This window comes from Acidimicrobiales bacterium, from assembly GCA_016716005.1.
Lineage (GTDB): Bacteria > Actinomycetota > Acidimicrobiia > Acidimicrobiales > JADJXE01 > JADJXE01.
In genome coordinates this window covers 1,867,416-1,980,371 of the sequence record JADJXE010000001.1, presented here as the reverse complement: position 1 = coordinate 1,980,371, position 112,956 = coordinate 1,867,416, and the positions used below count along the sequence as shown (strand labels likewise).

Here is a 112,956-nt window from a genome sequence, read left to right as displayed (position 1 = left end):
CGCGGCGGCGACCACGGTGGGCGCACCGCTCCTGGTCGCGAGGAGGGTGGCGTGCTCGGCGGTGGCGGCCGCCTGCTCGGGCCGTCCGGCCCGGAGCGCCAGCCGCACCAGGTCGGGTGAGGCCGGGTGGAGCCGGACCAGCAGGCCGAAGGGCACCGACAGCTGCTCGAGCGCGACCAGGGCGTCGCAGGCGAGCCCGTCGTCGCCGTCGCCGGCCCGCGCCAGGGCACGGGCCCAGGAGGACCACGTGAGCCCGAGCCGAGCACCGGAGCCCAGGGCGTCGTCGGCCCCCCGGAGCGCGCCCTCGGCGGTGTCACGGTCTCCCCGTCGGACGGCGACCAGCGCGACGTGGGCGTGGAGGAGCAGGTCGGCGAGGTGGAGGTCGTGGCCGCGCGCCACCTCGAGCCCGGTCTCGCACTCGGCCAGGCAGTCGTCCCAGCGGCCGCTCCGGTGGTGCTCGAGGGCGGCGACGGCATGGCGGAGCGGCGCGTCCCAGCCGGTGCCGAGGCGGCGGGCCAGCCGGCGGCTCGTGGCGAGCGACGCCGCGGCCTCGGTGCTGCGATCGTGGAGGGTCAGCGCCAGCGCGCCGAACAGCGCCGGCTGGAACCGGTGGGCCTCGAGGTTGGGGCTGCGGTCGGCGGCGGCCACCGCTCGGGCGCTCAGCTCGACGGCCCCGCCGGTGTCGCCCCGCAGCATCGCCAGGTAGCTCAGCGCCGTGAGCGCGAGGGTGCGGGTGATCTCGTCGGGTGACGCCCCCCCCGGCGGTGCCCCGGCGCGGTCGAGCGAGGCCCGGGCGGCGGCCTCGGCCCCGTCCAGGTCGAGCTGCAGCAGCCGGGCGAAGGCGGCCTCGACGAGCGAGGGTCCGTCCGCCTCCGGCCCTGACTCCAGCAGCCGGCCCGCGGCGGCGAACTCGCCCCGGGCGAAGCGGACGTACGCCAGGGTGCGGCGCAGGTCGCGGGCCGGGTCGGGCGCCGGGTCGCCGGCCAGGCCCGCGGTGGCGACACGCTCGGCCTCGGCCAGGACACCGGCGACGGCGAGCCCCTGGGCCAGCTCGGCGGCGGCCTCGATGCGGGAGGGGTCGTGAGGCGGGGTGGTGGCGACGGCCCGTTCGAGCAGCCGGGCGGCCGTCGCCGGATCGTCGGCGGCGATGTCGCGCGCCGCCCTGCGCAGCCACCCGGCCAGCTCCCGATCCTCGGTGACCGGTGCGAGGAGGGCGTGGTGGGCCACGCGTGCCGCCGGCGCTCCGGCCTGCGCGCAGGCCCGGGCGGCGTCGAGGTGCAGGGCGCCTCGGAGCACGGCGGGCACCGACCCCAGCAGCGACTCGTGCAGCAGGTCGTGGCGGAACCAGAGGCCGGGGGGTCGCCGCTCCAGCACCCCCGCAGCCACCGCCTCGGCGAGCGCCTCGTCGAGTGGGGTCGGATCCTTGCCGACCAGCCCAGCGAGCTCGGCCTCGGTGAACGACGGCCCGAACACGGCCGCGGCCCGCAGGACCTCGAGGGTGCCGGGCGCCAGCGAGCGGAGCCGACGCAGCACGGCCGGCCCGGTCTCGCCGGCGCCGTCCCCGGCGGCGCGCAGGTCGATCCCGTCGGGCCCCTCATCGAGGAGCCCCTCCCGGACGACGGCCTCGAGCAGCTCGACCACCAGGTACGGGCTGCCGCCGGCCTTGGCCAGCTGCTCGGACAGGTGCGGCCCCGGCGGCCCGCCCAGCAGCGAGGTCGCGAGGGAGCGGACCTCGTCGTGGCGGAGGGGGGTCAGGTCGAGGTGGGGCCCCGAGGCGCGCACCTCGACCAGGTCGGGCCGGTCCTCGCCCTCGGGGCGGGTGGCCACGGCCAGCAGCAGGGCCATGGAGCGGGCTCGTCGGGCCAGGGAGCGCAGCACGGCCAGCGTCCCCCGGTCGGCCCACTGGGCGTCGTCCACGACGAGCAGCAGCGGGAGGCGCGTGGCGGTCCGCTCCACCAGGTCGACCACCGCGTCCGACGCATCGACCGCCGGGCCGCCGGGCCGCCCGGCCCCGGCGAGGGAGTCCGGACCGACCAGCCCCACCACGGCCGGAACGGCTCGGGCGGCCAGCCGGGCGAGCGTGGGGTCGGGGTGCACGGCGTCCACGCCGAAGGCGGCGAGCAGGGGGGCGTAGGGCCGGCCCGCCTCGGCCGGGTCGGCGGTCGCCCACACCACCGCCATCCCCTCGTCGCGGGCCTGGTCGGCCACCGAGCGGAGCAGGCGGGTCTTGCCGGCCCCGGCCTCGCCGCTCACCGACAGCACGTCGCCGCTGCCGGCTGCGGCCGACCGCAGCGCCGCCGAGGCCACCGCCAGCTGGCTCGACCGCCCCACCAGCGGGATCGTCCGCCGTCCGGTCACCGCCGGGAGGCTACCGAGCGGGCGGGCGACGGTGGCACCGCGCACGCTCGACTCGGGACTTTCGACCCTCCTGTGGCGCGGAGGGCGACGTGTAGGCAACGATGGTTGTCGTTCCCGACCGGTGCCGAGTTCCCGGCGGGGTCGGGGGATTTGCTAGACAGTCACGCCGACCAGTCGTCGGCAACCAGGGAGCCCAGGGAGAATCGATGGCCAAGACGCAACAGGACGTTCAGGACGACAGCGAGCAGGGATCGGAGATCCTGTTCGGCGCCGGCCAGTCGGCCTGGCTCGCGGTGGTGACCGTGGTCGCCTTCATCGCGCTGGTGCTCGCCGTGGTGGCGATCGTGGTCGCCGGCAGCTCCGACAGCGAGGGCGGCGGCGGCGCCGCGGCGCCGAGCGGTCCCACCGCCAACCCCGAGATCGGGGCCAACGAGTTCTCCTTCAACCCGGCCGACGTCCTCGTGCCCGCCGGCGAAGAGGTCTCCGCGGTCCTCACCAACGAGGGGGCGGTGGAGCACAACTGGACGATCCTCAGCGAGTCCATCTCCAGCGAGGCCGACTTCAACGAGGACCTGGTGCTCGCGGCCACCGACAACGTCCCGGCGGGCGAGCAGGGCGAGGTCGCCTTCACCCTCGACGCCGGCGAGTACCAGGTGATCTGCACGGTGCCCGGCCACTTCGCGGCGGGCATGAAGGGCACGGTCACGGTCCAGTGAGCGAGTCCACGCACACGACCCCCTCGGAGGCCCCCGCTCATGAGGAGGAGGAGCACCGTCCGAACGGGACCATGCTCATCCTCGGCCTGTTCATCCTGCTCATCATGGCCATGTGGGGCTGGGCCTACTACCTGCTGATCGGCCGGAGCTAGCGTGAAGATCGAGCGATTCGAGAAGTGGTTCCTCGTCGTCACCGTCGTCGTGCTGGTGGGCTGCGTGGTCGCCGTCGTGCTGAGCGTCACCCAGCACAGCGTGTCGCTGCCCACCCCCAGCGGGCGGATCGACCCCCAGGCCGTCACCACCACCGCGCCCTTCACCGAGCCGGGCCTGCGCCCGCTGGGCGACAACCGCTACGAGCTGGTGCTGATCGGCCGGGCCTGGGCCTGGGACGGCGCCGACGTCACCGTGCCCAAGGGGGCCGAGGTGTCGATCATCGCCACGTCGGTCGACGTGATCCACGGCATGCGGATCCCCGACACCAACGTGAACGTGATGGTCATCCCCGGTCAGATCTCCCAGGTCGACGTCACCTTCGACGACACCGGGACGTACACCCTGCTCTGCCACGAGTACTGCGGCATCGGCCACCATCAGATGGGCGCCACGATCACCGTCGAGTAGGCGCCCGGCCCCCCGGCCGCCCGACCACCGTCACGCCGCCACACGAGAGAGGGATCACCGCGTGAGCATCACCGAGGAGCGCATCACCCCAACCGAGGACGTCGCCGCGCCCCCGCGCGCCTGGCGGGTCGACCTCCCCGGGGTGACCGCCGCCGACCTACGGCCCGTCAAGTGGCAGCTCTACCTGGCGCTCGTCGGGCTGTTCCTGGGCGTGGTGATGGGCCTGCTGCAGGCCCTCGAGCGCGTCGACATCTACCTCTACGACGTGGTCGGCCTGAAGAGCTACTACCAGGGCCTCACCATCCACGGCGTCGTGCTGGCCATCGTGTTCACCTTCACCTTCGCCAACTCCTTCATGTCGCTCACGACCATGAAGGGCTTCGGGCGCCCGCTGGTGAGCCCGGCGGTGGCGAACACGGGCCTGTGGCTGGCGTGGATCGGCACCGGCCTCGCGGCGTGGGCCATGCTCACCAACAAGGCGACGGTGCTGTTCACCTTCTACTCGCCCATGAAGGCGACGACCCTGTTCTACGTCGGAGCGGTGTTCCTGGTGCTCTCCACGTGGGCCACGCTGCTCAACCAGCTGCTCACCCTGCACGCCTGGCGCAAGGACAACCGGAGCGAGCGCATCCCGCTGCTGTCGTTCACGTCGATCGTCACCATGATCATGTGGACGCTGGCATCGGTGGGCATCGCCATCGAGGTTCTCGGCTTCCTGATCCCCTGGTCGCTGGGATGGATCGACAACGTCGACCCCCAGTTCAACCGGATCCTCTTCTGGTTCACCGGCCACCCGATCGTGTACTTCTGGCTCCTCCCGGTCTACGTGAGCTGGTACCTGATGCTGCCGAAGGCCGCCGGCGGCAAGCTGTACAGCGACGGCCTCGCCCGGCTCGCGTTCCTGTTCTTCCTGGTGCTGCTGCCGGTGGGCGTGCACCACCAGTTCACCGATCCGGGCATCGGGGAGCAGGCGAAGACCATGTCGTTCCTCCTCACCCTGGTGATCTTCGTGCCGTCGATGATCACGGCCTTCTCGGTGATCGCCGGCCTCGAGATGGGGGGGCGGAGCCGCGGCGGCAAGGGGATCCTCGGGTGGATCCCCAAGCTGCCCTGGGGCGACCCGTCGGTCAGCGCCCAGCTGCTGGCGGGCCTGGCCTTCTTCCTCGGCGGCGCCAGCGGCCTGATCAACGCCAGCCTCACCCTGAACCTGGTCGTCCACAACAGCTCGTTCATCCCCGGCCACTTCCACCTCACGGTGGGCACGGCCGTGGCGCTGTCGATCATGGGCATCTGCTACTGGCTGGTGCCGTACCTCACGGGCAAGCGCCTGGCCCTCCGCCGGCTGGCGGTGCTGCAGGGCTGGCTGTGGCTGGCCGGCGTGCTGGTGTTCTCCCGCGGCCAGATGGCGGGCGGCCTCGAGGGCATGCCCCGCCGCACCCAGATCGCCGACGCGGTCTACCTGGACAACTTCTCCGGCTGGGACCTGGCCAACACCCTGACCGCCATCGGCGGCACGATGATGTTCCTCTCCGGCGCGCTCTTCTTCGTGGTGATGGTGGCGACCATCTTCAACGTCCGGGCCGTCGACACCACCCAGCGGATGCCGATCACCGAGACCATCCACGGCCCGCGCGAGAGCTGGAAGTTCCTCGACCGGCTCGGCATCTGGAGCCTGATCGCCGTGGTGCTGTCGGTGCTGGTGTACGGCATCACGATCTGGCACTACTGGCCGATCGAGCTGAACGCCCCCGGCGTCAGGGTCTGGTAGGGGCCGGCCGCCCGGGGCGGCCACGGGCGGTGTGAACGGTCCGTGAACCGGGCGGTCCTCCGGCGGGCAACCGCTGGAGGTGGCCCTAGGCTCCGCCGGCGATCCCATGGTCGCGCTCCTACTCCTCCACGTGGCGGTCGCCGCCGCGGCTTCGCTGGCCCACCGGCGCCTCGGGGCCAGGGTGTTCCTGGTGTGCGCCGTCGCGCCCCTCGCCGCGGCGGTGTGGGCCGCGGCGCAGGCGCCCGAGGTCACCTCGGGCGGGGTCGTCACCCAGTCGTTCGTGTGGGTGGAGCAGCTCGGGCTCACGTTCGCCTTCCGGCTCGACGCCTTCGCCCTGCTGATGGTGGCGCTGGTGTCGGGGATCGGCGTGCTGGTGTTCGTGTACGCGGCCTGGTACTTCGACCACACGGACCGCCCGGGCGTCGGGCGGTTCGCGGCCACCTTGACGGGATTCGCGGGCGCCATGCTCGGGCTCGTCCTGAGCGACAACGTCTTCGGGCTGTTCGTGTTCTGGGAGCTCACGTCGATCACGTCGTTCCTGCTGATCGGGTTCGACGACGCCGAGCCGCGGGCCCGCAAGGCCGCCACCCAGGCGCTGCTCACCACGGGGGCCGGCGGGCTGGCCCTGCTCGGCGGCCTCGTGCTGCTCTCGCTGGCGACCGGGACGACGTCGCTCTCCGGCATGTTGGCGCAGCCGCTGGCGGGTCCGATGGCCGAGGTGGGCCTGGGGCTGGTGCTCCTGGGTGCGTGCACCAAGTCGGCCCAGGTGCCGTTCCACCCGTGGCTGCCCGGGGCCATGGCTGCGCCCACGCCGGTGAGCGCGTACCTGCACTCGGCCACCATGGTGAAGGCCGGCGTGTACCTGCTGGCCCGCTTCGCGCCGGTCGTGTCGCCCGAGACGCCGTGGTGGCGGGCGGCGGCGGTCACGGTGGGCCTGGCGTCGATGCTGGTGGGGGGCTACCGCGCCCTTCGCCAGCACGACGTGAAGCTGGTGCTGGCCTACGGCACGGTGGCCCAGCTGGGCCTGCTCTTCGCGGTGTACGGCCTCGGCACGCCGGAGGCGATCACCGCCGGGTGCGCCCTGCTGCTCGCCCACGCCCTGTTCAAGGCGCCGCTGTTCATGGTGGTCGGCATCGTCGACCACCAGGCGCACACGCGCGACCTCCGGCGGCTGTCCGGCCTGGGCGCCCGCATGCCGGCGGTGTTCGTCACCGCGGCCCTGGCATCGGCGTCGATGGCCGGCATCCCACTGCTGCTCGGGTTCGTGGCCAAGGAGAAGTCGCTGGACGCGTGGCTGCACAGCGGTCTGCCGTGGGGCGCGCCAGCCCTGGGGGCCATCGTGGTCGGGTCGGTCCTCACGGTGGCCTACACCGCCCGCTTCCTGTGGGGCACGTTCGCCACCAAGGCCCCGGGCGAGTTGGCCGGCGAGCCCGTGGGCCCCGGGGCGGCGCGACCCAGGGCCGCGTTCGTCGCGCCGGCCGCGGTGCTCGCCCTGTTGTGCCTGGTGCTGGGCGTGGCACCCTGGCTGGCCGACGGCCTGGTCGTCGACGGGGCCCGGGCCCTCGACCCCGAGTCGTCGGCCACGAGCCTCCAGGCCTGGTACGGCGTCAACCCGGCGCTGTGGCTCTCGGCCCTGGCCCTGGTCGGAGGGCTCGTGCTGTTCGCCGCCCGGCGCCCCGTCGAGCGCCTCCAGGCCGGCGTGCCCCACGTCGGGTCGGCCCAGGGTGGCTACGACGCCGCCGTCGCCGGCTCCCTCCGGGGCGCTGGGCTGCTCACCGGGGCGGTGCAGCACGGCTCCCTGCCCCTCTACCTGGCCGTGGCGCTGGTGACGGTGGTCGCGCTCCCGGGTGCGGCTCTCCTGGCCGACACCGCGCTCCCCGGGGGCATCGAGGCCGGTTCGTGGCTGCAGGTCTCGCTGGTCGTGATCCTCGCCGTGGGCGCCGTGGCCACGGCGCTGGCCCGGCGGCGCTTCGCGGCCGTGCTCCTCGTCGGGGTCGTCGGCTACGCGGTGGCCGGGCTGTTCGTCGTGCAGGGGGCGCCCGACCTGGCCCTGACCCAGCTGCTGATCGAGACCCTCAGCGTGGTGATCTTCGTGCTCGTCCTGCGCCACCTGCCCGAGCGGTTCTCGGATCGACCGTTCCGGAGCAGCCAGGTCCTGCGTGGGCTGGTCGCCGTCGGTGTCGGGCTGTTCATGACCCTGTTCGCGCTGGTCGCGCTCGGAGCGCGGTCGGGGCCGACCGTGTCGGAGCAGATCGACCGCCTGGCCCTCCCCGAGGGAGGCGGCAAGAACATCGTCAACGTGATCCTGGTCGACATCCGAGGCGTCGACACGATGGGCGAGATCACCGTGCTCACCGTGACCGCGCTCGGCGTGATCGGCCTGGTGCGGGCCGGGCGCCGGCGCGGCCAGGCACCGCAGGTGCCCGGCGACCCGGCCGAGGACGCGCCGTGAGGCCCCGGTCGCTGATCCTCGACGTCACGGTCGAGCTGGTGTTCCACACCACCCTGCTGGTGTCGCTTTGGCTGCTCGCGGTGGGCCACAACCTGCCCGGCGGCGGCTTCGTCGGGGGCCTCGTCGCCGGCGGGGGGTTCGTCCTCCGCTACGTGGCCGGCCTCGACCGGCGGGACCCGCGACCCCGCATCTCCCCCGAGGCGCTGATGGGCATCGGCCTGGTGGTCGCCGGGTGCACGGCGATGGGCGCGTGGGCGTTCGGGGGCCAGCTGCTGGAGAGCGGCGCGGTGGAGGCGACCCTGCCCCTGCTCGGGAAGGTCAAGGTGCTGTCGCCCCTGTTCTTCGACGCGGGCGTGTACCTGGTGGTCGTCGGGCTGGTGCTGGCCGAGATCCGCGTGCTCGGCGACGAGGCCTCCCGGGGCGCCTCCCGAGGCGTCGGCCGCGAGGAGGAGCCGGCGTGATCCTCGCGCTCGCGGTCGGGGTCGGCGTGCTGTTCGCCACCGGCACCTGGATGCTGATGCAGCGCACGCTCACCCGCGTGATCCTCGGGCTGGCGCTTCTCAGCCACGGCGTGAACCTGCTGCTCATCTTCGCGGGCGGGCCGCCGGGCGCTCCGCCGTTCGTCGGCTCCACCGCCGAGCCCTTCAGCGACACCCTGTCCCAGGCCATGATCCTGACGGCCATCGTCATCTCGTTCGGGCTCACCGGCTTCCTGCTGGCGCTCGCCTACCGCAGCTGGCAGCTCACCGGAGCCGACGAGGTGGAGGACGACCTCGAGGACGCGCGGATCGCCCGGGCGAGCCACCAGCGCGGTGCTCGGGAGCCGGGGCCGGTCGAGTACGACGACACGCTGCCCAGCGAGTTCCCCGCCGACCGCGCCGGCACGTCGACGCCCGACCGGGGGTCGGTCGGGTGAACGTGCTCGTGCCCCTCCCGGTGATCCTCTGCCTGGTGGGCGCAGGCCTGTCGATGGCCTGCTACCGCCGGGTGGCGGCCCAGCGGGTGCTCGGCCTCGCGGCGCTGGGGGTGTCGCTGGCCGCCGCCGTCGCGGTGCTGGTGCGCGTCGAGCGCGACGGCCCCGTCGCCGTCGACCTGGGTGGCTGGCCCGCGCCGGTGGGCATCACCTACGTCGCCGACCTGCTCTCGGCCCTGCTCCTCGTGATCTCGCTGGCCACCGTGCTGTGCGTGCTGGTCTTCGCGGTCGGCCAGGAGGGCGCCGACGCGTCGTCGCGGTACTTCCACCCCGTGTACCTGGTGCTCACCGCCGGCGTGGCGGCCGCCTTCCTCACCGGCGACCTCTTCCACCTGTTCGTCGCCTTCGAGCTGCTGCTGGCCGCCAGCTACGTCCTGATCACCCTCGGCGGCCGCCGCGACCAGGTGCGCACCGGGATGACCTACGTGGTCATCAACATCCTCGCCTCGACGCTCTTCCTGGCCGCCCTGGCCCTGCTGTACGCGGCCACGGGCACCGTGAACATGGCCGAGCTGGTCCGCAAGCTCGCCGACCTGCCCGACGGCGTGCGCACCGCCCTCGGCGTGCTGTTCTTCGTGGTCTTCGGGCTGAAGGCGGCGATCTTCCCGCTGTTCAGCTGGCTCCCCGACTCGTACCCGACGGCGCCGGCACCGGTCACCGCGATCTTCGCCGGGCTGCTGACCAAGGTGGGCGTGTACGCCATCATCCGGAGCCAGACCATGCTGTTCGGGGGCGACGGCGCGCCGGGCTGGCTGATCCTGACGGTCGCCGGGCTCACGATGGTGGTCGGCGTGCTGGGGGCGATCGCCCAGGACGACATGAAGCGGATCCTGAGCTTCCACATCGTGAGCCAGATCGGGTACATGGTGCTCGGCATCGGGCTCTTCACCGTGAGCGGCGTGGCCGGAGCCGTGTTCTTCGTGATCCACCAGATCCCCGTGAAGGCGTCGTTGTTCCTCGTGAGCGGCATGGTGGAGCACGCCACCGGCACCGCGGCCCTGCACTCCCTCGGCGGCCTCCTCCGCCGGCTGCCGGTCGTGGCCGCGCTGTTCGGCCTGGCCGCGCTGAGCCTGGCCGGCATGCCGCCCCTCTCGGGCTTCCCGGCCAAGCTCGGGCTGGTCGAGGCCGGCTTCACCGCCGACGCCTGGGTGGTCACCGGGGTGAGCCTGGCGGTGAGCCTGTTCACCCTCTTCTCCATGAACAAGATCTGGGCGGGCGTCTTCTGGGGGGAGCGCGGCGGGGCCGTCCCGTCGCCGCCGGCCGGCCGGGCACGGCTGCTGGTGCCGGCGCAGATGACCATCGGCACGGCGGTGCTGGTGGGGGTCACCGTCGCGGTGGCCCTCTTCGCCGGGCCCCTGTACGACCTGAGCAGCCAGGCTGCCGAGGGCCTCCTCGACCCGGCCGCCTACGTGCAGGCGGTGCTCGGCCGGTGAGCCGCCTGGTTGCGCCCGCCGTCCGGTACGCCCTGGCCCTGGTGGTCCTCACCGCGGTGTGGGTGGGGCTGTGGGGCGACCTCACGCTCGCCAACGTGCTGGGAGGCGTGCTCGCCGGCGGCTTCCTGCTCATGGCCTTCCCGCTCCACCCGCGCCGCTCGCGCGTCGTGGTCCGGCCGTTCGGCACGGCGCGCTTCCTCGGGTACTTTGCGTGGCTGCTGGTGCGGGCCAACGTCGACGTGGTGCGGGCCGTGATCCGGCCGAGCCGGGTCCGGGAGGGCATCGTGGCCGTCGAGGTGAGCACCTCGTCGGACTGGCTGCTCGTGCTGCTGGCCAACTGCGTCACGCTCACCCCGGGCACGCTCACCGTCGACCTCCGACGCGAACCCGACGTGCTCTACGTGCACGTCCTGTGCCTGGGGACGCTCGACGACGCCCGGCGGGACGTGCTGCTGCTGCAGCGGTCGATCCTCCGTGCCTTCGGCCCGGCCGGGTCGGTCGACGACGTCGAGCGGCGCCTGGCGGGGGTGGCTGCGTGAACGCCGTCACCGACGTGGCCTTCGCCGGTCTCGTCGTCGCCGCGCTGCTCGCCGTGGTGCGGATGGTGCGCGGGCCGTCGCTGGCCGACCGCATCGTGGCCGCCGACCTGCTGGTGCTCATCCTGCTGGCCGGCATGGGTGTGGCCACCGTGCGCACCGGCAGCACGTTCTTCGTCACCGCTGTGCTGGTCACGGCCCTGGTCGCCTTCGTCGCCACCGTGACCGTCGCCAGGTACATCGAGCGGAGGGGTGCCCGGTGAGCGCCGGCGACCTGCTCGCCTCGGTGCTCGTGCTGGGGGGCGTGGCCCTGGTGCTGCTCGCCGCGGTGGGGGTCGTGCGCTTCCCCGACGCCTTCGCGCGGATGCACGCGGCGACCAAGGCGGCGACCCTGGGGTCGGCGCTGGTGGTGGTGGCGGCCGTGGCGCGCGACCGCGGCACCGGCGACACGGTGGAGCTGGTCCTCGCCATCCTCTTCTTGTTCGTCACCTCACCGGCGGCCGGCCACATGGTGGCCCGGGCCGCCTACCGGGCGGGCACCGAGCTCAGCCCGGCCACGTCCGTCGACGAGCTGGCCTCCGCCCCCGAGCCGGCTGCCGGCACGGACCAGCCGGCCGGCGGGCTGGCAGGATGACGGGACGCGACGCCCCCGGGGAGGGGATGCCCATGGCTCACGACGAGCTGCTGCAGCGCCACCGAGCGGTGCTGCCCTCCTGGCTGGCCCTCTACTACGACGAGCCCATCGAGCTCGTCGACGGCGAGGGGAGGCGGGTGCGCGACGGCGAGGGCCGGACCTACCTCGACTTCTTCGGCGGGATCCTCACCACGATGACGGGCTACAACGTGCCCGAGGTGGTCGAGGCCATCCGCGAGCAGGCCGGCCGGATGATCCACACCAGCACGCTGTACCTGATCCGCCCGATGGTGGAGCTGGCCGAGCTCATCGCCGGGCTGGCGCCCATGCCCGACGCCAAGGTGTTCTTCACCTGCTCGGGTTCCGAGGCCAACGAGACGGCCCTGCTGCTCTGCTCCACCGTGAGGCGCTCCAACCAGGTGCTGGCGCTGCGCAACAGCTACCACGGGCGCTCCTTCGCCACCATGGCCGTCACCGGCAACCGGGGCTGGTCGGCCTCGAGCCTCACCCCGTTCAACGTGAGCTACGTCCACAACGGCTACCGCTTCCGGAGCCCGTTCCGCGACCTGTCCGACCCCGACTTCATCCGCGTGTGCGCCGACGACCTGCGCGACGTCATCGCGACCACGACGGCGGGCGACGTGGCCTGCATGATCGCCGAGCCGGTGCAGGGCGTCGGTGGCTTCGCCGTCCCGCCCGACGGGTTCTTCGGGGCCATGAAGGAGGTGCTCGACGAGTACGGCATCCTCTTCGTGTCCGACGAGGTGCAGACCGGCTGGGGGCGGACCGGCGAGCACTTCTGGGGGATCCAGGCCCACGGCGTCGAGCCCGACCTGATCACCTTCGCCAAGGGCCTCGGCAACGGGCTCACCGTCGCCGGCGTGGCCGGCCGGGCCGAGCTGGTCGACTCGGTCCAGGCCAACTCGATCTCCACCTTCGGGGGCAACCCGCTGTCGACGGCGGGGGCCCTGGCCAACCTGCGCTACCTGCTCGACCACGATCTGCAGGCCAACGCCCGCGAGATGGGTGGCCGCCTCCACGACGCCCTGGCGCCGCTCGCCGAGACGCTCTCGGTGGTCGCCGAGGTGCGGGCCAAGGGCCTCATGATTGGCATCGAGCTCGTGGGGCCCGACGGCCGCACGCCCGACCCGGCAGCGGCCTCGCGGGCCCTCGAGCTCACTCGGGCCGGCGGGCTGCTCGTGGGCAAGGGCGGCCTGTTCGGCAACTGCCTGCGGGTCGCGCCCCCGCTCACCCTCACGGCGGCCGAGGCCGACGAGGGCGCGGCCATCCTGGTCGACGCGCTGGTGGCCGTGGAGGCCGAGCGGGCCCGCTGAGCCCGTGTCGGGTCAGCGGCTGAAGGTGTACGAGCGGGAGTCTCCCGGGCCGCTGAGGGTGTCGGACGTGTCGATGACCGGCTGGCCGTCGACCAGCACGGTGAGGGTGAACGACTGCGCGCCCTCGCCGGCGCACTCGCCGTAGTAGGTGACGGTCACCGTGTAGCCGCCGGCCGGCGCCGCGCCCGACGGCCAGAAGATGTTCTCCACCGGCGCATCGCCGCCGCAGGAGGCGTTGGCGTCCACGTCGAGCTGGCCGCCGCTGGACGAGCTGGGCGAGCCGAAGCTGATCGTCTCGCCCAGCGGGTCGGTCACGGCCAGGTCGATGTCGGCCCCGGACGACCACCGGAGCGTCGCCTGCACGTCGCCCGTGCCCAGGGGCGGCTCGGTGAGCGTGGGCGGCTCGGTGAGCGTGGGCGGCTCGGTGACCGTGGGCGGGAAGGTGTCGGTGACCGGCGGCCCACCACATGCCGGGTCGTCGGGGAACAGGTCGCAGAAGTCGTCGGGGATGATCGTCGTCGTGGTCGACCCGGTGCACTGCGGGTCGTTCGGGAACAGCGCGCAGTCGACGGTGGTCGGCGGGGCCGTGGTGGTGCTGGTGCTCACCTCGGCGCAGCGCGGGTCCATGGGGTACTGCTCGCAGTACAGCTCCCGCGTGAAGGGTCGGTCGTTGTCGCCGGAGGTGGCGGCCGGCCGGCCGAAGAACCCGCCGGTGACGATGTTCACCAGGATGAAGATGTTCACCTGGATGTTCACCTGCACCACGACGACGGTGGTGGGGGTGAAGCCGGGCCAGGGCTGGCGCCCGGGTGGGGGGACGTAGCGCGGTGGCCGGCGCTGCGGCACCGGCTCGGTGAGGGGGTTGCCGCAGCCGCACTTCACGCGGGGGATGCCGTACCGATCGACGAGCACGGCCGTGCCGGCCTGCAGCACCGCCTGCAGGCTCGTGGCCCGGCCGTTGCGGTAGCCGTGGTTCGTCACCCGGGTGTCGCGGGTGAGGGTCACCGGCGTGAGGCTCCGCAGGTAGCTGGGGATCTGGGCCGGGGTGATGCCGAGCACGCCCGCGAAGGCGCGGGCCTTGTCGGGGTTGGCCTGGAGGAACCGGATCTGGGCCTCGACGTCGCACGCGGCCGCGTTCTGGGTGCCCCCGTACAGCCCTGGCGACGACCCGGTGACCGACGCCACCGGGGTGCGGCCGCTCGCCGCCGTGGTGGTCGTGGTGCTGGGCGGGCGCGTCGTGGAGGGCGCGACGGTGCTCGAGGGGAGGGCCGCAGCCGTGCTCTCGGTGAAGGGGAACTCGCCGGTGTAGTCGATCGGCTCGAGGAACACCTCGGCTTCCTCGTCGCCGCCGTCGCCGCTGGTCGCGACGAGGACGCCGGCCACCAGCGCCACCACGACGAGGGCGCCGATCCCGATGAGCAGGGGTACCAGCCACCGCTTCTCGGACGGCGGTGGGGGCGGGGGAGGGGGGTAGCCGCCACCGGCAGGGGGATAGCCGCCACCGGCAGGCGGATAGCCGCCCGACGGCGGCAGGTAGCCCCCGTCGGCGGGCGGCGGGGGCAGCGCAGCCCCGCCCGGCTGACCCGGCGGCGTGGGGGGCGGCCCGGGTGGCGGTCCCTGCGGTCCGCCGGCCGGGGGTGGGCCGAGGGGTGCGGCGCCGGCGGCCGCGGCGACGGGCTGGCCGCAGGCGGCGCAGAAGTGGACGCCCACGTCGAGCGGCGAGCCGCACGACGCGCAGAGCGCCGATCCGTCGGCCATGGGGTGACCCCCTTCGTGGGGCGGGCCGAGGCCCGCTGGTGGGTGGGGCGCCTACGGCGCCCGGCGCACGGCGTAGGCGGGGAGCCAGCCCTCCGTGCCGTTCTCGTCGACGGCCTGCACCCAGCCGCCCTGCTCCCCGCGGCCCCGGTACCACGTGCCCGGGCGCAGCACGCTCAGCGTCCGGCTGGCGTCGCCCGAGGCCACGAGGGACTGGGGCGTCTCGACGTAGAACCAGAAGTCACCGGCGGCCGGGGCCGGCGCGGCGACGGGCTCGGAGGCGGCTGCCGCCTGGGGCTGGGGCTGGGGCTCGAGTGCGGGCTCGGGTGCGGTTGCGGCGGGCTCGGTTGCCGCCGGTGCGGGTTCGACGGCCGTCGGCTCGGGGGACGCTGCCCCCATCACCTCGGGCTCGACGGCCGCGGGCGTGGTCGCGGCGGCCGCCGCGACGGCCGCGGCCGGCGCCGCCGCCGCCGGTGCCCCCCACCCCTCGCCGGTGTCGGCGGTGGCGTCAGGGGCTTCGGCTGTCACGGCCGCCGCCGGGGCCTCGGGGGGCTCGGGGGCCGCTGGCGCCGCTGGAGCCACGGCGGCCCAGGGATCGGCGGGCACCGCCGCGGCCGGCTCGGCCGGCGCCGCGGCGGTCGTGGCGGGGGCCGGTGCCGCCCACTCGGCGGTCGTGGCGGGGGCTGGTGCCGGTGCCGGTGCCGGTGCCGGTGTCGGTGTCGGTGTCGGTGTCGCCCACTCGGCGGCCGGGGCCGGAGGCGGCGGCTGCTCCCACGCCGGGGCCGCGCCCTGGTCGTAGGTGCCCGGGGCCTGAGGGGCCGGGGGCGGGGGCGGGGGCGCGGCCGCGGCGCCCATGGCCGCGTCGATCACGCTGGCGGCTCCGCCGGGCACCGCCGAGGCCTTGGCCTCGTTGTAGGCCAGCACGACCCCGACGACGAGGCCCACGCAGCCGAGCAGGCTCAGGAGCAGCCCGATGCCCAGGTCGATGCCGGGCGTGTCCGCGAGCAGGAAGCTCGCCAGGTAGCCCAGCACGATCACGGTGGCGCCCCCGGCGGCGATGGTGCGCAGCTGGGGCCAGGTGAAGCCCCCGATGCGGTCGGGGAGCCGGACCTTGCCGAGCTCGACCAGACCGGCCTCCACGGCGGCGACGATGCCGAGCACGGCCGGCAGCATCGACAGGGGGAAGAGGCCGAACTCGGTGTCCCACGCGTTGACGCTGGCGCTGAACCCGGACACGCCGCTCTCGAACCAGGCCAGGAACGACGCCACGAGGAGCACCGCGCCGCTGACCAGGACGACGATGGCACTGACGCTGAGCTTGCCCTTCATTGTCTCCTCCAGGCGCGGTTGCGCACGGCCCCCGAACCCGTCCCCATCCAACGCGCCCCCAGGGCGCGCAGGCCAGGGCCGAAATGCCCGAATCGGCGCGCACGGTTGTCGACGATCAGATCGGCAGGCGTGGCGCCGGGATGAGGGGAAGGATCAGGGGGAGCGGCGTCGACCCCGCTCAGGCGTCGCCCAGGGCCGCCGGCCGGGCCGGGTCGGCGCACCACCCCGACCAGCTGGCCGGGAACAGGGCGGCGCCCGTCACGCCGGCGAGCTCAAGCGCGAGCAGGGTGTGGCACGCCGTCACGCCCGAGCCGCACGACACCACCAGGCGCGTGCCCTCCCGCGCGCCGAGCGCAGCGAAGTGGGCCCGCAGCGCGTCGGGCCGGTGGAACCTGCCGGTCGCGTCCAGGTTCGCGGCCCAGGGCGAGCTGCGCGCGCCGGGGATGTGACCGGCCCGGGGGTCGAGCGGCTCGACGTCGCCCCGGAACCGCTCGGGCGCGCGGGCGTCCAGGAGCACCGCGTCGGGGCGGGTGCGGAGGTCGTCGACCTGGTCGGTGGAGGCCAACCGGTCGGCCGGCCACGGTGCGGGCACCCGCGTGGTGGGTGATCGGCGGACCTCCCCGGTCTCCAGCGGAGCGGCCCAGGCCGCCAGGCCGCCGTCGAGCAGCGCCGCGCGGTGACCGGTGACCCGCAGCATCCACACCAGCCGGGCTGCGAAGCACCCCCCGGCATCGTCGTAGGCGACGACGAGGTCGGCGCTGGCGATCCCGCGCCGGGCGAGGGCCGCGGCGAAGGTCTCCGCAGTGGGGAGCGGATGGCGCCCGGCGGCACCGCCGGGCGGGCCCGCCAGGTCGGCGTCGAGGTCGACGAACACGGCGCCGGGGAGGTGGCCGGCGAGGTAGGCGTCGTGGCCCGAGCGGCCGTCGAGGAAGTACCGGACGTCGGCCAGCACGAGCTCGCCGCGGTGGGCGGCGACCCACGCCGGGGCCACCACGGGGGGGATGGCCACGGGATCGGGGGCCGGGGCCGGGGCCGGAGTCGGAGTCGGAGCCGGAGTCGGAGTCGGCACCGCTACGACACCAGCGACAGCACGTCGATGCCGTCGGTGGGGCCGTCGTGGATGACCTCCCCCTCGCGCAGCGCCACGCAGCGGTCGACCATGTCGACGAAGGCCAGCTCGTGGGTGGCGACGACGAGGGTGGCCCCTTCGGCGTGCACCTCCCGCAGCAGCCCGAGCAGCGCCTCCTTGCCGCCGGCGTCGAGGCCGACGAAGGGCTCGTCGACCAGCAGGACGGAGAAGGGGCGCACCAGGCTGAGCAGGATCGACGTCTTCTGCCTGAGCCCCCGGCTGAAGGTGGACGGCAGGTCGTCGGCTCGGTGGGACAGGCCGAGACGACCGAGGAGCTCGGCCGTCCAACCCTCCCAGTCGTCGACGCCGTGGAGGCGGGCGATGTACTCGGCGTGCTCCCAGACGCTGAGGTCGTCGTAGAGCACCGGGTTGTCGGGCAGGTAGGAGGTGACGGCCCGGGCGGCGATGGTGCCGGCCTCGGCGCCGGCGATCTCCACCGAGCCGTCCGTCGCCTCGAGCAGGCCGGCGGTGAGGCGCAGGAGGGTGGTCTTGCCCGAGCCGTTGTGCCCCACCAGCACCAACGACTGTCCGGGCGGGACGCTGAGGTCGAGGGGGGCGAGGGCCACGAGGTCGCCGTAGTCCTTGGCGAGCCCCACGGTGCGCACCGCCGGGATCACCTCGGGCTCCTCGGTCCGCTTCCGCTTCGCGCTCACGTCGGCTCCTTCGCGGGGCGCATGCCGCTCTGCTGGGCGGCCTCCTCCATCTGGCGGCGGAACCAGGCCCGCGCCGGCTCCCGGAACCGCACCCAGGCCGCGGTGATCGACACCAGGAGCACCACCCCCACGCACGCCGTGGCCGTCGGCCGGAAGGCCGGGTAGCCCTTCTCCTCGGCCACCCGGGTCGCGAGGAGCGGCAGGCAGCCCACCACCGCCATGGCCGGGGGCCACGCGGTGCGGGCCGCGATCTTCAGGCCCGCGACCTCGGGCGGCACCAGGCCCGCCGTCTCCGACCCCGACGACGGCTCGGGCGCTCCCATCACCACGCTCGCGGCGCCGCCGGCCACGCCGGCCAGGGCGCCCGTCACCGATGCCGCGGCGCACGCGGCCACGGCCATGGCCGGCGGCCCGGCCAGCGCGGCTGCACCGGCCGCCACCCCGCCGACCAGCACGGCCACCACGCCGGCGGCCGGGAGGTGGCGCACCAGCACGTCACCGAGCTCGGTGGGCAGCACGTCGGTGCGGTCGCGGTGGTCGACCTCCTGGGAGAGGGGTTCGGCGGCCTCCATGCCGGCCACGAAGAAGGCCAGGCCGGCGAGCACCAGGAGCGGGGTGGTGCCGTCCCAGGCGGCGCGGAGCGACAGCCCGCCCACCAACGCCAGCAGCGCGATGCGGGCCAACCGCGTGCCCGGGAACCGCAGGATCCCGTGCCAGTCCCGCCGCCACACGGGCAGCCGGCGTCCCACCCGGCGCAGCCGGACCCAGGGCCGCGACCGCGGTCGTTCCTGCGCCAGCTGGCGGCGCAGCACCAGCACGGTCCGCAGGTCCTGCATGGTCGCCGCGAAGCGGAGCTGGCCGACCAGCGCGGCGCGGCGCTCGGCGGCCTCCACGGTCAACCCGCCCATGGCGAGCAGCCCGAGGGGTACGAGGGCCAGGGTCGCCAGCGCCGCGGGGATCGCCACCCAGTCGAACGAGGCGGGCGCCAGGGCGAGCTCGCCGAGCAGGCTGGTGGGGGCGGTGGGCGCGTGGCCCGTGAGATCGGCGACCGCCCAGCCGACGAGCCCGGCGCCGACCAGCGTGGTGACCCAGCGGGGGACGTGCCAGCCCGAGCACACGAGGGCGGCGCCGAGGGCGGCCAGGGCAAGGACCAGGCCGAACGCCCCGCCCACGGCCACCCAGGCGAGCGGGGAGCCGGGCAGGCGGCGGGCGGCCAGCTGGCCGCCGATGGCCCCGATGACGGCACCCACGAACGCCGCGAAGCGCAGCTGCTGCACCGCAGGGTGCCAGAGGGCGGTGCGGTGCGGCACCGGTGCGAGCAGCACGTGGCGCACCTCGGCGGCTTCGAGGGCGAGCGGGCCGCCCTGACCCCCGGAGCGCAGCCCGAGGGCCAGGGCGACGGCCACGACCACCCCCACCGCGGCCGGGCCGTCGGCCAGCACCCGGTCGAGGGCGGAGCCGGTCACCTCGCCGTCGCCGACGAAGCTCGACACGAGGAGCACGACCACGATCCCCACCACGGCGGCCACGTAGGTGCGGTACAGGGCGTCCACCCAGTGGATCGAGGCGACCCGCTTGCGTCGGCGATGCCGGCGCAGGGCCCGCAGCGCGTCGGCGGTGGCATCGAGGTCGAGCTCGCCGACGTCGTCGGCATCGTGGTCGGTGTGGTCCGGCCCGTCGGGGCTGCTCACAAGGGGGCCACGCTAGTGCCGGTCACCGGTCCGCCGGCCCGCGGGCCGCGCCGCTCATCGAGCCGGCCGAGCGGCGCCCCGGCGTGGTCAGCCGGCCTCGTCGTCGGGGGGTCGGCGGCGCCACGCCTCCTCGGCCAGGGAGACCACCTCGCGCAGCGGGAGCCCGGTGCGGTCGGCGGCGCGGGCCGCGTCGTCGTGCTCCACCTTCACCCGCCCGGGGCTGACCTTCACCCGCACCGGCTCGCCCCCCACCTCCACCTGGTGGACGGCGCGGGCCGCGGGCCAGCGCTCGGAGGTGGTCGCCCGCACCCCGAGGCTGCCGGTCTCGCGGCGGAGGGCCAGCGCGACCTGCCCGGCGAGGGCCGGGTCGGCGAGCGCGGTCACCACGTGGCCGGGCCGGCCCTTCTTCATCACCACCGGCGTGACCCAGGCGTCGTGGGCGCCGGCCTCGAGCACCGTGGCCACCGCGTGGGCCAGCGTCTCGCCGGTGACGTCGTCGACCGTCACCTCGACCACGACGACCGGCTGGCCCGGCACCGGGCGATCGGCGGCGGTGCCCACCACCACCTGGAGCAGGTTGGGCCGGTCGTCGAGCTCGCGGGTCCCGGCGCCGAAGCCGGTGGCTGCGATGGTCAGCGGCGGCAGGGGCCCCCAGCGCGAGACGGTGGCCGCCAGCAGCGCGGCGCCGGTGGGCGTGGTGAGCTCCACCGGGACCTCGATGCCGTACGTGGGGGCACCCCGCAGCAGCGACACCACGGCGGGCGCCGGGTTGGGGAGCAGGCCGTGCTCGGTGCGCACCATCCCGGTGCCGGTCGCGACCGCGCTGGCCTCGACCCGGTCGACGCCGAGCACCTCCATCGCGGCGCACGAGCCCACCACGTCGATGAGCGCGTCGAGCGCGCCGACCTCGTGGAAGTGCACCTGGCTGGCGGGTCGCCGATGGAGGTGCCCCTCGACGTCGGCCAGGGCCGTGAAGGCGCCGAGGGCGCGGGCCTCCACGCGGGCTGGCAGGCGCGCCGCCTCCACCAGCCCGACGATGTGGCTGAAGGTCCGCACCACCTTCTGCTCGTCGGTGACGACCCGGACGTGCGTGCCCGCGATCCCGCCCCGCAGCACCGGCTCGGCCGTGAGTGCCCACCCGCCGACCGGGAGGCGCTCGCACAGCGCCCGCACCTCGGCGAGGTCGGCGCCGGCGTCGACCAGCGCCCCGAGCGTCATGTCGCCGGCCACCCCGGAGAAGCAGTGGAACCAGGCGACGGTGGCGGGGGCCGTGCCGGCGGCCTCGACGTCAGCCACCGCGCACCGCCCGCACGCCGAGGATGCGGGCCATGGCGCAGGCCGCGCCGAACCCGTTGTCGATCCCCACCACCGCGATCCCCGGCGCGCACGAGGCCAGCATGGCGAGCAGGGCCGTCACCCCCTGCAGCCCGGCGCCGTAGCCGACGCTGGTGGGCACCGCGACCACCGGCGCGCCGGTCATCCCCCCCACCAGGCTGGCGAGGGCCCCCTCCATCCCGGCCACCACCACCACGCCGTCGGCCGCGTCGAGCTCGCCGGCCGAGGCCAGGAGGCGGTGGACCCCGGCCACGCCGACGTCGGTGAGCGGCGTCGGGCGGAAGCCGTGGGCCCGCAGGGTGGCGGCGCACTCCTCGGCCACGGGCAGGTCGGCGGTGCCGGCCGCCACGATCAGGATCCGCTCGGGCCGCTCGGCCGACGGGCGCCACACCACCGTGGCCGGCGTGCCGTCGTGGCCGGTGACGGTGCCCCCGGGCCTGGCGGCCGTCGCCGCCTCGACCTGGGCCGGGTCGGCCCGGGTGAGCACCACGGGACCGGCCCCGTTGTCGAGAAGCTCGCCGACGATGGCGGCCACGTGGCCCGGTGACTTGCCGGGGCCGTAGACGGCCTCGGGCAGGCCCTGGCGGAGCGCGCGGTGGTGGTCGACGCGGGCGAAGCCGAGGTCGGCGAAGGGCAGGCGGCGCAGGCGCGCCAGGGCGGCGTCGGCCGGCAGGGCGCCGTCGCGCACGTCCTCCAGCAGCTGCAGGATTGCCGGCTCGTCCACCTCACTATCCTGGCCCGTCGTGACCGATCCCGCCCCCCGCCTCCGTGTGGGGTTCCTCGGCCCGCACGGCACCTTCACCGAGCAGGCGCTCCTCACCCAGCCGTACCTGGCCGCCGCGGAGCTGGTCGCCCTCCCCACCATCCCCGACGTGCTCGAGGCCACCGAGTCGGGCCACACCGACGTGGGCTTCGTCCCTATCGAGAACTCCATCGAGGGCACCGTCAACCTCACCATCGACACGCTGGCCTTCGGCACCCGGCTGCTCATCCAGCGCGAGGTCGTCCTCGAGATCGAGATGCACCTCCTCGCCGCGCCCGGTGTGGCCCTCGCCGACGTGCGGCGGGTGGTGTCGTTCCCGCACGCCTGGGCCCAGTGCCGGCGGTTCCTGCACGAGCACCTGCCCGGCGTCGACCTGGTGGCCGCCACCTCCACCGCCGAGGCGGCCCGGCTGGCGGGCGAGGACCCGCGGCCCGACACCGCTGCCATCGCGCCGGCCCTGGCCGGCAAGCTGTACGGCCTCGAGGCGCTGGCCACCGACATCGAGGATCACGACACCAACCAGACCCGCTTCGTGGTGGTGGCCCGCGACGGGGTGCCGGCCCCGACCGGTCACGACAAGACGAGCGTCGTCGTGTACCAGCGTGCCAACGTGCCGGGCAGCCTGATCTCCATCCTCCAGGAGTTCGCGGCGCGCACCATCAACCTGTCGAAGCTCGAGAGCCGGCCCACGAAGTCGGGGGGCCTGGGCGACTACTGCTTCATCATCGACTTCGAGGGTCACGTCGCCGACGAGCTGGTGGCCGACACGCTTCGCGACCTGCGGGTGAAGCACGGCGGGGTGAAGTTCCTCGGCTCCTACCCGGCCGGCACGGGCAAGGGCGCCGAGCTGCGCCGCGAGGCCGACGCGGCCTGGCGCGAGGCCGACGAGTGGCTCGCCGACCTCCGCGCTCGGGTCGGGGCCGGCCCCCTCGGTGGCGTCGGCGGGCCGGGCGGCGCTGGCTAGCCTCGCCACCGGAGGGATGGCAGAGCGGACGATTGCGGAGGTCTTGAAAACCTCTGGGTGATGAGCCCCGCGGGTTCGAATCCCGCTCCCTCCGCCACCGGCCACGGCCGCCCACCGGTGACGGGCTGTGTACCATCCGCGGAGGACACGGAGAGGTGCCGGAGCCAGGTTGATCGGGGCGCCCTGCTAAGGCGTTGACGGGTGCAAACCCGTCCGTGGGTTCGAATCCCACCCTCTCCGCTCGGCGGTGGCGTCAGCCGCGGAGGTGCTTCAGGGCCTCCCGCTTCGAGAGCCCCGACAGCTCGGCGTCGTGCTCGGCCACGAACCGGCGGACCGCGTCGGGGTCGGTGCGGGCGTAGTCGCGCAGGGCCCAGCCGATGGCCTTGCGGATGAACCAGCGGGTGTCGCCGGCCCGGGCCGCGCACCAGCGGAAGAGCACCTCGTGGTCGGTGCGCTCCTTGGCGCCGAGCTGGTGGAGGATGGCGGCGCGCGCCAGCCACAGGTCGTCGCCGGCGACCCAGCCCTCGAGCTGGTCGCGCCGCGACGGGGTGGCGGCCACCAGCGGCCCGACCACGCGGGCGGCCAGCACGTCGACCGTGTCCCACCACGACTTGGTCGTGATCAGCCGCTCGGCCACCGGGAGGAAGCCGGCCGAGCAGGCGCGGACGTGCTGGCGGAGCTGGTCGCAGGCGAGGTACTGCCACTCGCGCTGGTCGCGCGCCCAGCACGCCGCGGCCAGCTCGGCCAGGTCTGCCTCGTTGGGCGAGGCGAGCCCGCTCGCTGCGGCCCGGGTGATCGCCCGCCGGGCCGGCGTGGGGACGCCGTAGAAGGGGAACCGGTCCTTCATGTAGCGGCGCATCTCCGCCGCCCGGCCGGGGTCGGCGGCGGCGTCGAAGGCGGGAGCGGCCCGCTCCACGAGGAGCGCGGTGCGGCCGGGCCCCGCCGCCGGTCTCACGTGGCCGGCGCGTCCGGCCGGAGGTCGAGGGCCAGGGAGTTCATGCAGTAGCGCAGCCCGGTCGGGCGGGGGCCGTCGTCGAACACGTGGCCCAGGTGCGAGCCGCAGCGGCCGCAGCGCACCTCCACCCGCCGCATGCCGTGCGACACGTCGACGTGCTCGGTGACCGCGCCCGGGGTGATCGGCTCCCAGAAGCTCGGCCAGCCCGAGCCCGACTCGTACTTGGTGTCGGATCGGAACAGGGGGGCGCCGCAGCCCGCGCAGGTGAAGGTGCCGTCGTCGTGGGAGTCGACGTACTCGCCGCTCCACGGGCGCTCGGTGCCGGCCCGGCGGAGCACCTCGTAGCGCTCGGGCGGGAGCCGCAGGCGCCACTCCTCGTCGGTCTGGGGGATGTCAGCCATGGGCCCAGGCTACGGGCGGCGGATCGCGGCGGCTCGGGTCAGTCGGCCCTGGTCATCACGTTCTTCGGCGGGAACTCGCGGTACGTGCGCAGGTGGTTCACGATCCCGCTCAGGAACGACTCGTTGTAGGCCAGCTTGCGGGTGAGGTAGCTGTGCCGCTCCTTCGGGTCGAGGTACAGGTTGTAGAGCCGGGCGTAGGTGTAGTGCTGGGTGACGCCGGTGAAGCCGCCGGGCCCGGCGACGTCGGTGTCGTCGTCGCTGGTGGAGGCGAGCATGAACTTGTACTCGCCCACCCGCAGGGCGGAGAGGGTGTCGAGCAGCCAGTAGTAGTGGTACTTGCGGTTCGACGTGCCGTCCGGGGCCAGCAGGAACGACGTCTGGTCGACGCCGTCGACGAACCGGTCGGTGGGGATGTCGTCGAGGGCGCCGGCCAGGGCCAGCGCCGTGGTGAACACGTCGCTGAAGGCGAACAGGCCGTCGGTCTGGCGGTCGGGCTCGATCATCCCCGGCCACGCGAAGATCCCCGGGACGCGCACGCCGCCCTCCCACGTCGAGCCCTTGGCGCAGCGGAACGGCGTGTAGGCGGCGTCGGGCCAGTTCTCCATGTGCGGCCCGTTGTCGGACGACACGAACACCACGGTGCGCTCCAGCTGGCCGGTCTCCTCGAGGGCGGCGATCAGCCGGCCGACGATGTCGTCGAGCTCGATGATCGTGTCCTTGTAGGGGTGCTTGGCCGGCGACGAGCCGAGGAAGCGCTCGTGCGGGTAGTTGTCGAAGTGGGCGCCGCGGGTGCCGTGGTAGAGGAACCAGGGGCGCTCGTCGTCGGCCATGCGGCCGATGAAGTCGATGGAGTACTCGGCCCACTTGTCGTCGAGCAGCGAGAGCACCGGGATGGTGACCTCCTCCACCGGCTCCACCTCGCGCCCTCTGGTGGCATGCACGAAGCAGCGGTTGAAGGGCTGGTTCTTCAGCCAGTCGGTGCGGGCGGCCGAGTAGACGAGCTCGGGGAAGAAGGCGGGGTCGCGCCACTCCGAGTACATGTCCGACACCGACAGGAAGCCGTAGAAGTCGTCGAAGCCCACGTGCTGGGGCTGGCTGGCCCGGTTCTCGCCCAGGTGCCACTTGCCCACCGCCTGGGTGACGTAGCCGGCGTCGGAGAGCAGCTGGGCCAGGGTGATCTCGCCCTGCAGGCCGCCGGGCTCGCCGTACATGGGCGGGCGCTGCAGGCCGTGGCGCATGGGGAGCCGGCCGGTGAGCAGCGTGGCCCGGCTGGGCGAGCACGAGGGCTCCGAGTAGCACGACGTGAGCAGCAGGCCCCGGCGGGCCAGCTTGTCGATGTTGGGGGTGGGCGCCCCCACGGCCACCCCGCCGCCGTAGCACCCGAAGTCGCCCCAGCCCACGTCGTCCATGAGGATCACCAGCACGTTGGGCCGCCGGCCGCCGGTGCGGGCCGCGAAGTCGGCCAGCTTGGCCTGGGCCGCCTCGTGCTCCTCGGGGAAGACGAACTGCGGCTCCCGGTGGTCGGCCACCGTGGTCGTGGGCGAGGCGATGGGATCGAAGGACACGGTTCCCCCCTTTGTCGTGGCCGGCAGCGTAGGGGGTCACGGGTGCCCGGATGGCGCCCCGGCCGGGCGAGCGGGCACACTCGGGTCGTGGCCAACCCCGCTCCCGCGTCGTCGCCCGCCTCTGCGCCGGCTCCGTCGTCGCCCGGCACCGGCGAGCGCCGGGCGCCGGTGTGGCTGCCGCCGCTGCTCGACCTGGCCTGCCTGCTGGCCTTCGTGTGGGGGGGACGCAGCAGCCACGGCATCGACGGCGACGGGTCCTGGTTCCTCGAGGTGCTGTGGCCGTTCGCGGTGGGCTGGTACGCCGTGGCCCTCGCCGCCCGCCTGTACACCGCCCGCACCCAGCGGCTCGCCCGCCTGGCCGCGGTGTGGGTGATCGGCCTGCCGGTGGCCTGGGCGCTGCGGGCGGTGGCGCTCGACCGGCCGTTCTTCACCACGTTCCTCGGGGTGTCGGCGGCCTTCATCGTGGCCACCACCGGCGGTTGGCGGCTCGTCGGGCTGGGCCTGGGCCGGCTCCGCCGGCGCTGACCCGCTCAGGCGGGCCCGAGGCGGCGCAGCGGGGGCACCTGGGCGGGTGGCTGGCGGCGGGGCGGGAGGCCGTCGAGCAGGTCGGCGGTGATCCTGGCCACCTCGGCGACGGCCTGCTCGAAGCGATCCTCGGTGGCCGGTGACGGCTGGCGGATGCCGCTCACCTTGCGCACGTACTGGCGGGCGGCCGCCTCGATCTCGGCGGTGGTGGCCGGCGGCTCGAGCCCCCGCAGCGTGGTGATGTTCCGGCACACGGTTCTCCCTCCGGCGGCGGGTGTGGCGGGGCAGGGCCCCGATCGAACCCGGGACACCCGCCGACTACACTTCCCCGGTCCACCCTGCGCTCGTAGCTCAACGGATAGAGCATCTGACTACGGATCAGAAGGTTGGGGGTTCGAGTCCCTCCGAGCGCGCTGAGGAAAGAGCAGTTCAGTAGGGGTGCGGGGACACGTCGCGTCGTCGGCCGACCAAGATCACGACGGCGACCACAATGCCCCACAGGAGGATCCCACCGGGTCCGATCGGGTCTGAACCCTGGAACATCGTGGTACAGGCCGACACGCCAGCGACGAACGCCACCGCTGCGAGCATCCAGTGGCCCCAAAGGTCGCTGCGGGCCAGGAGCCAGGCGACGACCAGCATCGAGATCCCCAGCAGCACGCTCGCCGTCGCATGGAGGCCGTCTCGCGAGAGCACCATTGCCTGGGCTACGCCAGGATCAAGATGCTGGGAGACGTCGTTCTCCGTCGTCCCGATCGTCGGCCACGCCAGCACACCCTCCGCCGCCACGTAGAGCGCGATGGCGGCGCCTGCCAGCGTCATGGAGAAGACAGCGGCAAGATCGAGCCGTCGGCACGCCGCGCGCACCACCGACAGGACCAACAACAGCCACAGGGCCCAAGAGCCGATGGCCACGGTGGCCCTGAGCGGTATCCGGGATAACCCGTCGACGTAGAAGTCGATGAAGTCCTGTGCCGGCGCGTCGAAGGGCGGAGCGTCCTGGACTGGCCAGCCCACCACGGCGTTCGCGAGCCAGAAGTACGGCGCAAGAGCGAGCCCCGCGACTACCGCAACCACGCTGGCCCGGCGCCGCGCCGCTGCCACCTCAGCACTGCGTCCCGGTTCCTCAGCGATCGACATCTCCGTCAGTATCGACCCTCTCGTCGCGGACTTGCCGCGACATGCCCTCAACCGTCGGGTCTGGGCGTTGGGCTTCATCGGCCGAGCGTCACCGAAACCTGACTCGGACCGTACCGCAACGTTCGTGGCCCGTACCCTGTCACCCATGACCGACGTACGGGCGACCCCGCTGCGGGAGTTGGTGGAGGCTCGCCGGGAGGAGATCAAGGCCATCGTGGCGCGTCACCACGGCCGGTCGGTCGCCATCTTCGGCTCGGTGGCCCGCGGGGACGAGCGGCCTGGCAGCGACATCGACTTCCTCGTCGAGCTCGCTCCCGGAGCTCGACCCTTCGAGATCCTGTCCATCGGTGCCGAGCTCGAGGAAGCGCTCGGGGTGAAGGTCGACGTCGGTACACCGGACTCGCTCAGGGATCGGCTGCGAGACCAGGTCCTCGCGGAGGCCGTGCGCCTGTGAGCAGACACGACAGGGCACGTCTTGATGACATCGCCGACGCGATCAGCGCGATCCAGGGATACCTCGAACGAGGCGACCTCCACGACGGCTTGGTCTACGACGCGGTGCGTGTTCGCCTCATCGAGATCGGCGAGGCCGTCAAGGCCATCAGCCCGGACCTGCTCGAAGAGGCGCCGAGCATCCCGTGGAGAGAGATCGCTCGCATGCGCGACCAAATGGCCCACCACTACTTCGACACCGACCACGCGATCGTGCAGGACGTGGTCGACACCGAGCTCGGACCTCTGCTCGATGCCGTCCGCTCGCTGATCACGCGAGTGGATGGAGACGACGTCGGGACGTGATCCCTGGCAATCCCGCTGGCAATCCACCGGGCGTCACGGAGCCGGATTCCGCAGCACTCGCCGGACCGGACGCCCCACCTGACCTGCTACAACAGCAGGAGACAACACCAGCCGGACCCGACGGATGCGCCTACGGATCAGAAGGTTGGGGGTTCGAGTCCCTCCGAGCGCGCTGACCAGGATCCCTGATAGGAGGCGGTTTCCGATCCGGAGGCCGCCTCGTGCGCGTCCAGGATCGGGCCGACTTCTAACGGGTCTTCGAACGGATCGGTTGGGATGGACTGCGACCGGGCGGGCTGAGCCGCTCGGGACGGTGCGGGGCCGAGCAGTCCACGTCGAGGAGTCCGCCATCGATCCACTCCCTCTCGGGCTCACCGACCCGGAGCCGTGGCAATCAGGCGGACGCCGAAGCCGCGAAACGCGCCGTCCGACCCCGCCAGTACCGAGGTGGACAGATGCCATGACGCCGCATGAAGAGGAGATCAGTGCCGAGCAGGCCGCCGACTTGCTGAGCGTGTCTCAGCCCTACCTCGACGGGCTGCTCGATGGCGGTGAGATCCCCTCGCCGAGGTCGGCGGTCGGCGTTTGCTCCAGCGCTCCGACGTGGTGCGCTTCCGGGGTCTCGACCAAGCCCGGCGCCTCGATGCCGTGAACGCCCTCGCCGCGGAGGCCCAGGAGCTCGGCATCTACTGATCGGCTTTGCCGAAGCCCTCGCCGAGGAGGCGGTCGAAGACCAGGGCCGCTTCGGCCTGCATGCCCGGGAGGACGTGCTGGTACACGTTGAGCGTGAAGCCAGGGCTGGCGTGGCCGAGACGCTCGGACACGACCTTCACGGGGACCGCGGCCTTCAGCAGCAGGGTGGCGTGCGTCTGCCGAAGGTCGTGGAAGCGGATGCGGGTCAGGCCGTGCTGGGCCACGAGCCGATCGAACGTCCGGGTGACGTACTCGGGGTGGATCGGATCACCGTCGGGCCGGGCGAACACCAAGCCCTTCGGATCAAAGCCCTCGCCTGCATCAGCGGCAGCCTTCTCGAGGGACTCCCGTCGTCGCCGCAGCGCATCGAGTGCGGTGCCGGACATGTCTATGGTCCGGCGGGCCGTGCGGGTCTTCACGTCGGCGAAGTGCACCGTCCAGCCCACCACCGGCAGCGCCCGGCGGATGGTGACGGTCGAGCGCTAGGAGTCGATGTCGTGCCAACGAAGCCCGAGCAGCTCGCCCCGGCGCATCCCCGTCTTCGCCGCGATCGTGAACACGGTGTGGTGGCGATGATCGACGGTGGCATCGAGGAACCGGCACAGCTCATCGGCCTCCCACACGTGGATGATGGGCGGCCCACCATCGGCCGAAGGGGCCGGCGGGTCGGTCGACCGCCGCTGAGTTCTCCCCACAGGCCTACTCGCCACGATCACGCCCCGCTGATATCCGATGAGCCGTGATGCTGCGGATTCGAGAGACCTCGCGATCAAGCGACTCAGGGAGAAACGCGACTTCAAGTCACACTTGGCGGTGTACGTCGTGGTCAACGCGTTCCTGTGGTTTCTCCGGGCATTCACGGACTCCGAGAAGACACGGGTTCCGTGGCCGGTCTGGGTCACCCTTGGATGGGGCGTCGGCGTTGCGATCAATGCCTGGGCAGTGTTCGGCAGGCGCCCGATCACCGAGGATCACATCCAGAGAGATGGAGCGCAATCGCGGGGTGGTCAATGTCGATCGCGACCGCCACCCGGACTCACCCTGACAACCCTCTGCTGCCTTCGCTGCTCGAACAGCCAGAGCCACCGCATGCGATGGCTTGGTTCGCCCGAGTCGTTGACCGGAGGGATGATGTCCACGACCATGTTGACAAGCCCAGAGACGATGTCCACGGCCAAGAGCGTGATGAAGACCCTGCTGCCCCTCTTCGGCTGGTGTGTCCTCGTCCCTGTGGCGCTGTTGGCGCTGCTTCGCACTCCCCTCGAGGCCGGCCTGGCGGCGGCGCTGGTGGGTGGGCTGGCGAGCGTCTCCGGGGTGTGGTCACGAACGCTGCGGCCCATGGCTCCGTTGACGGCCGCAACGAGCGCCGTGAGCTGGGGGGCGAGCGCCGCCCTGGCGGCGTGGCTGGCGAAAGGGCCGTGGCTGGTGGTGGCTTTCCCGCTGGCGATGGTGGCCGCGGTGCTCCCCCTGCGGCTCATCGGGGCGCCCCGGTTCGTGAACAACCCCCTGGCGCGCACCCAGCAGCCATGGCTGGCGGTGGTGCACACGGCGCGGCTGGGCGGCGATCTGATGACGACGGCGGTGCTCGCGACCGCGAGCACGTCGGTGGCGCTGGCGCTGGGTGGCCACCTCGGAGCGGCGGCGGCCGGGACGGGCTTCGTGGTGGCGGTGCTGACGTTCGGCTGGGCGAGCCTGAGGCGCGCCACGGCCCGGGCCGGGCAAGGCAGCCCTTGTCGCGTCGCGGCGGTGGTCGTCGACGGCAAGCCGCCGGAGCACGGAGAGCCCACCGGGGTGGTCTCTACCGAGTCGCCTGAGTACCGCGACGTGGAGGGAACGCTGGCGCGCTACCGGCCTCACGTCGAGGAGGCCGCGCGTCAGGGCGCCAGGGTGATCGTGCTCCCCGAGGCGAGCGTCGTTACCGAGGCCGGTGGGCCGGCGCGCTGGTTCGCGGGGGTGGAGGCCTGGGCCCGAGCGCTCGACGTGGTGATCGTCGCGGGCTTCTTCGACGCGGCGATCCCGTTGAACACGCTGGCGGTGATCGACAAGAGCGGCGTGGTCGGGCGCTACGAGAAGCAGCACCCCGCCCGCGGGGCCGAGCCGCCCCGCCTGGCCAAGATGGAGGTGGGCCCTCACCGGCTGGCCACCGGAGCGGCGCTGTCGACGGCCATCTGCGTCGACCTCGACTACTCCGACACCGCGCGCTCGGCGCGGCGGGCCGGGGCGCTCCTCGCGGTGCCGTCGAACGACTGGTTCGGCGGGTTCGAGGTCCTCCACCATCACAGCGCGGTGTGGGCTGCGGTCATGGCCGGCGTTCCCGTCGTGCGCTCGACCGGGCACGGCATCTCCTCGATCCGCGACGGCGCTGGCCGCGTGCTGAAGCAGCAGAGCAGCGCGGGCGGCCCGGTGGTGCTGGTAGCCGACGTGCGCTGCTGACCACTGGCCAGCACAGCACAACGATCCCCGGTAGACGTAGCCGCGCGAGCCATTGCCAACTGCCAACGAACACGCACACAACAGCCAGAGTGCAGCGCGCCACCGCTCGGCACGGGCCACTCGGTAACGGCCCATACCGGGCGCCCCATGACAACGTCCCGCATGCTGGCGCGACATGCCCTCAACCGCCGGCTTGTGGCGCCTCTCGAGCGTCGAGGACTGCCCCCGAACCACGAGTGGAAGTGTCCCGAAGCCCCGGGACGGAGGGTGGCCTGCATATGCGCGCCGCTCACGGCCGAGCGCCGCCGAACTGCGACTCAGCCGGTCTCACAGCGTTGTGGCCCGTACTCTGTGACCATGACCGACGTCCAGGCGACGCCGTTGCGGGAGCTGGTGGAGGCCCGTCGCGAGGAGATCAAGGCCATCGTCGCTCGCCATCACGGACGATCCGTCGCCATCTACCTGTGGCTCGGGGAGACGAGCGGCCGGGCAGCGACATCGACTTCCTGGTCGAGCTAGAACCCGTTGCCCGACCGATCGAGATCCTCTCGATCGGCGTCGAGCTCGAGGAGGCCCTCGGCGTGAAGGTCGATGTCGGCACACCGGCGTCACTGCGGGAGCGGCTGCGCGACGAGGTCTTGGCCGAGGCTGTTCCGCTTTGAGCCGCCAGGACGAGGCTCGTCTGCGCGACATCCTCGAGTCCCTCGAGGCGATCCGGGACCATCTCACGAGAGGCGATCTCCACGACGGCCTCGTCTACGACGCGGTTCGCGTACGTCTCATCGAGATCGGCGAGGCGGTGAAGGGCATCGATCCCAGCCTCCTGGAGGGTGCACCGGGCTGCCGTGGAAGGAGGTCGCCCGCATGCGGGACCACTTCGCGCACCGCTACTTCGACACCGACCACGCAATCGTGCAGGACGTCGTTGGCAACGACGTCGGACCGCTCGCAGGGGCGGTGCAATCGCTGATCGATCGAATCAGCAGCGATGAGGCCTCCCCCTGATCGGGGGTTGGCAATCCCCTTGGCAATCCACCAGGCGTCACGGAGCCGGATTCCGCAGCACTCGCCGGACCGGACGTCCCACCTTAACGGAACTCGACACCACCTGACGGACCCGTCGGAAGCGCCTACGGATCAGAAGGTTGGGGGTTCGAGTCCCTCCGAGCGCGCTCAGGAGAGATTGGTTCAGTAGGGAGATGTACGTGCGTGATTGGAACCGACAAGTCGGTCTCTTACCTCGCTAGCCACAGATGAAGAGGGCTTGGAGAAGCCGGCGTACAAGTCCTGCGAACCGTGGAACGCCGGCGTGCTCGAGGTCATCCAGCAGGTCGTGGGGTGTCTTGGTTGGTCTGGTCTTCTCCGCTGCCAGCCGGATGAGGGTGTCGGCGACCTCGTCGGGCAGCTCCCCGACGACCTCGCAGAGGTAGGTGTCGGGATCAGTTACCCGCACGCCCCGCTTCGCGAGCGGTGCCGACGGGAAGTCCTTCACGTTCCTGGTGAGGATCGTGCACGGCTGCCGAGTGACGGCGGCGGCCATGTGCGCGTGGTCGTCGGCGTCCTTGCCCGGCATCTCCTCGATGAGGTGCTCGTACTCGTCCCGCTCGACCTTGCTGTCGGTGAAGAACTCGCGGACCGCCTTGGTGATCTGCGCCGCAGACTCCTGTGAGCGCTTCTGCTCCCTGACGATCACGCGCTCCCACTCGTCGAGCAGGTCGTCGGTCCAGAGGACCTCATGGACGCCGTCCTCGCTCAGGGCCAAGAGCAGATCCATCACCGAGAACGGGAACAGGACGTTGCTGTCCGCGAAGACACGACGCATCAGTACGGGAGGTCGGCTTCCTCCACCGTCGCCGCGATCCGCCGGCGGCCTTCCTTGCGCCGCTCGCGCTTCGCCTGGAACGCCAGGACGTCCGACAGCAGCACCCGCCGGTGCCGGCTACGAGGAAGCCGCTCGGAGGGGATCTCGCCCTCGTCGAGCAGGCGGACGATGAAGGGCCTCGACAGCCCGAGCAGCTCGGCCGCTTCCGCTGGAGTGAGGCTCACCTCCGATGGGAGCACCGTCACCGCGTGGCCGTCGGCCATCTCGCCGGCCGACGCTCGCAGCACCTCGACGAGGGCCCGGGGCAACGGCACCGAGGTACCGTCCGGGAGCTGGAGCGTGAACGAATGGGTCCGGCCGCGCACGGCACGAGCGACCTCGGCGGCCGACTCTCGCTCCGCCTTCTTCGGCTCGACCCGCACTGCGCTCGACAACACACTCGCCCGTGCCATCCCGGCACCTCCTTATCTGCAACAACCGTAACCCGGGCTCGTCCCGGTCGCTACCTGGAAGTCCCCCGGGACTAGCCCGGTCGCCGGCGGGACGACCGGGGCTTGGCACTCCGATCGGCACTCCACCGGCCATCACGGGGCCGGATCCGGCGGCGCCCGCCGGACCACGCACCCAACCTGACCTGACCTGCTACAACGGCACTCGACGCCCCTGATGGACATCGGGCCAGCTCCACGGGTCCGGACGCCGCCCCAGCCGGACCACCTCGGCGGGAGCGCCGGCGGCCTTCACCGCCCACGAGGAACGCCCGCGCGGCAGCAAGCACCAGTGGTCCGACCTCTTCGAGGTCGCCGTCGCGCAGCAGCCGGGCCGGTGAGCGGTCATCGAGATGCGGGTTCAGTCCCTGGAACCATGCCTCTACCACTCGGTGCGTCGTGCTCGCTGAGCAGCAGGGCGACCTGGAGCGCGAAGCGCAACCGGTCTTCGACCTCGGCCGACTTGACCTCTCGGGTTCCCTCGGCCCCACTGCCGCACAGCGCGGGTCTCGCGCACGCCGCCGAAGAGCCGCTCATGGCTGTGCCGACGCTGTGGGACGATCCGGACGGGAACCTCTGCGCTCATCGCCTGGCATGTCCGGCCGGGACATGGGCCGCACGGGATCGTCAGGTCTGCGGTGGTCCTTCGACGATCTCGCGTGCAAGGGGCAGCACCTCTTGTCGGGCGAGGAGGAGCACGTTGTCACCGGGATGCAGCACGGTTGAACCCTGCGGCACGGCGTAGTCGGCGCCTCGGCTGATGAGCACGACCAGCGCCCCCTGAGGGAGGCCGAGATCGACGAGCTGTCTTCCCGCAGCCGGGCCGTGCACGGACACGACGAGCTCATGGAGATCCGTCGAGCCGTCAGGCGAACCGACGAACTCGAGCGGTGCGACTCGTCGCTCGTGGAATGGGGTATCGACGTGCAGCCAGCGGGCCACAAGGGGAATCGTCGTTCCCTGGATCAAGACCGACGTGATGACGATGAAGAAGACCACGTTGAAGATCAGCTCGGCTTGTGGGGCGCCTTCCACGAGCGGGAACGTGGCCAAGATGATGGGCACCGCGCCGCGAAGCCCGACCCAGGAGACCATGAGCGAGGGACGGGCACCGTAGCGCCCCGGGAGAAGCACCGAGAGTGTCGCGATGGGCCTGGCGATGAGGATCAAGACCGCCGAGACGAGGAGCCCGCGAAACGCCACCGACACGACATCAGATGGGAAGACGAGCAGGCCGAGCATGAGGAACATCGAGATCTGCATCAGCCAGGCGAGCCCGTCCGCGAATCGCATCAAGCTCTTCTTGTGCAGGAACGAGAGGTTGCCCATGGCGATTCCGGCGACGTACACGGCAAGGAAGCCACTACCGCCGAGCAGCGAGGAGACTCCGTAGGTCAACAGCACGACGGCAATCAGCACGACCGGGTAGAGGCCCTCGTACTCGAGTCGCAGACGATTGATCACCGGCACCGCTGCACGTGCGACCGCGAATCCAACGGCGCCGCCGACCGTCATCTGCAGGAAGAACATCGGGACGACGTCGAGCAGTGTGGTGGAAGGCTCGACAACCATCTCCAAGAACGCGAGCGTCAGGAACACCGCCATCGGGTCGTTGCTGCCGGACTCGAGCTCCAAGAGGGGACGCAACGAACCCCGCAGACCGACGCTGCGCGACCGCAGCACCGCGAACACCGCGGCGGCGTCGGTCGACGAGATGATCGCCCCGAGGAGCAGTCCGACCTTCCACGAGACATCGAGGACAAGGGCTGCGACGCTTCCAGCGATGACGGCGGTCATCAGCACCCCGACCGTTGCGAGCAGGACCCCGAGGCCAGCCACGGGCCGGGCCTCTGACCAGCGCGTGTCGAGCCCTCCGGCGAAGAGGATGAACGCCAGGGCGACCACGCCTGCCGACTGGGCGATCTCATAGTCGTCGAACTCGATGCCGCCCAGGCCCTCGGAACCAGCGAGCATTCCGATCGCGATGAACAGCAGCAGCGCCGGTATCCCGAGGCGTGACGAAACCTTGCTCGCGAGCACCCCGATGAAGACCAGACCGGCAGCCACCGCCATCACGATGGCGGGATCCACAGCGCCAGTTCCCACGTCGCTCACCATCTCGTGATCGATGACCGCAAGGGCGTGCCCTGACCTGGTCGGCACACGAAGGAGCTCAGCAATCCGAGCCTGCCGTCACCCACGTCTCCGACGAAGACCTGGCAGCTGGTCATGTCTCTGGCTGGGGCACTTGCCCTTGGCCCCGGACGTAGTCCGTGACGTCGTCGATGTCGGCGGCTCTCGCTGCGATGACTGCTCGATCGCCTGGGCGGCAGCGGTGAGCCCGGTCTTCGATGAGCTCTGGCGTGGTGTCGCAGATGACTGCGAGCACTGACGCGTCCTCGCCGGGCAGCCTGATGTCCGCGGCAGCGGCACCAATGACCGGCGAGCAGTCGGTGAGGGTGATCGTGTCGACGACGACCTCATCGGCGGCCACACGATCTTCGCCCCGGGTGTCGAGCGTGAAGCGTGCACCGAGCAGGAGCGCGGCGAGCATCACGGCACGATCGGGCTCGAGCGTGATCTGCCAGGCCGGGGCGTCGTTCTGGCCCACGAGTCCGACGTGTCGTGTCCCGCTCCTGTCGGTGATGACGAACATGGTTCGGTCGTCGGCGAGTTCGAGGTCGTAGCGGACCCCGATGCCCGGTAGGTGCTGCTCTCGAACCTGGATCTCCATGTCGGGTTCCCTTCGGTGACATCAGGCCGGTCGGTGGCGGAGCCTCTTCTCTACCGCGACAACCATGGATGCGGCGGTGGCGACGGCCAAGATGCGCAGCCACGCGTCGGCCGCGATGGGAGCGGTCTGGAACACGGTGTTCATGAACGGTGCGTACGTGATGGCCAACTGGCCGAGCGCTTGGACGGCGACGCCCCCGATCACCCAGCGGTTCGAGAGGAATCCGACGTGCCACGCCGAGCGTGTCAGTGACCGGCAGTTGAACAGGTAGAAGGCCTCGACGGCCACGAACAGATTGAGCGCGGCGGTGCGGGCCTCGTCGAGGGAGGCCCCGTTGCCCTGTTCCCACTCGAACAGCCACCAGGCGCCGCCGACGAGCATGGCCGAGACGAGCGCGATCCGCATCACGAGTGCGCCGGTGAGCAGCGGCCGCCGAGGGTCCCGTGGTGGTCGCTGCATGATTCCGACTTCCTTGGGTTCGAACGCGAGCATGAGTCCGAGCGCCACCGCGGTGGTCATGTTGATCCACAGGATCTGCACGGGCAGGATCGGGAGGGCCGCGCCGACGAGGATGGCGACGAGGATGACGAAGCCTTCGCCCATGTTGGTCGGCAGGGTCCACACGATGAACTTCGTGAGGTTGTCGAACACGCCGCGTCCTTCCTCGACCGCGGCTTCGATGGTGGCGAAGTCGTCGTCGGTGAGGACCATGTCGGCGGCTTCCTTGGCCACTTCGGTGCCGCTGAGACCCATGGCGACACCGATGTCGGCCTGCTGGAGTGCGGGTGCGTCGTTCACGCCGTCACCGGTCATGGCGACGACGTGACCCCGGGCCTGTAATCCTTCGACCAGGCGGAGCTTCTGCTCGGGTGACACCCGCGCGAACACCGACGCCCGCTCCACGGCTGCGGGGTACTCGCCCGCATCGAGTTCGGCGAGCTCGGGACCGACGAGGATCGCACCCTGGTGGTGGTCGGCGATGATCCCGAGCTGACCGGCGATCGCTGCTGCCGTGGTGGCGTGGTCGCCAGTGATCATCTTCACGTCGATCCCGGCCGTGTGGCACGAGCCCACGGCGGCGATGGCAGCGGGACGGGGTGGGTCCAACATGGCCTCGAGACCGGTCAGTGTCAGCCGGCCCCCGAGCGCTTCCGCGGTGAACGATGCGTCGTCAGCGAACGAACCGGTCGCAACGGCCAGCACCCGCAGGCCGTCGCTTGCCAGCACCTCGGCGGCGTCGAGCACCTCCCGGCCGTCCAGCGACGAACACGCCCCGTCGCTGTGCATCCGCGTGCGGCACAACGCGAGGACCTGCTCGACGGCGCCCTTGGCGAACACCCGGCGCACGCCGCTGTCGACATCGTCATGCAGCGTCGCCATGTACTTGCGGTCGGAGCTGAACGGGATCTCCGCGACGCGAGGGAAGAGCTGCTTCGCGCTCTTCGAATCGAACCCGACCTTGCCGGCGGCCACGAGGAGCGCACCCTCTGTCGGGTCGCCGATCACGCTCCAGGAGCCTTCGGTGTCACGAAGTCGGGCATCGTTGCAGCACGCGCCAGCGGTCAAGGTCCACCGAAGCGCTTCGTCGTTGCCGAGGCACACCGCCGATCCGGAGGCATCTCGGACCTCGCCGACGGGCTGATAGCCGGGGCCGGTCACTTCGTATCGATGGTGGGGCGTCCAGATCGTCTGCACGGTCATCTGGTTCTCGGTCAACGTCCCCGTCTTGTCCGAGCACACCACCGTGGTGGAACCGAGCGTCTCGACGGCGGGCATACGGCGGATCACCGCCCGGCGACGAGCCATGCGGCTCACGCCGATCGCGAGGGTGATCGTCACCGCCGCCGGTAGCCCCTCGGGGATCGCGCCCACCGCGAGCGCGACTGCAGCGGTGAACGTCTCCGTGGCGTGCTGGCCCCGAAGCACACCCACTACGAAGGTCACCGCGGCCAGCGCCACGATCGCGACCGTGAGCACCTTGGAGAACCACGCGAGCTTGCGGGTCAGCGGCGTCGCCAGGTTCTGCGCCGTGCCGACAAGGCGGTGGATCTCGCCCAGCTCGGTCTCCGCACCGGTCGCGACGACCACCCCGGTGCCGGTCCCGTGCGTCACCAGGGTGCCGGAGTAGACCATGTTTTGCCGGTCCGCGACCGGGGTCGCTTCCGGCAGTGCCACCTCGTCCTTGGCCACGGGCAAGGATTCGCCGGTGAGCGCCGACTCGTCGACCTGCAACTCAGCGAGCTTCACCAGCCGCAGATCGGCGGGCACCTTGTCACCCGCTTCGATCAGAACGAGATCCCCGGGCACCAGCTCCTCGGACGGGACGGTCAGCTGGTGGCCGTCTCTGCGGACCCGCGCTTCGGTCCGCACCATGCGACGGAGCGCGTCGAGCGCGGCCTCGGCCTTGGACTCCTGCACGAACCCGACGATCGCGTTCACGAGCACCACACCGAAGATCACCGCAGAGTCGATCACCTCGCTCAGCGCGAGCGTGACCGCGGCTGCAGCCAACAGCACGTAGATCAACGGGTGTCGGAACTGGCGCAAGAGGCGCTGCGGCCACCCCGCAACGTCGGCCTCGGGCAGGGTGTTGCGCCCGAAGCGTTCCAAGCGAGCGGCTGCCTCGGCACTGCTCAGCCCGGTGCGCTGGTCGGTCTCGAGCAGCAGAAGCACCTCGTGCGCCGCCAGGGTGTGGTGGGCATCGGTGCCAGCGGAACGGACGAGGGACGACCCGTTGCGGTCGGAGTGCGAGATGGCCAACTCTGGACCCCCTCAGTCAGAGGAACGCGTCCACGTCGCCGACCAGACTTCCCGGCACTCCACGTTGCCCCACTCATCGTACCGATGCGCCCCACGCGACGACAGGGGCGAAGGACCTGGCGGTCACGCTCGCAGAGGCGAACGCCGAGCTCGACCGTCAAGGCCAGCAGCCTGGCGGAGTCGGGCCTCGGCTAGCGCGATCGGGGGGCCGGCTCCCATCTGCAGCGACTCGGCGAGCCGCTCAGCTTCGGTCGAGGCGCGCTCACGGTTGGCCTCCGTGGAGTGATCCCTGCCTTCCTGCGGTCGGTGTCGATGCCGCCAGGAAGCACGTCGACGTATGCCCGGATACGGGCAAATCCGCCTTCACCATCGTCGCGTCCGCTGCCTCCAGCCTCCCGCTTCCCCGATCCCGGGGACCTCACCCGCCGCCGCGCCTGCGGGCTGGGTGACCGAGAACCGGACAGGCGTTGCGATAGTAGGAATCCGGTACTACCGTCGTTCCGTGGCGGTGAAGAAGCTCTCGGTCGCGCTCGATGCCGAGGTCGCGGCTCAGGTCGTCCGCGCGGCGGAACGTGCCCGGGTCAGCGTGTCGGCGTGGCTGAACCACGCCGCGGAGAACGAACTGGCAGTCGAAGCGGGCCTCGACGCCGTGCGTGACTGGGAAGCCGACCACGGTCCGCTCACCCCGGAGGAGCTCGCCGCCGCCGACGCCTTGCTCGACCGCGTACTCGACGCGGCCCGTCGAGCCAGCTGAGCAAGTGGGCGGCATCACCTACGACACCGGGGCGCTGCTCGCCGCGGACCGCAACGACCGCCACGTGTGGGCACTGCACCGTCGTGCCCTCGAACGGGGCCGACGTCCCGTCGTGCCCGCCGGCGTGCTCGGCCAGGCCTGGCGCGGCGAACCCCAAGCCGAGCTGTCCCGCTTCCTGAAGGGCTGCCGCGTCGAACCCCTCGACGACAAGCGCGCCCGCGCCGCCGGAACGGCCTGCGCCCGCTCCGGCACCGCCGATGTCATCGACGCCACCGTGGCCATCGGCGCGATCGCGCGAGGAGATCTGGTGGCGAGCTCCGACAGCGACGACATCCGCCGACTCGCCGACGCCCTCGACGCCACACTGGAGATCGCTCCCGTCTGAAGAGGCGCGGACGGATGGTGCTTGGGTCGGGCCGCCACACCGGACGACAACCCTCCACCGCAGTCGACGCCACCCGCGGGGACGAACGGCCGGGCAGCGACATCGACTTCCTCGTCGAGCTCGAACCCGACGCGCGACCGTTCGAGATCCTCTCCATCGGTGTCGAGCTCGACGAAGCACTCGGCGTCAAGGTCGACGTCGGAACCCCGGAGTCGCTACGGGAACGCTTGCGCGACGAGGTCCTGGCCGAGGTCCTGCCGCTTCGAGCCGCCAGGACGAGGCTCGGCTGCACGACATCGTCGGTGCCATCCACTCGATCCGAGGTCACTCTGACAACGAACTCGATCCACTCCTCGACGCGGTGCGCTCCCTGATCGATCGGACGAGCCGGGACGACGACGCGTCCTGACCAGGGCGCCGACCCGGACCGTCCCGGTCGGCGCCGGGACGTCGAGGAGTCGGCAAGAACTTTGACAGCGGCTGGGTGACCCGCGCCGGCGGCAACCAGGCGATCCGCACCGGGCCCCGTGGCGTCTGCCGCGACTGGTCGCGAGCCATCTACCGGCACCACTCCCATCTCCAGGGGTTGGCGTTCGGTTCAGCCGTGTGGGGACCGGGTCGTTGCCTCGCGCTCTGGGAACGCGCCGCCCCGGCGTTTCCGGCCGCGCCAGCCGCAACCCGCCAGCTCGACGACCCCGCCCTCAGCCTTGCGGTCATGGACGCCGCCCACCGACTCGGCACCTTCGTCCTGTGACCGCCGATCAGGGTCCCAGCCAGCCGCCGAATCGGGCGGGATCGGCATGGTGCCGCGACGCTCCCACTGACCGGGCCGGCTGTCCCGATGCACGCTCCGGGAACGTTCGGGTGCTGTCGGGGCCTTGACACCGTCGGGTGGACCCGGGACAGCATTCGGACGTGGCCGCTCAGGAGGGTCGGGACGGGCAGGAGCTGTCCGAGACCCGGGAACGCAATGCTCGGCTCTTCGACGCGGTGGCTCCCAGCTACGACGGCGTCGGGGTCGCCTTCTTCGTCCCGATCGCCACGGGGCTCGTGGACGAGCTGGCTCCGGCCACCGGCGAGCGGGTCGCGGACATGGGGTGCGGCAAGGGAGCGTTGCTCCTGCCCGCAGCCCGAGCCGTCGGCCCCGCCGGTCGGGTCGTCGGCATCGACGTCTCCGCCGGCATGGTGGCCGCAGCGCGGGCGGCCGCTCGGGAGGCGGGGCTCGATCACGTCGAGGTGACCGTCGATGACGCGCAGGCCCCGGCGCTGCCGCCACGATCCTTCGACGTCGTCGCCTCCTCGCTCGTGCTGTTCTTCCTGCCCGCCCCGCACGCGGCGCTGATCGCCTGGCGGGAGCTGCTGGTGCCCGGTGGGCGGCTCGGGGTCAGCTCGTTCGGCCCGCAGGACGCCACGTGGGAGTCGGTCGACGCCGTGTTCCGCCCGTTCCTGCCCCCGCGCATGCTCGACGCGCGCGTGAGCGGCGCGCAGGGCCCCTTCGCGTCCGACGCGGGGATGGCCGGCCTGGTCGAGGCGGCCGGCTTCGTGGACGCCCGGACCCGCACGCTGGACCTCGCGGTGCACTTCGCCGACGCCGACCAGTGGCACGCGTTCACCCTCTCGACGGGGCAGCGGGCCATGTGGGCGGCCGTTCCCGACGAGGAGCGGCCGAACGTCCGTGCGGAGGCCGAGCGCCGGCTGGCCGCGGCGGCCGTCCCGTCCGGTGGCTTCGTCCTGCGCCAACAGGTGCGCTACACGCTCGCGAGCCGTCCGGGCTGACCCGAGACAGCAGGGGCAGGCCGATCGCGTCGGCGTGCGCTCGCTCAGCCTGGGGACCGCAGCACTAGGTTCGCGGGCATGCCAGGTGTTCAGCACGCGGGTGGAGCCGGTCGGGCACGCTCGGACCTGCCCGACGAGCTGACCGTGCGAGGCGTGCTCCCGCCGGCATCGTGACGCAGCAGCCGGAGGCGACGCGATGAAGCGCTGGTTGCCGCTGGTGGCGCTGGCCGGCGCCCAGTTCGTCATGGTCCTCGACCAGTCGGTCATGAACGTGTCGATCAGCCAGCTCGTCGCCGACTTCGACACGACCGTCACCGTGATCCAGTCGGTGATCACGCTCTACTGCCTCGTCATGGCCATGTTCATGCTCACGGGGGGCAAGATCGGCGACATCATCGGGCGTCGGCGGGCCTTCATCATCGGCCTGATCGTGTACGCGTGCGGCTCGGCCGTGACGGCGGCAGCGCCGACGGTGACGGTCCTGGCGCTGGGATGGTCGATCCTCGAAGGCCTCGGTGCGGCGCTGGTGCTCCCGGCCCTGGTCGCGCTGATCGCGGGCAACTACGACGGGCGTGAGCGCAAGGTCGCGTACGCGGTGATCGGTGGTGTCGCGGGCGCGGGCATCGCAGTGGGCCCCATCGTCGGCGGCTGGGCCACCACCGAGCTGAGCTGGCGGGTGGTCTTCGTGGGCGAGGTCGTCATCGTCCTCGGCATCCTCGCCATGACCCCCTTCGTCGGCGACGCTGTCCGTGCCGGCGCCAAGCCCCGGCTCGACGTCGTCGGCACCGTCCTGTCCGCCACCGGTCTCGGTGCCATCGTCCTGGGCACCCTCCAGTCGAGCACCTGGGGATGGGTGAAGCCGAAGGACTCCCCCGTGGAGCCGTTCGGCTTCTCCCTGACCCTCTTCGTCATCGGCGGCGGCGCGGCGCTGCTGTGGGGGTTCGTGCGCTGGCAACGACACCGCGAGGCGACGGGGAGCGACCCGCTGGTGCACCTCGACCTCGTGAAGATCCCGCCGCTGCGATCCGGTCTGATCGGCCTGTTCGCCCAGAACCTCATCCTCATGGGCGTGTTCTTCACCGTCCCCCTGTACCTGCAGCTCGTCCTCGGCCTCGACGCCCTCGAGACGGGCATCAAGATGCTGCCCGTCTCCATCACGATGTTCGTCGCGTCCGCAGCTGGTTCGCGCCTCTCGTCCCGCTACCCGGTGCGGTCGATCGTCAGGGCCGGACTGACCACCACCGCGGTCGCGGCCGTCGCCCTCCTCGTCACCATCCGACCGGACCTGGCCGACGCCGCCTTCGCCCTCTCCATGGCCGTGCTCGGCGCAGGGATGGGGCTCCTCGCCTCCCAGCTCGGCAACGTGGTCCAGTCGTCGGTCGACGCGTCGGGGCGGGGCGAGGCCGGCGGCCTGCAGTTCGCTGGCCAACAGCTCGGCTCCTCGCTCGGGGTGGCCCTCATCGGGGCGATCGTGCTGGCCGGACTCACCGGTGTGTTCGTGTCGGAGATCCAAGCCGACGAGCGCATCAGCGACGAGGTCGCGGCCCAGGTCAGCGTGGCCGTCGGGTCCGGCATCGACTTCGTCGCCGCCGACCAGGTCGAGGCAGCCACCCAACAGGCCGGACTCGACGACGCCACCAGCCAGGCGATCGTCGACGACTACCAGGAGGCCCAGCTCCAATCGCTCAAGGCCGGCCTGCTGGCCGCAGCGTTCCTTGCGCTCGTCTCCCTCGCCTTCACCCGAGACCTGCCGAACGAGGTGCCGTCGTCCGACGAAGAGCCCGCGGACGAAGAGATGGTCACCTGACGGAGCGCGTGTCTCGGCCTGGCGGGTCGTTGGCCATCGCGGAGTCCGGCCGCCGCCGACCCGCCCATGGTGAGAGCGGAAGCGCAGCGCCTGCAACGATGACCTGATGATCGACGGCCCCGAACCCGCAGCGAGAGCCCCCCGGCCCGCTCGACGAGGCGAGCGTCGATGGCCGATGGCGGTGGGGGTGCTCGCCGTCGGGGCTCTCCACGCCGCGCTGCCGTCCGACTTCCGGCCGATGCCCACCTGGGTCTTCCAGGCGTTCCTGCTGGCCTTCCTGGCCGTGCTCGTCATCGGTGACCCCGGCCGGATCGACCGGGACAAGCCGTGGCTGCACGCCACGACGAGCGTGATGATCGGGGTCATCACCGCCGCGAACACGGCGGCTGTCGTCCGCCTCGTTCGCGGCATCCTCGACGGGGCCCGGTTCACCGACGCCAGCGAGCTCCTGCGCATCGGCGTCATCGTCTGGCTCGTGAACGTCATCGCGTTCGCCCTCTGGTACTGGGATCTCGACAGCGGTGGTGCCGCGGCCCGGGCCAGTGGCCGCCAGCAGACCACCCGGGCCTTCGTCTTCCCGGAGACGGACCTGCCCGAGCACGCCGCCGACGCGTGGTTCCCGCACTTCGTCGACTACCTCGCGCTGTCGTTCAACACGGCCACTGCGTTCAGCCCCACCGACGTGTCGGCCGTGAAGCCCTGGTCGAAGCTCCTCGTGATGACCGAGTCGATGACCTCGCTCGTGGTGGCCCTGCTGGTGCTGGCCCGCGCGGTCAACATCTGGCCGTCGGGACCATAGGACCCCTGCTGCCGGCAGCCGGGGCTCGTCGGGCTTCAGTCCCTCCACGGTGGCCGAAGACGTGCCCGCAAGCCGTGCTCTGCGCCCGCCCGCTCTCGCTCGACAGGGGGCAGCGCCACCTCCTGCTCGGCGCCGTGCTCGTACCCGTCGAGCAGGGCGAGGCCGTCGCCGCTCCAGAACCGCCCCGGGTCGTACCAGTTCACGGGGCGGCCCTCGGGCAGCAGGCCCATCCGGGTGAGCGTGAGCGCGGCGAGCTCGGCGCAGTAGACGATCTCGTCGCCGGCGTCGTGTCCGACGCGCCCGGCCACCCAGCGGCGCGCCATCCGGGGGCCGGTCGGGAACGGCCTGCCGTCGTACTCGTCGATCACCTCCAGCAGGCGTCGCTCGTGGTCGGCCGTGAGCTCCGGGTTGATGTGGCGCGACCACGCCCGGTTGCCGAGGTCGCGCCAGCGCAGGGCGGCGTCCTCCAGCCGGTTGAGCTGGGCCCCGCGGTGGTGGTCGGCGCGCCAGACGTCGGCGAGCTTCGGGTCGAGGGCCGCGTGCCAGAGCAGCGGGGGCAGGTCGTCGACCACCACGACCAGGCCCACGTGGTTGACGGGAGCGTTGGTGGCGGCCTGGATGGCCCGGTCGGCCACCGTGCGGCCCCGGAACAGCCAGAGGTCGCCGGTGCGAGCCTGGGCCTGGGCGTGTTCCAGGGGGACGGGGGTCGCGGCCACGCCGTACCGTACGGCCCGTGCGGCGGTGGAAGTGGGTGGGGCTGGGTGCGCTGGCGGCCGTGGCGGTGGCGGGCACCGTGGCCGTGGTGCGGAGCCGCCGCCCCTGGGTGGATGCCGACGACACCGAGATCGGTCAGCGGCTCCACGCCCGGCTCGACGAGCTGCGCGCCGCAGGGCCGGGCGGGGAGGCCACCTGACCGGGCGGCGTGCGGAGAGGGGGCCTGCGCCGGAGCGGCTCGCTCACCCCACCCGGGCGCACTGGCCGCCGTCGACGGGCAGCACCACCCCGGTGACGAAGTCGGCCTCGTCGGAGGCCAGGTAGAGCGCGGCATGGGCCACGTCCCACGCCGTGCCCATCCGACGCCGCAGCGGCACCAGCCTGTCGCGCTCGGCCCGGATCTCGTCGCGGCTCATCCCCAGGGCGGCGGCCCAGGCGTCGACCGCCATGGGGGTGTCGATGAGCCCGGGCATCACCGCGTTGACCCGCACGCCGAACGCCGCGTTCTCCATGGCCAGCTCCTGGGTGAGCGCGTTCACCCCCGCCTTGGCCGTCTTGTACGCCACGATGGGCACGCTGCACACCGCCGCCGCCGACGACACGTTGACCACCGCGCCGGCCTCCTGGGCGCGCATCACCGGCAGCACGTGCTTGCAGGTGAGCCACATGCCCCGCAGGTCGACCTGGTGGATGCGGTCCCAGCTCTCGACCGTCAGGTCCAGCGCGCCGCCGTCGCCCGCACCGACACCGACGTTGTTGTGCAGCACGTCGATGCGCCCGAACCGCTCCACCGCCGCCTCGGCCGCCCGCCGGCAGTCGTCCTCGCTGCGCACGTCGGCCTCGAACGCCTCGGCGACGCCGCCGTCCCCGGCGATGAGGTCACAGGTCTGGCGTGCGGAGGCCGGGTCGCGGTCCACCGCGAACACGCGAGCGCCCTCCCGGGCGAACAGCAGCGCCACCGCACGGCCGTTGCCGATCGTCTCGCCCGGCGTCTGCCCGGCGCCGACGACGACCGCCACCTTGCCGGCCAACCGGCCGGTGCCCGACGGCGCGCTCACGCCGGGCACCCCCCGACGCCGGCCTCGCGCTCAGCACCGCAGGAGTCGAGCGCCATCGCCATCAGCACATACTGCCCAACCCTGAACGCCGGGTCGAGCAGCTGGCGGGCGTCGACGAGATCGGCCAGCGGGTCCCAGGTGGCATCCCTCGTGCTCGACGCGTGGGCCTTCCCGCGCCGGCCCAGGTGGTCAGCGGGTCGGGATGCGGACGAGGTCGGCGGCCCGGGCGTGCACGCCGGGCGCCGGGACGTGGGCGCAGGACGGGTCCTCGGCCAGTGGGTCCCCGGTCACTGCGTAGGCGTGGGAGCGAGAACCACCGCAGACCTCGCGGAACTCGCAGCGGCCGCACCGCCCCCCGAACCCGGCGGGGTCGCGCAACGACCGGAGGAGGGGCGAGTCGCGGTAGATCGCACGGAACGGCTGCTCACGCACCGAGCCCGCCGGCAGCGGCAGGAACCCGCTCGGGTAGACCGTGCCGAGGCGGTCGACGAACGCGAACCCCCGCCCGGCGTTCACGTTGAGCGGCGGTCGGGGGGCTCGCCGGTGCCCGTGCAGGCCGCCGAGGAGGGCAGTCGTGTCCGCCCGGAGCCTGGTGCGCAGCGGCCCGGGAGGGAAGGCGGCGTCGACGTCGTCCACGGCGGCACGTTGGATCGCCACCCTGCGGAAGTGCGGGGCTTCGGTCGTCTTGACGGCGACGTGGTCGGAGACGTCGTGCAGCCAGTGCAGCACCTCCTCCACCTGCTCGGCATCGCACGGTTCCAGCTGCCCACCGCGGCCGGTCGGGACGAGGAAGAACACGCTCCACAGCCATGCCTGCAGGTCGGCGACGGTGCCGAGGAGGGCAGGGAGCTCGGCCAGGTTGGCGCGGGTCACGGTCGAGTTGACCTGGAGGCGGAAGCCGACCTCGCGGACGAGGGCGGCCGCCTCGAGCGTGGCCTCGAAGACGCCGGGCACGCCACGCAACCCGTCGTGGGTCGCCGCCGTCGCGCCGTCGAGGGACAGCGAGACGGCACTGGCGCCGGCGGCGTGCAGCTCGGTGAGCCTGCTGCGGGTGAGCCGTGGCGTCACCGACGGCGACAGCGCCACGTGCAACCCGGCCGCGGCGCCGTGGGCGACGAGGTCGGCGAGATCCTCTCGTTCGAAGGGATCACCGCCGGTCAGCACGACGATCGGGCGGGGCGGGCCGTAGGCCGCCAGCTCGTCGAGGAGGTGTCGTCCCTCGTCGGTGCTCAGCTCCAGCGGATCGCGGTGGTGCTGCGAGTCGGCACGGCAGTGGGCACAGACGAGCTGGCACGCACGGGTCACCTCCCAGATGACGAGGAAGGGCCGCTGGGTCACGTCCTGGTGGAGGGTGCGGATCGGGCGATGTGTCGCGTCGGTCATCGGTCTGTGCGCTCCGGGCCGGAACGGCCACGGTCGGAGCGTGGTGTCCCGCCGCCGACGGCGACCGACTGCTGTGACATGCCGACTCCCTTCCAGCGCGCACGTCGAGCTCGCGACCCGGTCGAGGGTACCGGCATCCGCGGGAGTCGGCGGTCACGTCCGGTGGGGCGGCCGGCCAGCCGCTGCCCGACGTCGCTCGCGAGATCCTCCACGAGGTCCGCAGGACCAGGAGCGCACGTGGCGCAGGATCGTCGACGTGGAGACCTTCGTCGGCACCCCGGGGCAGCGCGACCGCTCGCGCTACATTGCTCCGTCGGCGAGTCTCTTTGCGAGGTTGGAAACGTGCCGGCTCCTCCCCTTCTCGTCTTCCTTCGACCGTGACGGCGCCCGTCAGGACCTTCGCCCATCCGCTGCGGATCGCCGCGGTGGCCGTGGTCGCGCTGGTGCTCTCGTACGTCGTGGCCGTGCAGGATCCGGTCCCGGACTGGGAGCTGCGCCTGACCCGCTGGGTCAACAGCGCGCCGGACTGGGTCGCCACGGCGACGTACCCGGTGATGCAGCTCGGCACGGTGTGGGCGCCGATCGTCGTCGCGGTGGCCATCGTGGTGCTCCGCCGAGACTGGCTGCTCGGCGCAGCCACGATCGTCACGGGGTTCGTGGCCTGGTTCGGGGCCAAGGCCGTGAAGAAGGTGGTCGAGCGGGACCGGCCCCTCACGTTCCTCCCCGAGATCATCGTGCGGGAGGGCAGGGGCACCGGGCTGGGCTACGTCTCGGGGCACTCGGCCGTGGCTGCCGCGACGGCGGTGCTGGCCATTGCCGCGCTGCCGCGCCGGGCGCGTCCGGTCGCTGTCGTCCTCGCCGGGGTGGTGGGCGTCGCCCGCATCGTCCACGGTGTGCACCTTCCGGCCGATGTCGTCGGCGGGTGGGCGGTCGGCGTGCTGCTGGGGCTCGGTGCGGTCGCGCTCGTCGACCGGTTCCCCGGCCGCGGGCAACGGATCGCACCGCCGGTCGTGGCCGGCGACGAGGAGGCCTGATGGACACGGTCACGTACGAGCACGACGTCCGCGGGTGGCCCCTGGGGGCGCTCGTCGGCGGCATCGTCGTCGCGGTGGCCGCGGGGGTGATCGCCAGCTCGGGTGACGTGCCGGGCTGGGAGCAGGCGATCTTCCATGCCGTCAACGACCTGCCCGACTGGCTACGCGGGCCGATGTGGGTGTTCCAGCTGGCCGGCCTGCTGCTCGTGCCCCTCGGGCTGGCGGTCGCGGCCGCGGTGCTGCGTCGGTACAGGCTCGCCCTCGCGCTCGTCGCGTTGGTCCCGCTGAAGCTGCTGGTGGAGAAGGCGGTGGTCAAGCAGCTGGTCGAGCGTCAGCGGCCGGGCACCTCCATCTGCGACCTGGACGTGACCTGTGGGAGCTTCCGCGACGTCCCGCTGGCCGGGCTGTCGTTCGTGTCCGGTCATGCCATCATCGCCTGGGGCATCGCCACCTTGCTGTGGCCCTACCTGCCGGGGCGTTGGCGGTGGGTGCCGGTGGCGGTCGCGCTGGCCAACGCCGTTGCCCGCGTGTACCTCGGCGCCCACAACCCACTCGATGTCGTCGGTGGGGCGGCCATCGGCGTGGCGCTCGGTGCCATCCTCACGATGGCCTTCGGGAGCCCCGTGCGGCGCGCTGCGTCCCCGGCTCAGATGTAGTCGGAGCGCTTGAGCCAGGCGAAGCAGGCCCATCCCGGCAGGATGGGCAGCCAGAAGGTGGCGAGCCGGTACAGGAACACCGCGGGAAGGGCGACGGCGGCGTCCATGCCGGCCGCGGTGAGGCCGGCCAGGAGGGCCGCTTCCATGGCGCCGAGGCCGCCCGGGGTGGGGGCGGCGGTGGCCACCGCCGAGCCGACGAGGTAGGCGGCACCGACCGTGGCGAAGCGGAGATCGCCGCCGAAGGCCTCGGTGCTGAAGTAGAAGGCCACGACGTAGCTGAGGGTGACGACCGCGGACCCGCCGAGCAGGAGGAACAGCTTGGTGGGGGAGCGGAGCACGGCGGCGACACCGTGGATCGAGCGCTGCAGGATGGGCAGGAGCTTGGTGAGCACGAGCTTGCGCACGGCCGGCACGGCCATGGAGACGACGGTCATCGCCAGCACCACGGCGATGCCGATGAGCAGGTACGTGGGGTCGGGGAGCTTGAAGTCGCCGAAGGCCTCGCGGCCGGCCCACACGATGAACAAGAGGGTCAGCACCAGGTGCATCACGAAGCCACCCATGGAGTTGAGCCCGACGCCGGACACTGCGACGGCCGGGTCGACGCCGGCCTTCTGCGCGTACCGCACGTTGAGGGCCATCCCGCCGAGGCCGGCCGGGGCCACCTTGCTGACGAACGACGAGCCGGTCTGGGTGGCGATGGTGGGGCCGAGGCGGAGCCGGTCGGGGATGGCGCCCATGAAGCTGAGGGTCGCACCGAAGTAGGTGACGGCCGACGCTGCGAGCATCGGGATCAGCCAGACCCAGCGGGCGGTCTTGACGTTGGCCCAGATCTCGGGCAGGTCTGCGAACTGGGGGGCCAGGAGGTAGACGATCCCGATCAGCATGACCACGACGACCAGCTGCCGGACGTTGAGCCGTTGGATGGGCTCGTACTCGACCTCGGTGGTCCCGGTGCGGTCCTCGATGGTCTCCTGGAGCTCCTCGATCAGGCCGGAGTGCTGTTTCAGCGCGGTCTGCGTCGCGCCGCTGAGGGCGCCCATCTGCAGGCGGGGCAGCGACCGGGCCACCGCGTCGGTGCCCAGGGTGGCGATCGCCGAGTCCACGGCCCGCGACGCGCCCACGATCACCGCCAGCGCCGACAGGGTCTGGGCCAGGTCGGCGGCCAGCAGCGCCTCCGACGCGGCCACCTCGGCGAACCCGAAGTCGATCAGCCACGGCCGGCCGTCGGGGTCGATCAGGATGTTGGCTCGCCGCAGGTCGCGGTGCGCGATCCGGTGCGCGCGCAGCAGGGCGATCTGGTCCCAGATCCGTCGCAGCAGCTCGTCGTCGACGGTGGCCGGGTCGAGCGTGTCGAGGGTCTGGCCCTCGATGCGGTCGTAGGCGAGCAGGAACGAGTCCGCCCCGATGGCCGACACGGCCCGCATGCGGGGGGTGCGGACGTCGAGGTCGCGGGCCTGGAGCGACACGAACGCCTCGTGCTCGACGGCCCGGCGCAGCGACGAGAACGGTCGCTCGTCCCCGAGGTTGCGGAACCGCAGGTACCGGTACATGCGGAACAACAGGTCGGCCGAGCGCTCCTCGCTGCCCAAGACCTTGGCGAAGATCCGCCCACCGTCCTCCAAGGTCCCGAAGTAGGGCGTCGAGCCGCGGGCGTCCACCTTGGCGGGGTCGAGCGACGCCAAGGGAAGGCCCGTCAGCCGCAGGGCCGCCAGGACCTGGTCGTTGGTCGGGCGCTCGTCGGGCCGTCCGAACATGAACAGGACCAACGCCCCGACCATCGCCCCCACCGCGATGGCGAAGAAAAGCTCCGCCGGCAGGTGCACCGACGTCACCAGCCGCAGCACCACGATCAGCGTGTACGTGGCGACGCCGGCCTGGCGCCATCGCCGGGTGACGAACGGCGACAGCACCACGAACGCCGCCGCCAGCTGACCCAGGGCCCAGACGTCCGGGAACCCGCGGCTGTCGATGCCGGCCCGGTCGGCGATCTCGTTCACCAGGTCCGGCGACGAACGGTCGAGCCACCACACCCCCGCCCCGGCCAACGCGAACGTCGCGATGTTCGCCACCACGATGTAGCCGAACAGGCGGTACCGCTTGGTGATCAGCGGCGTGAGCCAGATCACGATCGTCGTCACGGCGACGAGGACCTGCAGGAACCCGGCCAGGATCCGCTCTGTCGTCGGGTTCAGGAACGTGATGAGGCGGATCAGGTCGTCCTCGAGGCCCAGCACTGCGTCGCTGGCCCACCGGGTGAGCGCCAACAGCACCAGCGCGACCACCCCGTAGACCACCACTCGCAACAGGTCGCGAGGTGTCCGCCGGTACCCCACGACCGTCCCCTGCGTGTACACGGGGTCGCCAGCCGGCGGCGCGGCCGGCGCAGCCGAGACGTCGGGCATGGGCATGATCACCGACAAGAGCAGACCTCTGGCATCGGACCGGACGTGCTTCGGCAGTCGAGTGGAGCGCCCCTCATCGGCCGAGGGACGCAGCCCGTCGGGGCACGCCGACACGCTAGCCAACCGTGAATCGAGAGGCGAGCGTGTCTTGTCCAGCGAGAGACATCTGGTGCACGACCGAACGTCGTGTCGCAGGAGGGGCTACGGGCGCTGCCTGCGTCGGTCGGAGAGCAGGCCGAGCTCCTTGACCAGGATCTCCATCGCGGGCAGGTGCTCGTCGACGGCAGCCGTCATCTTCCGCACCATCTTCCGGCCGGCCGCGGTGAGCCGAATGCTGACCCCGCGGCGGTCACCGGGCACGCCCCCCGCTCGGCTGATCATGCCGAGCGCCTCCAGGCGGTCGAGCAGACCGGTGGTGCCTGCGCTGGACAGCCCCGTGAGCTCGCTGAGCGAGCGGGGGCGCATCGGCCCCTCGAGATCGAGCGCGCACAGCACGAGCACGGCTCGGTTCGAGGTGAGGTCGAGCTCGCCCGTGGCTCCGGCGATGGCGTCGGTGACCCGCCGGCCGACGTCGGCCATCAACAGCAGGAACCGCTCGATGTCTCGATGATCGGATGCCGGCACGGCGCACCAGTCCTCGCCTCTGCGAGACGCCCGATCTCGCCACCGGGAACAGCCGGCGCGCCGCTCGGCCCGGTGGGAGGGAGCGCTCGCGTGTGTGTACCACACCTCGGGGGCGACCCTGCATCTCGTGCACCGTGACCCCCGCTGCACGTCGTTGGCTGCGACCTGGTGCCGGAAGTTCCGTCGCGACGGGGCGCGAGGGGCGGCGGGTCAGTGGTCGCTCGCCGCGATGCAGAACTCGTTGCCCTCGGGGTCGGCCATGACCCGCCACTGGAAGCCGCCCATGTCATGGGTCTCCACGAGCGAGCCGCCCAGCTCCTCGATCCGGCCCTGGGCCGCGTCGAGGTCGGCGACACCGGTGTCGAGGTGCACCCGGTTGCGGCCGGACTTGGGCTCCTGCACCTTCTGGAGGGCCACCGAGACGCCGCCCGGGTGCTGGGGCTCGAGCCAGACGAAGAACCCCGGGAACGACCGGGCCACCCCGACGCCGAGCAGCCCCGACCAGAAGGCCTGCTCCCGCTCGATGTCCACCACGTTGATCACCACGGAGCCGACCGTGCACGTCGCCATGCCTCCCCCTTCGGTGTCGCGAACCCGTCGCATCGTTGCACGGCGGCGCCCCGCGGTCCCGGCGATCGGGGGCGTGCGCCCCCTGCGCTACGCCGAGACGCTCGGCGCCCAACGGTCGTGGTCGTCGTCGAGCCGGCCACCCTGGTCGGGTCAGACCGGCTTGCGCACGGCCACCCCGGGGAGCTCCTCGAAGCCCGTCCGATCGGTCGTGACGACGGTCCGTCCGGTCGCCCGGGCCGTCGCGGCGATGATCAGATCGTGGGCGCCCCGTGGCCGGCCGCTGACGCGGGCGGCGACGAGGAGCTCGGTGTGGGCACGTGCGACGACGAGGTCGTAGGCCACGACCGGCAGCGACGCAACCAGGTCGTCGAGGAACGCCCGACGTGCCTGGCGCCGCTTCCCGGAGGCGAGCTCGACACCGACGCCGAGCTCAGCGACGGTGACGGCAGCGATCGCCGGCTCGTCGTCATCGGCGATCAGCGCATCCAGGTCCAGCGACGATCGCTCGGCGTGGACCAAGACGGTGGTGTCGAGCAGCAGCAGCGTCAGTAGCGCTCCTCCACCGTCAGGTCGGCCCGAAGGACGGCCAACTCCTCTGCCCAGCCCCGATCGACGTGGTGTCGACGCAGCAACGCCTTGGCGTCAGCACCCGACATCGGGTGTACGGGGGCGAGCTCGGCGATGACCCGACCGCGGCGAACGATCGTGTACCGCTCCCCCCGGTGCTCGACTCCGTCCAGGAGGTCAGCGAAGCTCCTCGACGCTTCCGTAGCGGTCACCTCGGGCATGCGATCAGATTATCAGATGCCTCCGAGACTCGACGCACCGGGCGACCCGCTGCCCCGGGTGACCCGGCTCCGCCGTGCGACGGGCTCAGCCGGGGAGGTGGCGATCGAGGAACTCGACGGTCCGCTGCCACGAGAGCAGCGCCGCGCCCGGGTCGTAGGCGTCGGGCCGGTCCCACTCGAAGAACCAGTGCCCGGTGCCCGGGTAGTGGTGGAACTCGGCCTCGCAGCCGGCCGCGCGGAGCGGGCGCTGCTGGCGGACCTCCGCACTCGGGCTGACGAACGGGTCCGATTCGGCCAGGTGGAACTGGAACGCCGACCGACTGGCCGAGAAGTCGCCGGCTCGCGTGGCGTAGAACACCGTCGTCGCCGAGATGGGAGGGACCTCGGGGCGGGACTGCTTGGCCAGCCACAACGCCCAGTGGCCGCCCATCGAGAAGCCGATCTGACCCAGCGCGCCGGCGTCGAACCGTGACCGGGCGTGCTCGATCGCCGCCACGATCTCGCGCCAGATCGGGGTCGTGCGCGGCAGCCCCCGCAGTGCCGTCGCCTCTTCCGCGGTCGCCGCCACGGCTCCCCGGTACAGATCCGGCGCCACCGCGACGTACCCGAGCCCGGCGAGGTCGTCGCAGACCCCGGTCACGACCTCGGTCAGCCCCCACCAGGCGTGCAGCACCACCACCGTCGCCCGTGCCCGGCGCTGCGGCGCGACGAGGTACGCGGCCTCCGAGCGCTCCGCCGACGGGCTGTGCCGACGTCGGCCCGACCCTGCGTGCACGTCACCTCCACGTCCACCACGCCGCGGCCGGCGGGCTTCCATGGTGCCCGACGTCGAGCCCGCCCGACAGCCGGCCCCACGCCGGCCCCGGCGTGGCGGCACCGCCGGCACCGGCCAGTCCTACCATCGTGGGGTGGCGTTGTCGGACCCCGGGGGGGTGACGGTGCTGCGCCCCTCCTCTGTCGGGCCGGGCTCGTGGTGGCGAGGCGGCCTGACGATGCGTGGAGCCGACGGGTCGATGTGGATCCCGGTGGGCGACCGGCCACTGGGCTACGTCGGCGCCGAACGCGTCGCGTTCGTACGGGAGTGGGCCCGCACGGGGAGCCCCTGAGCACGGCACGGCACCCTCCCGGAGCGGGCCTAGCGTGAGTCGTGGTGGCGGCACCGGCCTGATCCGCAGCGACCGGGCCTCGGCGACCCCGTCCGACGAGCAGGAGGCCCCTGCGTGGCGATCGCGGTACGTGCCGAGCACCTTTCCAAGCGCTACGGGCACACGATCGCGCTCGATGCGCTCGACCTCGAGATCGAGCAGGGCGAGGTGTTCGGCTACCTCGGGCCGAACGGCGCGGGGAAGTCGACGACCATCGCCCTGCTCCTCGGCCTGATCCGGCCCACCTCGGGCGGGGCGCGCATCTTCGATCTCGATGTCCGGCGGGACGCACCGGCGATCCATCGGCGCGTCGCCTTCGTGCCCAGCGAGGCGAACCTGTGGCCGTCGCTGACCGGCGCGGAGACGCTCCGGTTCCTTGGCGCGATCCACGGCTCGGTCGATGCCGCCTACCGCGACGAGCTGATCGACCGGTTCGAGCTCACCCCCGAAAGGAAGATCCGTGCCTACAGCCACGGCAACCGCCAGAAGGTCCCGCTCGTCGCCGCGTTCGCCAGCCGAGCGGAGCTCCTGCTGCTCGACGAGCCGACCACCGGCCTCGATCCGCTCATGGAGAGGGTCTTCCGCGGTTGCGTGCGCGAGGCCCGTGACCGCGGCCAGACCGTGCTGTTGTCCTCACACGTGATGAGCGAGGTCGAGGCCGTGTGCGATCGGGTCGCCATGCTGCGGGCCGGCCGCATCATCGAGACCGGCCACCTCGACGTGCTGCGCGGTCTGGCTGCGATGCGCGTCCGCGCTCAGGTCACCTCGGAGGTGCCCGACGTCTCTCGGCTCCAGGGCGTCAGCAACGTGGTCGTCGACGGCCACACCATCGAGTGCGACGTGGCCGGGTCGATGGAACCGCTGATGTCGGCCCTGGCCGGCGCCGGCGCCCGCCACATGACGACGCGGGAGCCTTCGCTGGAGGAGCTGTTCATGTCGCACTACGGCGACGGAGCGGCAGCGTCGGGACCGATTCGATGAGCACGACGGCTGCCACCGGGCGCGTGCCCGTCCGAGGCCCGCGTCGCCTCGGACCAGACCTCGCGATCGCAGGGCGCGCCTTCAAGCAGGTGTGGATCGGCGCCACGGTCTGCGCGGTCGCGTTCGGGGGGTCGGCGGCCGCCTCGGCGTTGGCCTATGTCGCCAACTACCCCACCGAGGCCAGCCGGCAGCAGGCGGCGGCCGCCGTCAGCGGCGACACCGGGCTCGCCGTGCTGCTCGGGCCCGTGTCGACCATCGACACCGTCGGTGGGTACGCCGTCTACAAGAACTACGTGTTCCTCACGACCATCGGCGCCCTCTGGGCGGTCGTGGCCGCCACCCGCGTGCTGCGGGGCGAGGAGGACACCGGGCGATGGCAGCTCGTGCTGGCCGGCAGCACACGGGCCTCTCGGGCCACGGCGGCCACGTTGGGGGCGCTCGCCGCCGCGGTGGGCGTGATCTTCACCGGGACCACCGTGCTGACGCTGTTGGCCGGCCGGGATCCCGACGTCGGACTCGGTGCCGGCGGCGCGCTGCTGTACGGGCTGAGCCTCGCGGTGCCACCGGCCGTGTTCGCCGTCGTCGGCGCCCTGGCCTCCCAGCTGAGCCGCACCCGCCGCACGGCCACGGGTCTCGGGATCGCCGTCGTCGCCGTGTCCTTCGTCCTCCGGATGATCGCCGACTCCGGCCCCGGCACGAGGTGGCTGTCGTGGGCGACCCCGTTCGGCTGGACCGAGCTGATGCACCCCTTCACCGAGAACGATCCCTGGCCGCTCGTCCCCGCCGTCGCCACGGTGGTCGGCCTGGGCGCCGCGGCCGTCGTGCTCGCATCGCGACGCGACGTCGGTGACGGCGTGCTCGCCTCCCGCGACGTCGCCCCGCTGCGCCGCTTCGGGCTGGGCTCCGCGTTCGGCATGTCGGCCCGGCTCGAGCTGCCCGTTCTCGCCGCCTGGTGCGCCGGGGCGACGGTGTCGGGGCTCACGCTCGGCATCCTGGTCAAGGTCACGACCGGGGACGTTCCGGCCTCGATCAGCGACATGCTCGACAGGTACGGCGTCCACGGCAGCCCCGTGAACCAGTTCCTCGGCCTGGCGTTCCTGTGCGTCGCCACAGTGGTCGCCCTGCTCCCTGCCGGCCAGGTCGGCGCGGCCTGCGCCGAGGAGACCTCGGGGAGGCTCGTGCACATCCTGAGCCGCCCCACCCGCCGGACCGCGTGGTTCCTCGGCCGCCTCGCCCTCTGCGGCGCCGGCATCGCGGCCGCCGGGCTCCTCGCCGGGCTCGCCACCTGGCTCGGCGCCGAGAGCCAAGGCGTCCAGGTCGACCTGGCCGTCATGCTCGGTGCGGGCCTCAACGTCGTCCCGACCGCCCTCGTCGCGCTCGGCATCGGTGCCGTCCTGCTCTCGGTGGCACCCCGTGCCGCCGCCACCACCGTCTACGTCGTGGTCACCTGGTCCGTGTTCGTCGACCTGGCGGCCCCGCTCGCGTCGAGCCTGAGCTGGTCCGACCACCTGTCCCTGTTCCACTACATGGCCCTGGTGCCGGGGCAGGACGCCGATCCGAGGGCTGCCACCGTCACCGTCGCGGTCGCCCTGCTGCTGTGCGCGGCGGCAACGATCCTCTTCCACCGTCGAGACGTCCGGTCGACCTGAGAGCCCACCACGGCAGCCCTCGCGGAGCCGGTTCCGCCTCATCGGTAGAAGGTGGCCCGCCAGGTTCGCGGCAGGTCGGCGGAGGTGAGGGCGAGCGACCCGGTGATCAGCCAGTCGAGCTGCTCGACGGGGTCGCCACCGTCGGGCGCCTCGACCACGATGCCACGCCGGGCGTTGTCGGACGTGATGCGCCAGCCGGGCCACGGCCAGAGGCCGACCTCGGCCAGCCGGGGCCGGGCCGGGCGCCCCCAGCCGTGCTGGATCCCGAGCTGGGTCGGGCCGACCGTGCCCTGCTTGGTCGGCGACCCGGGCATCCACGTGGCCAACGGGACCCGGGGTCCCCGCCCGCCGAAGATGGGGCCGAGCCCACCGGCCGGCGGGGCCACCTCCTCGGGGGGCACGGCCGGCGTCAGGTTCACCCAGCCGGCACGGGCCGCGGCCAGGGCCCGCATGTGCACGACCACCTCGTCGGGGGCGTCGGGATCGAACGCCACCACCTCGGCCGGCTCGGTCATGGACCCATCCTGCCAAGCGGCCCGATCACCAGCCGGCGTCGAGGAAGCCCTGGAGCGAGTCCAGCGCGGCCTGCTCGACCTCCTCGTCGCTCCGGGTGGCCCACTCGCGTGCCAGTGGGCCACCGAGCAGCGCGAGGAGCACGGGCTGACCGGTGAGCGGCGCGAGGTTGAACCACTCGGTGAACGGCTCGCCGGCCGGTGCGACGCGGGTCCACATCAGTGCCTCGTCGCTCCAGAACTGCTCGTCGAAGCGGAGCCACACCTTGTCGAGCAGGCCCATGCCGATCGCCTCGACGGCCGTGCGCTTGTCCTCGGGGAGGGGCGGCTCGAAGGCGACGGCGCCGGTCTGCAGCACGCCGAGGGGGATGGTCACCACCACCCGGTCGGCCGCCATCGCCTCGCCGTCGGCGTCGACCACCGTCACCCCGTCGTCGCTCCAGTCGATGCGCGCGACCGGGCGTTCGAGCAGGACCTCGAGGCCGTCGGAGGCGCTGGTGGCCAACCCGCCGTAGCCGCCGATCACGAGGAGGTCGTCGCCCTCGGTCCCCTCCTCGAGGCCCCACCAGGCCGACAGCTCCTCGGCCGACGCCCCGTACTCGGTCGTGATCTCGTTGTCGAGGTACCAGCGCAGCGCGTCGGGCTCGACGCCGGTCTGGTCGGCGGCACCGCTGGCCTCGATGGCGTCGGCCAGGGAGCGGTCGTCGTCCTGGGCCGACGCCCACTCGACCGCGAGGTCGACCGTCTCGACCGCGGGACCGGTGATCACCTCGAGATCGTCCACCCGCTCGCCGCCGGGCCCGGCGACCGACTGCTCGTAGTCGAAGGGGACCGCAGCGATGCCGAGCCCGTCGAGCCGCTCGGCGAGGTCGCTGGCCCCGGTGTCGTGGACCCACGACGCCCCCAGCTCGATCGGGATCGGCCATCCCTCGGGCCGGACGGTGTCGAGCCGGCCACCGACGCGGTCGCGCGCCTCCAGCACGGTCACCCCGAAGCCCCGCTCCTCCAGTGAGCGGGCCGCGGTCAGCCCGGCGATGCCGGCGCCGACGACGATGATCCGCTCGGCCGGCCCGGCGACCCCCCGCACCTCGTCGGCCACGCGCTCGCCCGACGCCAGGGCACCGTGGACGGTCGACGGGCCCGTCGTCGACGTCGCCTCTCCGGCGAAGAACAGCCGGTCGGCGACCGGAGCCGCGAGCGCGACCCGCATGTCGGGGTCGGCCCCGACGGCCAGGAAGCTGTACGAGCCGAGCGACCACGGGTCCTGCGACCACGAGGTGCGCGCCATGGCCGCCGGTGCGGGCACCGTGGTGGCCGTCGCTCCGCCCGGCCCGTCGCCCGGCTCGCGCGCGTCGTCGTCGCCGCTGCAGGCAACGGCCACCAGCCAGAGCCCGCCCGCGGCCGATGCCTTGAGGAACGTGCGCCGCTGCACCCGGATCGGCTCCTTGCTGGGGTCGCGCGCCTGCTACCACCGTGTCCGGGTCAACCGTACGTCGGCCGAGCGTGACGCCTTGGCGCGACCCCGTGGCCGTGGGTGACGATGGCGACCGGCACCGTCCGGGCGAGGTCCGGCCCCGTGCCGCGACGGAGGGGGCGTGACATGACCGATCCGGGCCGGCCGCTCACGGTCTTCACGGCCAGGCGCTTCGTCACCATGGAGCCGGCCCGGCCCGAGGCCACCGCCGTCGCCGTGCTCGACGGGCGCATCGCGGGGGTCGGCTCGCTCGACGACCTGGCACCGTGGACCGACGCGCACCCGCACACCGTGGATCGCACGTTCGAGGACAAGGTCGTCCTTCCCGGCTTCGTCGACCCACACCTGCACCCGCTCCTGCCGGCGGTCCTCACCCAGATGCCCTTCGTGGCGCCCGACGGCTGGCACCTGCCCAACGCGACCTACCCGGGCGTGGTGGGCCACGGCGCCTTCATCGCCCGGCTCCGCGTACTGCTCGCCGGCCACGACCCGGCCACCGGGCCGTTCTTTACCTGGGGCTACCACCCGCTGTTCCACGGCGAGACCCTCCGACCCGAGCTCGATGCCGCGGTGTCGGCCGACGTGCCCGTGGTGCTGTGGCACCGCAGCTTCCACGAGCTGATCGCCAACACGGCGGCCCTCGAGTGGATGGGCGTCACCAGCGTCGACGACGTGCCCGAGGACGTGCGGTCACAGGTCGACCTGGCCGGCGGCCGCTTCTACGAGCGGGGCCTGGCGGCGGCCTTCCCGGCGCTGGCCGGGCTGTTCTTCCGGCCCGAGCGGCTGGCCGGCGGGTTCGCCAGCTTCGTGGAGATGGTGCACCGGGGTGGGGTCACCACCGTGGCCGACATGGGGACCGGGCTGTACACGCCGGTGGCCACCGAGGCCGAGCTGATCCGCCAGGCCCTCGAGCGCGACGACGTGCCGTTCCGCACGGTGCTCACCCCGATCACCACCGCGTACTGGCGTGCGGGCACGAGCCCCGAGGCGGCCCTGGCCGAGTGCGACGCCCTGCACCGCCGCAGCGGCCGCCGGGTGTTCTTCGACCGGCACGTGAAGCTGATGGCCGACGGGGCCTTCTTCTCCCAGCTGATGCGGCTGTGCGAGCCGGGCTACATCGACGGCCACGAGGGCGAGTGGATCGTGCCCACCGACGTCACCGACGGGTTCGCCGAGACGTTCTGGCGGGCCGGCTACCAGCTCCACATCCACTGCAACGGCGACGAGGGAGCCCGGTACGCCGTCGGGCTGCTCCAGCGGCTGCTCGACGGGCATCCCCGCTTCGACCACCGGTTCTCCCTCGAGCACCTCGGCTTCGCGACCGAGGAGCAGAACCGCCGGATCGCCGCGCTCGGAGCCGTGGTGTCGGGGCAGGTGTACTACGTGCACGTGCTGGCCGACGCCTACGCCCGGCACGGCCTCGGGGCCGACCGGGCCCACCAGATGTGCCGGTTCGGGTCGCTGGTCGACAAGGGGGTGCCCCTCGCCCTGCACTCCGACTGCACGATGGCGCCCATCGAGCCGCTCACCCTCGCGTGGGTCGCGGCGACGCGCCGCACGATGGGCGGCACGGAGATCACGCCGACGGAGCGCCTGACGGTCGAGCAGGCGCTCCGGGCCGTGACGATCGACGCAGCATGGGTGCTCCGCCTCGAGGACCAGGTGGGCTCGATCCGGGCCGGGAAGAAGGCCGACTTCGTGGTGCTCGAGCAGGACCCGTTCGACGTCGGCGCCGAGGGGCTCCGCGACATCCCGGTGTGGGGCACCGTGTTCGAGGGCACCCCGTACCCGCTCGCCGAGGAGCGCCCTCGAACACCCGTTGGCTAGTCGATGCTGAACCAGGCCCGGACCTGGGCTTCGTGGTCGACGTAGCGGTCGCCGGAGACGTCGACCACGACCTTGTCGATCGTGCCTCCGGTGAAGGGGAACGGTGCCTGGTACTCGGGGCTGACCGCCGACGCGCTGTCCCGGCCGACGCAGATGCCGTCGCCGGTCAGGCAGAAGTAGCCGGGCTGGGTGACGATCTGGCCCGACCCGACCTGCTGGTCGTCCACGTAGAGGGTCAAGGTGCCGGCGGCACCCGGCATGTTCGGGTCGGTGCTCGGCCCGCTGGCCGCGAACTCGGCGGTGCACACGTGGGCACCGACCGTCAGGTCGCGGTCGGCGACGACGTCCTGCAGGACGGTGCCGATCCAGTTGTACGTGTAGCGGAGGCGCCCGTCCTTGACGTAGAGGCTGTGGCCACCGGGCACGCCGCCGGCGGCCCAGATCACGCCCCGGACGTCGGCCGACGCGACCTTCACGCCCGCGGCGATGGTGTACGACCGGCCGGGCAGGGTGGGGCCGGCCGACTCCGGGACGTCGGCGCAGTCCGGGTAGAAGGTGTACTGGTCCCGCGGCGCGGCGGCTCGGGGGCGCTCGGACAGCACCTGCTCGAGCGCGGTCCGGTCGTCGAGCGGCAGGCCGTTGTACCGGCCGGCGTAGTAGTACCAGAGCCCCTTGAGGAGCTCGAGCCGTTCCGGCTCCCGGTCGGCGAGGTTCGTCGTCTGGGAGCGGTCGGCCTCGAGGTGGAAGAGCTCCCACTCGTCGTGCTCGAAGCTGCCCCACCCGCTCAGCGGCGGGTGCACGGTGCAGGCCAGCCACCCCTCGTGGTAGATCGAGCGCTGCCCCAACATGGCGTAGAACTGCGTCGCCCTGCCCGGTGCAGCGGCGTCGGTGAGTGCAGCGGCGAAGCTCTCGCCCTCGATGGGGTGCTGGGGGTAGCCCTTGAGCACCTCGGGCGGCTCGATGCCGAGCAGGTCGTAGATGGTCGGCACGATGTCGACCGCGTGGACGTACTGGTGGCGGACCTCCTGCTGAGGCTCGACCTTGGCCGGCCAGGCCACCAGGCACATGTCGGCGACGCCGCCCTCGGCGCCGGCCCAGCGCTTCCAGTAGGGGAACGGCGTGTCGAGCGCCCACGCCCACCCGGTGTTGTAGTGGTTGTTCGACGCCGGGGTGCCGAGCTCGTCGATGTGGGGAAGGGTGGTCTGGGCGGTGTCGGGCACCCCGTTGAAGAAGCGCCACTCGTTGAAGCTCCCGTTCGGTCCGCCCTCGCCGCTGGCGCCGTTGTCCGACACCACCACGATGATCGTGTTGTCGAGCTGGCCCGACGCGTCGAGGTAGTCGATCACCCGGCCGATCCGGTCGTCGTAGTACGAGATGTAGCCGGCGAACACCTCGGCCATGCGGGCGAAGAGGCGCTTCTCGTCGTCGCCCAGCGAGTCCCAGGGCCGGACGGTGTCGAGCAGGGGCCAGGGCTGTCCGTCGGGACCGGTCCTCGTCGGCTCGCCGTGCGGGTTGATCGGGGAGAGCTGGGTGCCCTCGGGCAGCAGGCCGAGCTCGACCTGGCGCTCGAGGATGCCGGCCCGGATGGCCTCGTAGCCCTCGTCGAAGCGGCCCTTGTACCTGTCGGCCCACTCCAGGGGGACGAGATGGGGGGCGTGACCGGCTTGGGGGGCCAGGTACATGAAGAACGGCTTGTCGGGGTCGATGACCTTGGCGTCACGGATGAACTCGATGGCCTTGTCGGCCATGTCGTCGGCGAGGTGGTACCCGTCCTCGGGACGCGCCGGCGGCTCGATCGGGTGGTTGTCGTGCACGAGGTCCGGGTAGTACGAGTTCGTCTCGCCGCCCAGCCAGCCGTAGAAGCGCTCGAAGCCCCGGCCGACCGGCCAGCGCCCCTTGAACGCCGCCAGGTTGCACTCCTCGCCCGGCGTGAGGTGCCACTTGCCCACGCAGTACGTGTTGTAGCCGTGCTCGGCCAGCACCTCGGAGATGAAGCCGCTCTCGAACGGGATGCGGGTGGAGATGCCGGGGAACCCCGAGGCGAACTCGGCGATGGTGGCCATGCCGTTGGTCGTCGCGTTGCGGCCGGTCAGCAGCGACGCCCGGGTCGGCGAGCACAGCGCGGTGGTGTGGAAGTTGGAGAACCGCACCCCCATGTCGGCGATCCGACGCATGGTGGGGCACTCGACCGGGCCACCGAAGACGTCCATCGTCGCGTAGCCCAGGTCGTCCCAGGCGAGGAGCAGCACGTTCGGCGCACCGTCCGGGGCCTTCGGGGGCAGGAAGGGCGCCCAGTCGGGTGTGGAGTCGCGGACGTCGAGGGCGATCCTGCCCTTGTAGGTCTTCGCCACGGCCGGGATGGCTCAGCGGCGGTCGCGGCGGTCGTCGCGGCGGTCGTCGCGGCGGTCGTGACGGCGGTTCACGCCGTGGGCCACCACCGCAGCGGTGCCCACGACCGCGGCCGTCCTGGCCACGGGGGCGCCGATGACACCGCGTCGTGCTGCTCGGGCCGGTCGGAGGGGCATGTCAGTCTCCTTCGCTCGTCGCTGCTGCTTCGGCCTCCAGGGAGGCGACGATGGCCTGGATGGGGATGCGGCCGCTCGCGATCAGCTGGCCACCGGCTCGGCGGGCGGCCGAGGCGAACGGGGCTGCCCAGAGGTTCTCCCAGACCAGCACACCGGCCGTGCTGCCGGGCTCCATCGCGTTGGCGAGGTGCACCACGTCCTCCTCGGCCAGGATCTCGGCGATCTCGGTCTCGAGGGCGCGCAGCTCGTCGACCCCCTCGAGGTCGTCGATCTCGAAGGCCTCGACGGCGCCGTCGTCGTCCTTGTGCAGGATCATCAGATCGAGGACGCGGATCGTGCCGGCGTCGACCAGGGACGCCAGCTCGGCGGCCATCTCGCCCGAGAAGTTCGCCTGCCCGGCGGGGAACTCGACGACCAGGTAGTCGACCGGGCCCAGCTCGTCGATCTCGGCATCACTCATGGAACGCTCCTCCCCGGCGACGAGCCGCCGCCGCTGTCGGGTTTCGGCAACCGGGCCCATCCTCCTTCTCGCCGCGGCCGGGGTCGTCACCCACTCCGGGTGATGACCGGAGGCGGGGTCGGTCCGTACCGTCATCCTGGCCATGCTCCTGCTCTTCAACGCCGATCGGAGGCTCACCCGGATGGCCGCCGACTCGGTCACCGATCGGACGGGCGGGGCGGCGGCCGGGCCGGAGCGCCCGTGGCGCTGTGGGCAGCCGCCGATGGCGGGCGGCGCGCCCGTGCTGCGGCCGGAGGGCCCGGACGGCGACCACGGGCTCGCGGCCGACGGCCCGTGGCGCGGTGACCTGGAGCACGCGATCGAGGTCGTGGTCGTCGGCGGTCCCGGGAGCCTCGACGACGTCCTCACCGACGACGCCGTGGGCTGGTCCCCGACGCTGAGCTTCTCGTCGCGGGCAGCAGCCGAGGACGCCCTGCGGGACCACGTCGCGTCGCTGGCCGTCCTGCAGTTCCGGGTCGACCGGCTCTGCTGGGCCGAGCCCCTCGCCTTCGCCGAGTGGCACCTGGAGGCGGTCCAGGCCGACCCGCTCCTGGTGGGCGACGACGTGCTCATCGAGGGCACCGGCCGGCACGTCACCCTGGCCGGCGCCTCGGTCGTCGAGCTGCGCGGCGACCGCATCGCCGGCGTGCACACGTACTTCGACGACGCCGCCCTGATCGAGCAGGTCGTCCTCGGCCCGTAGCGATCGTCGCCCCGGTGACCAGCGCCGGGCCGGGCCCGCCGGCGCCCCGCCTCCGGTAGCCTCACCTCGCATGGGTCTCGGGAGCCGAACCGTTCGGCACGAGCCCAACCCCGACCCGGGCATCACGGGCATCGCCGCCGGCAGCTGCCGCGCTCCCACGAGGCGGCCCGGCGTGGTCGGTCGTGACCACCTGGTCAAGCGGCTGCTCGACACGACCCACGAACGCGTCGTCGTGCTGTCGGCCCCGGCGGGGTACGGCAAGACCACCACGATGCTCCTGTGGGACGAAGCCGACGACCGGGGGTTCGCCTGGGTCCACCTCGACCCGCTCGACGACGATCCGGTGCACCTCCTCCGGCACGTCGCCCTCGCCCTCCACGAGCTGGAGCCCATCGACCCGGGGGTGGCTCGGTTGCTCACGGGGCCCGGCCGTCCGGTCGACACCGGGATGCTGCCCGCGCTGGGTCGGAGCCTCGACGGCCGGGACCCGTTCGTCCTGGTCCTGGACGATGTCCACGTCCTGACGTCCCGAGCCGCCCTGCGCTGCGTCGACGGGGTGCTCGCCCACATCCCCGAGGGGTCGCAGCTCGCCCTCGTCGGGCGCTCGGTCCGCCTACCCCTGGCCCGGCGCCGGTTGCACGGCGTCGTCGAGCTCTCCTCTGCCGACCTCGCCATGTCCGAGGACGAGGCCGCCCTGGTGCTCCGGCACGCCGGCCTCCGGCTCGGCGACGCCGCCGTGGGGACCTTGGTGGGCCAGACCGAGGGCTGGCCCGGCGGCCTGCACCTGGCCGCGCTGGCCCTCACCGGCAGGGACGAGGCGGCCCGGGCCGCGGGCTTCTCCGGTCGGGACCGCTTGGTCGCCGACTACCTCGTCGAGGAGGTGCTCGAGGGCCTGCCGGAGGAGACCGTCGACTTCCTGAGCCGTTCGGCCGTGCTCCAACGAATGAGCGCGCCGCTGCTCGACGAGCTCCTCGAGATCCGCTCGTCCGGCCGCCTGCTCAGGGAGATCGAGCGCTCCGGCAACCTGTTCCTGGTGCCGCTCGACGCCGAGCGGGAGTGGTTCCGCTACCACCACCTGTTCGGCGAGATGCTGCGAGCCCGCCTGCGCTCCCTCGACCCCACGACGGCCGACCGCTTGGAGAGCCGGGCGAGCGCGATCCTCGAGCGCCGCGGCGACGTCGACGGGGCCGTTCGCCATGCCGTTGCGGCCGGCGAAACCGAGCGGGCCGCCGATCTCGTCCTCCGTCACGCCGTGCCGCTGGTCTTCGAGGGGCGGGTCGCCCGCCTCGGCGGGTGGCTCGAGCTGCTCGGCGCCGACACGATCGATCGATACCCCTCCGCCGCCATCTCCTGGGCGTGGTTCGGCCTGGCCACCGGTGATCAACAGCTGATCCACCGGGCGACCGCGGCTGCCGAGCGGTCGCGCTGGGACGGCCCCCTTGCCGACGGCTCGCCGTCGCTGCCGGTGGCGGTGGCCACGGTGCGCGCCATGACCGCGCCGGAGGGTCTGCAGGGCGTCGTGCGTGACACCGAGATCGTGCGCCGGGCGGGCGGCCCGGCGGCCAACCCCTGGTGGGGGATCTCCACCCTGCTGCGAGGCACCGCGTTCTCCATGCTGGGCGAGCTCGACCGCGCCCGCGGGCTCCTGACCGCGGCGCTGCCGGCCGTCGCAGGCGCGCCCGGCTTCGAGGCTGCCGTCCTGGCGCACCTGGCCCTGCTCCACCTGTACGACGGCGACCTCGCGGAGGCCGACCGGCTCGCCTCCCGAGGGCTGCGCCTCGCCGAGCGCCACGACCTGGAAGGGGTCGTGCCCGTGGTGTCGGTGTACGCCGTGGGGGCGCTGGTCGCGGCCCGCGGCGGGCGGCCCGCCGAGGCGGCCCGGGCGGCCATCGTGGCCCGTCGGATGCTCGCCCGACTGGGCGACCTCTCCCCCCGGACGGTCTTGCTGTGCAACCTGCTGCTCGCCCAGGCCGCCCTCGCCCTCGGCCAGCGCGCCGAGGCCCGCGCACTCGCCGACGAGGCGGCGCGCGCGCGGAGGCGGGAGCCGTCGGCGACCCACCTCAACCTCCAGCTCGACCGCGTGCGGCAGCAGGTCGCCACCGGATCGGGCGGCGGGTCGGCGGTGGCCTTTGCGCTCACGTCGGCGGAGCTGCGGATCCTCTCCTACCTCCCGACGCACCTGTCGCTGCAGGACATCGCCGAGCAGCTGCTCATCAGCCGCAACACGGCCAAGACCCACGCGGTGGCCATCTACCGCAAGCTCGGCGTGTCGTCACGCCGCGACGCGGTGGCCGAGGCTCGCCGCCTGGGGCTCCTCGACGGCGAGCCGCAGAGCCCACGGTGAGCGGGCCGGCCGGCCGATTTCGTGATGGCCTTCACCCCATCCGGGTGATGCCGCCGGCGGCCGCCCTCCCTAGCGTGCCTCTCGGGTGGATGTGTCGGGATCTTCCAGGGCATCGCCGGCATCGCGGCCATCGCCGGGGACGAGCTGTACGTGGTGGGCAGGGAGTGGGTGTTCAACTTCGACCTGACCACGTGGGGCTGGGTCCACCTGGTCCTCGGGATCGTGCTGGTGCTCGTCGGCATCGGCATCCTCACGGGCAACCTGGCCGCCCGCATCGTCGGCGTGGTGGTGGCCGCGATGAGCGCGGTGGCCAACTTCGCCTTCCTGCCCTGGTACCCGGTGTGGGCGATCGCGGTGATCGCCATCGACGTGGCCATCATCTGGGCCCTCACGGCCCACGGTCGCGACGTGCAAGCGGTGGAGTAGCAGCCCGAGATCCTGCGGGACACGTCCATCCAGCGCGGCACCGGACACCTCACCCGTTCCGGATGGTGCGTCGCGGGCCCGGATCGCCGAGAATCGGCGCGGGCCACGGTCCGGCAGAGAACCACACCACAGATCAGGGGAGTGCCATGAGCGAGGTGGACGTCCACGGGCCGATCGACTTCCTCCTCATCCAGTTCCCGGGCGACAAGCCGACCGATGCGGCCGCCGCGGCCCTGCTGGACCTGGTGGACCGGGGGATCGTGCGGCTCTACGACATCCTGGCCATCCGCAAGGACGCCGACGGGACCTTCTCGGGGATCGAGCTGGATGCGGCCGGCGATCTGGGAGGGTTCGTGGCCTTCGCCGGGGCTCGCTCCGGGCTGCTCGGCGACGACGACCTGCGCCAGGCGGGCGACGCCATGGACCCGGGGACCATGGCCGTGCTGCTGGTCTACGAGAACGCCTGGGCCATCCCGTTCGTCGCCGGCGCCCTCGACGGCGGCGGCCAGATGATCGCCAGCCAGCGGATCCCGGCCCAGGACGTCATGGACGCGCTCGACGCGCTCGACGCCGAAGACTGAAGGAGGAGCCGATGCCCGGACTGCTGCGAGGAGTCGCCCGCACCGCCGTCGTCGCCGGCACCGCCACCGCTGTCAGCGGGCGGGTGCAGCGCAGGCAGGCCGAGCACTTCGCCCAGCGTGACGCCGCGATCTACGCCGAGCGCGAGCAGGCCTACGAACAGCAGGTGGCGCCGCAGCCCGCCCCGGCCCCGGTGGCCGCCGTCGCCCCGGCCCCGGCCCCGGCCCCGGCGGCGGAGGCCGACGTGATCGCCCAGCTCCGGCAGCTCGCCGAGCTGAAGACGCAGGGGATCCTCACCGACGAGGAGTTCCAGGCTGAGAAGGCCAAGATCCTCGGCCGCTGAGCTGGGCCGGGCGGCGGGTCAGCCGCGCCGGAGGATTCGCATCGGGATGCTGCGGGGGCCGCGGACCTGGCCGGCCGACCACGTGACGGCGGCGGGTTCGGCCAGCTCGAAGTCGGGGAAGCGGGCCAGCCACTCCTCGACGGCCACGGTCAGCTCCATGCGGGCCAGGTTCGACCCGAGGCAGCGGTGGATCCCGAGACCGAAGGCGGCGTGGCGGTTCACGGCCCGGTCGAGCACGACCCGGTCGGCGTCGTCGAACACCTCCGGGTCGCGGTTGGCGGCCGGGAAGGGGAGCAGCACCCAGTCGTCGCGGTGCAGCTGGCGCCCGCCGATCTCGACGTCCTGGGCGACCATGCGCGCCATGGTGACCGGGGCGTAGGCCCGCAGCAGCTCCTCGATGGCGGTGGGCATGAGGCCGGGCTCGGCGACCAGGCGGGCCCGGTCGGCCGGCGTGCGGGCCAGGTGCCACAGCGACGAGCCGATGGCGCTCCACGTGGTGTCGATGCCGGCCACCAGGATCAGCAAGATGGTGCCGCGCACGTGGTCGGGATGGAGCTTCTGGCCGTCGAGCTCGGCGTTCAGCAGGAAGCTGGTGAGGTCGTCGCGCGGGTTGGCGGCGTGGTCCGCGATCTGGGCGTCGAAGTAGCCCTCGATCTCGGCCTCGCGGACGGCCCGCTCCTCGGCGTCGGCCGCCAGGCCCACCCCCTCCTCGAGGATCATGTGGATGATCTCGCGGAAGGTGTCGGCGTCCTCGAGGGGGAAGCCCAGCATCTTGGCGATCACCCGCACCGGGATGTGCTGGGCGTAGTCGACGGCCGCGTCGACCGGGTCGCGGCCGTCCAGGGCGTCGAGCAGCTCGCGGCAGGTGTCGCGCGTGAAGGGCGTGAGCGCGTCGATCTGCTTGGGCGAGAAGGCGGGCAGCAGCAGGCGGCGGGCCGCGCTGTGGAAGGGCGGGTCGCTGGTGATGGGGGGTGCGCCGCCGATGGGCGCGGGCAGGTCGTCGGGGCCGGGCCGGACCTCGCTCACCACCACTGCCCGCGAGGTGAAGTGCTCGGTGTCGTAGGCGATGGCCGAGATGTCCTCGTGGCGGGTCGGCAGCCACGTGCCACCGAAGCGGTCGGAGTGGGCGACCGGGCAGCGCTGCCGCAGGTCGTCCCAGATCGGGTACGGGTCGGCCACCCAGACGGGGTCGGTGTGGTCGAAGTCGGTCGCCCAGTCGGTCACCGGTGTGCTCATCGTCCCCCCTCGTGTCGTCGGATCAGCCTAGAGGCGATGGTCGCCGCTGGCTCTCTCAGGGTGTTCGGGGCGGCGGGCGTCTGCGGTTGCGGGCCCGGTTGTGGGGGCCGCAGTAGAGCCGGCCATTGTCCAGGGTGGTGGGCCCGCCCGCTTCCCAGGGGACGATGTGGTCGACCTGGCAGCGGCTGGCGGGCACGTCGCAGCCCGAGGGGTGCTGGCAGTGCTGGTCGCGCACCTCGATGGCCCGGCGCAGGGCCCCGGTGAAGAACCGCTCCCGCACGCTCACCGACAGGGCCCGCTTGGCCGAGTCGAACACGATCGACTCGATGTCGGCCCGATCCAGCAGCGGCAGCCACTGGGCGGCGGTGAGGACGGTGCCGTCGTCGAGCTGGCACAGGGCGCCGGCGAAGGTCTCCAGGCCGACGACGACGGTGATCAGCGGCTCGGGCCGGCGGCCCCCGGCGGGCGCGGTGCGGGACCGCTCGGCCATGCGCACCAGGGCGTCGGCCCGACGCTGGGCGGGGGTGCGGGCCAGCTCGGCCTGGGTGACGTCGTCGCGGCCCAACCGCCGGCGGGCCTCGGCCACGTCCTCGACGTACAGCTGGTCTTCGAGGCGGGTCAGCTCGGCGTGCACCACGCTGCCCCACACCGCGTCCAGGCGGCCCCGCAGGTCGAAGGTGCCCTCGAAGGTGCGCACCAGCCTCACGTCACGGCTGGCCGCCTGCCGCTCGGCGGTGGCGTCGGCACCGTCGGGGTCGACGTGGATCCGCCAGTAGTCGACGGCCCGCACGAAGTCGGCGAAGTCGAGCTTGGCCGCGTGGGAGACCAGGGTCGCCTCGTCCCGGGCGAACGCGTCGGAAGTGCGGGCCACGCCGGCTCGGGCCAGCACCTCGACGTGGTCGGCGCTGATCACCCCGGCCGCGTAGGCGGCCGCGGTCATGGGCATCCCGGTGAGGCTGCGGGCCCGGCGCACCACCGCGGTGCCCTCGCGTTTGGACAGGTGGGCGTCTCGGGCCAGGCGGGCCCCGGCGGCCCGTGAGCCGTCGTCGGCCCACACCCGCCGGGCGTCCCAGCGCTCGACCAGCCGGGCGGCCGCGGCGTCGAGGCGGGTGCGGCAGGCCTGCACCCCCACCACCAGCTGGTGCAGCTCGGCGTCGCCCGCCCCGGCCGGGTCGAGGGCGGCCAGCCGGTCGACGGCCTCGTGCAGCAGGTCGAGCTCACGCAGCGAGTCGAGGCCCTCCACCCCGTCCAGCCCGTCGAGCACCACCGTCATGACCGAGAGCCTATCACACGCATCGAACGTATGTTCGACCATTTCTTCACGGATGACACGCGGCAGAGGGGCGTACCACTCGCCCACCACCCGTGGCCTGCTCGACCGCCGCACCGCCTCGCTGGCCGGCGGCTGAGCCGCCACGGCCCTGCGCCGCTACGGTGCCGGGCCGTGCCCGACTTCCCCGACTTCGATCCCCGCACCGCCGAGGCGGCCAGTGGCCACCGCGACACCACCGGGCTCGGCGGCTTCCTCGGCATCACCACGCTGGACGTGGGGCCGGGGCGGATGCGCTGCGGTCTCGATGTGCGGCCCGACCTGCTGAACCCGTTCGGGATGATGCACGGCGGGGTGGTCGCCGCCCTCGTCGACCACATCCTCGGCGCCGTCTGCTACCCGGTGATCCCCAAGGGCACGTGGAGCGCCACCACCGAGTTCAAACTGAACCTGGTGGCGCCGGTGCGCGAGGGCACGGTCGAGGCCGCCGCCGAGATCCTCTCGATGTCGAGGCGCACGGCGGTGGTGCGCATCGACGTCACCAACGCCGGCCGCGTCGTCGCCCTCGCCCAGGGCACCGTGACCCTGCAACCTCCGAAGCCGCCGCCCCCGGCCTGACGGGGACGCAGCGCGGCCGACCCTCAGCCCGCGAACTTGCCGCTGCGGATGCGCTGGGCCTCCATCAGCTGCAGCTCCTGGGCACCCGACACGACGATCTCCGGGTCGGGCACGAAGTCGAGCTCGGGGTTGCGGCCCTCGTAGGGAACGGCGTTGAGGATGACCTTGATGGCGTTCAGGCGGGCCCGGTGCTTGTTCTCCGACCGGACGATGATCCACGGGGCCTGCGGGGTGCTCGTCTTCTTGAGCATCCAGTACTTGGCGTCGGTGAAGTCGTCCCAGTGCTCCTGGGCCTGCATGTCGATCTCGGACAGCTTCCACTGCCGCAGGGGATCGTTGCGGCGCCGGTCGAACCGGCGCTTCTGCTCCTCCTTGGTGACGGAGAAGTACAGCTTCACCAGGATCATGCCGGTGCGGACGAGATCCTTCTCGAAGCCGACCACGCCCTGCATGAAGTGCTGGTGCTCCTCGTCGGTGCAGAACCCGAAGACGGGCTCCACCATCGCCCGGTTGTACCAGGACCGGTCGAACAGCACGATCCTGCCGCCGGTGGGGAACTGCTCCACGTAGCGCTGGAAGTACCACTGGGTGCGCTGCTCCTCGGTGGGCTTGCCGAGGGCGACGACGCGGTAGTGCTTCTCGTTCATGAACCGGGTGACGCGGCGGATCGTGCCGCCCTTGCCGGCCGCGTCACGCCCCTCGAACAGCACGATCACCCGCCGCTGGTGATCCTCGAGGTGCTGCTGCAGCTTCAGCAGCTCGGCCTGGAACGGCTTGAGCTGTGCTTCCTCGCGAGCCGTGCGCACCATCCCCCGCCGCTCGCGGCGCAGGGCCGCCAGCTCGCGCTTCAGGTCGTGGTAGCCCGAGACCAGATCGGGAACGGCCATCGGCCGCCCGTCGACCTCGACCATCGGCATGTCGTCCGTGTCGTCCATGTCGTCCATGTCGTCCTCCGTTGCCGCCGTCACCGCACGGCGTCGTCGATCCGGGCCAGCACCTCGGCGTCGAGCAGGGGGATGACGTCGAGGGCGCCCATGTTCTCGGTCACCTGCTCGGGCCGGCTGGCGCCGGTGATCACGCTGGACACGTGGGGGTTCCGGGCGCACCAGGCGATGGCCAGCTGCGCGAGCGAGCAAGCGAGCTCGCCGGCCACCGCGGCGAGGCGGCCGACGCGCTCGTTGTCGGCCGGGTCGACGAGCCGGTCGCGCAGCCACTCGTACCCGGGGAGGGCGGCCCGGCTCCCGTCGGGGACGCCGCCGGCGTACTTCCCGGTGAGCAGCCCCGACGCCAGGGGGCTCCACGTGGTGAGGCCGATGCCGATGTCGTCGTAGAGCCGGGCGTACTCGCGCTCGACCCGGCGTCGCTCGAGCAGGTGGTACTGCGGCTGCTCCACCACGGGCTTGTGCAGGTGGTGGCGCTCGGCAATCTCCCACGCCGCCCGGATCGAGTCCGCGGGCCACTCCGAGGTGCCCCAGTACCGGGCCTTGCCCGAGGCGATCAGGTCGCTCATCGCCCAGGTGGTCTCCTCGATGGGCGTGTCGGGATCGGCCCGGTGGCAGTACACGATGTCGACGAAGTCGAGGCCCAGCCGCTCGAGCGAGCCGTCGAGGGCCTGGAGCAGGTACGTGCGGTTCAGGGTGCTCCGCATGTTGACGGCGTCGTGGATGCCCCAGAAGAGCTTGGTGGTGATCACGTACGACCACCGGGGCCACCCGAGGTCGGCGATGGCCTGCCCCATGATCCGCTCCGACTCGCCGCCGGCGTAGACCTCGGCGTTGTCGAACAGGTTCACGCCCCGCTCGTACGCCGCGGCGAGGCAGTCGCGGGCGAGTCCGGTGTCGAGCTGGTTGCCGAAGGTCACCCACGAGCCGAACGAGAGGGTGCTCACCTGCAGGCCGGTGCGGCCGAGCCGGCGGTACGTCATCTCCATGACGGTGGAGCCTAGGGATACCTGGGCGAAGGGTGCGGTTCACCGCCCGCGAACGGTGGGGGCGCTGCGGCGGGTGGCGGGTGGCGGGCGGCCGGGGCCGCCGCGGGTGGCGGACGGAAGGGGCGCCGCGGGTGGCGGGCGGCCGGGATCCGTGCCAGCGTGAACCCGCCAGCCACCGAACGGTGTCGACCCCCGGGGGGACCATGGCCGACCTCGTCATCCGCCACGGCACGATCGTCGACGGCACCGGAGCGCCTGCGTTCACCGGCGACGTCGCCGTCACCGACGGGCTGATCACCGCGGTCGGCGAGGTGGACGAGGGCGGCGACCGGGAGATCGACGCCGAGGGGCTGACCGTCACCCCCGGCTTCGTCGACATCCACACCCACTTCGACGGCCAGGCCACCTGGGACCCGGTGCTCGCGCCGTCGTCGGTGCACGGCGTGACCACGCTCGCGATGGGCAACTGCGGCGTCGGGTTCGCCCCGGCCCGTACCGACCGGCACGACTGGCTGATCGGCCTGCTCGAAGGGGTGGAGGACATCCCCGGCACGGCCCTGGCCGAGGGGCTCACGTGGGACTGGGAGACGTTCCCCCAGTACCTCGACGCGCTCGATCGCCGGCCCCACACCGTCGACCTCGGGGTGCACGTGCCCCACGCCGCCCTGCGCACCTACGTGATGGGCGAGCGCGGCGCCGACCACGCCGAGCGTCCGACCGGTGCCGAGCTGGCCCGCCTCGCCCTCCTCGTGGGCGAGGCGGTGGACGCCGGTGCCGTCGGCTTCGCCACGTCGCGCACCGAGGTGCACCGCACCCGCGACGGGGCTCGCATCCCCACCCTCACCGCGGGCGCCGACGAGCTGCTCGCCGTCGCCGAGGTGCTGCGCCAGCGGGGCCGCGGCGTCATCCAGCTGATCTCCGACTGCTACCAGACCACCGACGACGAGCTCGCCGACGCCGAGCTCGGGCTGATGGAGCAGCTGGTGCGGGCCAGCGGCCGGCCGCTCTCGTTCACCGTGCAGCAGCCCTTCCACGCCCCCGAGCGGTGGAGGCAGCTGTTCGGGCGGGTCGCCGAGCTCGCCGCGGAGGGCCTTCCCCTGAAGGCGCAGGTGGCGCCCCGCCCCATCGGCGTGCTGCTCGGGCTGGAGGGCAGCGCGAACCCGTTCGTCGCCTGCCGGTCGTACGCCGAGGTCGCCGCCCTGCCCCTCGACGAGCGGGTGCCCGCGCTGCGCGACCCGGAGCGCCGCTCCCGGGTGCTGGCCGAGCACGCCGAGCTCCTCGACCGCCTGCCCGACGGCCTCTTCCGGCAGATCTGCGGGAGCTTCGACCTGTTCTTCGTGCTCGACGACCCGGTCGACTACCGGCTCGACCCGGCCCGCTCGGTCGGGGCCGACGCGGCCCGGCTCGGCCTCCCGGCCGCGGGCCTCACGTACGACACGCTGCTGCGGCGGGGCGGCCGCCAGCTGCTGTACCTCCCGCTGTTCAACTTCGCCCACCGCAGCCTCGACGACGTCGGCGAGATGCTGGCGTCGCCCCACGCCCTCTTCGGCCTGTCCGACGCCGGTGCGCACTGCGGGGCCATCTGCGACGCCAGCTTCACGACCTCGTCGCTGGTGCTCTGGGGCCGCAACCGCGACCCCGGCCCCGGCCCCGGCTCCGGCCGCACCTTCCCGATCGAGTGGCTCGTGCACGGGCACACCCAGCGCAACGCCCGCCACCTCGGCTGGTACGACCGCGGGGTCGTCGCCCCCGGCCACCTCGCCGACCTCAACCTGATCGAGCTCGGCTCGCTGGCGTGCCACCCACCGGAGATCGTCCACGACCTGCCGGCCGGCGGACGCCGGCTGATCCAGCGAGCCGAGGGGTACCGCTCGACGATCAAGGCCGGGGTGGTCACCTTCGTCGACGGGCAGCCCACCGGCGACGCGCCCGGTCGTCTCCTCCGGGGGCCGCAGCCGGCGCCGGCGTGAGCGACGCCCCGGCCGCAGGCCTGGCCCGCCGGCCGGCGGCGGTGGTGTTCGACCTCGACGGCGTGCTCGTCGACTCCGAGCCCTTCTGGCGCGAGGTGGAGCAGGAGGTGTTCGCCTCGGTGGGCATCGACCTCGACGACGACCTCTGCCGCCAGACGCTCGGGCTCCGGGTCGGCGAGGTGGTCGCCCACTGGTACCGGCTCCGGCCCTGGGCCGAGCCGCCGCCGGCGGTCGTCGAGCGCCGCCTGGTCGACGGGGTGGTGCACGCGATCCGGACGCGGGGCCGGCCGGTGGCCGGGGCCCGGCACGCGCTGGACGTCGCCGGCTCGCTGGGCGTGCCGCTGGGCGTCGCCTCGTCGTCCACCCTCGAGGTGATCGACGCCGCCCTGCAGCGGCTCGGCGTGGGCGAGCGGTTCGCGGCGGTCTCCTCGGCCCAGGACCTGGTGAGGGGCAAGCCCGATCCCGAGGTGTACCTGGTGGCCGCCGCCCTGCTCGGCGTCGACCCGGGAGCGTGCACGGCCGTCGAGGACTCGCCGGCCGGCGTCGCCGCGGCGGTCGCGGCGGGGATGCGGTGCGTCGCCGTGCCCGAGCCCGGCACCGACCCGGCGCTGGTCGGTTCGGCCCACGTGGTGCTGCCCTCGCTCGATGTCCTCACCGTCGAGCACCTGCTGCTCGGCGGACCCGGGGGTCGGCGTGCCGGTTTGCTCGGCACGGTGACCACCCGACCCCGGGGCGCGGACCCGGATACCCGACGGCCCGGGCGCGGCGCTGGCATGCTCGGCGGGTGACGGGGCCAGCAGCAGGGCGCCCGGCGGTCGCGGTCGCGATCGAGGCGGGGAAGCGGCGCGTGTTCGCGTCGGCCCTCGACTGGCCGGGCTGGTGCCGGTCCGGCCGGGACGAGGAGCGGGCCGTCGAGGCCCTGGCCGCGGCGTCGGCCCGCTACGCCGTCGTGGCGAGCACGGCCGGCGTGCGGTTCGCCCCCGGCGCGCGGTTCGAGGTGGTCGAGCGACTGCCCGGTTCGGCCACCACCGACTTCGGGGCACCCGGTGAGGTCGCGGCACGCGACCTCGAGCCGCTCACCGCGGCCGAGGCCCGGCGGCTGGCCGCCCTGGTCGACGCCTCGTGGCGGGTGTTCGACGAGGTGGTCGCCGCGGCCCCTGCCGAGCTCCGCAAGGGGCCCCGTGGCGGGGGCAGGGATCGCGACGCGATCGCCGCCCACGTGGTCGAGGCCGAGGTGGCCTACGCCCGCAAGCTCGGCCTCCGCCCCCCGGCGCCCTCGGCGCCCGGAGGTGTCGGGGCCACCGCGGCGCGCCGTCGCGCCATCGTCGAGGCCCTCCGCTCGGCCCGCGCCGGCGGGGCGACCGACCGGGGCTGGCCGCCTCGCTACGCGGCCCGCCGGATCGCCTGGCACGTGCTCGACCACGCGTGGGAGATCGAGGATCGCAGCCCGCCCGGCGGGGTGGGCCCGGAGACGGCGGGCCGCACCGCGTCGCAGCGGAAGCCCGTCCGCTAGCCGCGCAGCGTGGCCTCCACCTGCGCCTCGACGCCGTCGCTCACCGCGGCCGGACCGCCGAAGACGATCGTGATTGCCAGCGAGGCCCGGGCCGATCGGAGGTAGGTGCCCACGATCGCCGGCAGCGCCACCGGGTTCGTGAGCAGCATCGGCCCGCCGAAGCGGCCGACCACGGCACCGCCGGTGAGCCCGTCGGGGAACGTGACGCCGGACGCGATCCCGGCAACCGGCGGGGCGGTGAAGAAGCGCTCGGCGGTGCGCACGGCCGTCTCGTACCGGTCGGCGCCGACCACCGAGGGGGCGGTGGGCAGCGCGGCAGCGGCCGGTCCGCCGATGGCGGTCACGGTCGCCCCGGCTCGCGACGCCAGGTACGCGGCCGTGACCTCCGGCAGCGCGGTGCCCGCCGACAGCAGCACACCGCCGCTCTGGCGGGCTGCTGCTGCACCGGCCGACAGCGCGTCGGGGAAGTCGATCCCGCTGGCGAGCAGGTAGACCGACGGCGCGCCGAGCCCGTCACGGCTGATGAGCACCGCGGTCTCGTAGCGGTCGGTGCCCGCGAAGCGGACCACCGTGTAGCCGAGCGACTGCACGCGCGCCGCGACGGGGGTGCTCACGGCGGCCTCGCCCCCGAGCACGTAGACGGTGGACCCGGACGGGAGCACCCGCTGCAGCTCGCGTTCGGTGGCCGGGGAGAGCGCCTCGGGGGTGGTGAGCAGGAGCGGGCCCTGCTTGGCCACCGCGAGGGGCACGCCGGCCAGGGCGTCGGGGAAGAGGTCGGAGCGGGCGAGCACAGCGGCTCGGGCCGACCCGGCGTCGGGGAACGCGGTGCGTGAGCTGTCGACGGCCGTGCCGATGCGGTCGGGCCCGTCGACACGGATCACCACCGGGGCGTTCGGGAGATCGGCGACCGTCACCGACGCGCTCGCCGTGCCCTGTCCCGAGATGGACGGGTCGTCCGGGTCCCGCACCGTGACGACGGCGTTGTTGACGACCGTGGTGCCGGCATCCGTCGACCGGACCACGTAGGTGACCTGCTCGGAGATCGAGGCGCCCGGCTGCACGATCGTGCGATCGGGTCGCTCGAGGAAGATGCCGAGGCGGTCGTCGACGAGGCGCACCACCTCCAGCGGCACGCTGCTGGTGTTCCTGCCCGCGTAGGTGTACGTGACGGTGTCGCCCACCTCGGCGGTGGTGCGGTCGGCCGTCTTGGTGAACGTGAACGACAGCTGGGGCGGGATCGTGCCCTGGCAGGCGCTCAGGTTCACGGTGGCGTCGGGGGAGGTGCCGATCCCTCCCACGTTCACGCTCACCTCGAGGGCGCGGGTGCCGGGGGTCGCGGGGCCGGGCACCACCTCGGTGGCCGTCGCCGACCCCTGCGGTGGCACCGGCAGCGGGCTGAACGAGACCCCGGTGGGGTTCGTGCCGGTCACGTTGGCGGAGGCGCTGGGGTCGTTGTTCTCGAGGGTCCAGGTGATCGTCGTCTGCTTCGCGGCGGGGTCGCACACGGCGTTCCCGTTCAGCGATGCGCACACCCGGTTGTTCGAGGCCTTGACGGTCTGGCCCTGCTCGCCCTCCACCGTGAGGATGGTGGTGTTCGGGCCGGTCGGCGACGCGGGGGCGTTGACGACGTTCTGACCCGTTCCGACCGTCTCGGTGACGGACTGCCCGGTGGCCTGGTTCCTGAGGGTGACGGTCGCGGGCGCGCCCGAGCTGTTGTCGACGCGCCAGGTGCGCAGCCCGGCGTCGAAGTCGTCGACGTCGGTGCACAGGGAGACGAGCCGGAACTGGCTGATGTCGGCCAGCGCGGGCGCGGCCATGGCCACGACCGACCCCAGGACGGCGAGCGCCAGGAGCGGCGCTGCGACACGACGGATCCCCTGTCGACGGTGCATCCCCGACCTCCTCGACCGTCCCTGCGCGTAGCGTAGCGACCACGCTCAGTGACTGTCGACGCCGGCGAGCAGGGCCCGGACGGCGTCGATGGTGTCGGCGTCGGCCGCGGCCTTGTCGGTCCGGTAGCAGCGCACCCGGGCGAAGCGCAGCGCGACCCCTCCCGGGTAGCGGCGCGACACCTGCACGCCGTCGAGGGCCGTCTCGACCACCAGCTCGGGCCGCACGTGCACGGTGTGGCCGTCGGTGGCGATCCGGAGCCGGAGGAGGTGCTCGGTCTGCCAGGTGAGCAGGGCGTCGGTGAGGCCCTTGAAGGTCTTCCCCACCATGACGAACGACCCGTCGGACGGGTCGCGGGCCCCGAGGTGGAGGTTGGAGAGCCAGCCGGTGCGGCGGCCGTGGCCCCACTCGGCGGCCAGCACCACCAGGTCGAGGGTGCGGACGGGCTTCACCTTGCGCCAGGCGCCCCCTCGCCGCCCCGCGTCGTAGCTCGCGTCGAGCCCCTTCACCATCACGCCCTCGTGGCCCCGTGCCAGCGCGTCACCGAGGAACGCCGCCGCCACCTCGGCGTCGGCGGTCTCGATCGAGGGCACGCGGAGGCCTCCGGCCACGTCGTCGAGCACCGCGAGGCGTTCGCGCAGCGGCGCGTCGACCAGGTCGCTGCCGTCGGCGTGGAGCACATCGAAGAAGAAGGCCCGCAGCCCGCCGGCGGTGTCGCCCTCGTCGCGCCCGAAGGTGCTCATGGTGTCCTGGAAGCGGCGCGGCCGGGCCTCGTCGTCGATGCCGATGGCCTCGCCGTCGAGCACCAGGCGGTCGGCGGGCAGGGCCCGCACCGCGGCGGCCACCGCCGGGAGCCGGTCGGTCACGTCGTTCAGGTTGCGGGTGAAGACGCGGACCTGCTCGCCGGCCCGGTGCACCTGGATCCGGGCCCCGTCGAGCTTCCACTCCACCGAGGCGAGGCCGGTGTCGGCCAGGGCCCCGGCCACGTCGGGGGCGGTGGCCGCCAGCATCGGCTGCACCGGGCGGAGCAGCTCGAGCCCCACGTCGGACAACCCGGACGCGCCCATGCCCAGCGCCAGCACGGCGGTGCGCCCGAGGTCGCCGGTGAGCATGGCGGCGCGGCGCACCAGCGGCAGCGGCACGTCGGCGGCCCGGGCGACGGCGTCGGCCATCAGCCCTTCGAGCGCTCCCTGCCGGAGCTCGCCCACGAGCAGCCGGCGCACGAAGCGCGCCTCGGCCGCGGTCGCCCCGGCCAGCAGCGCGTGCAGCACGGCCTGCCGGCGCTCGACCGACCGGGGCCCCGTGGTCGCCTCGATCTCGTCGAGGGCGCGGTCGAGGTCGCCCACGGTCAGCGACGGTGCAGACGCGGCGGGCACGTCGAGCCCGCCGAGCGTCGCCCAGCCGACCCCGACCCGCCCCTGGCGCGGGTTGCCGGTGAGGATCCCGACCGCCGGCGCCACCTGGGCCGGTGGGAGGAGCCGGAGCAGCTCGGCCAGGGCGGCCACCTTGGCCGATCGGGATCGGGTGGCGGCCACGGCGTCGGAGGTGGCGACCAGGTCCGCGAGGAGCACGGCCGCAGTCTGCTCGGCCCCGCAGCGTCGCGGCCCGCTGCCGCAGTCTGCTCGGCCCCGCAGCGTCGCGGCCCGCTGCCGTAGCCTGCCCCGGACCCGACCGAGGAGACGCCGGTGGCCACGATCGACCCGTCGACCGACACGACCCCGCCCCTCTCGGGGCCCACGGCCGACGCCCTCGTCAGCTTCGGCATCTCGGGCGACCTGGCCAAGAAGATGACCTTCGACGCCCTCTACCGGCTGGAGCGGGTGAACCGCCTGCCGGCGCTCGTCGTCGGGGTGGCGGTCGACCCCTGGACCGACGACGAGCTCCGCGAGCGGGCGCACGAGTCGATCGCCGCCGGCGAGCCGCACCCCGAGCACAAGGTGGTCGAGCGGCTGCTGGCCAAGCTGCGCTACGTCCAGGGCGACTTCGGCGACCCGGCGACGTACCAGCGGGTCGGCGAGGCGCTGGCCGGCTGCCGGCTGCCCGTGTTCTACCTGCAGGTGCCTCCGTCGCTGTTCGGGATGGTGGTGGAGGGGCTGCACGACGCCGGCCTCACGGCGTCGGCCCGCGTCGTCGTCGAGAAGCCCTTCGGGCACGACCTCGCCTCCGCCCGGGCGCTCGACGCCCAGCTGCACGCCCTCGTCGACGAGGACCAGCTCTACCGGATCGACCACTTCCTGGGGAAGATGCCGGTCGACGACATCCTCTTGCTGCGGTTCGCCAACGAGGTCCTCGAGCCGGTGTGGAACCGCGACCACGTGCAGGCGGTGCAGATCACCATGGCCGAGGACTTCGGGGTCGCCGACCGCGGCCACTTCTACGACCCCGTGGGAGCCCTCCGCGACGTCGTCCAGAACCACCTGCTCCAGGTGCTGGCCTTCGTCGCCATGGAGGCGCCGCAGGGGCACGACCCCGACACGCTGCGCAACCGGAAGGCCGACGTGTTCCGCGCCATGGACGAGGCCGACCCGCAGCACTACGTGCGGGGGCAGTACCAGGGCTACCTCGACGTGGCCGGCGTGGCCCCCGGATCCACCACCGAGACCTTCGTCGCCCTCAGGCTCGAGATCGACAACTGGCGGTGGTCGGGCGTGCCGTTCTTCATCCGGGCCGGCAAGTCCCTGGCCACGCGCGCGACCGAGGTGCGGATCGTGTTCCGGCACCCTCCGCGGCTCGGCTTCCGGCCCCGGGGGCACCCTCGGCCGGGGGCCAACCACCTCGTGCTGCGGATCGACCCCTCACCGGGCACCCGCCTCACGCTCCAGGGCATGGACCCCCGGACGGTCGTGCCGCAGGAGTACCACCTCGACACGGTGTGGGGCGATCGGACGTCGGAGCTGCCGACCGCCTACCAGGTGCTGCTGGGCGCGGCGCTGGCCGGCAACCCGGAGAACTTCGCCCGCGAGGACACCGTGGAGGAGACGTGGCGGATCGTGCAGCCCCTTCTCGACTCGCCACCCCCCGTGCACCCGTACGCCCCGGGGTCGTGGGGGCCCGTCGAGGCCGATCGGCTCACCGCGGGGTTCGCCGGCTGGCACCACCCCTGGCTTCCCTGATCGTCCGGCTCCGGCGTACGTCCCCCACGGTTCTGCGTCCCGATCGGCCCCGTTTGCGGCACCTCGGGGACGCAGAACGCCGGGGGCGTCGGCCGGGGGGTGCCGGGGGGGCGTCGGCGGGGGCCGTCGGCGGGGTTCGCCGGCGGGGGCCGGGCTCAGCGGGGCCGGCAGTAGGCGAGCAGGTCGGCACCCACCTCCGAGAGCAGCGCGGCCAGCAGCGGGAGGGGCAGCCCGATCACGTTGGTGGGGCTGCCGCTGATCGACGCCACGAAGAGCCCCCCGGCACCCTGCACCCCGTACCCGCCGGCCTTGTCGGACGGCTCGCCGGTGGCGACGTACCACTCGATGGCGCTCTCGGAGAGGGGGGTGAAGGCCACCTCGCTGGTGGCCACGCCCACGGCCGTGGCCGTCACCGGGGTGCCGTGGTGGCGCACCGCCACCGCGGTGTGCACCAGGTGGGAGCGGCCCGACAGGCGCCGCAGCACGGCGCGGGCATCGGCGTCGTCGCGGGGCTTGCCGAGGGGCTCGCCGTCGAGGGCGACGGTGGTGTCGGCGGCGACGATCAGCTCGCCGGGGCGGGCCACGGCCCTCGCCTTCTCCGCGGCAAGCCGGCGCACGTGGGCGACCGGGTCCTCGCCGGGGACGGGTGCCTCGTCGACGTCGGGCGTCCGGGTGACGAAGCGCGCGCCGAGCAGCCGCAGCAGCTCGGCCCGGCGGGGGGAGGCGGAGGCCAGCACCAGCGGGGGCAGGTGCGCGGCCCGGCCGATCGCGTCCGTGGCCGTCACCCGCCGCTCACGGCCCGCTCCGAGCCGGCCGGCGGCGGCCCGTCGGCCAGCGGGTCGAGCCAGCCCTCGGGCAGCACCACGCGGTGCGGGCCGTCCTGGCGGCCGCGGGGCAGCCGCTCCGAGCCGGGCGGCGCCAGCACGGTCCGGTCGAGCCCGTCGAGCAGGCGCCGCAGCCCGGCCAGCGAGGTCGCCCCCATGAGCGCCCGGCGTGCGTCCCCGCCGACGGGGTAGCCCGCGAGGTACCAGCCGAGGTGCTTGCGGAGGTCGCGGAGCCCGCGCGCCTCGCCCAGCCGCTGGACGAGGAGGCCGGCGTGCTCCGCCACGGTGTCGACCACCAGGCCCAATGGTGGCGGGGCCGGGATCGGTCGGCCGGCGAAGGCGGCGTCGAGCTCGCCGAACAGCCACGGCCGCCCGAGGCAGGCGCGCCCCACGACCACCCCGTCGCATCCGGTCTCGGCGATCATCCGGAGCGCGTCGGCCGCCGTCCACACGTCGCCGTTGCCGAGGACGGGGATCGTCCGCACCTCTGTCTTCAGCCGGCCGATCGCCGCCCAGTCGGCCGCGCCCGCGTAGTGCTGCTCGGCGGTGCGGGCGTGGAGGGCCACGCCGGCGGCGCCCTGGTCCTCGGCCACCCGGCCCGCCTCCAGGTAGGTCAGGCGCTCGGCGTCGAGGCCCAGGCGCATCTTCACGGTGACGGGCACTGGGCCGGCGGCCCGCACGGCCGCGGCGACCAGCGCGGCCAGCAGCCGTGGCCGGGCCGCCAGGCCCGCGCCCCCACCGTGGCGGGTCACCTTGCGCGCGGGGCAGCCGACGTTCAGGTCGACGTGGTCGACGCGGCCCTCGCCCACCAGCCGGGCGACCGCGGCGCCCACCGTCGCGGGGTCCGTGCCGTAGAGCTGGATGCTCCGGGGGGTCTCGTCGGGGTCGAACGCCGCCAGCTCCCACGAGCGGGTGCCGCCCTCGACCAGGCCGCGGGCGTTCACCATCTCGCTCACGTGGAGCCCGCCGCCGAACCGCCGGCAGACGCGGCGGAACGCGGCGTCGGTGACGCCCGCCATCGGTGCGAGCACGACGGGGGGCCACACGTCGAGGGGCCCCACCCGCAGGGGCGCGGCCCGCGCCGTCGCCTCGTCGGTCGGGAGCACGGTCACGAGGCTGCCGCGCCGGGCGCCGGTGATCCAGCCGGGGAGCCGGCTCCGTAGCAGGATCGGGCACCGCCGGGCCCCTTCGAGGCTCGATCCCCCAAGGAGGGCCATCACCATGTCCACGCGATTCCTCGTGAACCTGACCCGCGGCGCCGAAGACCCCGACCGGGCGACCATCGCCTTCGTGGTCGCCAACGCCGCGCTGGCGTCGGGCAAGGAGACGATGGTCTTCGTGAGCAACGACGCCGTGCGGTTCGCGGTGCCCGGAGGTGCCGACGGCGTCCATGCCGACGGGCTCCCGCCGCTCGCCGAGCTGGTCGCCATCTTCGGCGAAGAGGGCGGCGCGCTCCTGGTGTGCACCCCCTGCGCCAAGGTCCGCGAGCTCGACACCTCCGAGCTCGTTCCCGGCGCAGCGATGGGAGGCGGGCCGGGCCTGGTCGAGTTCATGACCGCCGAGGGCGCGGCCGCGTCGGTCTCCTACTGAACGCCCTGGTCGCCGGCCACGACGGCGATGGCGTCCTCGGTCGAGTACGCGACGCTCCCGTCGGCCAGCACCACGGCGCCGATGCGGCAGTCCGACGCCAGCGTGGCGTCCGGCTCGGCCGAGCCGTCGGCGTCGACGGCCCAGCGGGTGAGCGTGCCGCTCACGTACCCGCACACCAGCAGCTCGTCGTCGGCCGGCGCGGCCAGGCCCGACGGCGCCGTGCCGGGCGGCAGGTCGGTGATCGAGGTCGGCCGTCCGTCGACGTCACCCCGGGCCAGCCGCTCGGGCTCGTCGCCGGGCGAGTTGTCGGCGACCCACAGGGCGCCTCCGGGGGCGAAGGCGAAGGCGTACGGGTTGTTCCACCCGGCCGAGACCACGCTCGGCGCCTGGCCGGGCGGTCCGTCGGGGTCGAGGCGCAGCAGCTTTCCGTTCGGGGTGGCGGGGTCGGCGGCGGCGGCGGGGTCGAGCAGGTCGCCGACACCGATGACCAGGTTCCCGTCGGGATCGACCACGACGTGGCCCCCCGTCGCACGGTCGGTCGAGGCCGGCCCCTCCCACACGAGCCGGACCGGCCCGGGCGCGACCTGGCCCACCACGAGCCGTCCGTCCGGCCCGGTCCAGGCGGCGAAGGTGCGGCCGGCGGCGTCGACCGCCAGCCCCACGAGCCCTCGCTGGCCGTCGGCCCCCACCTCGACCCGGGCGACCTCCTGCGGCTCACCCCCGTCGGGGGCGACGTCGAGGATGCGGCCGGTGCGCCGCTCGCCGTACCGCACCCCCCCGTCGGGGAGCGCGACCAGGGCGGCGACGTCGGGGGCGACCACCAGCACCTCGCCGGTGGGTTCGTCGGCGCCGTCGTCGGCGCCGTCGTCGGCGCAGCCGCTCGCCCCGGTGGCCGCGAGGGCGAACACGGCCACGGCGGCGACGGCCAGACGGTGGGGGCGGGGCCGGCGGGGCACGGCCGGTGACGGTAGCGTCCCGTCGGCGCGGGACCGCGGCAGCAGAGGGGGGCCTGGTGGCACGGGTTGAGCTGATCGGCGCGGACCAGGCGCCCCTGCTGGCCCGCCCCTTCTACGCCGGCGGTGACCCCGGCGTGATCGCCGCGGCGATGGCCCAGGTGCCCGAGCTCATGGAGGTGGCCCTCCCCTTCGTGGGGCGCACCCTGGGCCCGACGGCCGTCGACGCCCGCACCAAGGAGCTGGTGATCCTCCACGTCTCCGCGCTCCTCGGGTGCCGGTATTGCGTGGCCGCGCACACCGTCGTGGCGATCGACACCGGGCTCGACCGCGACGAGGTCCGGGCGCTGCGCTGCGAGGCGCCCCTCGTCGACGTCTTCGCCGACGAGCGGGAGCGGGCGGTGCTCGCCTGGGCGGCTGCGGTGGCCGCCACCGGCCCGGTCGGCGACGACGTCGCGGCAGCCGTTCGGCGGTGGTGCACCGACGCCGAGGTGGTCGAGCTGACGCTGCTGGTCACGGCCACCATGCTCCTCAACCGCTTCTGCACGGCGCTCGACCTGCCGTCGGCGCCGGACACGCTGGCCCGCCTGGCCCGGGAGGGTTTCGCCGCTGGGGGGTCGCCGCCGTGACCGCCGTCGTCGACGCCGTGGCGGCCGGCGCGATCGGCGATCGGGTCTGGCTGTACTCCAACTACCACTGCAACCTGGCCTGCACGTACTGCCTCACCGAGTCGGCACCAGGCGTCGCCCGGCGCGAGCTGGGGGCCGAGCGGCTGCTCCGGGCGGCAGAGCAGGCCGCCGGCCTCGGGTTCGGCGCGCTCGGCGTCACCGGGGGCGAGCCGTTCCTCCTGGCGTACCTGCCCGAGACGCTCGCCCGCATGGCCGACGTGCTCCCTGTCGTCGCCCTCACCAACGCCACGTACTTCAGCGACGAGCGGCTGGAGCGGCTCTCGGCGTTCGCTGGTCGGCCGGTGTCGCTGCAGATCTCGCTCGACGCCGCCGAGCCCGACCGCAACGACCTGTTCCGGGGGCCCGAGAGCTTCCGCCGGGTGGTCGAGGCCGTCCCGAGGATCGTGGCGCGGGGCATCCGGGTGCGGATCGCCACCACCGAGCCGGCGGCCCTCGAGCCGGGGGCCATGGAGCGGCTCTGCGCCCTCCACCGCGAGCTCGGGGTGCCCGACGAGGACCACGTGGTCCGGCCGGTCGTCCGCCGGGGCCGGGCCTCGACGAACCACCTCGGTGTGCCCGTCGGGATGGCCGAGCTGCCGCCCGAGCTCACGATCACGGCCGAGGGTGCCTTCTGGAGCCCCTTCGCGGCGACGGTGCACGGGCGGCGGCTCGACACCGACCTGCTGGTCACCCGCACCACCGATCCGCTGCGCATCCCGGCCGAGGCGATGATCAGGCTCAGCGAGGGACGCCCGGCCGGAGACGACGCCACGCTGAACATCCGGTGAGCGTGACCCACCGGGGCCCGGTCGGGCCCCCAGGCACCCGTCCACCCGTCCACCCGTCCACCCGTCCACCCGTCCACCCATTCGACTGTTCGACTGTCCGACCCGTCCGAAACCGAGGGAGGCGACATGGCCCAGATCGCGGGCCCACCGGCCATGGCCCGTGCAGGCATCGACGCGCCACCGACCGACCGGGCCAGCCGGTTCTTCGTGTTCCTGCTGCGCGTCGGCCTGGGTGTGCTCTGGCTGTCGGGGGCCGGCTGGAAGCGCCCGCCCGACTTCGGGGAGTCGTCGGGCCGGGGGCTCTACCGCTTCACCGAGTACGCGGTCAGCCATCCCGTGTTCGGCCCCTACGAGTGGGTCGTGCGCGAGCTGGTGCTCCCCAACTTCGGGATCTTCGGCTGGACCGTGCTGGTGGCAGAGGCGCTGGTGGGCGCCTTCCTGATCCTCGGCCTGGCCACCCGGTTCTGGGCGGTGGTGGGGGCGCTCCAGTCGTCGGTGATCGCCCTGTCGGTGCTGTACGCGCCCGACGAGTGGCCCTGGGCGTACTACCTGATGATCCTCGGCCACCTCGCCGTGTTCGCCACCGCTGCCGGGCGAGTCGCCGGGCTCGACGGCGTGCTGCGGCCCGTGTGGGCGGCCCGCCGCTCGGCCCTCGACCGGCTGCTGCTGAGGGCGTCGTGAGGAGGGTGTCGCGATGACCGCCGTGAACCGCATCCGCCGGGCCCAGCTCTGGGTCTCGCTCCTCGCCCTGGCGATGGGCGCCCTCGGCCTCTGGCAGGCGTGGGGCCTCGGGTTCACCGACGACCGGGGGGCCCTGGTGGGGTGGCCGTCGCTCGAGCTGGCCACCGTGTCGTTCAACCCGCTCGGGGCCCTGGTCACACTGGCGCTCGGGTTCCTGGCCGTCGTGGCCGTGGTCGTGGGGGCGCGGATCCTGCTGCTGGCCGCGACCGCCGGGTTCGCGGCGCTGGCCGTGCTCTCGCTCGTGCAGGCCTCGGGTGACCCCGGCTGGTTGGGGCTCCGCGGCGGCTCGAGCTTCAGCCTCTACGTCGCGCTGGCGGTCGGCCTGTTCGTGCTCGATCGGGGCGAGCGGGCGGCGCTGGCCATCGGCGCCTGACGCCGTCGGGGTTCTTGGTCGCGCGGGCGGCGGGTGAGGCGTCGTGGGCGCGATGGGAAACGGGGGTCGGGGCTGCTGGTCGCGTTGGCGGCGGGTGAGGCGTCGTGGGCGCGATGGGAAACCCGGCTGGGGCCGCCGCCGGGCGGTGCGCCTCGCCGGCGGCGGACCGGCTCCTACACCGGGTCGCGCAGGGGGGCGGTGGCGAACTGGCGCATCCCCTCGTCGAAGCCCACCCCGGCGCGGAAGCCGAGCACCTCGGCGGCGCGGGTGGGCGAGGCCACCACGTGGCGGACGTCGCCCAGCCGGTACTCGCCGGTGACCACCGGCGGCGGCGCACCGGGCCCGAACGCGCCGGCTAGGGCCTCGGCCATCTCCCCGACGGTGTGCGGCGCGCCGCTGGCCACGTTGAACGGCCCGGTCGGTGGCGGCTCGGCGGTGAGGGCCAGCACGTTGGCGTGGGCGACGTCGGCGACGTGCACGAAGTCGCGGCGCTGGCGGCCGTCCTCGAACACCCGGGGGCTGCGGCCGGCGGCCAGGGCGCTGCGGAAGATGCTGGCCACCCCGGCGTACGGGGTGTCCCTCGGCATCCGCGGCCCGTACACGTTGTGGTAGCGCAGCGCGCTCACCGGCACGCCGGCCTCGCGCCCGAACACCCACGCCAGGTGCTCGGTGTGCACCTTGGTGGCGGCGTACACGTTGCGGGGGTCGAGGGCGGCGTCCTCGGCGATGGCCATCGGCTCGAGCGACGCCCCGCAGGTGGGGCACCTGGGCTCGAACCGCCCGGCCTCGAGGTCGGCCACCAGGCGCGGGGCCGGCCGGCGCTCGCCGTGATCGGCGCAGCGGTAGCGGCCCTCGCCGTAGACGACCATGCTCGAGGCGACCACCAGCCGCCCGCGGAAGCGGGCCCGCCACAGGGCCCGCAGCAGCACCGCGGTGCCGAGGTCGTTGTCGTGGACGTAGCGGGTGACGTCGTCGAAGTCGAGACCCAGGCCGACGCGTGCCGCCTGGTGGCAGACCGCGTCGACCCCGCGGACCGCGTCGGCCACGGCGCCGGCGTCGGCGAGGTCGGCGCGGCGGTGGTCTGCGGCGGGGTGCAGGTAGTCGGGCTCGCCCCGGTGGGCGGCCGGGTCGAGCGAGTCGAGCACGACGACGTCGGCACCGGCCTCGACCAGCTCGTCGACGACGTGGCTGCCGATGAACCCCGCACCGCCGGTGACGAGCACCTTCACGGCCGGGTGCCTACCACGGCGAGCGGAGCGCGGCCTGCAGGGCCACGCCCAACGCGAGCTGCACGGCCAGCCACCAGCGGGCGCCGCGCCCGGGGAGCGCGCAGCAGGCCACCATCACCAACGGCACGAAGGGCTGCCAGATGCGCTCCACCTCGCCCTTCGACAGGCCGGACAGGTCGGCCACGGCGACGGCGACGAGGGTGCCGCCCACCAGCAGCCACGCACCCCGGTCACGGAGGCGGGCCAGGGCGGCGGCCGTCGCCGGCCCGATCGCCAGTGCGAACACCGCCAGGTTGGCGACCACGAAGTACCCGTAGGGGCGCACTCGTGCCAGGCCGTCGGCGTACTCGGCCCGCGTCGCCGCGAGCCCGTCGGGCCACCAGAAGCCCCAGGCCGCGGGGAGGGCCACCACCGCGGCGGCGACCACCGCGGCCACCGCGAGGGCCCGCACCCGGCGCCGGGCCACGGTGACCGCGGCGATCGGGACGGCGAGGAGGGCCAGCCCGTAGGAGAGGAGGAGGCCCGCGCCGAGGGCGGCGCCACCGGCCGCGGCCAGGCCGTCGGCGCGCCGCCCGTCGCGCCCGGTGGCCACCACCACGAGGGCCACGGCCAGCGCGCCCATGCCGGCGTAGAGGGCGTCGGCGTTGGTGGCCCAGACGGCCGCCGGCGCCAGGGCGACGAACAGCGACGCCCGCCGGGCGGCGTCCTCGCCGGCCAGCTCGCGCAGCGCCACCAGGGCGGCGACGACGGCCAGCGCCCCGCCGGCCAGCACGAGCGCGAGCGCCGGCCCGGTGCCGCCCAGCCCGAGGCGGTCGAGCACCCACAGCACCAGCACCGTCCCCGGTGGGTGGCTCTTCACGTGAGTCGGGTAGCCGGGCAGGGCCGCCACGAAGCCTCGGAGGAACCGGCCCGGTGAGCCCACCAGCGCGACGGCGGCGAGGTGGTCGAAGCGGGAGCCCAGCGAGGCCTCGAGGCCGGCTCGCCCGTCGACGGCCCCCAGCGCCAGCACCCAGGCGGCATGGGCGCCGGCCGCCACCGCGAGCAGTGGGCGCCAACGCAGACGGCGACCGACGGGCGGGCCCCACGCCACCGCCGCAGCCGCCAGCCCGGCCGGCACCACCAGCACCCACGACCGGCGCGGCTCCCATTCGCCGACGAGGGGCACGGCCGAGAACCCGTAGGTCCGCCCGGCCCGCTCGACCACCGCCAGGCCCCACAGCCGGACGAACACCAGCAGCGCCACCCACCCGGCGACGGCCGCCCCGGTCACCAGCGCCGTGCGGTGGTGACGCCGGACCCGCCGCGCGGCGGCCGGTGGAGCGGTCACCTCCGGGCCAGGAGCGGGGCGAGGGCCGCGGCCATCCGGGCGAACCGGGTGCCCGGAGCGGCCGCCGCGACGGCTCGGAGGTCGTGCACGTCGTCGACGTCGTGCAGCGTCGGCAGCTCGGCGACGCCCAGCCCGAGCTGCTCCAGCCGCCGGCGCTGGGCGGTGCCGGTGTCGGGCCGGCTCATGGGCACGCCGTCGAACACGCCGGGCACCGCCCGGCGGAGGCCGATCGCCCAGTACCCGCCGTCGTGGGCGGGCCCGAGCACGGCGTCGACCCCGGGCCGCGACAGCGCCGCCAGGGCGTGCCCGAGGAGGGTGGGAGTCACCTGCGGGGTGTCCATGGCGATCACGACCAGGGGTGCGCCCACGTCGGCCACGGCCCCGGCCAGGCGCTCGCCCAGGCCGCCGGATCGCTGGGGGACCACGTCGAAGCCGGCCGGCAGCCACCCGTCGGCGTCGCCGTCGAGCACCACCACGTGGCGGCCGGCGGGGGTGGCGGCCGCCGCGTCGAGCGTGTCGAGCAGCGCGGCGCGGGCCAGCGCGGCCGCCTCCTCTGGCGTGCACGGCGGGCAGAGGCGCGTCTTCACCCGTCCCGGCGACGGCTGCTTGGCCAGCACGGCGAGCGCAGGTCGGCCGCCGTCGACGATCCGCACGTCATGCCTCCCGGAGCAGGCGCTGCATGTCCTGCACGGCGCGCGCCGTCCCCCGGATGGTGCCCGTGACCTTGGAGCGCCCCGCCCGGGCCCGGTAGGGAACGCCCACCTCGCCGATGCGCCAGCCGGCCCGCGCCGCCCGCAGCACCATCTCCAGCGGCCAGCCCGAGCGGCGGTCGGCGATGCCCAGGGCGAGGAGCCCCTCGCGCTGCGCCGCCCGCATCGGCCCGAGGTCGGTGAGGGCGATACCGGTGCGGCGGGCGACGGTGCGGGCGAGGTACCGGTTGGCCAGCCGGGCGTGCGTGGGCCACGCCCCCCGGTCGGCGAGCCGCGCGCCCAGCACGAGGTCGGCGCAGCCGGCGGCTACCGGGTCGGCGACCGCGGGAAGGTCGGCCGGGTCGAGCGACGCGTCGGCGTCCATGAAGCACACGACGGGGGCGGTGGCGGCCTGCAGGCCGGCCCAGCACGCCGCCCCGAACCCCCGTCGGGGCTCGGCGACGACCTCGGCACCCAGGGCCCGGGCCACCTGGGCGGACCCGTCGGTCGAGCCGTTGTCGACCACGATGGGCCGGTAGCCGTCGGGCATCCGCCCCAGCACCCACGGCAGGGCGAGCGCCTCGTCGAGCACCGGGAGCACCACGTCGGGCACGGCGCGAGTCTGCCCGGTCCGCACGGCATGATCGCCGCCGTGGATCCCGTCCCGGCCGAGCGCACGTCGCCGCCCCGCCGGGCGGCGGCCCTGGCCCGGGTGGCCGCGGCGCAGGCCCGCATCTCGATGGTCGAGGTGGTCGACCCGCCCGGCGTGGCGGCGGCCGAGCGGCTGCTCACCGAGATCTGGGGGAACCCGCCCGAGCGGTCGGTGCTGCCGAGCAACGTGCTCCGCGCCCTGCAGCACTCCGGCGCCTACGTGTTCCTCGCCCGGGCCGGCGACCTCGACGTGGGGGCGTCGGTGGCGTGGTGGGCCGTCGACGCCGGCCGGCTGCACCTGCACTCGCACATCACCGGGGTGGTGCCCGGCGTGGCCGGGCGGGGCGTCGGCCGGGCGATCAAGCTCCACCAACGGGCCTGGGCCCTCGAGCGTGGCGTGGAGGTGATCCGGTGGACCTTCGACCCGCTGGTGCGCCGCAACGCCTTCTTCAACCTGACCCGGCTCGGGGCGACCGCCGAGCGGTACCACGTCGACTTCTACGGGTCGATGCCCGACGCCGTCAACGCCGGCGACGAGACCGACCGCATCGAGGTGGCGTGGTGGCTGGCGTCGTCCGGGGTGGACGCCGCGGTGGCCGTCACCACCGGAGGGCCGTCGGCCGAGGGTGCCGCGTGCGTCCTGCTCGACGACCACGGCGAGCCGGTGGTCGTCGGCTCCGCCGGGGCCGAGCGCACTGCCTGCGCCACCCCACCCGACGCCGTCGCCCTGCGCTCGACCGACCCCCGGCTGGCCCGCCGGTGGCGCCACGCGCTGCGTGACGTGCTCGGCGGGGCGATGGCCGACGGCTGGCGGGTCGACGGCTTCACCCGGTCGGGCTCGTACCTCCTGCGGCGCCCCTAGCCGGGCCCGCACCTCCTGCGGCGCCCCCAGCGCCGGGCTCAGCGGCCGAACATGGTGAGCCAGGCCTCCCTGGTGGTCGGCTTGAACACCATGTTCATCTCTCTGGTCGCGCCGATCGTGGCCGAGCCGGCGAGGGAGTAGCGGTGGCCGGGGTACACCACGACGTCGTCGGGCAGGGCGGCCAGGCGGTTGAGGCTGTGCCACATCTGCTCCGGGTCGCTCCCGGGTAGGTCCGTGCGGCCGCACCCCTCGAGGAACAGCGTGTCGCCGGCCACCAGGCGCCCGTCGACGAGGAAGCACTGGCTCCCCGGTGTGTGGCCCGGCGTGTGCAGGAGCTCCACCGGCACGTCGCCCACCAGCACGACGTCGCCGCTCGCATGGCGCACCAGGTCGGTCTCGGAGACCCCGGTGGTGCGCTTCACCCACTCGGCCTCGGCCTCCTGCACGTGGATCCGCACCCCCTGCATCTCCAGCAGGTCGCGCACGCCCTGGATGGTGAGGCCCATCATCGAGCCCCCCACGTGGTCGGGGTGGTAGTGGGTGGCCAGCACGCCCGTCACCCGCAGCCCCTCGGCCCCGGCGGCGTCGAGCAGCTCGCCCACCGAGTAGGCGGGGTCGACGAGGAGCGCGTCGCCCGTCTCCCGGTCGCCGATGAGGTAGGCGAAGTTCACCATCTGGCAGGCCACGGGATCGTCGACGGCGAAGTCGCGACCCGAGAGCAGCTGGCGGAAGCAGAGCCGTCCGGACATCGCGCCGAGGGTACCGGCGGGCTCGCGGATCAGCCCGCCGTCGTCGTGTCGGTGGGCGCCGTGGGGCCGGTGCTCCCCGTGGTGGTGTCGGTGCCCTCGGTGGTAGTGGCCTCCGGGGCACCGCTGGCCGCCGCGAACTCCTGGCACGGCTCGGAGGCGTTGAAGGCGTCGTTGAGCTCGGCCGGGATAGGTGCTGGGTCGCCGTTGAGCACCTGGAACGCGCTCTGCATCACCACGATCACCGCGCCCGACTCGAACAGGACCTCCTCGGTGGCCTGCTCCGGCGCGGCGATGTAGTCGTAGACGTCCTGGAGCTGCCGCTGCGCCTTCTCGAAGGCCCGGCGGTACCGATCGGCGGTCTCGGCGCCGCCGTTCACGTCGGGCGGGCCGGTGGCGTCCAGCAGCTCGACGACGCCGACCACGGTGGCCTGGAGGTCCTCCAGCTGGGCCAGCACCGCGGTGCGGGCCTCCTCCGTCCCCTGGGGCCGGTCGGAGGCGTCGGTCACGGCGGCCATCTGGTCGGGGAGGGGGAGCAGGGCGGTGCACAGCGCGTCGGCGAAGTCGGACGCGGGGACGGTCGTCGGGCTGGCGGTGGTGTCGCTGGTGCCGTCGTCGTCACCGCTGCACGCCGCGGCCACGAGCGCCACGCCGAGCACGAGGGTCGCGAGCCGGCCGAGAAGGTGCATCCGCATAGGGGACGTAGGCTATCGGAGCCCTCACCGGCCCCGGTCGCGACGTCTCCCACGTGCGGTGATCTCGCCCAAGGGGGGTCTGCGACGCTAAGGTGTCACGACCCGGGTGTCCGGGCAGTTACACAGGTGGGTCCGAGACCGCATGCCGGTCGTGGGCCCGTCAGTGCCGTGTTGTTACGACAAGAGGAGAAAGACTTGCGGAAGCGGAAGATGCTTCTGGGTGGTCTGGCGTCTGCTGGAGTGTTGGCGGGTTTGGTCCCGTTGGCGGCTCCTGCGGGTGCGGACGTGCCCACGCCGGCGTTCTGGCCTGACGGTCCGAGCATCGGTGCGACGGCGTACACCTTGCGGATGCAGGGTGACAACCGTTACGAGACAGCGGCGTCGATCGCCATGGTGACGACGTTGAACCTCAACAAGGGTAGTGGCTATCCGTTCGAGCAGGTGACGCTGGGCATCAACGCCCGGGGTAACGACAACGTGCCGACGGAGACCTACGGGTTGTCGACGTGCCCGGAGACGATCCACATCGCGGCTGGTGACAATCCGGCTGATGCGTTGGCGGCGTCGGGTGTGAAGGGCATCACCAACCTGCCGTTGGGTGACACGGGTGTGTTGACCAACGTGACCAATGCGTTGGTGCTGTTGACGGACGCGGCTCGGGGGAACCCGGGTGCGGTGTTGAACCCGCGTACCCGTACGGCGTTGTTGACGATCCGTGACAACTGCCAGAAGCCGTTCAACGCCGTCATCCTGGGCGGCGAGGCGGCGGTGTCGGTGACGGCTGCGGCCGAGGTCGACGCCATCGCCAACGCGGTGGCTCGGGTGGACGGTTCGGGTCTGCAGGCCTCGATCGAGGCGGCCACGGGTGTGACCATCCCTCTGGATCGGTATGCGACGGCGGCGGAGCTTGCTCTGTTGTTGTTCCAGGCCGAGTCGCCGGGTGGCGCTCCTGGTGGGTTGCCCGACATCGACGTGTACGACGCGACGGTGAACGACAACGGGACGTGGGCTCTGGAGGGTGATGACACTCCGGACGACACGTTCGCGGATGCGGTGTTCCTGGCTGAGGGCACCAAGGGTGCGGATGCGTTGGCGATCGGGCCGGTGGCGGCGGCGTACAGCTCGCCGGTGCTGTTGACCCGTTCCGCTGAGCTGCCGGTGGCGACGCTGGCGGCGTTGACGGTGATGAACCCGCGTTCGATCATCACCGTGGGTGGTGAGGCTGCGGTGTCCCAGGATGTCTTGGATGCGGCCGTGTCGGCTGCGGGTGAGACGGGGGACTTCACGCCTGACGTGTTGCGGGTGGCGGGCCCTGACCGCTACTCGACCTCGGTGGGTGTGGCCGCGGTGTTGGCCGGCGTCCAGTTCGGTGACACGGGCACGCTGTTCGGGTTCGCTCGTTCGGACCGCAACGACGGTACGGACGCGGTGGACGCGCTGGCTGGTGCGGCGTTCGTGGACAACGTGTGGCTGGCCGGTGTGAGTGCGCCGACCCGTCAGGCTCCCCCGATCGAGCGCAATGGTGCTCTGGGTGGGGATCTTCGGGGTCCGAACACGCTCATCGGTGGGTCGACGTTCCAGCCGGGTGGGATCGTGCCGATCCTGTTGGTGAAGCCGGGTACGGCGACGGCGTCGGGTCTGTCCAACGCGGTGGCCACGTATCTGGCTGATCTGTATCCGGATCCGACGTCGACGTCGGAGAACCCGACGGGCAACCAGGGTGGCTTCGGCTATGTGTTCGGTGGGACGGCTGCGATCTCGGCCGGGACCGAGCAGGCCATCGGCACGCTGTTGTCGGGTGGGACGTATGCGCCGGCTCAGATCGATTCGGATCTGGTCCGCTACAACGGTGCGACCGACATCAACCCGTCGGCCACGGTCAACGACATCTTCTTCACCGACCTCGGCTTCGGCTTCCTGGCCATTTCGGGCTCGGCCTCGAACGATGGCGGTGGTGTCGACCTGAACCAGTCGACCCCGGCTGGCCTGCCGGTCGGTCCGAAGATCTGCGTGTACCGCGACGGTCTGCTGGGTGTGGCCCGCATCGCCGAGTACTCGGCTGCGGGTGACTTCATGCGGTCGGTGCCGGTGGACTACCAGAACAAGCTGAACGCGCCGGTCGACAACAACAGCCGCTCGGTGTGGACGCCGTTCCAGAGCCGGTTCACCTGCATCGACGCCTTCGGGCCTCCTGGTGCGGGTTTCGCTCCGGTGCTGCCCAACCCGGCCGGTGGTGCCACCTACGCCGGTGGTGCGCTGGTGTACTTCCAGTCGCTGTCGGGCAACGAGGCGCAGTTCAACGGCAAGTCGATCAGCACGCCCCAGCAGCAGATGGCTCTGGGCACGGTGGTCGCCCCGCTGCTGCCGGACAACGCGGCCACGTCGGGTTGGCCCTACGCCCAGCTGGGTCAGGGCAGCACGTCGAGCAACACGGTCCGCTACACCTTCGGGGGCGGCTACTTCCCCGCCGGTGCGTTCGGCTTCGCCACTGCGGTGATCAACAACTTCCGTGGGATCGGTCTCAACAACACCGAGACCGGCTTCGTGGAGGTCACCGTGACCCGCCGTGGGATCGGCACCTCGCCGGCCCAGAACGCCGTGTCCATCACCGGCCGCATCGTGTTCAACGCGGTCGCCGGCTCGGCGTTCCCGGGTGGTCTCACCATCAACTTCAAGGCTGAGACCGACTACCCGCTCGACCTCCCGATCGGGGTCTTCGGCCCCAACCAGGCGTTCAGCGGCGAGTACTCCGTCGGCCCGTCGGGCTCCGGCCCCACCGGCGGCATCATGCTGCTGTTCAGCAAGATCACGCCGGCCACCCAGGCCCCGGTGCTGTTCCTCATCTCCACGATGGGCAACGCCTGATAGCAACGAACGCCTGATCCCTCAGGTGTGACGCACGAGGGGGCGCCCCACGGGGCGCCCCCTCGGCGCGTCCCGGCACGAGACCGGCCCGGCAGGCTACGGTCCGGCCTGCTACACAGCCAGGGAGCCACCCGACGAGGAGGGAGCCACATGGTCCCGAGGAAGCACGTGCTGCGGGCAGTGATCGCGGCCGGGATGCTGGCGGCCGGTCTGGTCCCGGCGGTGGCCGCGGCCGACACCCCGGCCCCCGACGGCCGGGCCCAGGTGGCCGCGTCCACGTTCGTCTCGCGGATCTCCGGGCCCGACCGCTACTCGACGGCGGCGAGCATCTCCGCGTTCCTGTTCGACCCCGGGGCGAGCCGCCCCTCCGCGGTGTACGTCGCCACCGGCGAGAACTACGCCGACGCCATCGCCGCCGGGCCCGCGGCCGCCAACGACCGGGTCCCGCTCCTGCTCGTCACCAAGAACTCGGTGCCGCAGGCGACCAGGGAGGCCCTGGCCTCGCTCCGACCCCAGGAGATCCGGGCCCTCGGCGGCACGGCCGCCATCGCCGACAGCGTGCTGGCCGAGCTGGGCGTGTACACCGACGGCATCGTGTACCGCTACAACGGGGCCGACCGCTACGAGACCGCAGTGATCCTCATGCAGGACCAGTTCGGCCCGGGCGAGGAGAACGCCAACGACACCATGTGGATCGCCGCCGGCAACGACTTCGCCGACGCCATGATCGCCGGAGGCATCGCCTCGTTCTGGAACGACCCGATGCTCCTCGTGCCGCCGGACGGTCCCCTGCCCGGCTCGGTGGCCTCGTTCCTCGACGCGCTGCGGCCCGTTGACATCATCATCGTCGGCTCGACCGCCCAGGTGTCACCGGCGATCGAGGCCCAGCTGCGGGGCTTTGCCGCCGAGCGGCTCATCCGCATCGGCGACCCCGACCTCTACACCCGCAACGTGGCCGCCTACGACGTGTACCCGGTGGGCCCCAGCTCGGTGAGCAACGCCATCATCACCACCGGGCTCAACTGGCCCGACGGGCTGGGCGGCACGGTGCTGGCCGGCTTCCCGCCCCGCGGGCCGCTCTTCCTCGTGCCGGGCACCTGCATCCCGCCGGTGGTGGCGGTGCGCCTGTTCGCCGAGGGCATCGGCTACCTGTCGGAGAACCCCAACGACATCCTGTACATCCTCGGGGGGCCGGCCGCGGTGTCGCCCGCCGTGGAACAGGGTGCGATCTGCTGAAGGGCGACCATGGGCCAGTGGTACTACGCGCAGGGCGGCCAGACCGCCGGGCCGGTCGACGACGACGGCCTGCGACGCCTCGCCTACGAGGGCAGCCTCGAGCCGGCCAGCCTGGTGGTGCCCGTGGGCGGGTCGGCGTGGGTGCCGCTCGCTCAGCACGAGGCCGCGCTCGGCCTGGTGCGTGACGCCACCGGGCGCTACTCGATCGCCGCGGCGGCCGCCCAGGCCAGCGGGGCGGCTCCTCCGCCACCCGGGCCCGCTCCCGCGCCCGCGCCCGGGGGGCCCTGGGCGGCGCCACCCCCCGGCGGTGGCGCGCCGCCGGGCTACGGCCCCCCTCCCGCCGGCTACGGTCCGCCGCCGGCCGGGTACGGCGCGTACGGGGCGTACGGGGCGGGCCCGGTCTCCGACTTCGGGCGGCCCCTGGCCACCTGGGGCAAGCGGGCCCTCGCCCTCATCCTCGACGGGTTCATCATCGGGATCCCGCTGAACCTGCTGGTCGCCCTGGGCGGGGGGTTCGAGACCGAGACGAACAACGCCGACGAGGTGTCGGTGAACGTGGGCGTGAGCGGCATCTGGTTCCTCATCCTGCTGGTGGTGCCCGTGCTGTACTACGCCCTCCTCAACGGCGGCCCCAAGGGCCAGACGGTCGGCAAGATGATCATGAAGATCCAGGTGCGCGACGCCGCCGGCGGGGGCCCGATCGGGGTGGGCAAGGGGTTCCTGCGCTACCTGGTCATCCTCCTGCTTGCGATCCCCTGCGGGATCCCCCTGCTGATCGACTACCTGTCGCCCCTCTGGGACGCCAAGCGCCAGGCCTGGCACGACAAGGCCGTCAGCAGCGTGGTCGTCGACGCGGCCTGACCATGGCCGTGCGCTGGCTGGCACGACCCGCCAGGAAGCCGTCGCCCGACGAGGTCCGGGCCCGCCTGGGCGCGGTGGTGGCCGACTCGTTCCCGGACCGGGGCCTGGTGGTGGGGGACGACCCGGAGACGGTCTGGCTGGCCTGGCGGGACGGCCCGGCCCCCAGCATTGTGCGCGACGCCGTGGGCGACCTCTCGGGCTGGGCGTGGCTGGCGGTGGCCCCCGACGTCGAGGCCCCCCCGGCCGGGGCCGGCCGGCCGAACGTGGTGTGGGCCCGGCGCTCCTACTCCGAGCGGGCCCTCGCGACCGCCGTGGTGCGCTTCCACGCCAGCCGGGGGCGTCACGCGACCATGGCCGACGAGCGCGACCGCGAGCTCGTCGCCGCCCTCCTCGACGAGGACGACCCGGCCGTCAGCGGCTACCCGATCGTCGACGCCATCGTCGACCGGCTGCTCGAGGCTCCGGACCCGGACCCGGACCCGGCCCCGGCCGGCGGCCCCGGCGCCATCGAGCGGCTCTCGGCCCGGCTCCGGTACCTCGGGTACGACAACCTGTGGGGCCAGGCGTACCAGCAGGTCACCTGACATGGTCACCTGAATGGTCACCTGAGCCGGTCGCCCGGCCCCTATCCTCGCCGGCGTGACCGTCATCGACGACGAGGTCGTCACCTTCCCCGGAGCCCGCCGACCCGACCGCTCCCGCCGCGTCGACCTGGGAGGCCTCGGGCTCGCGGTGCACGAGTGGGGCGACGAGGCAGCCCCCGTGCTGCTGGTGGCCCACGGCGGGTTCGACTTCGCCGGCACGTTCGACGTGTTCGCCCCGCTCCTCGCCGACGGCGGCTGGCGGGTCGTGTCGTGGGACCAGCGGGGTCACGGCGACTCCGAGCACGCGGCCCTCTACTCGTGGGAGGCCGACGTGCGCGACGCGGTCGCGGTGCTCGACTCCACCGGGGCCGCGTCCGCCCCCGTGCTCGGGCACTCCAAGGGCGGCGGGCTGATGATGCAGCTGGCCGAGTCGTGCCCGCACCGGGTGCGGGCGGTCGTGAACCTCGACGGCCTGCCGTCGCGGCGCCACCAGCCCGACGTGGCCGACCGGGAGCGCACCCGCCTGCTGGCGTCCGAGCTCGAGGGGTGGCTCGACCATCGCCGCCGCGCCCGCGAGGCCATGCGCAAGCCGGGCACGATCGACGAGCTGGCCCGACGGCGGGCGCGCATGAACCCCCGGCTCTCCCTCGACTGGCTGCGGTACCTGGTCACGATCGGGGCACGCCACGATCCCGACGGCTGGCGGTGGAAGATCGATCCCGCCCTGCGGTTCGGCGGCTTCGGCCCCTGGCGCCCCGAGTGGGCCCTGTTCCGCATGGCCGGCCTCGGCGTGCCCTTCCTCGGCGTCCTCGGCCTGGTGACCGAGGAGATGGGCTGGGGGACGGTCCCGGCCGACGTGGAGCCCTTCCTGCCGCCGGGTGCCCGCTTCGTCCCCCTCGCCGACACCGGGCACTTCGTCCACATCGAGCGTCCGCGCCTCGTGGCCGACCTGGTGCTCGAGTTCCTGTCGTGACCGCGCCCGCCCCGTCGGTGACGTACCTGGAGCACGTGCGCGTGCGCCTCGCCCTGCACGAGCTGCGTGGTGGCCCCGGCCCCGTCCTGTTGCACCTGCACGGCCTGGGCGAGCGGTCGCCCGGCGCGCTGCCCGACCACCTGGCCGCGTGGCCGGGGTCGGTCCACGCCCTGGATCTCACCGGCCACGGCGCCTCGAGCGTGCCGGCCGGCGGGGGCTACACCTGCGAGGTGCTGATGGGCGATGCCGACACCGCCCTGGCGCACCTCGGCCCGGCCACGGTGTTCGGGCGGGGCCTCGGCGCCTACGTGGCCCTGCTGATCGCCGGGGCCCGCCCGCACCTGGTGCGGGGAGCGATCCTCTCCGACGGGCCCGGTCTCTCCGGCGGCGGCGCCACCGCGTCGACGCCCTCGGTCGCGGCCGTGGGGCCCAGCCCGGTCGTCCCGCCCGATCCGTTCGCGCTGGCCGAGCTCTCCCGCGACGTCCGCCCGCCCGACTACGCCACCAGCTTCGCCCGCCAGGCGGCCCAGCTGTCCGGGCTCGACGCGCCGATCTCGGTGTGCTCGGTGAACCGGCCGCCGTGGCTGGCCGCGGTGGCGTCCGAGCCCGGGGTCCAGGAGTGCACGCTCGCCGAGGCGCTGGCCTGCTACGGCTCGTCGGGGTGAGCGCCGCCGGTGAGCAGGCCGGCGAGGGGGTCGCGCCCGTCCCACGTGCCGTTGGCGGCCAGCGGGCGGAAGCGGGCGAACAGCTCGCTGCGGTACCACCCCTCGGTGCGGGTGCGCCGGATCACGTCGCGGTGGAGCGGGTCGGCGTAGGCGAAAGCCCGGACGTCGGCGGCGCCGGCCCACAGGCTGAACGTGGCCTGGAGGCCCACCGGCCACTCGCCGATCCCGACCGACGCGAGCCGCCCGGGTTGCGCCCCGAGGCGGGCGTCGACCGGGGCCACGGCGGCGCGGAACGCCCGCCAGTGCCGGGGCCGCACCGTGGCGCGGGTGAGCACGGCCACCGGCCCGGAGCCGGAGCCGGAGGCGGGGGCGGGGGCGGGGGCGGGGGCGGGGGCGAACGGCCGGCGGCCGCTCCACGTGCCGTGGGCGCTGATCGTGCGCAGCCGCACCGTCCAGGTCTCCCGGCCGTGGTCGGCCCAGCGGGCCGCCACGGGCGAGCCGGCCAGGAAGCCGTCGAGCGCATCCTCGCTGTCCCACGCCGCCAGCAGCGCCCAGCGGCAGAGGTCCGCCCCCGGGGCGGTCGACTGGCCCCGGCCGGTGCCGAGGAGGCGGGCGAAGCGCAACCCCGCGGTGCGGGCCAGCACGGGGCGGTCGAGGGCCATGCGGGCCATGGCCGCCAGCGCCGGCCGGCCGGGCGGGTAGCGGGTGAGGTGGAACGACACGATGGGCGCCACGGCGATGCCGACGCTAGCGGGCGGGCCCGGCGATGAACGCGTGGGGGGTCCTCGCCGTGGCGGCGTCGTACCTGCTGGGCTCGATCCCCGTCGCCGTGCTCGTCGGCCGCCTCCACGGGGTCGACCCCAGGGGCGTCGGCGACCGCAACCCCGGCTACTGGAACGTGAAGGGCCATCTCGGGGCCCGAGCGTCGGTCCCGGTGTTCGCGGGCGACGTGGCCAAGGGGGCGGCCGCGGCCGCCCTGGGGCTGTGGGCGGGTGGGCCCTGGTGGGTCGGCTACGCGTGCGTCGGGGCGGCCATGATCGGCCACGCCTGGCCGGTGTTCGCCCAGTTCCGCGGGGGGCGCTCGATCCTCACCTTCGTCGGGGGCATGGTGGTGCTGGCGCCGTGGACGGCGCTCATCGCGATCACCGTGTGCGTGGCCACCTGGCTGGCGACGGGGTCGTTCGCTTACGGCGCCCGCGTGGGCGTGTTCGGCTTCCCGGTGCTGCTGGCCTTCATGGCTCCCCGGGCGGAGGTGGCGGCCACGGGGGTGCTCATGGCCATCATCGGGTTGCGCTTCGGCCAGGCCTGGCTGGAGGAGCGGGCCCGCCGCCCGGGCCCGGCCGCTCCTCCAGCGGCGGGCTGACCGGGTCGGCCGCCCGGCCGCGCCCGTAGGTGCGGCCCCGCCAGGTGCGCCCCGGGAACAGGGTCGCGTGGGTGTAGCGCGCCGCCACCGCCGGGTCGGCCAGGGGCGACAGCCAGTACCAGGGCCCGCGCCGTCGGTACGCGCCGGCCAGCGCCACCAGGGCACCGGCCCGCAGGGCGAGGAGGCCCACGTCGAGGGGGTCGGCCCGGCCGGTGAGGACCCGCAGCATCGGGAGGGCCTGGGCGAGCCACACCACGCCGAGGTCGGCCACGGCCCAGCCGGGTGGGGTGGCGTCGGGCATCGGGAGCGAGCGCCCCCAGTGGCGCCACACCTCGCCCAGCGACTCGTGCATGCGAACCTCGACGACCCGGGTGCCGTCCAGGAAGCCGACGCGCCGACCTCGCTCGGCCAGCCGCCGGGCCAGGGCGATGTCGTCGGTGAGGTTGCCGGCGGCGAGGCCGAAGCCGCCGGCGGCGAGCAGGTCGGCCCGCCGGGCCAGCAGGCACTGGCCGTTGGCGATGGTGCGGGCCGGCGGCCGGGTCCGGCGGGCGCCGGGAGGGCCGAAGCGGTACAGCAGGGTCGTGAGCATGGCCGGGTGGAGGAAGCGCTCGCCGGCCGTCTCGCACACGAACCGCCCGCCGACGGTGAGCACGTCGTAGCCGTGGCGCTCGGCCGCCCCCACCAGGGCGCCCACCAGGCCGGGGACGGGCACGGTGTCGGCGTCGAGGGTGAGGACCCACTCGCCGCTGGCCTCCCGGAGGCCCTGCTCGAGCGCCCACGGCTTGCCGACCCAGCCGGGCGGGAGCGGCCGCCCGGGCACCACCGTCGCCCCCTGTCGGCGGGCCAGGTCGGCGGTGCCGTCGGTGGACTCGTCGTCGACCACCAGCACCTCGTGCACCTGGGGGTCGCCCCGCAGGGCATCGAGGCAGGGCGCCAGCCGCTCCACCTCGTCGCGCGCCGGGATGACCACCGAGACCGTCTCGTCCAGCCGCCGGTCGTCGGGTCGCACGGGGGCGAGGCGCCGGGCGCCCCGCAGGAACCGGGCCAGGACGGCGAGCGCGGCGGCCACGCGGAGGGCGTCGAAGGCAGCCCCGGCCACCGACGCCGGCCGCATCCCGGCGCCGACCCGGTGGACGAAGCGGCGCGCGACGCGGTTCACCTGGCCAGGTCCTCGGCGACCATGCCGGCCACGATCGCCCCGCTCATGGCCACCAGGGGAAGGCCGCCGCCGGGGTGGCTCGAGCCGCCCACCAGGTAGAGCCCCCGGCGGGGACCGCGATTGGCGGGCCGCAGGAAGGCGGCCCGCCGGCCGTTCGACGACGTGCCGTAGATCGAGCCACCCGGTGACCGGTACCGGGCCTCGATGTCGAGCGGTGTGACAACCTCGCAGAACCGCACCCGCCCGGCCAGGTCCCACCCCCGGTGGGCCAGCACCTCCAGCAGGTGGTCGCGGTAGCCGCTGGCGTGCCTCGACCAGTCGACGCCCCGGCCCTCGGGCGTGTTCACCAGCACGAACCAGTTCTCGCACCCGGCGGGCGCCTGGGACGCGTCGGTGCGGGCAGAGCAGCACACGTACACCGTGGGGTCGGCGACCGGCTGGCGGCGCGGGCCGAACAGGGCTCCGAACTCGGCCCGCTCGTCGGCCGAGAAGGCCACGTTGTGGTGCGCCAGCATCGGCGTCGCGCCCTCCACCCCGAGCAGCAGCACGAAGCCAGACGACGATCGCGGCGCCCGGCGGGCCTGCCGCAGCGCGCCCCGGTCGTCGAGCAGGTCGCCGTAGAGGTGCAGGGCGTCGACGTCGGCCACGACCACGCCGGCCTCGACGATCTCGCCGTCGGCGCGCCGCACCCCTCGCACCGCCCGGTCGTCGGCGAGCACCTCGACCACCTCGGCGCCGGTGGCGACGTGGACGCCGAGCGTGCGGGCGGTGCCGGCGAGGGCGTCCCGGAGCGTCCCGAGGCCGCCGCGCGGGTACCACGCGCCCAGCGACGCCTCGATCCAGGGGATGCAGGCCAGCGTGGCCGGGGCGAGGAAGGGCGACGACCCCGAGTAGGTGGCGTAGCGGCCGACGAAGCGCCGCAGGCGGGGGTCGGTGAACGAGGCCGCGGCCCGCCCCGCGAGGGTGCGGAGCGGGTCGATGGCGAGCAGGTCGAGCGGCGAGCGCATCCGGCGGACCAGCCGGAGCGGGGACTCGATGGGACCGGCGAAGAACGAGCGCTCGGCCACCTCCCAGACGCGCCGGCCGTGGTCGAGGAACGCCCGGTACTCGGCACCCGACCCCGGCGACATGGCCTCGAGCGACGCCACCGTGTCGTCGACGCGATCGTGGGTGTCGAAGCCGGATCCGTCGGCGAAGCGGTACCGGCAGGCCGGGTCGAGCCGGACCAGGTCGACCTCCTGCGGCAGCGACGTCCCCGCCACCCGGAACAGGTCGTCGAACACCCGGGGAAGGGTGAGCAGCGACGGCCCGGTCTCGAAGGTGAACCCGTCCCGTGACCGGACGGTGAGCTTGCCCCCCAGCTCGGCGTTCCGCTCCAGCAGGGTCACGTCGTGGCCGGCGGCGGCCAGGCGGATCGCGGCGGCCAGCCCTCCGACGCCACCCCCGACGACCGCGACGTCAGCCACGGGCGGACCGCCGACGGCGGTTCCAGGCCAGCGCCGCGGGCACGCCCATGCCCAGCCCCCCCACCGCCGCCACCAGGGGATCGCGGAAGAACACCGCGAACCCGAGCGTCGACATCGCCGCCATCCACGTGTAGAGGCCGAGCAGGCGGTCGTCGGGCGGCGAGCCGTCGGTGGGGAGGAGACGGTCGAGCAGCGCCATCACCCCCGCCGACACCGCCAGCCAGCCGGCGTAGTTCGACAGCGGGATGTCGCGGTAGGGCCCGCCGCCCGGCCACACCCAGTAGCGCTCGGCGGTCATCTGGGGGTCGAGGAAGAGGTCCCACGCGGTGAGCGCGGCGGCCCCCAGCACCACGCGCCCCGCGGCCGAGCGGGGGGCCAGCCGGGCACCGACGTCGCGGGCCGGGAGGCCGAGGGCGAACCACGCGAGCGGCACGACGGCGGGCACGCCGCCGACGGTGGGCCGCAGCTCGCCGGTGTAGCCGTACCTCCCGAAGGGCACGCCGGTGCGGCTGCCCACCACCTCGACCGCCAGGGTGGCCAGGGCGACCCCGCCGGCGGCGGTGCCGGCGCGGGGCCAGCCCCACCGCTCGGCGGCCAGGCCCAGGCTGGTGCCGGCCAGCCCTGCCACCACCGCGTCGGCGAGCGGGCCCCGTCGCCCCCGTCGCCGGAGGGGCGTGGCGACCATGGACGCCGCGGCCACGGCCAGCGAGACGCCCGCCAGCCCCCGTGCCGCCGCGGCCCCGCCGCCGGTCACGACCGCGCTCACGGCGCGGCGCGACCCCTGGCCAGCATCACCCGCCCGACCAGCACCGCCTTCTGCCACGTCGGCACGCGGGCCCGGCGGGTGAACACGTCGTAGCCGTTCGTCTCGATGTGGTCGAGGATCCGGCTGTAGAGCACCCGGGCGGCTCGGATCGTGCGGCCGGACGTGGGCGGTAGCAGGGGCACGCCGAGGTCGGCGGAGGCGTAGAGGTCGCGGGTCCGAGCGATCTCGAAGCGCATCAGGTCGACCCACTCGGGGGTGACCCGGCGAGCCCACGGGTCGGCCCCGAAGTGGTGGAGGTCGACCTGCGGCAGGTACACCCGACCGCGGTCCAGATCCTCGGCCACGTCACGCAGGAAGTTGGTGAGCTGGAAGGCGTTGCCCAGGTCGCGGGCGTGGGGGAGCGCCGCGGCCAGGTCGTCGGGCTCGAGGATCGGCAGCATCATCTCGCCGATGACCGCGGCCGAGCCGTCCATGTAGTCGAGCAGGTCCTGGTAGGTCCCGTAGGTCTCGACCGTGAGATCCATCGTCATCGACCGCAGGAAGCGGCGGAAGCACCCGGGGTCGATGCCGAAGGCCCGGACCGTGTGCACCACTGCTTTGAGCACCGGGTCGTCGGAGCGACCGGCGTCGAGGTCGGCGAAGAAGCGGTCGCCGAAGTCGGCGAGGGCCCGGGCCCTCGCCTCGGTGCTGGCGGGACCGAGGTCGTCGACGATGTCGTCGGCGTGGCGGCAGAAGCCGTAGAGCGCGTGCACGTGGTGGCGCTTGACCCGGGGGAGGAGGTACGTCGACCAGTAGTAGGTCGTGCCGTACCGCTGGTTCAGCCGCCGGCACAGCTCGTAGCTCTGTTCGAGGGTGACGCTCACGCGCGCCGCCGTCCTCCCGCCGCCTGCTCGACCCGGTCGGCGGCGAGCCTCCCCGACACCAGCACCATCGGCACACCCACGCCCGGCACCGTACCCGAGCCCACGAACACCAGGCCGGGGACCCGCCGATCGACGTTGGCGGGCCGGAACGGCCCCGTCTGCAGGAACCGGTGCGACAGCGCGAACGGGGTACCGCGCTCCATGCCCTGGCGCTCCCAGTCGAGCGGGTCGACCAGCTCCTCCACCCGGACGTCGACCGGGTAGCCGAGCGACGACACGCGGGCGGCCAGCTCGTCGCGCACGCGGCCGCGCTCCCGGCGCCAATCGATCCGGCCGTCGAGGTTCGGCACCGGCTCCAGCACGTAGAGCGTCGAGCACCCCGGTGGGGCGAGCGACGGCTCGTCGAGCGAGTGGAGGGTCACGAGGATCGACGGGTCGGGCATGCGGGTGCCGTCGCGGAGGAGCGCCCGGAAGGCGCCGTCCCAGTCCCCCCCGAAGTGGATGTTGTGGTGGGCCGCGTCGACGGGCGGGGACCCCGCCACCCCTGCATGCCAGACCACGCACGACGGCGAGTAGTGCCCGCGGCGGGCCGCCCTGGGAGCGTCGAGGCCGCCGAGCAGCGTGCGGTAGGCCACCGGCAGGTCGGGGTTGCACACCACCGCGTCGGCCGCGACCACCTCGCCGGTGTCGAGCTCGACGCCCGTGACCGGGCCGGTCGTGCCCGACGCCCGGAGGATCCGGGTGACCGTCGTGCCGTAGCGCAGCTGGGCGCCGGCGGCGCCGGCCGCGCCGGCGAGCCCGCGGGGCAGGGCGTGCATGCCGCCCTCCGGGACGAACACGCCCTCGATCGAGTCCATGTACGTGATGACGCAGTAGATGGCGAGCGCCTCGTAGGGGGCGAGGCCGGCGTACATGGACTGGAAGCCGAAGATCTGCTGCAGCCGCTGGTCGGCGAAGTACGAGGCGACCACCCGGTTGAGCCTGCGGAACCCGCCGGCGCGCACCAGCCGCAGCGCAGGACCGAGGGGCCGGAGCAGATCGAGGGGCGAGTCGAAGTTGACGTCGATGAAGCTCGGCATCTCGAGCCGGTACAGCTCGGCCAGCCAGTCGGCGAAGCGGTGGAACGCGGCGGTCTCGGCCGGCCCGCACACCTCGCGGATCTCGGAGGCCATGCGCTCCCGGCCGTGCCACACCCGGAGGACGGATCCGTCCTGGTAGGTGGCTCGGTACATGGGGTCGACGGGCTTGACCGTGAGGTGGTCGCCCATCTCCGCCCCCGCCGCCTCGAAGACCCCGCGGATGAGCCCGGGCATGGTGAGCACCGTCGCCCCGGTGTCGAACCGGAAGCCGCCGCGCTCGAGGATGCCGCACCGGCCTCCCGGGCCGTCCGCCCGCTCCACCACCGTGACGTCGTGGCCCCGCCCGGCGAGGTGGCAGGCGGCGGACAGGCCGCCGAGCCCCGCACCGACGACCACCACGTGCATCGCGCCGGCCTGCCGCTAGCGGTCGCGACGCGCGACGTAGACGGCGAGCTGGACGAGCGCCTCCTTGGCGTCGGCGGTGAGGTCGGCCCGCTCGAGAGCGGCGATGGCCTCGCCGGTGAGCGACTCGACCGTGGCCTCGACCTCGGCGACCGCGCCGGTGTCGACCAGCAGGGCCTGCAGCGCGGTCACCTCGTCGTCGGCCAGGTCGGGGGCGCCCACCCGATCGAGCAGGGGGGTCGCGGCGGTGCCGGCCCGGCTGCTGGCGATGGCGAGGAGGGGCGTGGGCTTGCCCTCGCGGAGGTCGTCGCCCACCGGCTTGCCGGTGGTGGCGGCGTCGCCGAAGGCGCCGAGGACGTCGTCGCGGAGCTGGAACGCGTCGCCGAGAGGGAGGCCGTAGGCCGACAGCGGCGCGACGAGGTCGTCGAGGCGGCCGGCGAGGGCGGCGCCGAGGTGGAGGGGCCGCTCCACCGTGTACTTCCCCGACTTGTACCGGGCGATGCGCAGGGCCTGGGCCTCGGTGGGGTGGCCCTTGGCCGTGCCCACCACGTCGAGGTACTGGCCGACGTTGAGCTCCACCCGCAGCTCGTTCCACACGTCGATCGCCGGCCTGGGCGCCTCGACGAGCAGCAGGTCGGCGTACACGAACGCCAGGTCGCCGACCAGGATCGCCACCCCCTCCCCGAACCGGCGGGCCTCGCCCCGCCAGCCGCTGAGCGCGTGGTGGGCCGCGAACTCGAGGTGGGTGGTGCGGGCGCCCCGCCGGGTGGGCGACCCGTCCATCACGTCGTCGTGGAACAGCGCGAAGGCGTGGAGCAGCTCGAAGGCGGCACCGGCATCGACCACCCGGTGGTCGTCGGGGTCGCCGCCGGCCCCGACGAAGGCCCAGTGGCAGAACGCCGGCCGGAGCCGCTTGCCGCCTCCGAGCACCAGCCTCTCCAGGCTCGAGAACGCCGGCCCGAGCTCGGGATCGATCGCGGACCACCGCCCCCGCTCCTGCTCGAGGAAGCAACGGAGGCGGGCCTCGACGCGATCGGCGATCTCGACGAGGGACGGCGGAGGGGAGACGGCTCCGTCCATAGGCATCCCCCAGCCTAGGGGGAGCGACCGGCCATCGGACCCCGCGGGGGCGCCGGTAGGGTCGTACCCGATGGCCGTCGACGCCGTGATCTTCGACTGGGGCGGCACCCTCTCGGAGTTCGTGAGCGTGGAGATGATCGACGTGTGGCGGCTGGCGGCCCGGCACCTCGACCCGGACCGCGAAGACGAGATCGCCGATCGGCTCACGCAGGTCGAGGAGCGGTTCTGGGCCCGGACGGTCTCCACCCGGCGCAGCGGCACCCTGGCCGACCTGGTCGCGGAGGCATCCGACGAGCTCGGCCTCGACGTCGGCGAGGCGGTGATGGAGGAGGCCGCGCTGCGCCACCTCGACGCGTGGACCCCCCACATCCGTCACGACCCCGATGCCGCGCCCACCCTGTCGGCGCTCCGTGCTCGCGGGCTGCGGGTGGGCCTGCTCTCCAACACCCACTGGCCCCGGCACTTCCACGAGCACTTCCTGGAGCGCGACGGCCTCGCCGGGCTCATCGATGCCCGGCTCTACACCAGCGAGCTCCCGTACCTGAAGCCCGATCCGAGCGTGTTCCTCGCGGCTCTCGAGGCGCTGGGCGTGGACGACCCGGGCCGAGCGGTGTTCGTGGGAGACCGGCTGCTCGACGACGTCTCCGGCGCGCAGGCCGTCGGGATGCGGGGCGTCCACCGCCCGAACCCCCTCGTGCCGGGGCACCCGGTGGAGCCCGACGCCGTGATCGCGGCGCTTCCCGAGCTGCTCCCGCTGGTCGACGGCTGGTAGCGGAGGCGCCGGGCCGTCAGGACGCGTCGTCGTCGAGGCCCACGACGATCTGCTCCACCTCGAGCCGCGCGTCGGCGATGCGGGCCCGGCAGATCCGGATCAGCTCGGCGGCGCGCCGGACGCGCGAGGCGAGCAGGTCGACGTCGGCGTCGTCACGCTCGAGGCCCGCGAGGATCGCCTCCAGCTCGGCGAGCGCGTCGGCGTAGCCCGGCTCGTCGGTGGGGGATCCGGGACCGGTCGGGTCGGGGGCGCTCATCGGTCGGTGACCGTACTGCGGACCTCGCCGTCGGCGAGGGTGCTCACCAGCTCGGTGCCGACCGGCGCGTCGGCCGGGCTCCGCACGAGCCGCCCGCCGGCCGAGTGGGTGATCGAGAAGCCCCGGGCGAGCACCCGCGCCGGGTCGAGCGCCCGGGCCCGGGCCTCGACCCCGTCGAGCAGGAGCTCGGCCCGGTCGAGCCGGCGGGCGGGTGCCGCCACCACGCCGTCGGTCAGGCGCTGGAGCCGGCGCCCGGCCGAGTCGAAGCGGAGGCGGGCCGTGCCGACCAGCCTGCCCCCTGCCTGGTCGACCCGGTGCCCGGCGTGGCGGAGGCCGCTGACGCCCTCGCGGCGCACCCGGTGCGCGGCCCGGCCGAGCAGGGCCTCGTGCTCGTCCAGACCGGCTGCGGCTCGCGCCGCCACCTGCGCCCACGCCGTCTCCACCGCGGCCAGGAACGCCCGGACGCGCTCCACCAGGAACGCAGCGCAGGCCGTCGGCGTCTTGAAGGCCCTGTGGGCCACGTGGTCGGCCACGCTCGTGTCCACCTCGTGGCCGATGCCGGTGAGCACGGGGACCGGCGACCGGGCGACGGCCCGGGCGACGCCCTCCACGTCGAACGCGCCCAGGTCGGTGCGCGAACCACCGCCGCGCACGAGCAGCACGACGTCGAGGGGCCGCCGGACGAGGGCGTCGAGCGCGGCGCAGACGGCGCGCTCGGCCCCGGCGCCCTGGACCCGGGCGTCGGCGACCGCGACGCGGAAGCCGAAGCCGCTCGCCTCCAGCTCGTGCAGCACGTCGCGATGGGCCGCGCTCCCGACGCTGGTCACCAGGCCGACGCGCAGCGGCACCGGGGGGAGGGGCAGGGCGCCGTTGCGGTCGAGGAGCCCCTCCGAGGCCAGCACGCGGAGCACCCGCTGGCGTTCGGCCGCCAGCGCGCCGAGCGTGTGGAGCGGGTCGATGGCGGCGAGCTGCAGCCGGAGCCGGCCCTGGGGGGGCGAGAAGGTGAGCCGGCCGAGGACGCGGACCTCGATGCCGTCGCGCAGCTCGAGCCCGGCCCGCTGGAGGGTGCGGCGCACGCCCTGCCACGTCCTCGCCCAGGCCACCACGTCGAGGCGCGCCGACGCCGCGCCCGTCCGCGGGTGCTTCTCGACGAGGGTGAGCCAGACGTGGCCGTTGGCGGAGTGGGAGAGGCCCTGGACCTCGCCCCGCACCCACACCTGGTCGTGGAATCCCTCGCGCAGCACCGCGTCGACCCGCTGCCCGAGCTCGGCGACCGTGTACGTGTGGGGCGCGCTCTCGGTCTCGTCGGGATCGAAGAAGGACAGGATCTCGGCCATGACCTCGCGATGATGCCCCGCCGGCGCGGCCCGCACCGGCCGGGGCGCTACTCGATCTGGTCGCCGCCGAACACGGCAGCCACCTCGTCGTGGTCGATCAGGTCGCGACGGGGCCCGAGGGCGACGGTGCCGCCGGCCACCGTGACCTCCCTCGCCCCCAGGTTCGGTAGGAAGACGAGCTCGGCCCCGTGGGCGTGCTCGAACGTGCGGATCGCACCCCCGTGGGCCACGACCAGCACCGACCCGCCGGCGTGGACGGCTGCTGCGTCGAGCACCGCAGCGAGCACCCGCCCGAGGAGGTGCTCGTCGGGCTCGTACCCGGGGGGGCGGCGGTGGGCCTCGAGCCAGCCGGGCCAGCGGAGCTCGATGTCGTCACGGGTGCAGCCCGTCCACTCCCCGGCGTCGCGCTCGCGCAGCCGGACGTCGACGGCGACCGGCCCGGCGCCCAGGCCCTCGGCGATCAGCTCGGCGGTGCGCCGGGCCCGCCGGAGGTCGGAGGCGACGATGGCGTCCACCTCGCCCACCGATCGGGCGGCGGCCCGCGCCTGGGCCTCGCCGAGGGGGGACAGGGGCGGGTCGGCCTGGCCCTGCCAGCGACCGTCGGCGTTCCACACCGACTGACCGTGACGCACGAGCAGCAGGCGGGTCATCCCGAGCACGGTACCGCCGCGGGGTCCCGAGGCCGCACCGCGTGCCGGGGCACGTCGCCGCAGCCGGCCCGGTCCCCTAGGCTCGATCTGCTCCAGCGCGGAGGAGGAGGCATCCATGGCCCTGCCCATCGAGAAGCTCGGCACGGTGTACGCCGAGCGGACGGCGACCCTCGAGGCCGCCCGGGTGGCGGCGTACGCCGATGCCACCAACGACCCCAACCCCGCCTACCGAGACGGCCGGTACGCGCCGCCGGTGTTCGGGGTCGTCCCCACCTGGGAAGCCATGGGCCTTGCCGTCGCCGACGTCGTGCCGACCGACGCCCTCATGTTCATCGTGCACGGCGAGCAGGACATGCACTTCCACCAGCCGCTGCGGCCGGGCCTC

Annotated in this window: 114 protein-coding genes, 3 tRNA genes and 3 pseudogenes (2 of these 120 running past the window's edge); 62 read left to right on the top strand and 58 right to left on the bottom strand. The window is 73.6% G+C overall.

Annotated elements, in window-relative coordinates; genetic code table 11:
* Positions 1–2,358, bottom strand: the 5' portion of a protein-coding gene (locus tag IPM45_09730; GenBank protein MBK9179829.1) for an AAA family ATPase. The gene continues 501 nt to the left of window position 1, outside the view; only the first 2,358 of its 2,859 coding nucleotides appear in the window; the start codon lies at positions 2,356–2,358; its stop codon lies off the left edge, out of view.
* 206 nt (positions 2,359–2,564) lie between these two features.
* Here IPM45_09730 and IPM45_09725 point away from each other — a divergent pair, with 206 nt between their 5' ends.
* From IPM45_09725 to IPM45_09670, 12 genes are all read left to right on the top strand, one after another.
* A complete protein-coding gene (locus IPM45_09725; GenBank protein MBK9179828.1) occupies positions 2,565–3,074 on the top strand; it encodes a cupredoxin domain-containing protein in 510 nt (169 codons plus the stop codon).
* Entirely contained in the window at positions 3,071–3,226 is a 156-nt protein-coding gene (locus tag IPM45_09720; protein MBK9179827.1) for a cytochrome c oxidase subunit 2A, read from the top strand. Before IPM45_09725 ends, IPM45_09720 begins: the two co-directional genes overlap by 4 nt.
* Before the next feature lies 1 nt (position 3,227).
* A complete protein-coding gene (locus tag IPM45_09715; GenBank protein ID MBK9179826.1) occupies positions 3,228–3,695 on the top strand; it encodes a cytochrome c oxidase subunit II in 468 nt (155 codons plus the stop codon).
* A 61-nt stretch (positions 3,696–3,756) separates the two neighbouring features.
* Positions 3,757–5,463 (top strand): cbb3-type cytochrome c oxidase subunit I, encoded by a 1,707-nt coding sequence (locus tag IPM45_09710; GenBank protein MBK9179825.1) that lies wholly within the window; start codon positions 3,757–3,759, stop codon positions 5,461–5,463.
* 106 nt (positions 5,464–5,569) lie between these two features.
* Positions 5,570–7,915 carry a DUF4040 domain-containing protein gene (locus IPM45_09705; GenBank protein ID MBK9179824.1) on the top strand — a complete coding sequence of 782 codons (2,346 nt, stop codon included), beginning with the start codon at positions 5,570–5,572 and terminating at the stop codon, positions 7,913–7,915.
* Positions 7,912–8,376 (top strand): hypothetical protein, encoded by a 465-nt coding sequence (locus IPM45_09700; protein ID MBK9179823.1) that lies wholly within the window; start codon positions 7,912–7,914, stop codon positions 8,374–8,376. Before IPM45_09705 ends, IPM45_09700 begins: the two co-directional genes overlap by 4 nt.
* On the top strand, positions 8,373–8,831 hold the full coding sequence (locus IPM45_09695; protein MBK9179822.1) for a Na(+)/H(+) antiporter subunit C: 459 nt from the start codon (positions 8,373–8,375) through the stop codon (positions 8,829–8,831). The genes IPM45_09700 and IPM45_09695 overlap by 4 nt, the downstream gene beginning before the upstream one ends.
* Positions 8,828–10,321, top strand: coding sequence for a Na+/H+ antiporter subunit D (locus IPM45_09690; GenBank protein ID MBK9179821.1), 1,494 nt, complete (start codon positions 8,828–8,830; stop codon positions 10,319–10,321). Before IPM45_09695 ends, IPM45_09690 begins: the two co-directional genes overlap by 4 nt.
* Entirely contained in the window at positions 10,318–10,860 is a 543-nt protein-coding gene (locus IPM45_09685; GenBank protein MBK9179820.1) for a Na+/H+ antiporter subunit E, read from the top strand. Before IPM45_09690 ends, IPM45_09685 begins: the two co-directional genes overlap by 4 nt.
* Entirely contained in the window at positions 10,857–11,120 is a 264-nt protein-coding gene (locus tag IPM45_09680; protein MBK9179819.1) for a cation:proton antiporter, read from the top strand. The genes IPM45_09685 and IPM45_09680 overlap by 4 nt, the downstream gene beginning before the upstream one ends.
* Complete coding sequence (locus IPM45_09675) at positions 11,117–11,491, top strand: monovalent cation/H(+) antiporter subunit G (protein ID MBK9179818.1); 375 nt, start codon at positions 11,117–11,119, stop codon at positions 11,489–11,491. Before IPM45_09680 ends, IPM45_09675 begins: the two co-directional genes overlap by 4 nt.
* A 32-nt stretch (positions 11,492–11,523) precedes the next feature.
* Positions 11,524–12,825, top strand: coding sequence for an aspartate aminotransferase family protein (locus IPM45_09670; protein ID MBK9179817.1), 1,302 nt, complete (start codon positions 11,524–11,526; stop codon positions 12,823–12,825).
* A gap of 12 nt (positions 12,826–12,837) precedes the next feature.
* Here IPM45_09670 and IPM45_09665 read toward each other — a convergent pair whose 3' ends face one another.
* The 7 genes from IPM45_09665 to larB all read right to left on the bottom strand — a co-directional run bounded on the left by IPM45_09665 (position 12,838) and on the right by larB (position 21,441).
* Positions 12,838–14,583 (bottom strand): hypothetical protein, encoded by a 1,746-nt coding sequence (locus IPM45_09665; GenBank protein MBK9179816.1) that lies wholly within the window; start codon positions 14,581–14,583, stop codon positions 12,838–12,840.
* Between the two features lie 51 nt (positions 14,584–14,634).
* Positions 14,635–15,909 (bottom strand): hypothetical protein, encoded by a 1,275-nt coding sequence (locus tag IPM45_09660; protein ID MBK9179815.1) that lies wholly within the window; start codon positions 15,907–15,909, stop codon positions 14,635–14,637.
* 178 nt (positions 15,910–16,087) lie between these two features.
* Complete coding sequence (locus IPM45_09655; protein MBK9179814.1) at positions 16,088–16,918, bottom strand: sulfurtransferase; 831 nt, start codon at positions 16,916–16,918, stop codon at positions 16,088–16,090.
* 62 nt (positions 16,919–16,980) lie between these two features.
* Entirely contained in the window at positions 16,981–17,691 is a 711-nt protein-coding gene (locus tag IPM45_09650) for an ABC transporter ATP-binding protein (protein MBK9179813.1), read from the bottom strand.
* Entirely contained in the window at positions 17,688–19,382 is a 1,695-nt protein-coding gene (locus tag IPM45_09645; protein ID MBK9179812.1) for a hypothetical protein, read from the bottom strand. Before IPM45_09645 ends, IPM45_09650 begins: the two co-directional genes overlap by 4 nt.
* Positions 19,383–19,469: 87 nt before the next feature.
* Positions 19,470–20,678, bottom strand: coding sequence for a nickel pincer cofactor biosynthesis protein LarC (larC, locus tag IPM45_09640; protein ID MBK9179811.1), 1,209 nt, complete (start codon positions 20,676–20,678; stop codon positions 19,470–19,472).
* On the bottom strand, positions 20,671–21,441 hold the full coding sequence (gene larB, locus IPM45_09635; GenBank protein ID MBK9179810.1) for a nickel pincer cofactor biosynthesis protein LarB: 771 nt from the start codon (positions 21,439–21,441) through the stop codon (positions 20,671–20,673). The genes larC and larB overlap by 8 nt, the downstream gene beginning before the upstream one ends.
* Before the next feature lie 19 nt (positions 21,442–21,460).
* On the opposite strand from larB, the gene pheA reads away from it, so the two are divergent.
* From pheA to IPM45_09620, 3 genes are all read left to right on the top strand, one after another.
* Entirely contained in the window at positions 21,461–22,444 is a 984-nt protein-coding gene (pheA, locus tag IPM45_09630; protein MBK9179809.1) for a prephenate dehydratase, read from the top strand.
* 10 nt (positions 22,445–22,454) lie between these two features.
* A tRNA-Ser gene (locus IPM45_09625) sits at positions 22,455–22,541 on the top strand.
* 52 nt (positions 22,542–22,593) lie between these two features.
* A tRNA-Ser gene (locus IPM45_09620) sits at positions 22,594–22,684 on the top strand.
* 13 nt (positions 22,685–22,697) lie between these two features.
* On the opposite strand, the gene IPM45_09615 is transcribed toward IPM45_09620, so the two are convergent.
* The 3 genes from IPM45_09615 to IPM45_09605 all read right to left on the bottom strand — a co-directional run bounded on the left by IPM45_09615 (position 22,698) and on the right by IPM45_09605 (position 25,209).
* Entirely contained in the window at positions 22,698–23,303 is a 606-nt protein-coding gene (locus IPM45_09615) for a DNA alkylation repair protein (GenBank protein MBK9179808.1), read from the bottom strand.
* 92 nt (positions 23,304–23,395) lie between these two features.
* Positions 23,396–23,800 (bottom strand): peptide-methionine (R)-S-oxide reductase MsrB, encoded by a 405-nt coding sequence (msrB, locus tag IPM45_09610; GenBank protein ID MBK9179807.1) that lies wholly within the window; start codon positions 23,798–23,800, stop codon positions 23,396–23,398.
* A 38-nt stretch (positions 23,801–23,838) separates the two neighbouring features.
* Complete coding sequence (locus IPM45_09605; GenBank protein MBK9179806.1) at positions 23,839–25,209, bottom strand: sulfatase-like hydrolase/transferase; 1,371 nt, start codon at positions 25,207–25,209, stop codon at positions 23,839–23,841.
* Positions 25,210–25,452: 243 nt separating this feature from the next.
* On the opposite strand from IPM45_09605, the gene IPM45_09600 reads away from it, so the two are divergent.
* Positions 25,453–25,890 carry a DUF3054 domain-containing protein gene (locus tag IPM45_09600; protein MBK9179805.1) on the top strand — a complete coding sequence of 146 codons (438 nt, stop codon included), beginning with the start codon at positions 25,453–25,455 and terminating at the stop codon, positions 25,888–25,890.
* Between the two features lie 5 nt (positions 25,891–25,895).
* Here the strand turns inward: IPM45_09600 and IPM45_09595 are convergent, their stop codons facing one another.
* Entirely contained in the window at positions 25,896–26,144 is a 249-nt protein-coding gene (locus IPM45_09595) for a DUF2277 domain-containing protein (GenBank protein ID MBK9179804.1), read from the bottom strand.
* A gap of 86 nt (positions 26,145–26,230) precedes the next feature.
* On the opposite strand from IPM45_09595, the gene IPM45_09590 reads away from it, so the two are divergent.
* Positions 26,231–26,303, top strand: a tRNA-Arg gene (locus IPM45_09590).
* A gap of 16 nt (positions 26,304–26,319) precedes the next feature.
* Here the strand turns inward: IPM45_09590 and IPM45_09585 are convergent.
* Complete coding sequence (locus IPM45_09585; GenBank protein MBK9179803.1) at positions 26,320–27,030, bottom strand: hypothetical protein; 711 nt, start codon at positions 27,028–27,030, stop codon at positions 26,320–26,322.
* 145 nt (positions 27,031–27,175) lie between these two features.
* Here IPM45_09585 and IPM45_09580 point away from each other — a divergent pair, with 145 nt between their 5' ends.
* Together IPM45_09580 and IPM45_09575 are read left to right on the top strand one after the other, a co-directional pair.
* Positions 27,176–27,484 (top strand): nucleotidyltransferase family protein, encoded by a 309-nt coding sequence (locus IPM45_09580; GenBank protein ID MBK9179802.1) that lies wholly within the window; start codon positions 27,176–27,178, stop codon positions 27,482–27,484.
* The gene (locus IPM45_09575; protein ID MBK9179801.1) at positions 27,481–27,828 is read left to right on the top strand and encodes a DUF86 domain-containing protein; all 348 of its coding nucleotides are present in this window, start codon (positions 27,481–27,483) and stop codon (positions 27,826–27,828) included. Before IPM45_09580 ends, IPM45_09575 begins: the two co-directional genes overlap by 4 nt.
* Positions 27,829–28,514: 686 nt before the next feature.
* Here IPM45_09575 and IPM45_09570 read toward each other — a convergent pair.
* Positions 28,515–28,955, bottom strand: a complete 441-nt coding sequence (locus IPM45_09570) for a tyrosine-type recombinase/integrase (protein MBK9179800.1) — start codon at positions 28,953–28,955, stop codon at positions 28,515–28,517.
* Positions 28,956–29,003: 48 nt separating this feature from the next.
* Positions 29,004–29,144: a tyrosine-type recombinase/integrase gene (locus IPM45_09565; GenBank protein ID MBK9179799.1), complete on the bottom strand. Its 141-nt coding sequence runs from the start codon at positions 29,142–29,144 to the stop codon at positions 29,004–29,006.
* Positions 29,145–29,253: 109 nt separating this feature from the next.
* Between IPM45_09565 and IPM45_09560 the strand changes: the two genes are divergently transcribed.
* From IPM45_09560 to IPM45_09545, 4 genes and pseudogenes are all read left to right on the top strand, one after another.
* Entirely contained in the window at positions 29,254–30,954 is a 1,701-nt protein-coding gene (locus IPM45_09560) for a 2TM domain-containing protein (protein ID MBK9179798.1), read from the top strand.
* A gap of 357 nt (positions 30,955–31,311) precedes the next feature.
* Positions 31,312–31,473 carry a hypothetical protein gene (locus IPM45_09555; GenBank protein ID MBK9179797.1) on the top strand — a complete coding sequence of 54 codons (162 nt, stop codon included), beginning with the start codon at positions 31,312–31,314 and terminating at the stop codon, positions 31,471–31,473.
* Positions 31,419–31,616 carry a nucleotidyltransferase domain-containing protein gene (locus IPM45_09550; protein ID MBK9179796.1) on the top strand — a complete coding sequence of 66 codons (198 nt, stop codon included), beginning with the start codon at positions 31,419–31,421 and terminating at the stop codon, positions 31,614–31,616. Before IPM45_09555 ends, IPM45_09550 begins: the two co-directional genes overlap by 55 nt.
* Positions 31,613–31,959 (top strand): annotated as a pseudogene (locus IPM45_09545) (DUF86 domain-containing protein). The gene IPM45_09550 and the pseudogene IPM45_09545 overlap by 4 nt, the downstream one beginning before the upstream one ends.
* Positions 31,960–32,197: 238 nt before the next feature.
* On the opposite strand, the gene IPM45_09540 reads toward IPM45_09545, so the two are convergent.
* From IPM45_09540 to IPM45_09520, 5 genes are all read right to left on the bottom strand, one after another.
* Positions 32,198–32,776, bottom strand: coding sequence for a PIN domain-containing protein (locus IPM45_09540; protein MBK9179795.1), 579 nt, complete (start codon positions 32,774–32,776; stop codon positions 32,198–32,200).
* Entirely contained in the window at positions 32,776–33,228 is a 453-nt protein-coding gene (locus IPM45_09535; GenBank protein MBK9179794.1) for a helix-turn-helix domain-containing protein, read from the bottom strand. The genes IPM45_09540 and IPM45_09535 overlap by 1 nt, the downstream gene beginning before the upstream one ends.
* Positions 33,229–33,891: 663 nt before the next feature.
* Positions 33,892–35,382 carry a potassium/proton antiporter gene (locus tag IPM45_09530; protein ID MBK9179793.1) on the bottom strand — a complete coding sequence of 497 codons (1,491 nt, stop codon included), beginning with the start codon at positions 35,380–35,382 and terminating at the stop codon, positions 33,892–33,894.
* Between the two features lie 109 nt (positions 35,383–35,491).
* A complete protein-coding gene (locus tag IPM45_09525) occupies positions 35,492–35,998 on the bottom strand; it encodes a hypothetical protein (protein ID MBK9179792.1) in 507 nt (168 codons plus the stop codon).
* A 21-nt stretch (positions 35,999–36,019) separates the two neighbouring features.
* Entirely contained in the window at positions 36,020–38,752 is a 2,733-nt protein-coding gene (locus IPM45_09520) for a cation-transporting P-type ATPase (GenBank protein ID MBK9179791.1), read from the bottom strand.
* Positions 38,753–39,260: 508 nt separating this feature from the next.
* Between IPM45_09520 and IPM45_09515 the strand changes: the two genes are divergently transcribed.
* The 7 genes from IPM45_09515 (at position 39,261) to IPM45_09485 (ending at position 44,279) form a co-directional block, all read left to right on the top strand.
* Positions 39,261–39,512 (top strand): hypothetical protein, encoded by a 252-nt coding sequence (locus IPM45_09515; protein ID MBK9179790.1) that lies wholly within the window; start codon positions 39,261–39,263, stop codon positions 39,510–39,512.
* Positions 39,513–39,516: 4 nt separating this feature from the next.
* Positions 39,517–39,897 (top strand): twitching motility protein PilT, encoded by a 381-nt coding sequence (locus IPM45_09510; protein MBK9179789.1) that lies wholly within the window; start codon positions 39,517–39,519, stop codon positions 39,895–39,897.
* 14 nt (positions 39,898–39,911) lie between these two features.
* Entirely contained in the window at positions 39,912–40,271 is a 360-nt protein-coding gene (locus IPM45_09505) for a nucleotidyltransferase domain-containing protein (protein ID MBK9179788.1), read from the top strand.
* Positions 40,272–40,381: 110 nt separating this feature from the next.
* Positions 40,382–40,651, top strand: a complete 270-nt coding sequence (locus IPM45_09500; protein MBK9179787.1) for an RES domain-containing protein — start codon at positions 40,382–40,384, stop codon at positions 40,649–40,651.
* Between the two features lie 161 nt (positions 40,652–40,812).
* The gene (locus IPM45_09495) at positions 40,813–41,673 is read left to right on the top strand and encodes a methyltransferase domain-containing protein (GenBank protein ID MBK9179786.1); all 861 of its coding nucleotides are present in this window, start codon (positions 40,813–40,815) and stop codon (positions 41,671–41,673) included.
* A 196-nt stretch (positions 41,674–41,869) separates the two neighbouring features.
* A complete protein-coding gene (locus tag IPM45_09490) occupies positions 41,870–43,480 on the top strand; it encodes an MFS transporter (protein MBK9179785.1) in 1,611 nt (536 codons plus the stop codon).
* A gap of 175 nt (positions 43,481–43,655) precedes the next feature.
* Entirely contained in the window at positions 43,656–44,279 is a 624-nt protein-coding gene (locus IPM45_09485) for a hypothetical protein (protein MBK9179784.1), read from the top strand.
* Positions 44,280–44,404: 125 nt separating this feature from the next.
* On the opposite strand, the pseudogene IPM45_09480 reads toward IPM45_09485, so the two are convergent.
* Positions 44,405–44,995, bottom strand: a pseudogene (locus IPM45_09480) (hypothetical protein).
* A gap of 17 nt (positions 44,996–45,012) precedes the next feature.
* On the opposite strand from IPM45_09480, the gene IPM45_09475 reads away from it, so the two are divergent.
* A complete protein-coding gene (locus tag IPM45_09475; protein MBK9179783.1) occupies positions 45,013–45,192 on the top strand; it encodes a hypothetical protein in 180 nt (59 codons plus the stop codon).
* Positions 45,193–45,235: 43 nt separating this feature from the next.
* On the opposite strand, the gene IPM45_09470 is transcribed toward IPM45_09475, so the two are convergent.
* Positions 45,236–46,051: an SDR family oxidoreductase gene (locus tag IPM45_09470; GenBank protein MBK9179782.1), complete on the bottom strand. Its 816-nt coding sequence runs from the start codon at positions 46,049–46,051 to the stop codon at positions 45,236–45,238.
* Between the two features lie 189 nt (positions 46,052–46,240).
* Positions 46,241–47,434, bottom strand: a complete 1,194-nt coding sequence (locus IPM45_09465) for a TIGR04053 family radical SAM/SPASM domain-containing protein (GenBank protein MBK9179781.1) — start codon at positions 47,432–47,434, stop codon at positions 46,241–46,243.
* Positions 47,435–47,811: 377 nt separating this feature from the next.
* Here IPM45_09465 and IPM45_09460 point away from each other — a divergent pair, with 377 nt between their 5' ends.
* Both IPM45_09460 and IPM45_09455 read left to right on the top strand, forming a co-directional pair.
* Positions 47,812–48,468, top strand: coding sequence for a phosphatase PAP2 family protein (locus IPM45_09460; protein MBK9179780.1), 657 nt, complete (start codon positions 47,812–47,814; stop codon positions 48,466–48,468).
* Positions 48,468–49,124 carry a phosphatase PAP2 family protein gene (locus IPM45_09455; GenBank protein MBK9179779.1) on the top strand — a complete coding sequence of 219 codons (657 nt, stop codon included), beginning with the start codon at positions 48,468–48,470 and terminating at the stop codon, positions 49,122–49,124. Before IPM45_09460 ends, IPM45_09455 begins: the two co-directional genes overlap by 1 nt.
* On the opposite strand, the gene IPM45_09450 is transcribed toward IPM45_09455, so the two are convergent.
* The 6 genes from IPM45_09450 to IPM45_09425 form a co-directional block, all read right to left on the bottom strand.
* The gene (locus IPM45_09450) at positions 49,115–51,541 is read right to left on the bottom strand and encodes a flippase-like domain-containing protein (protein MBK9179778.1); all 2,427 of its coding nucleotides are present in this window, start codon (positions 51,539–51,541) and stop codon (positions 49,115–49,117) included. The two genes, IPM45_09455 and IPM45_09450, sit on opposite strands and share 10 nt — an antisense overlap.
* A 189-nt stretch (positions 51,542–51,730) precedes the next feature.
* A complete protein-coding gene (locus tag IPM45_09445) occupies positions 51,731–52,153 on the bottom strand; it encodes a hypothetical protein (GenBank protein MBK9179777.1) in 423 nt (140 codons plus the stop codon).
* Between the two features lie 210 nt (positions 52,154–52,363).
* Entirely contained in the window at positions 52,364–52,696 is a 333-nt protein-coding gene (locus IPM45_09440) for a VOC family protein (protein ID MBK9179776.1), read from the bottom strand.
* A gap of 177 nt (positions 52,697–52,873) precedes the next feature.
* On the bottom strand, positions 52,874–53,272 hold the full coding sequence (locus IPM45_09435) for a PIN domain-containing protein (protein MBK9179775.1): 399 nt from the start codon (positions 53,270–53,272) through the stop codon (positions 52,874–52,876).
* Positions 53,269–53,502: a type II toxin-antitoxin system prevent-host-death family antitoxin gene (locus IPM45_09430; protein MBK9179774.1), complete on the bottom strand. Its 234-nt coding sequence runs from the start codon at positions 53,500–53,502 to the stop codon at positions 53,269–53,271. The genes IPM45_09435 and IPM45_09430 overlap by 4 nt, the downstream gene beginning before the upstream one ends.
* Before the next feature lie 94 nt (positions 53,503–53,596).
* On the bottom strand, positions 53,597–54,286 hold the full coding sequence (locus IPM45_09425) for a dienelactone hydrolase family protein (GenBank protein ID MBK9179773.1): 690 nt from the start codon (positions 54,284–54,286) through the stop codon (positions 53,597–53,599).
* Between the two features lie 445 nt (positions 54,287–54,731).
* On the opposite strand from IPM45_09425, the gene IPM45_09420 reads away from it, so the two are divergent.
* Together IPM45_09420 and IPM45_09415 are read left to right on the top strand one after the other, a co-directional pair.
* The gene (locus tag IPM45_09420; protein MBK9179772.1) at positions 54,732–55,637 is read left to right on the top strand and encodes an ABC transporter ATP-binding protein; all 906 of its coding nucleotides are present in this window, start codon (positions 54,732–54,734) and stop codon (positions 55,635–55,637) included.
* The gene (locus IPM45_09415; protein ID MBK9179771.1) at positions 55,634–57,286 is read left to right on the top strand and encodes a hypothetical protein; all 1,653 of its coding nucleotides are present in this window, start codon (positions 55,634–55,636) and stop codon (positions 57,284–57,286) included. The genes IPM45_09420 and IPM45_09415 overlap by 4 nt, the downstream gene beginning before the upstream one ends.
* A 38-nt stretch (positions 57,287–57,324) precedes the next feature.
* Here the strand turns inward: IPM45_09415 and IPM45_09410 are convergent, their stop codons facing one another.
* Both IPM45_09410 and IPM45_09405 read right to left on the bottom strand, forming a co-directional pair.
* Positions 57,325–57,801 (bottom strand): hypothetical protein, encoded by a 477-nt coding sequence (locus IPM45_09410; protein ID MBK9179770.1) that lies wholly within the window; start codon positions 57,799–57,801, stop codon positions 57,325–57,327.
* Positions 57,802–57,826: 25 nt separating this feature from the next.
* Complete coding sequence (locus tag IPM45_09405; GenBank protein ID MBK9179769.1) at positions 57,827–59,230, bottom strand: FAD-dependent oxidoreductase; 1,404 nt, start codon at positions 59,228–59,230, stop codon at positions 57,827–57,829.
* Between the two features lie 168 nt (positions 59,231–59,398).
* On the opposite strand from IPM45_09405, the gene IPM45_09400 reads away from it, so the two are divergent.
* Positions 59,399–61,099 carry an amidohydrolase gene (locus tag IPM45_09400; GenBank protein ID MBK9179768.1) on the top strand — a complete coding sequence of 567 codons (1,701 nt, stop codon included), beginning with the start codon at positions 59,399–59,401 and terminating at the stop codon, positions 61,097–61,099.
* Here IPM45_09400 and IPM45_09395 read toward each other — a convergent pair.
* The 3 genes from IPM45_09395 to IPM45_09385 are packed head-to-tail and all read right to left on the bottom strand — an operon-like array spanning position 61,096 to position 64,084.
* Positions 61,096–63,450, bottom strand: a complete 2,355-nt coding sequence (locus IPM45_09395; protein ID MBK9179767.1) for an arylsulfatase — start codon at positions 63,448–63,450, stop codon at positions 61,096–61,098. The genes IPM45_09400 and IPM45_09395 overlap by 4 nt on opposite strands.
* A 12-nt stretch (positions 63,451–63,462) precedes the next feature.
* Positions 63,463–63,624, bottom strand: coding sequence for a hypothetical protein (locus tag IPM45_09390; protein ID MBK9179766.1), 162 nt, complete (start codon positions 63,622–63,624; stop codon positions 63,463–63,465).
* Between the two features lies 1 nt (position 63,625).
* Positions 63,626–64,084 carry a DUF1269 domain-containing protein gene (locus tag IPM45_09385; GenBank protein ID MBK9179765.1) on the bottom strand — a complete coding sequence of 153 codons (459 nt, stop codon included), beginning with the start codon at positions 64,082–64,084 and terminating at the stop codon, positions 63,626–63,628.
* Positions 64,085–64,226: 142 nt separating this feature from the next.
* On the opposite strand from IPM45_09385, the gene IPM45_09380 reads away from it, so the two are divergent.
* From IPM45_09380 to IPM45_09360, 5 genes are all read left to right on the top strand, one after another.
* Positions 64,227–64,826, top strand: a complete 600-nt coding sequence (locus IPM45_09380) for a nuclear transport factor 2 family protein (GenBank protein ID MBK9179764.1) — start codon at positions 64,227–64,229, stop codon at positions 64,824–64,826.
* 70 nt (positions 64,827–64,896) lie between these two features.
* Complete coding sequence (locus IPM45_09375; GenBank protein ID MBK9179763.1) at positions 64,897–67,170, top strand: LuxR family transcriptional regulator; 2,274 nt, start codon at positions 64,897–64,899, stop codon at positions 67,168–67,170.
* A 150-nt stretch (positions 67,171–67,320) separates the two neighbouring features.
* Positions 67,321–67,596 (top strand): hypothetical protein, encoded by a 276-nt coding sequence (locus tag IPM45_09370; protein ID MBK9179762.1) that lies wholly within the window; start codon positions 67,321–67,323, stop codon positions 67,594–67,596.
* A 146-nt stretch (positions 67,597–67,742) separates the two neighbouring features.
* A complete protein-coding gene (locus IPM45_09365; protein MBK9179761.1) occupies positions 67,743–68,177 on the top strand; it encodes a DUF1269 domain-containing protein in 435 nt (144 codons plus the stop codon).
* Between the two features lie 11 nt (positions 68,178–68,188).
* Complete coding sequence (locus IPM45_09360; protein MBK9179760.1) at positions 68,189–68,518, top strand: SHOCT domain-containing protein; 330 nt, start codon at positions 68,189–68,191, stop codon at positions 68,516–68,518.
* 18 nt (positions 68,519–68,536) lie between these two features.
* On the opposite strand, the gene IPM45_09355 is transcribed toward IPM45_09360, so the two are convergent.
* Entirely contained in the window at positions 68,537–69,754 is a 1,218-nt protein-coding gene (locus IPM45_09355) for a cytochrome P450 (protein ID MBK9179759.1), read from the bottom strand.
* Between the two features lie 55 nt (positions 69,755–69,809).
* On the bottom strand, positions 69,810–71,027 hold the full coding sequence (locus tag IPM45_09350; protein ID MBK9179758.1) for a DUF222 domain-containing protein: 1,218 nt from the start codon (positions 71,025–71,027) through the stop codon (positions 69,810–69,812).
* A gap of 30 nt (positions 71,028–71,057) precedes the next feature.
* Between IPM45_09350 and IPM45_09345 the strand changes: the two genes are divergently transcribed.
* On the top strand, positions 71,058–71,642 hold the full coding sequence (locus IPM45_09345; protein ID MBK9179757.1) for a PaaI family thioesterase: 585 nt from the start codon (positions 71,058–71,060) through the stop codon (positions 71,640–71,642).
* Between the two features lie 23 nt (positions 71,643–71,665).
* Here the strand turns inward: IPM45_09345 and ppk2 are convergent, their stop codons facing one another.
* On the bottom strand, positions 71,666–72,577 hold the full coding sequence (gene ppk2 / locus IPM45_09340; protein ID MBK9179756.1) for a polyphosphate kinase 2: 912 nt from the start codon (positions 72,575–72,577) through the stop codon (positions 71,666–71,668).
* A 29-nt stretch (positions 72,578–72,606) separates the two neighbouring features.
* On the bottom strand, positions 72,607–73,566 hold the full coding sequence (locus IPM45_09335) for an aldo/keto reductase (protein MBK9179755.1): 960 nt from the start codon (positions 73,564–73,566) through the stop codon (positions 72,607–72,609).
* 209 nt (positions 73,567–73,775) lie between these two features.
* Here IPM45_09335 and IPM45_09330 point away from each other — a divergent pair, with 209 nt between their 5' ends.
* Genes IPM45_09330 through IPM45_09320 form a run of 3 tightly spaced genes read left to right on the top strand, consistent with a single transcriptional unit; the run spans position 73,776 to position 77,055 of the window.
* Positions 73,776–75,542, top strand: a complete 1,767-nt coding sequence (locus IPM45_09330) for an amidohydrolase family protein (GenBank protein ID MBK9179754.1) — start codon at positions 73,776–73,778, stop codon at positions 75,540–75,542.
* Entirely contained in the window at positions 75,539–76,330 is a 792-nt protein-coding gene (hxpB, locus tag IPM45_09325) for a hexitol phosphatase HxpB (protein MBK9179753.1), read from the top strand. The genes IPM45_09330 and hxpB overlap by 4 nt, the downstream gene beginning before the upstream one ends.
* Complete coding sequence (locus IPM45_09320) at positions 76,327–77,055, top strand: hypothetical protein (protein ID MBK9179752.1); 729 nt, start codon at positions 76,327–76,329, stop codon at positions 77,053–77,055. The genes hxpB and IPM45_09320 overlap by 4 nt, the downstream gene beginning before the upstream one ends.
* Here IPM45_09320 and IPM45_09315 read toward each other — a convergent pair.
* Together IPM45_09315 and IPM45_09310 are read right to left on the bottom strand one after the other, a co-directional pair.
* Entirely contained in the window at positions 77,052–78,947 is a 1,896-nt protein-coding gene (locus tag IPM45_09315) for a cell wall-binding repeat-containing protein (GenBank protein MBK9179751.1), read from the bottom strand. The two genes, IPM45_09320 and IPM45_09315, sit on opposite strands and share 4 nt — an antisense overlap.
* Positions 78,948–78,992: 45 nt before the next feature.
* Positions 78,993–80,516: an ATP-dependent DNA ligase gene (locus IPM45_09310; protein ID MBK9179750.1), complete on the bottom strand. Its 1,524-nt coding sequence runs from the start codon at positions 80,514–80,516 to the stop codon at positions 78,993–78,995.
* Between the two features lie 123 nt (positions 80,517–80,639).
* On the opposite strand from IPM45_09310, the gene zwf reads away from it, so the two are divergent.
* Complete coding sequence (gene zwf, locus IPM45_09305; protein ID MBK9179749.1) at positions 80,640–82,058, top strand: glucose-6-phosphate dehydrogenase; 1,419 nt, start codon at positions 80,640–80,642, stop codon at positions 82,056–82,058.
* Positions 82,059–82,213: 155 nt separating this feature from the next.
* On the opposite strand, the gene maf is transcribed toward zwf, so the two are convergent.
* Positions 82,214–82,807: a septum formation protein Maf gene (gene maf, locus IPM45_09300; GenBank protein MBK9179748.1), complete on the bottom strand. Its 594-nt coding sequence runs from the start codon at positions 82,805–82,807 to the stop codon at positions 82,214–82,216.
* A 32-nt stretch (positions 82,808–82,839) separates the two neighbouring features.
* On the bottom strand, positions 82,840–84,099 hold the full coding sequence (gene dusB, locus IPM45_09295; GenBank protein MBK9179747.1) for a tRNA dihydrouridine synthase DusB: 1,260 nt from the start codon (positions 84,097–84,099) through the stop codon (positions 82,840–82,842).
* Between the two features lie 4 nt (positions 84,100–84,103).
* Here dusB and IPM45_09290 point away from each other — a divergent pair, with 4 nt between their 5' ends.
* Positions 84,104–84,472 (top strand): DsrE family protein, encoded by a 369-nt coding sequence (locus IPM45_09290; protein MBK9179746.1) that lies wholly within the window; start codon positions 84,104–84,106, stop codon positions 84,470–84,472.
* Here IPM45_09290 and IPM45_09285 read toward each other — a convergent pair.
* Positions 84,466–85,428 (bottom strand): PQQ-dependent sugar dehydrogenase, encoded by a 963-nt coding sequence (locus IPM45_09285; GenBank protein ID MBK9179745.1) that lies wholly within the window; start codon positions 85,426–85,428, stop codon positions 84,466–84,468. The two genes, IPM45_09290 and IPM45_09285, sit on opposite strands and share 7 nt — an antisense overlap.
* A 56-nt stretch (positions 85,429–85,484) precedes the next feature.
* On the opposite strand from IPM45_09285, the gene IPM45_09280 reads away from it, so the two are divergent.
* From IPM45_09280 to IPM45_09265, 4 genes are all read left to right on the top strand, one after another.
* On the top strand, positions 85,485–86,054 hold the full coding sequence (locus IPM45_09280) for a carboxymuconolactone decarboxylase family protein (GenBank protein ID MBK9179744.1): 570 nt from the start codon (positions 85,485–85,487) through the stop codon (positions 86,052–86,054).
* Positions 86,051–86,881 carry a radical SAM protein gene (locus IPM45_09275; GenBank protein MBK9179743.1) on the top strand — a complete coding sequence of 277 codons (831 nt, stop codon included), beginning with the start codon at positions 86,051–86,053 and terminating at the stop codon, positions 86,879–86,881. The genes IPM45_09280 and IPM45_09275 overlap by 4 nt, the downstream gene beginning before the upstream one ends.
* A gap of 153 nt (positions 86,882–87,034) precedes the next feature.
* A complete protein-coding gene (locus IPM45_09270; GenBank protein MBK9179742.1) occupies positions 87,035–87,562 on the top strand; it encodes a TQO small subunit DoxD in 528 nt (175 codons plus the stop codon).
* A gap of 13 nt (positions 87,563–87,575) precedes the next feature.
* Positions 87,576–87,995: a hypothetical protein gene (locus IPM45_09265; protein MBK9179741.1), complete on the top strand. Its 420-nt coding sequence runs from the start codon at positions 87,576–87,578 to the stop codon at positions 87,993–87,995.
* A 173-nt stretch (positions 87,996–88,168) separates the two neighbouring features.
* On the opposite strand, the gene IPM45_09260 is transcribed toward IPM45_09265, so the two are convergent.
* Entirely contained in the window at positions 88,169–89,224 is a 1,056-nt protein-coding gene (locus tag IPM45_09260) for an NAD-dependent epimerase/dehydratase family protein (protein MBK9179740.1), read from the bottom strand.
* A gap of 1,080 nt (positions 89,225–90,304) precedes the next feature.
* Here IPM45_09260 and IPM45_09255 point away from each other — a divergent pair.
* Positions 90,305–90,385, top strand: a pseudogene (locus IPM45_09255) (polymer-forming cytoskeletal protein).
* A 162-nt stretch (positions 90,386–90,547) separates the two neighbouring features.
* Here the strand turns inward: IPM45_09255 and IPM45_09250 are convergent.
* Entirely contained in the window at positions 90,548–91,198 is a 651-nt protein-coding gene (locus IPM45_09250) for a TIGR04282 family arsenosugar biosynthesis glycosyltransferase (GenBank protein ID MBK9179739.1), read from the bottom strand.
* Between the two features lie 7 nt (positions 91,199–91,205).
* Complete coding sequence (locus IPM45_09245) at positions 91,206–91,853, bottom strand: glycosyltransferase family 2 protein (protein ID MBK9179738.1); 648 nt, start codon at positions 91,851–91,853, stop codon at positions 91,206–91,208.
* A 39-nt stretch (positions 91,854–91,892) separates the two neighbouring features.
* Here IPM45_09245 and IPM45_09240 point away from each other — a divergent pair, with 39 nt between their 5' ends.
* Complete coding sequence (locus tag IPM45_09240) at positions 91,893–92,753, top strand: GNAT family N-acetyltransferase (GenBank protein ID MBK9179737.1); 861 nt, start codon at positions 91,893–91,895, stop codon at positions 92,751–92,753.
* A 38-nt stretch (positions 92,754–92,791) separates the two neighbouring features.
* Here IPM45_09240 and IPM45_09235 read toward each other — a convergent pair whose 3' ends face one another.
* On the bottom strand, positions 92,792–93,502 hold the full coding sequence (locus IPM45_09235) for an MBL fold metallo-hydrolase (protein MBK9179736.1): 711 nt from the start codon (positions 93,500–93,502) through the stop codon (positions 92,792–92,794).
* 29 nt (positions 93,503–93,531) lie between these two features.
* Positions 93,532–94,188, bottom strand: coding sequence for a hypothetical protein (locus tag IPM45_09230; GenBank protein ID MBK9179735.1), 657 nt, complete (start codon positions 94,186–94,188; stop codon positions 93,532–93,534).
* A 291-nt stretch (positions 94,189–94,479) separates the two neighbouring features.
* Between IPM45_09230 and IPM45_09225 the strand changes: the two genes are divergently transcribed.
* The 6 genes from IPM45_09225 (at position 94,480) to IPM45_09200 (ending at position 101,378) form a co-directional block, all read left to right on the top strand.
* Positions 94,480–97,059, top strand: a complete 2,580-nt coding sequence (locus IPM45_09225) for a cell wall-binding repeat-containing protein (protein ID MBK9179734.1) — start codon at positions 94,480–94,482, stop codon at positions 97,057–97,059.
* A gap of 150 nt (positions 97,060–97,209) precedes the next feature.
* Positions 97,210–98,295: a cell wall-binding repeat-containing protein gene (locus IPM45_09220; GenBank protein ID MBK9179733.1), complete on the top strand. Its 1,086-nt coding sequence runs from the start codon at positions 97,210–97,212 to the stop codon at positions 98,293–98,295.
* Between the two features lie 9 nt (positions 98,296–98,304).
* Positions 98,305–99,156 (top strand): RDD family protein, encoded by an 852-nt coding sequence (locus IPM45_09215; protein MBK9179732.1) that lies wholly within the window; start codon positions 98,305–98,307, stop codon positions 99,154–99,156.
* Between the two features lie 2 nt (positions 99,157–99,158).
* Positions 99,159–99,740, top strand: a complete 582-nt coding sequence (locus tag IPM45_09210) for a hypothetical protein (GenBank protein ID MBK9179731.1) — start codon at positions 99,159–99,161, stop codon at positions 99,738–99,740.
* Between the two features lie 43 nt (positions 99,741–99,783).
* Positions 99,784–100,713, top strand: a complete 930-nt coding sequence (locus IPM45_09205) for an alpha/beta hydrolase (protein MBK9179730.1) — start codon at positions 99,784–99,786, stop codon at positions 100,711–100,713.
* 17 nt (positions 100,714–100,730) lie between these two features.
* Positions 100,731–101,378, top strand: a complete 648-nt coding sequence (locus IPM45_09200) for an alpha/beta hydrolase (protein ID MBK9179729.1) — start codon at positions 100,731–100,733, stop codon at positions 101,376–101,378.
* Here IPM45_09200 and IPM45_09195 read toward each other — a convergent pair.
* Positions 101,360–102,049: a spheroidene monooxygenase gene (locus IPM45_09195; protein MBK9179728.1), complete on the bottom strand. Its 690-nt coding sequence runs from the start codon at positions 102,047–102,049 to the stop codon at positions 101,360–101,362. The two genes, IPM45_09200 and IPM45_09195, sit on opposite strands and share 19 nt — an antisense overlap.
* 95 nt (positions 102,050–102,144) lie before the next feature.
* On the opposite strand from IPM45_09195, the gene IPM45_09190 reads away from it, so the two are divergent.
* Complete coding sequence (locus tag IPM45_09190; GenBank protein MBK9179727.1) at positions 102,145–102,741, top strand: glycerol-3-phosphate acyltransferase; 597 nt, start codon at positions 102,145–102,147, stop codon at positions 102,739–102,741.
* Here IPM45_09190 and IPM45_09185 read toward each other — a convergent pair.
* Genes IPM45_09185 through IPM45_09160 form a run of 6 tightly spaced genes read right to left on the bottom strand, consistent with a single transcriptional unit; the run spans position 102,659 to position 109,556 of the window.
* On the bottom strand, positions 102,659–103,855 hold the full coding sequence (locus IPM45_09185) for a glycosyltransferase (GenBank protein MBK9179726.1): 1,197 nt from the start codon (positions 103,853–103,855) through the stop codon (positions 102,659–102,661). The two genes, IPM45_09190 and IPM45_09185, sit on opposite strands and share 83 nt — an antisense overlap.
* A gap of 41 nt (positions 103,856–103,896) precedes the next feature.
* Positions 103,897–105,366 (bottom strand): phytoene desaturase, encoded by a 1,470-nt coding sequence (gene crtI, locus IPM45_09180; protein ID MBK9179725.1) that lies wholly within the window; start codon positions 105,364–105,366, stop codon positions 103,897–103,899.
* Positions 105,359–106,132 carry a carotenoid biosynthesis protein gene (locus IPM45_09175; protein MBK9179724.1) on the bottom strand — a complete coding sequence of 258 codons (774 nt, stop codon included), beginning with the start codon at positions 106,130–106,132 and terminating at the stop codon, positions 105,359–105,361. The genes crtI (IPM45_09180) and IPM45_09175 overlap by 8 nt, the downstream gene beginning before the upstream one ends.
* Complete coding sequence (locus IPM45_09170; protein ID MBK9179723.1) at positions 106,129–106,995, bottom strand: phytoene/squalene synthase family protein; 867 nt, start codon at positions 106,993–106,995, stop codon at positions 106,129–106,131. Before IPM45_09170 ends, IPM45_09175 begins: the two co-directional genes overlap by 4 nt.
* Positions 106,992–108,479 (bottom strand): phytoene desaturase, encoded by a 1,488-nt coding sequence (gene crtI, locus IPM45_09165; protein ID MBK9179722.1) that lies wholly within the window; start codon positions 108,477–108,479, stop codon positions 106,992–106,994. Before crtI (IPM45_09165) ends, IPM45_09170 begins: the two co-directional genes overlap by 4 nt.
* 15 nt (positions 108,480–108,494) lie before the next feature.
* On the bottom strand, positions 108,495–109,556 hold the full coding sequence (locus IPM45_09160) for a polyprenyl synthetase family protein (GenBank protein ID MBK9179721.1): 1,062 nt from the start codon (positions 109,554–109,556) through the stop codon (positions 108,495–108,497).
* Positions 109,557–109,626: 70 nt separating this feature from the next.
* On the opposite strand from IPM45_09160, the gene IPM45_09155 reads away from it, so the two are divergent.
* Positions 109,627–110,328, top strand: a complete 702-nt coding sequence (locus IPM45_09155; protein ID MBK9179720.1) for an HAD family hydrolase — start codon at positions 109,627–109,629, stop codon at positions 110,326–110,328.
* Between the two features lie 16 nt (positions 110,329–110,344).
* Here the strand turns inward: IPM45_09155 and xseB are convergent, their stop codons facing one another.
* Genes xseB through IPM45_09140 form a run of 3 tightly spaced genes read right to left on the bottom strand, consistent with a single transcriptional unit; the run spans position 110,345 to position 112,571 of the window.
* Positions 110,345–110,584 carry an exodeoxyribonuclease VII small subunit gene (gene xseB / locus IPM45_09150; GenBank protein ID MBK9179719.1) on the bottom strand — a complete coding sequence of 80 codons (240 nt, stop codon included), beginning with the start codon at positions 110,582–110,584 and terminating at the stop codon, positions 110,345–110,347.
* Positions 110,581–111,921, bottom strand: coding sequence for an exodeoxyribonuclease VII large subunit (gene xseA, locus IPM45_09145; GenBank protein MBK9179718.1), 1,341 nt, complete (start codon positions 111,919–111,921; stop codon positions 110,581–110,583). Before xseA ends, xseB begins: the two co-directional genes overlap by 4 nt.
* Positions 111,922–111,968: 47 nt before the next feature.
* On the bottom strand, positions 111,969–112,571 hold the full coding sequence (locus tag IPM45_09140; GenBank protein ID MBK9179717.1) for a histidine phosphatase family protein: 603 nt from the start codon (positions 112,569–112,571) through the stop codon (positions 111,969–111,971).
* A gap of 115 nt (positions 112,572–112,686) precedes the next feature.
* Here IPM45_09140 and IPM45_09135 point away from each other — a divergent pair, with 115 nt between their 5' ends.
* Positions 112,687–112,956, top strand: the 5' portion of a protein-coding gene (locus IPM45_09135; protein ID MBK9179716.1) for a MaoC family dehydratase N-terminal domain-containing protein. The gene runs 564 nt beyond the window's last position; the window shows 270 of its 834 coding nt (coding positions 1–270); it begins with the start codon at positions 112,687–112,689; its stop codon lies off the right edge, out of view.

Excerpts from the sequence above, each read along its gene's own strand:
- IPM45_09725 (MBK9179828.1), top strand. The coding sequence starts at position 2,565 with ATGGCCAAGACGCAACAGGACGTTCAGGACGACAGCGAGCAGGGATCG.
- IPM45_09705 (MBK9179824.1), top strand. The coding sequence starts at position 5,570 with ATGGTCGCGCTCCTACTCCTCCACGTGGCGGTCGCCGCCGCGGCTTCG.
- IPM45_09670 (MBK9179817.1), top strand. The coding sequence starts at position 11,524 with ATGGCTCACGACGAGCTGCTGCAGCGCCACCGAGCGGTGCTGCCCTCC.
- IPM45_09665 (MBK9179816.1), bottom strand. The coding sequence starts at position 14,583 with ATGGCCGACGGATCGGCGCTCTGCGCGTCGTGCGGCTCGCCGCTCGAC.
- IPM45_09660 (MBK9179815.1), bottom strand. The coding sequence starts at position 15,909 with ATGAAGGGCAAGCTCAGCGTCAGTGCCATCGTCGTCCTGGTCAGCGGC.
- IPM45_09615 (MBK9179808.1), bottom strand. The coding sequence starts at position 23,303 with ATGCGCCGCTACATGAAGGACCGGTTCCCCTTCTACGGCGTCCCCACG.
- msrB (MBK9179807.1), bottom strand. The coding sequence starts at position 23,800 with ATGGCTGACATCCCCCAGACCGACGAGGAGTGGCGCCTGCGGCTCCCG.
- IPM45_09605 (MBK9179806.1), bottom strand. The coding sequence starts at position 25,209 with ATGGACGACGTGGGCTGGGGCGACTTCGGGTGCTACGGCGGCGGGGTG.
- IPM45_09585 (MBK9179803.1), bottom strand. The coding sequence starts at position 27,030 with ATGTCGATCGCTGAGGAACCGGGACGCAGTGCTGAGGTGGCAGCGGCG.
- IPM45_09580 (MBK9179802.1), top strand. The coding sequence starts at position 27,176 with ATGACCGACGTACGGGCGACCCCGCTGCGGGAGTTGGTGGAGGCTCGC.
- IPM45_09560 (MBK9179798.1), top strand. The coding sequence starts at position 29,254 with ATGAGCCGTGATGCTGCGGATTCGAGAGACCTCGCGATCAAGCGACTC.
- IPM45_09555 (MBK9179797.1), top strand. The coding sequence starts at position 31,312 with ATGACCGACGTCCAGGCGACGCCGTTGCGGGAGCTGGTGGAGGCCCGT.
- IPM45_09540 (MBK9179795.1), bottom strand. The coding sequence starts at position 32,776 with ATGCGTCGTGTCTTCGCGGACAGCAACGTCCTGTTCCCGTTCTCGGTG.
- IPM45_09535 (MBK9179794.1), bottom strand. The coding sequence starts at position 33,228 with ATGGCACGGGCGAGTGTGTTGTCGAGCGCAGTGCGGGTCGAGCCGAAG.
- IPM45_09530 (MBK9179793.1), bottom strand. The coding sequence starts at position 35,382 with ATGGTGAGCGACGTGGGAACTGGCGCTGTGGATCCCGCCATCGTGATG.
- IPM45_09525 (MBK9179792.1), bottom strand. The coding sequence starts at position 35,998 with ATGGAGATCCAGGTTCGAGAGCAGCACCTACCGGGCATCGGGGTCCGC.
- IPM45_09505 (MBK9179788.1), top strand. The coding sequence starts at position 39,912 with ATGGTGCTTGGGTCGGGCCGCCACACCGGACGACAACCCTCCACCGCA.
- IPM45_09490 (MBK9179785.1), top strand. The coding sequence starts at position 41,870 with ATGAAGCGCTGGTTGCCGCTGGTGGCGCTGGCCGGCGCCCAGTTCGTC.
- IPM45_09485 (MBK9179784.1), top strand. The coding sequence starts at position 43,656 with ATGGCGGTGGGGGTGCTCGCCGTCGGGGCTCTCCACGCCGCGCTGCCG.
- IPM45_09465 (MBK9179781.1), bottom strand. The coding sequence starts at position 47,434 with ATGACCGACGCGACACATCGCCCGATCCGCACCCTCCACCAGGACGTG.
- IPM45_09455 (MBK9179779.1), top strand. The coding sequence starts at position 48,468 with ATGGACACGGTCACGTACGAGCACGACGTCCGCGGGTGGCCCCTGGGG.
- IPM45_09415 (MBK9179771.1), top strand. The coding sequence starts at position 55,634 with ATGAGCACGACGGCTGCCACCGGGCGCGTGCCCGTCCGAGGCCCGCGT.
- IPM45_09410 (MBK9179770.1), bottom strand. The coding sequence starts at position 57,801 with ATGACCGAGCCGGCCGAGGTGGTGGCGTTCGATCCCGACGCCCCCGAC.
- IPM45_09400 (MBK9179768.1), top strand. The coding sequence starts at position 59,399 with ATGACCGATCCGGGCCGGCCGCTCACGGTCTTCACGGCCAGGCGCTTC.
- IPM45_09390 (MBK9179766.1), bottom strand. The coding sequence starts at position 63,624 with ATGCCCCTCCGACCGGCCCGAGCAGCACGACGCGGTGTCATCGGCGCC.
- IPM45_09385 (MBK9179765.1), bottom strand. The coding sequence starts at position 64,084 with ATGAGTGATGCCGAGATCGACGAGCTGGGCCCGGTCGACTACCTGGTC.
- IPM45_09380 (MBK9179764.1), top strand. The coding sequence starts at position 64,227 with ATGCTCCTGCTCTTCAACGCCGATCGGAGGCTCACCCGGATGGCCGCC.
- IPM45_09375 (MBK9179763.1), top strand. The coding sequence starts at position 64,897 with ATGGGTCTCGGGAGCCGAACCGTTCGGCACGAGCCCAACCCCGACCCG.
- IPM45_09365 (MBK9179761.1), top strand. The coding sequence starts at position 67,743 with ATGAGCGAGGTGGACGTCCACGGGCCGATCGACTTCCTCCTCATCCAG.
- IPM45_09360 (MBK9179760.1), top strand. The coding sequence starts at position 68,189 with ATGCCCGGACTGCTGCGAGGAGTCGCCCGCACCGCCGTCGTCGCCGGC.
- IPM45_09355 (MBK9179759.1), bottom strand. The coding sequence starts at position 69,754 with ATGAGCACACCGGTGACCGACTGGGCGACCGACTTCGACCACACCGAC.
- IPM45_09350 (MBK9179758.1), bottom strand. The coding sequence starts at position 71,027 with ATGACGGTGGTGCTCGACGGGCTGGACGGGGTGGAGGGCCTCGACTCG.
- IPM45_09345 (MBK9179757.1), top strand. The coding sequence starts at position 71,058 with ATGTTCGACCATTTCTTCACGGATGACACGCGGCAGAGGGGCGTACCA.
- ppk2 (MBK9179756.1), bottom strand. The coding sequence starts at position 72,577 with ATGGACGACACGGACGACATGCCGATGGTCGAGGTCGACGGGCGGCCG.
- IPM45_09335 (MBK9179755.1), bottom strand. The coding sequence starts at position 73,566 with ATGACGTACCGCCGGCTCGGCCGCACCGGCCTGCAGGTGAGCACCCTC.
- IPM45_09330 (MBK9179754.1), top strand. The coding sequence starts at position 73,776 with ATGGCCGACCTCGTCATCCGCCACGGCACGATCGTCGACGGCACCGGA.
- IPM45_09315 (MBK9179751.1), bottom strand. The coding sequence starts at position 78,947 with ATGCACCGTCGACAGGGGATCCGTCGTGTCGCAGCGCCGCTCCTGGCG.
- dusB (MBK9179747.1), bottom strand. The coding sequence starts at position 84,099 with ATGGCCCTCCTTGGGGGATCGAGCCTCGAAGGGGCCCGGCGGTGCCCG.
- IPM45_09290 (MBK9179746.1), top strand. The coding sequence starts at position 84,104 with ATGTCCACGCGATTCCTCGTGAACCTGACCCGCGGCGCCGAAGACCCC.
- IPM45_09270 (MBK9179742.1), top strand. The coding sequence starts at position 87,035 with ATGGCCCGTGCAGGCATCGACGCGCCACCGACCGACCGGGCCAGCCGG.
- IPM45_09265 (MBK9179741.1), top strand. The coding sequence starts at position 87,576 with ATGACCGCCGTGAACCGCATCCGCCGGGCCCAGCTCTGGGTCTCGCTC.
- IPM45_09235 (MBK9179736.1), bottom strand. The coding sequence starts at position 93,502 with ATGTCCGGACGGCTCTGCTTCCGCCAGCTGCTCTCGGGTCGCGACTTC.
- IPM45_09230 (MBK9179735.1), bottom strand. The coding sequence starts at position 94,188 with ATGCACCTTCTCGGCCGGCTCGCGACCCTCGTGCTCGGCGTGGCGCTC.
- IPM45_09220 (MBK9179733.1), top strand. The coding sequence starts at position 97,210 with ATGGTCCCGAGGAAGCACGTGCTGCGGGCAGTGATCGCGGCCGGGATG.
- IPM45_09215 (MBK9179732.1), top strand. The coding sequence starts at position 98,305 with ATGGGCCAGTGGTACTACGCGCAGGGCGGCCAGACCGCCGGGCCGGTC.
- IPM45_09210 (MBK9179731.1), top strand. The coding sequence starts at position 99,159 with ATGGCCGTGCGCTGGCTGGCACGACCCGCCAGGAAGCCGTCGCCCGAC.
- IPM45_09195 (MBK9179728.1), bottom strand. The coding sequence starts at position 102,049 with ATGGCCCGCATGGCCCTCGACCGCCCCGTGCTGGCCCGCACCGCGGGG.
- IPM45_09190 (MBK9179727.1), top strand. The coding sequence starts at position 102,145 with ATGAACGCGTGGGGGGTCCTCGCCGTGGCGGCGTCGTACCTGCTGGGC.
- IPM45_09185 (MBK9179726.1), bottom strand. The coding sequence starts at position 103,855 with ATGCGGCCGGCGTCGGTGGCCGGGGCTGCCTTCGACGCCCTCCGCGTG.
- crtI (MBK9179722.1), bottom strand. The coding sequence starts at position 108,479 with ATGCACGTGGTGGTCGTCGGTGCGGGGCTCGGCGGCCTGTCCGCCGCC.
- IPM45_09160 (MBK9179721.1), bottom strand. The coding sequence starts at position 109,556 with ATGGACGGAGCCGTCTCCCCTCCGCCGTCCCTCGTCGAGATCGCCGAT.
- IPM45_09155 (MBK9179720.1), top strand. The coding sequence starts at position 109,627 with ATGGCCGTCGACGCCGTGATCTTCGACTGGGGCGGCACCCTCTCGGAG.
- xseB (MBK9179719.1), bottom strand. The coding sequence starts at position 110,584 with ATGAGCGCCCCCGACCCGACCGGTCCCGGATCCCCCACCGACGAGCCG.
- xseA (MBK9179718.1), bottom strand. The coding sequence starts at position 111,921 with ATGGCCGAGATCCTGTCCTTCTTCGATCCCGACGAGACCGAGAGCGCG.
- IPM45_09140 (MBK9179717.1), bottom strand. The coding sequence starts at position 112,571 with ATGACCCGCCTGCTGCTCGTGCGTCACGGTCAGTCGGTGTGGAACGCC.